Below are 115,343 nucleotides of genomic sequence, written 5' to 3'. Positions count from 1 at the left end.
ATAACGGTTGTTTCAGCCCACGGGAGGCAAATGGATGGCAAAAAGTAAACTCCCTTCAACAGCAAGCTGCAGTCTCAGCAAAACCTAACCCCGGCCAAGCCGGCCGGGGTCTGTCAGGAAATTGGCTGGGTCACCGCCGCAGTCCATAGATCAATCAAATCAGGCAGGGCTGCTTACTTTTCGACAAATGCGCGCTCAATGACATAGTGGCCGGCTTCTCCCGCACGCGCTTCCTTAAAGCCTTTGGCATCCAGAATTTCCGTCAAATCCTTCAGCATCGCCGGGCTACCGCACAGCATGAAGCGGTCTGTTTCCGGGTTCAGATCCGGCAGGCCAATATCCCGCGTCAGCTTTCCGGTCGTGATGGCATCGGTCAGTCGGCCCTGATTACGGAAGGGCTCACGGGTCACGGTCGGGTAATAGATCAGCTTTTCGCGCACGATATCGCCGAAGTATTCGTTATTCGGCAGTTCGTTCTCAATGCGGTCCTGATAGGCCAGTTCGGATACGTAACGTACGCCATGCGTGAGGATCACGTTGTCGTACTCGTCGTATACGTCGAGATCCTTGATGATGCTCATAAAGGGTGCCAATCCTGTTCCGGTGCTGAGCAGGTACAGGTTTTTACCCGGCAGCAGACTGTCGGTTACCAGGGTGCCAACCGGTTTTTTGCTGACCAGCAGCTCATCACCAACGGTGAGGTTCTGCAGGTGTGAGGTCAGTGGACCGTCCTGAACCTTGATGGAAAAGAATTCCATCTCGTCTTCGTAGTTGGCACTGGCGATGCTGTAGGCACGCAGTAATGGCTTGTTGTCCACCTCGAGACCAATCATGGTGAAGTGGCCATTCTTAAAACGCAGACCCTGGTTCCGTGTGGTAGTGAAGCTGAACAGGGTGTCATTCCAGTGGTGCACACTTGTTACGGTTTCGCGGATCAGGTTACTCATCGTCTTGCTGCTTTCCTGTATAAATTGACCTTGCAGACAATACTAACGCCCTCCAAAATATCGATAAATCAGGTTGTTTCAATATCTGTATTCGATTTTTTCGAAAAGGGCTCATCATGCGTTACTCACTGCGACAGCTTGAAGTGTTTGTTGCCATCGCACATCAGCAGAACCTCACCCGTGCCGCTGATGAATTGGCCATGTCCCAGAGTGCGGCCAGCAGCTCGCTCAAAGAGTTGGAGAGCCAGTTCGGGCTTCAGCTGTTTGACCGTATCGGCAAGCGCCTGCAGCTGAATGAGCAGGGCCGTTTACTGAGGCCGCAGGCAGAGGCTCTGCTGGCGCAGGCACGTGATTTCGAGCAAAGTTTGCTACAGCACGCCGAAGCCGGTCCGCTTAATGTAGGTGCCACCCTGTCCATCGGCAACTATCTGGCCGTAGGCTTGATGGCTCAGTATATGGAGCGGTATCCGAAAGCCAGTTTGCAGCTGGATGTTGCCAATACCCGAAACATCGTTGAGCGGGTGCTGAACTTCGAGTTGGATGTTGGCCTGATTGAGGGGGAGCTGAACCACCCGGATCTGGAAATTCTACACTGGCGAAAGGATGAACTGGCCGTGTTCTGCCACCCGGATCACCCCCTGGCTCAGCAACCGACAGTCTCCGATGATGATCTGCGCCAGGCTCGCTGGATACTGCGTGAAGCCGGCTCCGGTACCCGCCAGGCTTTCGACCGGGCCATGTCAGGGCTGCTGCCGGATCTGACCATCGCCATCGAATTGCAGCACACCGAAGCTATAAAACGTGCGGTTGAAGCGCAGTTGGGTATCGGCTGCCTGTCGATGATTACCCTGACCGATGCATTTAACCGTGGCAGTCTCAAACGCCTTCAGGTGCCGGGTCGGGACTTCAGCCGCCAGCTGTATCTCATCATTCACAAGCAGAAATACCGCAGCGCGGGTATCAATGCCTGGCTTAATCTCTGTCTGCAGCAGAGTGAAGCTGTATGACCTACCAAAGTGAAATGGGCAGATAGAACGTCAAATCAAAGCGCTCATCGGCTGCCAGGAAATGATTCTTTCGGTAGCGCACAAAAGCGGGTGTTGTTTTTGCTCTGAAGCCGGAAGAGGGCAGCCAATCATCAAGTATCTTGCTGAGATACGGCAGCAACTCCCCGTATTTACCCGTCAAATCAAATGCAGCATGAAGTCCACCCGGGATAGTCATGCTGTTAACGATTCCCCTTCTTAGAACGGGCTTGTCGATTCCCAGACAGGCGACGTAGCGGCATCGATCCAACGGCACCCATGTAGGGTTGGAGTGATGCAGCCCCAGCTGCAAATCAAATGTGCGGCCTTCTGCGGCAGCCCATACCTGCAGTGTTTGCCATGCCTGTCGGATACTTCGGCCGTACCCCTGGTGGCGTACGTAGGCCACCGGTTGGGCGGGCAGTTCCACGAGGTTCGGTGTAGGCAATTGGACCGACTGTGAGCGTTGATAAGCGGTAGCGATCTCGTCGTCGGTCAGATAGGGCCGTGATTTGCTGCTCTGCTCCTCAGCTCTCCATTGCCCCGGGGTGACGCCGAACGTGGCTTTGAACGCCCGGTTAAATGAAGACAGGGATGCAAAACCGCACTGCTCAGCCACTTCCAGAACAGGGCGTTTACGATCAAACATCAGTTGGTTTGCTGCCTGTTCCAGCCGGGTGCGTCTGACATATTGATGCACAGACTCACCGACCACTTCCTGAAAAACACGGTGAAAATGCTGTTCGGAATAGGCCGCAACTCTTGCCAGTCTGCGGCCGGAAAGCTCGGCGGACGTATCCCTGTGTATCTCGTAAAGAACATCATTGATGCGCGCAATTTGCTGCTTGGTAGCCATGAGTCGTTATTTAAAAAGCATAAATAGACAAATAGTTAAGCATAAATAAGCAAATAAAGCCTTATATATGGACAAGCCTGGCTGGCTGGGCCTGAGTAGTATGGCCGGACAAGGAGGGTTTACCATGCAAACAGCCAAACATTTACAACAGATTCAGCCATCTTACATTCGCGAAATATTGGCGGCAGCTACTACCGAAGGCGTTATTTCACTGGCCGGCGGTCTGCCTGCGTCAGATCATTTTCCCCTGTCCTTAATGGCAGAGGGCTTCGCAAAGATGCCGGATACGCCCGCACTGTTTCAATATGGTGAGACGCGTGGGTACAAGCCGCTGCTGGACTATCTGGATGAGCATTACAGAGTGGCATCCGGCCATCAGATGCTCGTGTGCAGCGGTTCCCAGCAAGGGCTCGACCTTATCGCTCGTGCGTTTCTGAATCCGGCAGATGGCGTCGCAATGGAGGCGCCCTGTTATCCGGGGGCTTTGCAGGTTTTTGCACTGGCGGGTGCGTCTATTCATCCGGTTGAGCAAAACCCCACCGGGCCAAACCTGAGCCAGCTGGAGTTGTTATTCGCATCCGGCAAGGTGAAGCTGTTCTACGCCGTACCTGACTTCCATAACCCGACCGGGGTGAGCTGGACATTGGATATCAGAAAGCAGGTGGCAGCGCTGTGCCGTCAATATGAGGTTGCCCTGATCGAAGATGCCCCTTATCGGGAATTGCGTTTTGCCGGTCAGCAGCTGCCTTTGGTTGCATCCTTCTGCCCCGAACGTGCGATGGTATTGCGGTCGTTCTCGAAAATCTCGACACCCGGTATGCGTTTGGGTGTGCTCAGCGCCCCCGAAGACTGGCTCGCGCCGTTGCTAAAGGTGAAGCAGGCATCGGATCTGCACACCAGCATACCGATGCAGGCCTTGTTGTTGGATCTTCTCGCACATCCAGCATTTCCTGCGTACCTCCGGCAACTTTGCGGAATCTACCGCGAGCGCTATCAGGCGCTGGTGTCAGCCCTGTCGGATTATCTTGGGCAGGAGGCCATCGTTGAACCGGTCGAGGGTGGCATGTTTGCTTGGCTCCAACTGCCAGGCCGTGACCCACTTGCCGTTGCCAAAGAGGCACTGGCAAAGGGTGTTGCCATCGTGCCGGGTAATGCGTTTTTTCCCGCTTCAGAATCTCCTCAGGCTGAGTCACCGGTCTCAGCCATACGGCTCAATTTCAGCCATGAGACGCCGGGTACGCTGAGAGAAGCGGTGCGTCGTTTGGCAAGCGTGCTGGTTTAGAACCAATGCGGGTGCTGGCTACGTAGGAAAGGCGGTCTGAAGATACTGCCCGTAGCGATTCCATATCCGCAGGGTCAGGTGTCGGGACAGGTCATATCGTCTATTCTTTTCAGTAGATTCCTGTCTAGCCTGGCTTGGCTGAATCCCGATGGCAGGGTAGAGCTGATGTCAGGGAGAGAATGGTTGCATGAATACACCGTTGCATTGAACCGCTTTCTCTGGAATAACTATTAAGATATTAATTAATAATTATTACAGTAACAGCAGGGCCATAAGCGAGGAAATTGAGTAATGCAATATCATCTGAATGGTTTCAAACCCGGCAATTACGAGGTTCCTGATGAGGTTCGAGAACCTTATCCCAACCCACCGATAGAGGACCTGCCTGATGAGGTAGATGTCCTGATCGTCGGCACTGGCCCTGCGGGTTTAACGATGGCGCGCCAGCTGTCCGAGTTCCCGGATATCAAGACATGCATTGTTGATATGGCAGCTGGTCCTCTGCTGTTCGGGCGTGCAGATGGCATTTCCTGTCGCACCATGGAGATCATGGAAGCCTTTAACAGCAGCGAAATGGTGGTGAAAGAGACCTACCAGCTGAAACAAAACACCTTTTGGGAGCCTGACGAGGCTAATCCCGAGAACATCAAGCGCACCCATAAAGTTGCTGATGCCCGTGCCGGGTTGTCCGAGTTTACCCATGGCATTGTGAATCAGGCCCGCCTGCATGAACTGTTGCTGGACGGTATGGAAAGGTCCGTCACTCACCTGCGCCCCCATTACAGCCGTGAGCTGGTGGAGATGACCATTGATGACAGCCTGACGCAGGATCTTGAGGCTTACCCTATCACGGCGACGTTCAAGTGCTGTGACGATGAAGGCGCCGGCAAGACCGAAACCGTGAAAGCGCGTTTTGTCGTTGGCACCGATGGCGCCAGAAGCAAGGTTCGCAAGAGCATGGAGATCCCGCTGCTGGGCGATTCCGCCAACAAGGCCTGGGGCGTCATGGACATCCTGCTGAACACAGACTTCCCGGATATCCGTATCAAAAGCTTTATCCAGTCAAAGAATCACGGCGCGGTCATGACCATTCCCCGTGAAGGCGGCTACCTGTGCCGGTTCTATGTGGAGCTGGACCTGCTGGGCAAGGACAAGCGTGCATCGGATGTGAAGCTGACCGAGCAAGACCTCATCGCCAAGGCGCAGAAGATTTTCCATCCCTATACCCTGGATGTAAAAGAAGTAGCCTGGTGGTCCATTTATGAGGTGGGGCAGCGCATCGCCGAACGCTTTGATAACCGCCCCGTGGATAGCCCGGAAGAGGTTATACCTCGCGGGTTTGTCGCCGGTGATGCCTGTCACACGCACAGCCCGAAAGGGGGCTGGGGCTTGAACACCTCCTTGCCTGATACCTTCAATCTGGGCTGGAAGCTGGCCTCTGTACTTCAGGGTAAATGCCATCCGAAACTACTGAGCACCTATGGCCCGGAACGACGTAAGGTAGCGCAGCAGTTGATCGACGCTGACCGCGAGCTGTCCAGACTGGTGGCCACACGGCCGACTGCCGGTGATGATTCCGACCAGGCTAAAGTCGATACGGCCAAAATCGAAGCCTTTATGAAGCGGCAAAGTGGTTTTGTTGCCGGGACATCCATCGAGTATTTCCCGTCCTATATCTGCACGGGACAGGAAAACCAGCATCTGGCGACGGGCTACCATATCGGCCAGCGTTTCCATTCGGCGGAAGCGACACGCGTGGCCGACGGAAGAGTCCAGCACCTTGGGCATCTGGTAAAAGCGGATGGCCGCTGGCGCATCTTCCTGTTTGGCGACAAGCAAACCCCGACGGATACCTCATCAGAGGCTTACAAGTTCATCGATTTCCTGGCCAGTGATGCGTCTTCACCGGTACTGAAATACACGCCGAAGGGCGCTGATATTGATTCTGTTATCGATACCTATGCCGTTTTCCAGCAGCAGGACTTGTCAATGCAGGACCTGCCGGATTACCTCTGGCCTGCGAAAGGCAAGTACGGCCTGCGTGACTATGAAAAAGTCTTCCATGCTGAAGAAGGAAACGACATCTACGACCTGCGCGGCATTGACCGCTCCCAGGGCTGTGTCGTGATCGTAAGGCCTGACCAGCATATCGCTGCCATCTTGCCTGTCAGTGCACATGAGGAGCTGGCGAAGTTTTTTGATGTGTTCATGATCGAACAGGAATAACAACTTCTGGGGTTCAAACAAGTACCAGGCCCGCCGGCTGAAACCGGCGGGCTTTTTCATATCCCGCTGGTCTCTCGTTAGTCTCGTCACTTTTGCCCATCTGCAGCCCCGGCAGGTTTTACGTTACACTGCCCGCACTTGGCAGGAGAGAGATATGTGGCATCAGCACACCATTCAGCTGCGCGCCCGTCAGCGCGGCTTTCATCTGGTTACCGATGAAATCGAGCAGGCATTGCCTGAACTCAGGAAAGTGAAAACCGGCCTGTTGCACCTGTTACTGCAGCATACCTCGGCCAGCCTTACCCTGAATGAAAATGCTGACCCCACCGTACGTTCGGACTTTGAGGCCTTTTTCAATCGTGCGGTGCCCGAAAACGAGCCTTACTACCAGCATACCTATGAAGGGCCCGACGACCTGCCAGCACACTTCAAAAGCAGCATTCTGGGGGTAAGCCTGATGCTGCCGATCACCAATGGCCGGCTCAATCTGGGCACCTGGCAGGGCATTTATCTGGGCGAGCACCGCGACCATGGCGGTAGTCGCCGTATTCTGGCCACTTTGCAGGGAGAATGACCGTGGCAGAACAACCTTCACTGTTCGACCTGCCGGAGCCTGAAGCGGACCCGGTGACGGAGAACGCTGTACCAGCCACCGAAGAGGTGCAAAAGCCTGGTGCTGACAACACTGACCGGCCTCTACGTGTGCTGCACAGCTCTGACTGGCACCTGGGGCGTTTGCTCTATGGACAAAAGCGCTATGAGGAGTTTGCGGCGTTTCTGGACTGGATGTTGGAGCAAGTGAAGCAACAGCAGATCGATGTGCTGCTGATTGCCGGGGATCTGTTTGATACCACCACGCCTAGTAACCGGGCGCAGGCGTTGTATTACCGTTTCCTCAATGGCGTTGCGGCCTCATCCTGCCGGCATGTGGTCATTATCGGCGGCAACCATGACTCGCCCAGTTTTCTCGATGCACCGGCGCAGCTGCTCAAGGCGCTGGATGTCCATGTTGTCGGCGCCGCCTGCGACCAGCCCGCCGATGAGGTTGTGCTGCTGCGCGATAGCCAGGGCGAGCCCGAAGCGATTATCTGTGCAGTACCTTACCTGCGCGACCGTGATATCCGACAGGCTGAAGCGGGCGAAAGCCTGGAAGACAAGGACCGTAAACTGGTTGCCGGCATCCGCGAGCATTATGCCCGGGTCTGCGCAGCATCCGAACAGCTGCGTACAGAGCTGGGGGCCGAGATCCCGATGATCGGTATGGGTCATCTGTTTGCGGCGGGTGGCAAGACCCTGGATGGGGATGGCGTGCGTGATCTTTATGTGGGGTCGCTTGCGCAGGTTGGGGTGGATGCCTTTCCTGACTGTCTGGATTACGTGGCGCTGGGTCACCTGCATGTTCCCCAGGCGGTCGCCGGTTGTGAGCATATCCGCTATAGCGGCTCGCCCCTGCCGATGGGGTTTGGCGAGGCCAAACAGCAGAAGAGCCTTTGCCTGCTCCAGTTTGAGGGCAGGGCACATCAGCTTGAACTATTGGAGATCCCAAGGTTCCAGCGTCTCGAACGGCTCAGTGGTGACCAGAATAAACTGGAAGATGAGCTGACACGGCTGGCGCAGGAGAAGGAATCGATCTGGCTCGAAATCCAGTACGAGGGTGAGCAGGTTGCAGCGGATCTGCGCGACTGGCTGGACCAGCAGGTGGCCGATACTGCCTTGCGTATTTTGAGGGTGCGAAACAACCGTGTGGTTGAGCGGGTGTTGTCACGCCAGACCGAGCAGGAAACGCTGGATGAATTGCAGCCGGCGGACGTTTTTGCCCGTGCCCTGGAAGCGCATCAGGTGCCCGCAGAACAGCAGTCCGAACTGACACGGTTGTTCCACGGCTTGATGCAATCCATGGCAGAAGAGGACCAGCGCGCTGAATAATCAGCGCAACAGCTGCTGGGTCCTGCGTTCGCGATAAAACAGGTACAGTCCCGAACCGAGAATGATGAAGGTGCCCAGCCAGGTCAGCCCATCCGGATAATCACCGAAAATCAGATATCCGAGCGCGGTGGCACTGATGATTTCCAGATACTGGAAAGGTGCCAGCAAACTGGCCGGGGCACGTTTCAGAGCGATACTGACCAGGCCAAAGGCCAGTGTCGCCACAACGGCCATCAGCAACAGCAGTGAGCTCTGTTCCATATTCATGGCACGCCATTGCAGGAACTCGATCTCGAACAGTTCACCGCTCAATACCGCCAGAGCCATCCACATGCAGGCAAACAGGCTAATCCAGAACTGGGAGGCGAGGCTGCCGATGTGGCTGGACAGATGGCGCAGCGTTGCTACGTGGGAGGCAAAGCAGGTGGCGGCCAACAACGGCAAGAGTGCCGCCGCGCCGTAGGCTTCCCAGTTGGGGCGTATCACCACCATTGCGCCCAGCAGGCCCACAATGACGGCCAGATACTGATATCGCTGAATGCTTTCGCCCAGCAGCGCTGCCGATATCAGCATCAGTATCAGGGGCTCGACAAAGAAGATGGCGGTGTTGTTGGCCAGCGGGAGATAACTGAGGCCCCAGAACAGGAAACCGGCGGAACCGGCAATCCAGAAACCTGCCATCATCAGGCGAAGCAGTACGTGTCTGGCAGGCAGAATCTTGTCTGAACGGATCAGCAAGGTGCCCAGTAACAAGGCCTGCAGGCCAAAGCGCACGCAGCCGATCTGGATCGGTGACAGGTCCGCTGTCAGCAACTTGGCGATGGCATCCAGGCCGGGAATAAGAAACATGGCCAAGGTAATGATTCCCATACTTTTTTCCGTCGGGGACAGGGTATGGGTATGATGTAGCAACCGTTGCAGCATTTTCCCTCGCAGCACTCATCGGCAAACAGAACAGTATATCAAAGAAGCCTTAATTAACCGAACCGGGCCCTCATGCGCATACTCCAGATCCGTTTCAAGAACCTCAACTCACTGACCGGCGAATGGGAAATCGATCTCACGGGGCCGGCATATACCAGCGATGGCCTGTTCGCGATTACGGGGCCGACCGGTGCCGGCAAGTCGACCTTGCTGGATGCGGTCTGTCTGGCACTATACGGGCGCACCCCGCGACAGTCTCGTATCAGCCAGGCACAGAATGAGGTAATGTCGCGTCAGACCGGTGAGTGTTTTGCCGAGGTGGTCTTTGAAACCCCGCAGGGTGCCTGGCGCTGTCACTGGAGTCAGCACCGAAGCCGCAAGCAGGCTGATGGCAGTTTGCAGCCGCCACGTCATGAAGTGTCCGATGCCGAAAATGGCAAGTTGCTGGCGACCAAGATCAAGGATGTGGCTGAACTGATTGAGTGCCTGAGCGGGATGGATTTCGAGCGTTTTACCCGCTCCATGCTGCTGGCGCAGGGCAGTTTTGCCGCTTTCCTGCAGGCGGACCCGGATGCGCGCGCTCCTATTCTGGAGCAGATCACCGGTACATCCATCTATTCCGACATCTCCGTGGCAGTGCATGAGCGCCGCGGGCAGGAACGCCAGCAGCTGGAGCATCTACGCGCGGCCCAGGCCGGCCTGAAGCTGCTGGATGAGGAAGAGGCTGAAACCTTGAACCGTGAGCTGGCGCGTTTGAATGAAGCGGTTGAGGCACAGCAGAAACAGGTCGATCAGCAGCAAAAACTGGTGCACTGGCGTCAGCAGCTGGATCAGGAAAACGAGCAGCTCAAAAAGTTGCAGCAGGATCAGCAGCATCTGGAGCAGGAACGTCAGGCCTTTGCATCTCAGCAGCAGCGTCTGGAACAGGCGCAAAAAGCCGAGAGCCTCAGGCCTGAATACGTGCCCCTGGTTCAGCGTCGCACCGATTTGAACCAGGCGCGTAAAAACGGCGAGCAACTGCGCCAGGAGCTGCCAACGCTGGAGCAGGCGCACCAGACGGCCAACACCGCACTGCAGCAGGCACAAGAGCATCATCAAGCAGCAGAGGCTAACCTGACGCAACACCAGCCCCTGATTAAGCAGCTACGCGAGCAGGACTATGCAGTCAGCCTCAAGCGTGACGCCTGGCAGCAGCTCAAGGCTCAACTGCCGGCAGAGCTGTTGCAGGGGCCTGCGCCCGATCCGGCTGCGCTGCAGGCCGCCATGGCGAAGACCGAGGCAGACTTGCAGGATGCGATCAGTGAAGGCGGGCGTGATCAGCTCAAGGATCAGCAGGAGCAGGTGCGTATTCGTGGCGAGAGTCTGCGCGAGTTGCGTAATCTGGTGCGACAACAGGCCGAGCTGAAGCAGGAGCAGCAGGGCCTTATCGCCGATCAGGCGCCGTTGCAGGCACAGCAGGCTGACGTCAGTGCACAGGCGGAGCAGGGGCGCCAGCAGTTGGAGCTGTTGCAGCGTGAACAGCAGGATCTGCACACCATGCAGCGTCTGGCGGACCGTATCGCCGATCTGGAACAGCAACGCCATGAACTGGAACCGGGCAAACCCTGTCCACTCTGCGGCTCCGAGCAGCACCCCTGGCGCATCGAGAAGCCACCGGCTCTGAGCGAAGAGCGCAAACGCCTGCAGCTGGTGGAACAGCAGCTGGAGAAACTCCAGGCCCAACTGCGCCAGTGGGACATTAAACAGGCCGAATTGAATACCCGGTTACAGACAGGGCAAAAGCGAGGGCAGGTCGTTGAGCAGAAACTGGCTGCGCTGGATGCTCCGGTCAATGCCTGTCTGCAACAGCTGGATTGGGCTGAATGTCCGGATACGGACAGGCTGGAGCAGGCCTATCAGGAAGCCGGCGAGCAGTGGAAGCAGCTAAAGGCGCGTCTGGATCGCATCGACCGTCTTGAGGCCGAGCAAAAAAAGCAACAGCAGGCACAGCAGCGTCAGCAGCAACGCCTGGATGTGGACGCGGCCGAAGCGGCCCTAATCAAATTGCAGCAGCAGCGGGCCGAGATGTCGCCGGAAACGGATACCGAGGACTGGGTCAAGCGCCTTGAGAAAGCTGTTGCGCAGGCGCGTCAGCAGGTCGAGCAATGCCGTGAAGCCCTTAACCGCAGTGAGCAGAGCCTGAATCAGCGACGTCAGCAAATTACGGACGCCGACAGCCGTATTCAGGCACTGGAGGCTGAAGTGGAACAGATGCAGTCAGCCTTTACTCAATCACTGGCACAGAGCTCCTTTGCCAATGAGGCTGCACTCGAGGCGGCTCTTTTGCCCCGTGAACAGATGGCGGCTTTGCAGCAGACGGCACAGGCGTTGCAGGAGCGCACCTCACACCTGAATGCACTTAAAAGCCGATCTGAGCAGGCTCTGGACGTTTTGCAGGAGCAGGCGTTGACAGAAGAGCCGGCACAACAGTTATTGGCCAATCTTCAGCAGTTGAAAGCCACTCAGGCACAGCAGCTGGAGCAACGCGGCAGCTTGCAGCAGACGCTGAAAGATAACGAAGCGAAAAAACAGCAGTTTGGTGAACAGCAGCAGGCCATAGCAGCCCAGCAGCGAGAGCTGGACCGTTGGGAGCAGTTGCATGCGCTCATTGGCTCGGCGGATGGCAAGAAATTCCGCAACTTCGCCCAGGGCCTGACCTTTGAGCTGATGGTAAGCCATGCCAACCGCCAGCTGCAGAAAATGTCAGACCGCTACCTGCTGGCACGGGATGAGGCGCAGCCGCTTGAGCTGAATGTGATCGACAACTATCAGGCCGGTGAGGTGCGTTCTACCAAGAACCTGTCGGGGGGCGAGAGCTTCCTGATCAGCCTGTCGCTGGCGCTGGGTCTGTCCGGCATGGCCAGTCGCAATGTGCGCGTGGATTCACTGTTCCTCGATGAAGGGTTTGGCACTCTGGATGAAGAGGCACTGGAAACGGCACTGGATACGCTCTCTGGCTTGCAGCAGGAGGGCAAGCTGATCGGTGTGATCTCCCATGTTCAGGCCCTGAAAGAGCGTATTTCTACTCGTATCGAAGTGCAGCCGTTAAGTGGCGGTCGCAGCCAGATTACCGGCCCGGGCTGTCGCCGCTGCGAATAAGCCGTTCAGGCTGGATTTGCCTGCCAACCCCTCTATGCTGAAGAGTGTATCGGACAGGGAGGGGGAAGGATGCAAACCCACTGGCGTGAACTGTTTAAAGGGCCAAGACCTGCTGCAAATGTGGCCCGCGTGATGGAGCCGTTACAGTCCCATCTTGCTCCACTGGAGCAGGGGCCCGAACACCGCCCGGACCATCAGCCCGCGCTGGCGCAGCAGTTGCTGGACCTCTCGCTGCCGGCCTGGCTGGTGTCGGCTCTGCTCAGTGACCACAATGACCTCTGCTACCGTCAGGCCATCGAGCAGGCACTGGAGCAGATGCAGGCTCAAGGCTGGGGGCCGCCACCTGTCAGTTTCTGCGTGATCGTGATGGGCTCCGGTGGCCGCCATGAAAGCCTGCTGCATCCGGATCAGGATAACGGTCTGATCCTCGAAGATTACCCACCCGAGCACCACAACGAAATTGATACCTGGTTCCTCAATCTGGCTGAACGCTTTACTGCGACGCTGGATCAGGCTGGTATCCCTTTTTGTCGTGGCGATGTCATGGCATCGCGTCCGCTCTGGCGCAAACCGATCAGTGAGTGGCGAGAGCAGATGCGGCTCTGGATGAGTACGCGGCGGGTCCGGCTGGTGCAGTTGTGCAATATCCTGTTCGACTTCGCTCCCGTCTATGGTGATGAAGCCTTGGCTGAGGCGCTACGTGATGCCATTCTGGAGCAGCGCGCCGAAGCCGGGCTGTTCATGCATGAAATGGCAGAGCTCTTCGATGAAGCACCGGTGGCGCTGGACCGTTTTGATCGTCTGCAGGGGGATGGCCGTGAGGCGCCACACCCTGAAGCCATTAATCTTAAGCGCCAGGGGCTTTTGTCACTCACGGCGGCATTGCGTCTGATGGCACTTATTAAGGGATGCCCTGAAGTCGGTACGCGTGAGCGTCTTCAGTGGCTACATACGCAGAGTCAGCTGAGTGACGATGAACACTGGTGTCTGAGTCGAGCGTTTGAGCATCTGCAGGCGCAGCTTCTGGATGCGCAGCTGCAGGCATGGCATGCCGGTGCAGTGCCGGATAACTGGCTGGACCCGCGCAGCCTGTGTGATGGTGAAAGGCGAGAGTTGCAATGGGATCTGCAACAGATCCGCCGTTTTCAGCGGCGCGTACGACAGATACGAAATTGAATGCGATCAGTTATCATTAGGGTTGTAATGAGAATATGTTTCATTTATATTCGAACCATAAATAAAACCTATTCTCATGATAGTGATGGACGAACAGCCATGATCATCTGTATCTGCAAACGTGTCAGTGACCGAGAAATTCGCCGCCTGGTGGATGAAGGGGCGACTTCATTAGCAGATATCCGCCGGGAAACCGAGTTGGGTACCCAGTGTGGCAAGTGTGCCTGTGAAACCCGCCGTATGGTGCGTGAATTGAACGCCGACCAGGGGCCGCTGGCCGGTCTGGCGAATCTGGCTTACGAACTGACTTCCTGATCTTCCTCCAGTGCCTGTGGCAATGACAGTCGCAGGCACGCACCGCCTAAAACTTCGGGCTCGGCCACCCATAGCCGACCACCCAACTGATTGATAATCCCTCGGCTGATGGGCAATCCAAGCCCGGTACCTTTGGGCCGTTGAGCGGCAACCTGTTGGCCCTGCTGCTGATGTTCAATCTGGTGAAATTTCTCGAATACCTTCTCGCGCTCGGCTTCATCAATGCCGGGGCCGTTGTCCTCTACGCTGACGCTGAACTTATGCTTGTGCTGCTGTAAGCGCAGTAGAACCTGAGGCGTTTCAGGGTCGGCAAACTTGCTAGCGTTGTCGAGCAGGTTGATCAGCACTTGCTGCAGGCGGTCCGGGTCGGCAATGACCGGGCAGGGCGTATCGGGCAGTTCAACATCCAGCTGAACCTGGCGCTGCTCAAACAGCTGTGTCACCGCTTCAACGGCCTGGTGGCCCAGTTGTGACAGGTCGCAGCGTTGCGGCGATAGTGTCATGCGCCCCGATTCCAGCCGTGCCATATCCAGAATTTCTTCAATCAGGCGCGACAGGCGCTCGCTCTCGCGCACGATAATGGTCAGAAAATGCTGGCGCTGTTCCGGGGCCATGTCTTCGCTGTCGTTCAGAATTTCGGCAAAGGCTCGGATGGATGTCAGTGGCGTGCGCAGCTCATGGCTGACCATGGCCAGAAACTCGTCCTTGAGCCGGTCCAGTTCACGCAAACGGTCATTGGCGCCCTTCAGTTCGGTGCCGATGCGGGCCAGCTCGTCGGACTTCTGTTCCAGCCGTCGGTTGTATTCCAGGGTTTGCGAGGTGGTATCGAGAATGCTCAGGATGGATGCCATATCCAGTGCTTCGCCGCGGACCACCGAGTTGATCAGAATACGGGCTGTCGCACTGCCGAGTGCGCCGGTCAGCCCCTGTTCGGCAGCCGCCAGCATGGCCGGCGTCGCGGCAGAGTCAATCTGATCGCCGGTTGGCGCCGGACCCAGCAGGCGTTGGGTAGCGGCTTTACCCAGGTAACGCTGCACCAGCCTGAACAGTTCATAGCGGCTGGCATGGCCCTGCCAGATGGCGGCCATCTCGGCTTCGGGCTTAAGTGCGTTGGTAAAGAGTGCAGCCTGAGTTTGTTCCATATGACTCTGGCGACTGAACAGGGATACACCGATCAACAAACCCAGGTTGGCCAGCATGCTCCAGAACAGCGCATGGGTATAGATATCCCAGCCTTCCAGACCAAACAGAGCATAGGGCTTGAGCCACTCAAGGCCCATCGGCCCCCGCTCGATAAAGTCGGTCTGCATCCAGCCCGACAGGGCAAAGCCGGGAATCAATAGCGTCCAGGCCCACACCAGAATGCCAGCCACCAGACCGGCTGCAGCGCCATTGCGGCTGGCACCGCGCCAGTAGAGCCCCAGCAGAAGCGCAGGTGCGAACTGGGCTGCCGCAGCAAAGGAAACCAGGCCAATGGTAACCAGACTGTAGGCTTCGCCAATCAGAGCATGGTAGAGGTAGCCCAGAATCAGGATGGCGATGATGGCAATGCGACGGATGCCCAGCAGCCAGCCGGACAGGTCGTGTGATTCTTCCAGGTGCAGACGCCGCCAGCGCAGCAGAAGAGGCATTACCAGCTGGTTGCTGACCATGGTCGACAGGGCGATGGTCTCCACGATCATCATGCTGGTCGCGGCAGAAAGGCCACCAATAAACACCAGCAGGGGCAAGGCCTCCAGTCCCGCTGCCAGCGGCAGGGTCAGGACGAAACTGTCCGGCTCGCCGGTGCCGGGTAGTCCCAACAGGCCGGCCAGGGCGATGGGGATGACGAACAGGTTGATCAATAGCAGGTAGAGCGGAAACAGCCAGCAGGCACGGCGCAGGTGCTGTTCGTTTACGTTCTCCACCACCAGTACCTGGAACTGGCGTGGCAGTGTAATAAACGCCAGTGCGGCCAGTACCAGGGTGCCGAACCAGCCCAGTGGGCCACCGGGAATCTGGTCGAGGCCGAAGTGGCGCTCCATCTCCGGCAATAACGCACCGGCCTGAGATAGTAGTGTCGCAGGGCTAGGATAAAGTACAAAGCAAGTAAACACGCCCACTGCGATAAAGGCGAAAAGTTTCACCAGTGACTCGAAGGCGATGGCCGTGACCATGCCTTCGTGGCGCTCGCTGGCATCCAGATGGCGGGTACCGAACAGGATAATGAAAACGGCCAGCACCAGTGCGACCCAGAATGCCTTGTCATTCCAGAAGTCACTCAGGGACAGGTCGGGGGGTGAAAGGTTGGGGTACTCCGTGAGTACGCCATAGCTGACGGTGATCGCTTTCAGCTGTAGTGCGATGTAGGGCATGATCGCTACCACGGCAATCAGTGCCACCAGCATCCCCAGGCCGCTGCTTTTGCCATAACGGGCGCTGATAAAGTCGGCAATGGAGGTAATGCGTTGAGAGCGGGCAATACGCACCATTTTGCGCAGCACCAGCCAGCCACAGAGCATGGCCAGGGTAGGGCCAAGGTAGATCAGCAGGAAACTGAGGCCAGTGGTTGCGGCGCGACCGACACTGCCATAGAACGTCCAGGCGGTGCAGTAAACCGCAATCGACAGGGCATATATGGTCGGTGAGTTGACCAGGGATCGGCCTTGTTCCGCACGACGATCCCCCCAGGCTGCGATGACGAACAGCAGCGCCAGATAACTGAAGGCGATGATGAGCACGACCCAGTTAGTCTGCATCCGGCCGCTCCAGTGTCAGTGCCGCCAATAGAATCACCAGTGCCCAGATCAGGTAAATACTCACCGGCAGGCTTGAGAAGCCCCAGGCGGCCGGGCGGTCAAACAGCAGTAGCAGCGGCGGTGAAAAGAGTGCCAGTGCCAGCAGGCTCAGGGCGACCAGTCGACTTTGCAGGGGCGCTTTCATTGGCTGTGTTCTCCCTTGGCCTGCAGCGCCAGCGCTTCACCCAGTGTGCGCACGCCCCGTGCCTTTAGGCGCGGCAGCAGGCACAGCAGCAGCTCGGCGGTTACCCGGGCATCGCCCAGTGCGGTATGGCGGGTGCCGGGTGGGAACTGGAGTTCAAAGCGCTCCGCCAGGGCGTCGAGCCCGTGTCCGTCCAGAGTCGGATCCAGTGCGCGTGACAGGAACAGGGTATCCAGTACCGGGTTGGTAAACTCGATTGATGGCCCCGCCAGCTGCAGAGCAAGCACATCAAAGGCGGCGTTATGTGCCACCAGCACTGCGTTACCGGCATAACGATGGAAATTCGGTAATACCACCTCCACCGGCGGTGCCTGGGCGACATCTTCATCGGTCAGACCATGGATGGCGGTGCTTGCCTGCGGGATGGACCGGCCCGGATTGACCAGTTGGTCGAAGCTGTCGTCAGCCAGCAGGCGACCATTCAGGATACGGCAACCGGCCAGACTGATAATGCGATCACCGCCGCGCAGATCCAGGCCGGTGGTCTCGGTGTCGAATACTACCAATTCCAGCTGATCCAGAGGTCGGCTGGCCAGGTCCTGATCGGGCGGAGCCAGCTGGGCGATGCTGAAGTCATGAAACTCAGGGCGTGAGCGCACTTTGGCAACCGGAGTCAGGCCACGTGACGATGCGGGCAAAGGCAGGCGCAGCCGTACAGGATCCTCCGGGCGTTCATTGGGGAGTGACCAGAGGTCGGCACCGTGCTGGCTCAATACATCGCTGAATCGTGGCGACAGGGGCTCATCAAACAGGCTTTGTTCCCGCCAGCTCGCCAGCCGGGTTTCAGTGACCGCTTTTCCATGCCAGCAGAGGTCGAGATAGACCCGGCGGTTGCCCAGCAGCAACTCCAGCTCGAACTGGTCAATATTCTGGGCCTGTTTCAGGTTTCGCAACACATGCTCCAGCAGAGCCAGCAAGCTGGGCCCGTCAACCTTGAGCCAGGCGGGAATGCCGATGGGGGTGATCTGGATACTGGCTGGCTTGAGCTTGGCTTGCAGCGCATGGCAGAGGTCGTTGGACCAGGTGTCCTCCAGACGGGCATGCCCCAGCTGATGAGACTCGATCAAGCGGGTCAGGCTATCCAGTGTATGGGCCAGGCCTTCGCTGTCCTGTTCAATCGCCTGTTCAAGGCGGCGGGAAAGATCAGGGTTGTCGCGGCTCTGGATCAGCGCTTCAGTGGCACTGCCGAGGCTGCCGGCATGGCCGCGCAGGCGGGGCAGCAGTTGGCTGAGGCTGTGTTGCCACTGCTGGTCGGCACGCAGGGCAGCAGTGGAATCCTGCAGGGTGATCAGTCGGTGCTGGCTGGCGCCGGCCAGCGCGCGAATCTCACATCTGAGCCAGTGCTGCTCACCGGGTAATAATAAAGGATGGGGGGCACTGTCGGCGTCAAAATGATTAAGGGCGTCCTTGAGGCTGCTGTGGGGCAGAATCTGTGTCAGTGGTCGACCAAGACCAAGCGGGCTGTGTTCGCCCAATAACTCTACGGCGGCCTGATTAAACAGTAGCAGGCGCTGATGTTTATCGCAGATCAGCAGCGGCAGGCTGAGCGATTGCACCAGGCTCTCCAGTTCCTGCTGGGTGCTGGCCGCTTCCTGTGCGCCTTCGGTGCGTGCATCCTTGAGTCGTTGTCGGTCCTGACGCCAGCCATTGCGGACCTGATCAAGATCAGACTGCAATCCGTTCAGCCAGCCGGCCAGAGGGAAGTCGGATTTGGCATCCGGGCTTGCCAGCAGGCGTGCCAGCAATACCTGCAGTTGGCGCAGCGGCGCAAACAGACGCCATTCCAATACCAGTCCCAAAGCCAGCAAAAGTGCGCCAGGCAATAGTCCCAACGTCCAGATCAGCGCCATGGGAACAGGGGGCTGAAGCTGGCTGATCAGCGTCATTGCGAGGCCTATACCGATTACGAATGCGACTCCGGTGAGCAGGAGCCAAATACCAATCAGATTCTGGCGGTTGGGCATGACTCGGTCTCCTGCCAGGATTATGTTGGCGTGTTCAGCAAGGCATCGACACGGCTGACCAGGTCACGAGTGGAGAAGGGTTTGGTGATGTAGTCATTGGCGCCCAGTGCCAGTCCTTTCTCCTTTTCAACCTCACGGCCATGTGCGGTCAGCATGATAACAGGCAATTTCTGTGTGTCCGGCTGTTGGCGCAGCTGCTCCAGCAGATCAAAGCCACTCATGCCCGGCAGGCTGATATCGAGCAGGACCAGGTCCGGGCAGTGTCCGGCGATCAGCACTGCAGCCTGCTCGGCATCCGGCGCGGTTACCACCTTGTATCCCGCTTGCTGCATCAGAAACTCAAGTGACAACAGGATGTTGGGCTCGTCGTCGACAACCAGTACTTCCGGCATGGCGCTTCCCTCGTGACGTGATTCCAGTACGCATCTTTGAGTCTAGTGTGCACCATACAAAAGGGAAACGTCAGCGCCGGCGGCACGACTTTGGTGGCAGGCACAGGCATAATGGCGGCCTTTTGCGGCAGCTCAAGGAATCCAGATGTCATTACCGGGCAAAGAAATCTACCGAGGCCACGACAGCTATGGGGCGGTGCGTGTGCTTGATGACGGTGAAAAACGCTATCTTGCTTTTGGTGATGTGGACGAACAGAGCTGCTGCCTGAAGCATGAGCCGATGATTCCCGAGCATGAATATGTCCGCGCCATGCTACTGGTGCTGCTGTTTGCTGAACCCAAGCAGGTGATCAGCCTCGGGCTGGGTGCCGGGGCGCTCAATACCTGTCTGCACGGGCGCTTTGCTGGCTGTAAGCAGCAGATTGTGGAGCTGCGCCCCGAAGTTGTCGAAGTTGCCTATCGTTTCTTTCAACTGCCCCGTGGCAAGCGCATGCAGATCCACACTTTGGATGCCCTGGAGTTTCTGCAATCCGTTAAAACCCGCAAGGCGGACATTATCTTCAGTGATATCTATGGCGCTGACGGGCTGAATGAAAAACAGCTGGGTGAAGACTATCTGGCCCTCTGTGAAGAGCAACTGAAGCCTGGCGGCTGGCTGGTGTTGAACCTCTGGCGCGACCATGTGGGAGGGCGAACACTGGAGTTGTTGCTGGAACATTTTGGCGTGCTTTACGGCTGCCATACCCAGAGTGGCAACTGGGTCGTTTTTGCAGCGGCAGAGGACCATGGACTGAGCTCCGGGCAATTGGAAAAACGGGCGCGTGAACTGAGTCAGCATCTGGGTTTTTCGCTTTCCTCTTACCTGAAACGGCTCAAAACCTACCCGTAAAACAGCTGGCCTAACCGGCGTCATCTATTTCTGACTTTTCTAAGTTGTTTGTTTTGAAAGGAAAAATAGCGCTATACAGATAACGTATCCCCTGTTTCGTTATTCAAATTGGTAGGGGGGCTGGCTTCCATTAGACTTTTTTTAATGACGGATTAATTAAAAGTCATTTTCCAACGACAACAGGCTGCATCCAATTTGAGATGCTGCAGGGCAATAACAACAGGAAGCCAATATGAACAAAACTGTATCCCTACTGGCGGGTGCCATGATGAGCCTTGGGCTCATGGCGGGCGCGAATGCCGCAACCCTGAAAATGGCCTACGACGCTGACCCTGTCTCCCTTGACCCCCATGAGCAGTTGTCCGGCGGTACCATGCAGCTGGCGCACATGACCTTCGACCCGCTGGTCCGCTGGGATCGCAATCTGGGTTTTGAGCCGCGTCTGGCCGAAAAGTGGGAACGTATTGACGACCTGACCATGCGCTTCCATCTGCGTAAGGGCGTTAAATTCCATTCCGGTAACGACTTTACCGCCAAGGACGTTCTGTTCACCTTCAACCGTCTGCGCACCTCCCCGGACTTCAAGGGTATCTTCGCGCCGTTCGCTGAGCTGAAAGTGATCGATGACTACACCATCGACCTGGTCACCAACAAGCCCTTCCCGCTGGTCCTGAACAACGTAACCTATCTGTTCCCGATGGACAGCGCCTTCTACACCGGTAACGATGCCAATGGCGAACCCAAAGACAAGCTGGTGAAGCACGGCAACTCCTTCGCGTCCCGTCAGCTGTCCGGTACTGGCCCCTACGTGGTCAGTGAGCGCCAGCAGGGTGTACGTGTTGATTTCACCCGTTTCGACAACTACTGGGACACCAACTCCCCGGGTAACGTTGACGAAATCGTACTGACGCCGATCAAGGAAGCCCCGACCCGTGTTGCCGCACTGCTGTCCGGCGATGTTGATTTCATCGCGCCGGTTCCGCCGACCGATCACAAGCGTATCGTCAGCAACGACAAGGTTGATCTGGTGACCATGGGTGGTACCCGTATCATCACCTTCCAGATGAACCAGGAACGTGTTGAAGCCTTCAAGGATGCCCGTGTACGTCAGGCTGTTGCCTACGCCATCAACCAGGAAGGTATCGTCAAGAAAATCATGCGCGGTTTCGCTACCCCTGCCGCACAGATGAGCCCGGAAGGCTACCTTGGTTATAACGAGGCTCTGAAGCCGCGTTATGACCTAAAGAAAGCCAAGCAGCTGATGGAAGAAGCGGGTTACGCCGACGGTTTCACCATCACCATGATGGCGCCGAACAACCGTTACGTGAACGATGAAAAAATCGCTCAGGCGGTGGCGTCCATGCTGGCCAAGATCAACATCACCGTTGATCTGAAAACCATGCCCAAGGCGCAGTACTGGGGTGAGTTCGATGAGCGCGCGGCTGACATGATGATGATCGGCTGGCATGCGGATACAGAAGATTCCAACAACTTCTTCGAATTCCTCACTGCTTGCCCGGATACTGACAGCGGCCTGGGTCAGTACAACTCCGGTAACTACTGTAATCCGGAAGCAGACAAGATGATGCATGAAGCCAACAGTGAAACTGATCCGGCCAAACGTGCAGCCATCATGCAGAAGATCGAACAGATGTTGTACGACGACGCTGCCTACATCCCGCTGCACTGGCAGAACCTGGCATGGGCCGCTCGCAAGGGCGTCAATGTTGAGCCGGTGGTCAACGTGATGAACTTCCCGTACCTGGGTGACCTGGTTATTGAAGAATAACCCCATCCGACAGTGAAACAGGAGCCGGCTTGTGACTGTTCCCTCAACGGTCCAGGTCGGCTTTTTCTGATCCAAGCACGTTTCAAAATGCTGAATGCCGTTGGGGCAGCGGGCCTGCTGTGCCTGTGAAAAGCAGATTGAAACATGAAATACCAAGGCGCAGGGATAGCGACCTCATATAAGGCAGAGAGACCATGATTGCTTTTTTTATAAAACGACTGGCTCAAGCGATAGTGGTGATGTTCGTCATCAGCATTATCAGCTTCTCAATTCAGGATAATCTGGGCGACCCTCTTCGCGAGATGGTTGGTCAGTCGGTATCGGAAGCCGAGCGACAGCAGCTGCGTGATGAGCTGGGCCTGAACGATCCCTTCCTGGTACAGTACGGCCGCTTTGTAAAAAATGCGCTCCAGGGTGACCTGGGTACGTCCTACTTCTTCAAGGAACCGGCGCTGGATGTGATTCTGGCCAAGTTGCCGGCCACACTGGAACTGGTGTTCGGGGCTTCCTTGATCATTATTTTCCTCTCGGTGCCGTTGGGGGTGTATTCCGCCATCAACCCGCAGAGTCTGTTTTCCAAAGCCGTCATGGGGCTGAGTATCGTCGGTATCTCCGTGCCGGTGTTCCTGACCGCGATTGGTCTGATCTACCTCTTCGCCATTGAGCTGAACTGGATGCCATCCTACGGCCGTGGCGAGACCGTCGACATGTTCTGGGGCTGGGAATCCGGCTTCTTTACCGCCGATGGTCTGGCGCACCTGGTGCTGCCCTGCGTATCCCTGGCGTCCATCATGCTGCCGTTGTTCATCCGTTTGATCCGTGCCGAGATGATGGAAGTGCTGCAGTCCGAATATGTGAAATTTGCCTGGGCCAAGGGTTTGAACCCGCGCCGTATTTACTTTTTGCATGCCCTCAAGAACACCATGCTGCCCGTCATTACTGTGGGCGGTGTGCAGATCGGCACCATGGTGGCGTACACCATTCTGACCGAGACCGTGTTCCAGTGGCCGGGCATGGGCTTCCTGTTCCTGGAAGCGATCAACCGCGTAGACACACCGCTGATCGTGGCTTACCTGATTGTGGTAGGGGCGATTTTCGTGATTACCAACACCATTGTTGACCTGGTGTACGGATTGGTGAATCCGACGGTCAATCTGGCTGGCAAGAAATAAGGCGGTATCAGTATGAGCACTACGAATCAGACACCTACACCCAATCCGGTGGCCACGGATATGGATAAAGCCCCCTCCCTGTGGGAGCGTTTCAAGGACAGCCATGTGTGGCACAGCTTTACCCGCGACCGCGTGGCCCAGCTGAGCCTGACCATCTTCATGGGTTACGTGATCATGGCGCTGTTTGCGCCGGTGATTGCTCCCTTTGATCCCTACGATCCGACCCAGATCGACATCATGAACTCCGAGCTGCCGCCGAGCTGGGATGAAGATATGGGCGATGACCAGTTCTGGCTGGGAACGGATGCCCAGGGGCGTGACCTCTGGTCCACCATTCTCTACGGCACCCGCATCTCACTGACCATCGGTATCTGTGCGGTACTGCTGCAGGCGACCATCGGCATCATCATCGGCCTGATCGCCGGCTACCGTGGTGGCCGTGTCGACAGCATTCTGATGCGCTTTGCCGATGTGCAGCTGTCATTCTCCACCATGATGGTGGCCATCGTGGTGCTGGCTGTTTTCCAGGCCAGTTTCGGTACCGAGCTGTATCAGGATCTGGCGATGTTGATGCTGGTGCTTGTCATCGGTATAGCGGAGTGGCCGCAGTACGCCCGTACCATCCGAGCCTCTGTATTGGCCGAGAAGAAGAAGGAATACGTGGATGCTGCCCGCGTGATGGGGCTTGGACAGATCCGCATCATGTTCCGTCACATTCTGCCCAATACACTGTCACCGATTCTGGTTATCTCCACCGTGCAGGTGGCAAACGCCATTATTTCCGAGGCTTCACTGTCGTTCCTGGGGCTGGGGATGCCGGTGTCTCAGCCGTCTCTGGGCTCGCTGATCTCCAGCGGCTTTGAATACATTTTCTCCGGTACCTGGTGGATTACCGTCATTCCGGGTCTGGTGCTGGTTGTACTGGTTCTGGTGATGAACCTGCTGGGCGACTGGCTGCGCGACGTTCTCAACCCGAAACTGTACAAGGGGTAATATCATGGCACTGCTAGAAGTTAGAAACCTCGAAGTCAGTTTCGGTCTGCGCAGCGGCGCTGTTAAGGCGCTGCGCAATATCAACTTCACGCTGGATCGCGGCGAGCGTCTGGGGCTGGTGGGGGAGTCCGGTGCCGGTAAATCCGTGCTGGGTTTCTCCATCCTCAACCTGATTGCCAAGCCGGGCCGTATCACCGGCGGCGAGATTCTGTTTGAAGGCCAGAACCTGGCGTCCATGTCAGATCGTGATCTGCGCTCTATTCGTGGCAACCGCATCTCGATGATCTTCCAGGATCCGATGATGACGCTGAACCCGGTACTGACCATCGGCCAGCAGATGGTCGAGTGTTTGATGGCGCACCGCAAGATCAGCCGTGACAATGCCCGGACCATCGCGGTACAGAAATTGAAACAGGTGCAGATTCCGTCACCGGAAACCCGCATCGATCAGTATCCGCATGAACTCTCGGGCGGTATGCGTCAGCGTGTTGTTATCGCCATCGGCCTGCTGATGGACCCGGATATCATCATAGCCGATGAGCCGACTACTGCACTGGACGTGACCATTCAGGCGGAAATCATGGAGCTGATGGTTGAGCTCTGTGAACGTAATAATGTGGCCTTGATCCTGATTACGCATGATCTGGGCGTAGTGTCCCAGGTAACGCAGAAGGCGATCGTCATGTACGCCGGTCGCGTTATCGAGCAGGGGCCCACACGCGAGATCATTAACGACGCTCAGCATCCCTACACTCAGGGGTTGATGAACGCCTTGCCGCAGATGGCCATTCCGGGACAGCGTTTGAACCAGATTCGTGGTTCCATGCCCGGTTTGCAGAAGATTCCGACGGGCTGTGCCTTTAATCCGCGTTGCGACTACGTGATGGACATCTGTCATCACCAGTTGCCGGGCTACACCGCATCCGGCAACTGTCAGGTTGCCTGCCATATGGTGGCGGAGATGAAGAAGAGCGCACAGGCGTCAGAAGAGGTTTAAGCGATGACTGCACAAGCAAATAATCAGGCAGAATCACTGGTGCAGATCCGCGATCTGTACAAGAAGTTCAACATCTCCGGCGACTTCCTTGATCAGTTGAAGTTCAAGGGTGGCAAAATCGTGCGCGAACAGGAGTTCGTGCATGCCATCAATGGTGTCGACCTGGATATCAAGAAGTGTGAAGCCCTCTGCGTAGTCGGGGAGTCCGGCTGCGGTAAATCCACCGTCGCGCGTACGGTCATGGGCCTGCTGACACCTTCGCAGGGTTCCATCAGTTATCGTGGCGAGCGTATTGACGACCTGGATGACAAGGCGTTGCTGCCGTATCGCAAGAAGATGCAGATGATCTTCCAGAACCCCTATGCGTCATTGAATCCGCGTATGACCATTGCGCAGACGCTGGAAGAGCCGGTGCGCTTGCACAACCCTGACTGGACCCAACAGCAGGTGCGTGACAAGGTGCACGAGGTGATGTTCTCGGTGGGGATTGATCCCAGCTGGGGCGAGCGCTTTGCCCACGAATTCTCCGGTGGTCAGCGTCAGCGTATTAGTATTGCCCGTGCACTGGCGGTCGATCCGGAGTTTATCGTAGCGGATGAGCCGATCTCGGCGCTGGACGTATCCATTCAGGCGCAGGTGCTGAACCTGCTGATGGATGCGCAGGAAAAGCGCAATCTGACCTATCTGTTCATCACCCACGACCTGTCGGTGGTCGAGCATTTCGGTACCCGCGTGGCCGTCATGTATCTGGGCTCTCTGTGTGAGCTGGCGCCGACCAAGACCCTATTCGACAAGCCGCGTCATCCGTACACTCAGGCACTGCTGTCAGCGATTCCGCGTCTGGAAGATGACCGTCCGCCGCACATCAAGCTGCAGGGTGAAGTCCCTACGCCGGTTAACCTGCCTTCGGGTTGCGTGTTCCATGGTCGTTGTCCCTACGCGAATGAACGCTGCAAAAGTGAGATCCCCAAACTCATCACCACAGATGAGGGTGGACAGGTTGCCTGTCATGGGGTCGAAGAAGGTCGCCTGTAAGCGTCTTAACCGAATTAAGGTCAATCATGAGCGTACAGATTCAATCAGCACTGAAAATCAGCAGCCAGTTTGATTCCGGCAATATCGAAGTGCTGGATATGGCCAACCCTCAGGATATCCAGCTGAGCATACGCAAGGATAACCAGTCAGAGTTTTTTCAGTGGTTTCACTTTCGTGTGCAGGGGGCCGACAACCAGCCCCTGAGCCTGCGTATTGTAAACGCTGATCAGGCGGCGTATCTGGATGGCTGGCCCGACTACCGGGCCGTGGCTTCCTATGATCGTGAAACCTGGTTCCGTGTTGATACCAGCTATGAGCAGGGGGAGCTGGTGATTCAGCACACCCCGGCCCAGAACAGCATCTACTTTGCCTATTTCGCTCCCTACAGCTGGGAGCAGCATCTGGATCTGGTGGCGGCGGCCCAGCAGTCGCCCCTGTGTCAGGTATTTGATATCGGCACCACTCTGGATGGGCATGACCTCAACCTGCTGCAGATCCGTTCCGCTGCAGGCGCTGACAAGAAACTGCAGGTCTGGGTCACGGCGCGCCAGCACCCGGGTGAAACCATGGCCGAATGGTGTGCCGAAGGCTTGATCGGTCGTCTGCTGGACCAGGAGGATGCCTTGAGCCAGGCGTTGCTGGAACAGGCGGATTTCTACGTGGTCCCAAATATGAATCCGGATGGATCCATACGGGGGCACCTGCGTACCAATGCCTGTGGCGCCAACCTGAACCGTGAATGGCAAACGCCGACGGCGGAACGCAGTCCTGAAGTGCTGGCAGTGAGAACCCTGATGCAGCAAACCGGTGTGGATCTGTTCCTTGATCTGCACGGGGATGAAGCCCTGCCGTGTAACTTTATTGCCGGGCAGGAAGGCGCCCCGGGGCTTTCCGACTCTATACTGGAGCAGGAAAACCGGTTTAAACGAGACCTGCTGATGGCAAACCCGGATTTCCAGCTGGAGCGCGGCTATCCGCCCGGCAAGTTCGGGCCGGAAACCTTCACCATTGCCGCATTCTGGGCGGGGCGAGAGTTCAATTGCCCATCCATGACGCTGGAAATGCCGTTCAAGGATTATGACCTGCGCCCCGATGCCGACTGCGGCTGGTCGCCTGAACGGTCGATCAAGCTGGGTGAATCCCTTTTGCATCCGCTCTATCACTGGGCGCTTGGCAAGCAGGTTTAATGTCCCGACAGGCTTTGCCAGTGAAGGAGTGTTATGGAAGTTAGATGGCTCGATGACTTCATCGCGTTGGCGCGCACCCGACATTTCTCGCGGGCGGCGGAGGAGCGCAATGTCACCCAGCCAACCCTGAGCCGGCGCATCAAGCTGTTGGAGGAAGAGATGGGCACGACCCTGATCGACCGCAACAGCTTGCCGCTGTCACTGACACCGGCGGGAGAAGTGTTTCTGGCTGGTGCCAAGCAGATGAGTCGTATTGCCCGGGAAACCAAGGCGAACTGCAATGAGATCCGTGAGCAGCAAAGCAACCGGCTGACGCTGGCGACGACCCAGACGCTCTACCTGAGCCTCTATCGCGCTACCCTGTTGCCGTTCTCGGAAGAGCATGACATCCCGATCGATCTCAATCTCAAGTCCACCTCCTGGGTGGGGGCTGATTTCGTTAATGCGTTGGCGCAGGGCGAATGTGATCTGGTGCTCTGCTTCTGGCATCCGCACATGCGAGTGGCTGAAGAGCTGGATGACGAGCGTTTTGAAAGCCTGGTAGTGGCTCAGGAAATGCTGGTGCCCGTCACCGCCAATGATGATACAGGCCAGCCACTGTATACCTTGCCCGGCAAGAAAGGGCAGCCGTTGCCCTACATCGGTTATTACGAAAATGCCTTTATGCGCCCGGTGCTGGATCACTTTATTCAACGGCATGCCCAGTCACCGCAGCTGGTGACCATGAATGAAAACGTCCATTCCGTCAGTGTGAAGGCGATGATCAAAGAAGGCTTTGGTCTGGGCTGGCTGCCAAGGCGACTGGCCAGTAAAAGTCTGGAGCACGGAAGCCTTAGCCTCGCGGGTGGGCGCCATTGGCAGATCCCGCTAGAGGTGCGCTTGTACCGCAACCGACAGAATGTTCAGACCAGTCTGAAAGAGTTCTGGTCGTTGCTGGAGCAGGCGCTGCACGCAGCCACACTCAAAGTGTGATGGCTGTTTCTCCATCCGATTTCATGGCGGTTTTCCACCGCATTAGTACAAGGCTTATGTCATGACTTCAGCGTATTTTTCCCATTTGTCACAGCTTCAGGCACAGACCGAGGCGCTGCTGGCCGCTCAAGGCTATGATCAATTGTTGATCGGTTCCGGTTCGTTGCACACCCATTTTCTGGATGATACCCGTTATCCGTTCCGTCCCAATCCTCACTTTGTGCACTGGGCGTGTTTCTTGACCCAGCATCCGGATTGTTGGCTGCTGGTTCGCCCGAGCCAGAAGCCGCTGCTGTTCTACTATACGCCCAAGGATTTCTGGCACCTGACTCCGGGTTTGCCCGCTGAAGACTGGGCCAAGGGGTTTGAATGGCAAGCCTATGATGACTTTGCCGCTGTTCGCGCCCAGCTGGGTAACACTAAAACGGCCGTTATCAGTGAGCAGGGTGTTGAAGGCGACAATCTGAGCCAAAACCCGAATGCATTGATTCAGGCGATCAACTTCGATCGAGCGGTGAAAACCGAGTGGGAACAACACTGTTTGCGTCAGGCCAACTACCTGGCTGTAAAAGGGCATTGTGCCGCCCAGCATGGTTTTGAGTCCGGTCATAGTGAATATGAAATTCACCAGGCCTACCTGCAGGCGATTGAACATAACGAATCCGATCTGCCCTATGACAATATCGTCGGCCTGAATGAACATGCTGCCGTGCTTCACTACCAGTTCCAGCGGCGTGAGCGCCCGGCAGAGCATCGTACGTTGCTGATCGATGCCGGTGCCCGTTTCAATGGCTATGCGGCTGATATCACCCGTACCCACAGTGATGGCACCGGTCTTTTCACCGAGTTGCTTGAAGCGATGGACCGCCTGCAGCAGCAACTCTGTGCCCAGGTGAGGGCTGGGGCTGACTTCGTTTCACTGCAGCGTCATATGCACTTGCTTTTGGCCGACCTGCTACAGCGGTTTGATATCGTCAATGCCAGTGCCGAACAGCAGTTGGAGCAGGGGATTACGCGCAGCTTCCTGCCGCACGGTCTGGGCCATCTGCTGGGTCTTCAGGTTCACGATGTGGGCGGCTGGCAGCAGGATGCTCAGGGGACGCTGAAACAGCCGCCGGAGGATCATCCCTTCCTGCGCTTGACGCGTACACTTGAAGCTGGCTACGTGATTACCGTTGAGCCCGGTCTATACTTTATTCCGCAGCTGCTGGAGGAACTCAAGGCGGGGCCCGGTGCCCAATCGGTTAACTGGGCGCGTGTAGAGCAGTTGCTGCCCTACGGAGGTATTCGCATTGAGGATAACCTCTGTGTACGTGCCGATGGGCATGAAAACCTGACCCGAGATGGCTTTCACGGCTGAGACATTTGGCCGAAAGGTAAAGCCCGTGACCCATTTTGGCCCGGGCTTTGCATTAAAAGCGCACTATTTTGTTCCATCTGCGTGAGAGTGTGAAATGCAGCAGTCAGTCTTTCCCTGGTTCCAGCCGATCATTGAAATTGCGACAGGCCAGGTGTTGGGGTACGAAGCCCTGGCACGGCAGCGTGATGCATCGGGTGAAATTCAGTCGGCCGGTGGTGTCTTTTCCGATCCGAACCTCGACAGGGAAACCCGTCTTGAACTGGACAGAAGCGTTCGCCGTCAGGCGCTCACTGCGCTGGCTCAGGCACCGGAAGGCACCTGTCTGAGCCTCAATATCTCCCCCCAGTGGCTGAGCGAGCGGACCGAAGAAGATCCGCTGGTTACACTGCAGATGATGGAAGAGCTGGGCGTTGACCCGTCCCGCGTCATTATCGAGATCACCGAGCACGGTGGTTGTATCGAGCAGATTCGAGCGCTGGCAGCGCGCTATCGCAGCGCGGGTGTCCGTGTCGCGCTGGATGATTTTGGTACCGGTTTTCAGCAGTTGGACCGACTTTTGGCCTTTACCCCAGATCTGCTGAAAGTGGACATGAGAATGTTCCAAAATGGTGCGATGGGGCACCAGGAAAGTGCACTGCTTCATACCTTGGGTGACATGGCCTCCCGTTTGGGCTGTAAGCTGATTTTTGAAGGCGTGGAGACGCCGGAAGAGTTTCGTCTGGCCCTGCAGTGCAATGCCAGCTACATCCAGGGCTATCTGTTTGAGCCGGCACTGGCCGATTTTCTGCCGATCGATGCCAAGCGGGCTGAGGTAAACCAGTTGCTGCAGGGCTATCTCGAACGAATGGTCGAACAGTCAGCCCGCCGCCAGTGGCACCTTGAAGGCTTGCATAGCCAGTTGCTGGCCATGCGTGAGCTGCTGCTGGCGCATGATGGTGAAGGCGAAAGTGCCCTCAGCCAATACTGCCCGGACCTGGCAATACTGCGCTGCTTTGTCTGTGACCGTGAAGGTCACCAGGTTTCGCCCAACTACAACTATCGTGATGGCCAGTGGCTGGCCGACAGCAGTGTCATTGGTCATAACTGGAGCTGGCGCCCCTGGTTCTACCAGCTGGTTGCTGCCGAAGACTACTCACGCCGTATTCTCAGATCACCTCCCTATATGGATATCAGCGGCGGCCAGCGCTGCTTTACGCTCACGCTGGCGCTGGATGAAGACAGGGTACTTGTTGTCGATGTGGTTGATCAGCTTGGCGGCGACGCCGGCGTGTCGCCGCAAACATCCTTTCACAGTGATCTGATGCCCGATATGTCATGATGCTGGCCTGTTAGTCCCAAACGTATCTCGAATACCACATAAATACAGGCCAATTCCCTCTGTATGCCGGTGTTTACAGATAACACTATGTATAAACAGGGGGATTGCTTTAGTCTGTTTCCTGAGTGGACTATGTTTATCAGTAAAGATTGTTCGGGGTGCGTTTTGACAAGGACTTTGCGAGTATTGCTGTTGTCAGTGGGTGTTCTCTTGGGAGGATGTGGGGGCTTGCCGGAAAATACAGGACGTATGGCGTCACACAGTTTCGAGGATACGGCCGATACCACACTGGGTCGTGCGGCCAGTGCCCGTTTTAATGCGTCTACGGGTGAATCAGGCTTCCTGATGCTGGATCAGGGACTTGATGCCTTTGTCGCCCGTGTGGCGCTGGCGCGAACCGCTGAGCGCAGTATCGATGCCCAATATTACCTGCTTCACAATGACCTCACCGGCCATCTCTTTGTTAAAGAGTTGATGAAGGCAGCTGAGCGTGGCGTGCGCGTCCGCCTGCTGGTCGACGATATGGATCTGGCTGGGCGGGATGAAAGCGCAGTTGCCTTGCACGCCATGCCCAATGTTGAAGTACGCATCTTCAACCCCTTCGGTCGTGATACTAATCGCATGACCCAATTCGTAACCCGCTTTGGCAGTGTTACGCGCCGTATGCACAACAAGCTGTTTATTGTGGATGGCCAGGCGGTGATTCTGGGTGGCCGTAATATCGGTGATGAGTACTTCGAAGCCAATCCTGCACTCGCCTTTGGTGATCTGGATGTAATGGGGCTGGGTCCTGTTGCTCGCCATGCTTCTTCTGCGTTTGATGCCTACTGGAATCATTCACTGGCATATCCGGCGCCCACGCTGGCCGGTGAAAAGGGCAATGCCGCCGCAGTAGAGCAGCTGAAAGAGCGCCTGGAGACATTTATTGTCGAGCAGGGCGATGAAGGCGATCAGTACTTTGATGCCATGCGAAATTCCTCGTTGGCGGAAAAGTTGCGTACCGGGAAGCTCTCGCTGATTCCTGGCAAGGCTGAGCTGGTGGTCGATAATCCTGACAAGCTGATTTCTGATCGTACTCAGGCAGACCTGCGCCTGGGTCAATCTCTGGCACCTTATTTCCGTGAGCTGGAAGACAGCCTGATCATTTTCTCGCCCTATTTTGTGCCCGGCCGCGAGGGGACGGACTTTTTAACGTCTCTGGCAGAGCGGGGCGTGCGCGTTCGCATTTTGACCAACTCCCTGGCATCGACCGATGTGCCCGTTGTCCATGTGGGCTACGTACGTTATCGAAAAGAGCTGCTGCGTGCAGGGATCGAGCTTTACGAGATGGATGAGCAGTATGAAGCCAAGCGTCGCAGCTGGAATTACTTCACCGGTTCTTCCAAGGCCAGTCTGCATGCCAAGTCCTTTGTGCTGGACGACAAACGCGTCTTTGTCGGCTCATTGAACCTGGATCCGCGCTCGCTGATTGAAAACTCCGAGGTTGGTGTGGTGATTGAGTCCCCCGAAATAGCTCATAACATGGCCAAGTGGTTCGAGCGCGAGGTCAACAAGATCGCATTCCGTGTGAGTCTGGAAAAAGACGAAGACGGGGTGGAGCAGATGCAGTGGGAAAGCCAGGGAGAGGAAGGTGTTGTTCGCTTCGATGTGGATCCTTACACCTGTGTCTGGCAGCGAATGGGCGTCGGTATTATGCGTTTGCTGCCGATCGACTCTCAGTTATAACGCAACATCCGGGGCTGGAAGGCAGCAGCCCCGTTTGATCCTCCCGCACCGCTGCTTGAGACAGTGACAGTGCAGGCAGGGCCTTGTATCAGGCTGCGCAGATGGCCTGCCACAGAGACTGGATACCCGATTTGTCCTGGTCGCTGAGCTGATCCACCGCAAAGGCGCTGTTCAGGCTGTCTTCCACGCCCTGTGCGAACAGGGTGTCAGTTTCAGGTGCTTCCGCCGCAACCAGATTGAGATGACTAATCAAATAACTGCAGTAGAAAAGCTCGTCCGGGTTATCAAGGGCAGCCTGTTCGCGCTCCAGCAAACGGCGTTCAGTCAGGTCGATCAGGCTTTCGCTCATGGGGTCTCCAGGTTTTTCAAAAGCAGGGCATAGGTTTTGCCGTCGGATTCGGTCTGTTCCAGACGGACAATCAGGTAGTCCAGTTCGGGGGCAAACCAGATCAGCGTTTCACGGTCGGCGTTTTCACCCCGATCCCGCATGACGCGTACCGCGTTATAGGTGCCAAAGGGGGTCTCTATGGATTCTTCCCCGGTCACTTTAAAGCGGTATTCTTTCAGCTTGCCACCATCAGCCACCGAGTAGGTCATTTCGGTCTTGCCGGCCATCAGGTCCAGTCGCAGTTGCAGCTGATAACTCAGCTTGTCCTGAGTAGCTTCGGGTACGCTCATCTTCCAGGGCGTATCTTTCACCACGGTGGTGACGCGGTTGCTGTCCCAGTCAAAGTCGACGCTGGCCTTGCGGCTTTTGCCAAGAACCTTGCGATGGTAGCGGTAGCTAAGAGGTTTAATATGTTCGGAAGGCTGGTAGGTGAAGCGGGTTTTTTCGCTGATGCCGGCCATCAGGGCTGAAGCCTCGGATGAGAAGCTCCAGCCACCGTTGTCGAGGGGCTTTAGCACGCGAATGGCTTCGCCGTTGAGGGACACGCCCATATCAAAGGCGGTAGTGTAGACCGCCTTGAAACTGTTCAGTGGTATGCCTGGTTGTGCGTTACCAGTATCAGCCTGGGCTGGCGAGAGTGCCAGCAGCCAGCCGGCCAGCAGAGTCGTGACGCCCAAACGCATGGTGCTTCCCCTCAGGGTGCGGTGAACGGATAGCCTTGAGCACCAACGCTCTCACCATCCAGTAGCACACCCTCCGCAGTGAGTTTCAGGCGGTCGGCACAGAACCACTCAACCGCCAGTGGGTATATCAGGTGTTCCAGTGCATGAACCCGCTGCTGCAAACTATTCGCGGTATCCTCGGCACTGATATCAGTTCGTGCCTGTACGACCAGCGGACCGCCGTCCAGTTCCTCAGTGACGAAATGCACGGTACAGCCGTGCTCGTTGTCACCGGCCTCCAGCGCACGCTGATGCGTGTGCAGCCCTTTGTATTTGGGCAGCAGGGAAGGGTGGATGTTGAACAGACGCCCCTGATAGTGACGCACAAACTCCGGGGTCAGTATACGCATGAAGCCCGCCAGCACCACCAGATCAGGTGAGTAGCTGTCGATCAACTCGATCATCGCCTGATCAAAGGTTTCCCGGGATTCAAATGCCTTGTGATCCAGCAGGCGAGCCTCGACACCCGCCCGTTGGGCGCGTGTCAGGCCAAAGGCATCCGGACGGTTGCAGATTACGGCCGCAATTTGGCCGTTAATGCTGCCGTCCAGAGTTTGATCAAGGATCGCCTGCAGGTTGGAGCCGCTACCGGATATCAGTACTACAATCCGTTTTGGCGCCATCTCAGGCCTCCAGGCCGCGCAGCTCAACCTGTTCTTCGCCTGCTGTGGCGGCTTCGATCTGGCCAACAACCCAGGCGTTTTCACCTTCCTGCTGCAGCAGGGCGATGGCCGCTTCTGCTTTGTCAGCCGGTACGGCGATCACCATGCCGACGCCGCAGTTGAAGGTGCGGTACATTTCACGTGCGTCTACATTGCCTTCGGCCTGCAGCCACTTGAAGACGTCCGGCAGCTGCCAGGAGTTAACATCGATAACCGCCTTGGCAGATTCCGGCAGTACGCGCGGAATGTTTTCCAGCAGGCCGCCACCGGTGATGTGGGACAGGGCGTTAACCCGGGATTCCTTGATCAGCTTCAGCAGCGGCTTCACGTAAATGCGGGTCGGCTCCAGCAGGGCGTCGGCCAGAGTTTTGTCACCCATGGGCTGCTGCAGGTCGGCATTGGAGACTTCAATGATCTTGCGGATCAGGGAGTAGCCGTTAGAGTGCGGGCCAGAGGCGGCCAGACCGATCAGGGTGTCGCCCACCTGTACCTGGCTGCCGTCGATGATTTCGTCTTTTTCGACCACGCCAACACAGAAGCCGGCCAGATCGTAATCGTCACCTTCGTACATGCCCGGCATTTCAGCGGTTTCACCGCCGACCAAAGCCGCACCGGCCAGTTCACAGCCTGCACCGATACCGGTTACTACGTCAGCGGCCATATCAACATTCAGGCTGCCGGTAGCATAGTAGTCCAGGAACAGCAGGGGCTCGGCGCCCGCTACTACCAGGTCGTTGACACACATGGCGACCAGGTCGATACCGATGGTATCGTGTTTGTTCAGTTCCATGGCCAGGCGCAGCTTGGTGCCGACACCGTCGGTACCGGTTACCAGAACAGGCTTTTTATAGCCGCTCGGCAGTTCGCACAGTGCACCAAAGCCACCCAGTCCACCCATAACCTCAGGACGGGCAGTGCGTTTGGCGACACCTTTGATGCGTTCGACCAGGGCGTTACCTGCATCGATATCAACGCCGGCATCCTTGTAGCTCAGGGAAGTTTTTTCAGAACCTGTAGACATGGGTGAGTCAACCTTGTAAAGCGGTAGATAGTCGAGAAAAAATTATTGCGCTAGTTTATCAGGTTGCGTGCGCTCTGTGTTAGAGTTACGCGCTTCAATTGTCGGTCTGACAGCATTCGGTCCATTGTTGAGCCCAATAGACGCAGTAGTGATTCAGAAACAAACAAGCAGTTCAACCGCCCCCATGCAGCTTCCGTTGGGAATCGGCCTCAGAGATGACGCTCGTTTCGAGAACTTCGTGCGAGGTCGCAATGGGTTGGTATGTGATGCCCTCGAGAAGGCCACCAGTGGTGCGGGTGAACAATATCTATACCTCTGGGGACATGCCGGCACCGGCTGTTCGCATCTGTTGCAGTCCTGCTGCCATGCGTCCGACCCGGTGCGTCGCCGTGCCGTCTACCTGCCGCTGGCCGAACTCAAGGAGTATGGGCCTCGCATTCTGGAAGACTTCGATCAGCTCGACCTTGTCTGCATCGACAACCTGGAACAGGTAGCGGGCGATGCCGCCTGGGAAGAGGCGCTGTTCCATCTATATAACCGAATGCGTGCCAACGGCCATGTGCTGATCATTGCGGCCAACAAGCCGCCTGCCAAGCTGGGCATTCAACTGGCTGACCTGGAATCACGCCTTAACTGGGGCATGGTGTTCCAGCTCCAGGCGCTGGATGATGAAACCAAGGAAATCGCCCTTAAATCACGTGCTCAGGCCCGTGGTCTTAAACTCAGCGATGAGGTGGTGCGTTACCTGATGCATCATGGCAGCCGCAACATGGCACATCTGCTGGTTACCCTCGATAAGCTTGATGTCGCCTCATTGAGCGCCCAGCGCCGTATAACCGTTCCCTTCGTCAAGCAGGTGATGAACTGGTAAGCCCTGTGGCTGCACTGGTTTCGCCTGCTGGCTTAAGTCTCACTTCTGCATTATGATGCGCGCCCTATGACTACTGATCAAAAAACAGACAATCAGCGTGTGCCACGTGATTTTTCCGCACGTTCTGAAGAAGAACAGCAGCTGTTTCTGACCGATACCTGGTGCGACCACTGCCAGCAGCTTGGACTGGGCATGCGAGAGCCCGAGGAATATGAACTGTTCGGCATGGTCTTTATTGAAGGCCGCTGTTGCCAGTGTGGCGAGCCGGTGCTGACTGAACTGACCGAGGATGATTTTGACGATGAGTGAGGCTGTTGATCAGCGCTTCGGTGGTGTAGCGCGACTCTATGGTCAGGATGGCCTGGCGCTGTTTCAGCGTTCCCAGGTCGCCGTCATCGGTATCGGTGGTGTGGGCTCCTGGGTGGCAGAAGGGCTGGTCCGCTCAGGCATCGGTGAAATCACACTGATTGACCTGGATGATGTCTGCGTGACCAATACCAACCGCCAGATTCATGCCTGCAGCAGCACGGTCGGCGATTCCAAGGTGGCGGTGATGGCCGAGAGGCTGCGTGATATCAACCCGGACTGCCTGGTTCACGAGGTGGAAGCCTTTGCATCCCGAGAGAACCTGGATGAAATCCTGCATGACAGTCTGGACTATGTGGTTGATGCCATCGATAGCGTGAAAGACAAGGCTGCCATTATTGCCTGGTGCAAGCGCCGCAAGGTCCCGGTTATTACCATTGGTGGTGCCGGTGGTCAGGTTGATCCGACCCGTATTCAGGTCGCGGATCTGAGCCGTACTCATACCGACCCCCTTGCGGCCAAGGTGCGTTCCTTCCTTCGCCGACATTATCGCTTCAGCAGTAGTGGTCGTCGTTTTCAGGTCGAATGCGTCTTCTCTGAAGAACAGCTGCGCTACCCGCAGCCTGATGGCAGTGTCTGCCAGCAAAAAACCACCATGGAAAATGGTACCCGTCTCGATTGTGCCGGTGGTTTTGGTGCCGCGGTGGCCGTAACCGCAAGCTTCGGTTTCGTGGCCGTGTCCCGGGTACTGAAAAAAATACAGGAGCGTGCTGCCCGCGAGCAGTCGCTCTGACCGGTTGGTTTCTGACCGGTCCTATCACCTCGGGGCGAAAGCCCCGTCGATCCATGCTCCGGATTTACGCTCCGGACCGCAAGACAGGAAAAAGACCATGTCCAACAGCACCGTAGTTTGTGCTCTGTACAAATTTGTAACCCTTGATGATTTTGAACAGCTGCGCCAGCCGTTGCTGGATTTGATGCTGGCGCAGGAGGTGCGTGGCACCCTGCTGCTGGCAAAAGAGGGTGTTAATGGCACCATCGCAGGATCCCGTGCAGGAATTGATGCAGTGCTGAACTGGCTCAAATCCGATCCGCGCCTGGCGGAGCTGGATTACAAGGAATCCTTCGATGAGAGCAACCCCTTCTACCGGACCAAGGTGAAGCTGAAGAAGGAGATTGTCACCATGGGCGTTGAGGGTATCGATCCCAAGCGTGTGGTGGGCACCTACGTGAAGCCCAAGGACTGGAATGACCTGATCTCCGACCCGGATGTGGTGCTGGTGGATACCCGCAACGATTATGAAGTTCAGATCGGTACCTTCAAGAACGCGTTGAACCCGGATACCGAAACCTTCCGTGAGTTTCCTGCCTATGTGAAAGAGCAGTTGGATCCTCAGCAGCACAAGAAGGTCGCCATGTTCTGTACCGGCGGTATCCGTTGTGAAAAGTCCACGGCGTATCTGAAAGAGCAGGGCTTTGATGAGGTGTATCACCTGGAAGGCGGCATCCTCAAATACCTGGAAGAAGTGCCCGAAGAAGAGTCACTCTGGGAAGGCGAGTGTTTCGTGTTCGACAACCGCGTGTCCGTGAATCATCAGTTGGAGAAGGGCCAGTACGACCAGTGCCACGCCTGCCGCATGCCGATCACGGAAGAGGACAAGGCCAGCGACCAGTATGAGCAGGGAGTCAGCTGCCCCCATTGTCATGATCGACTGACCGAGCGTCAGCGTGAGCGTTTCCAGCAGCGTGAAAAGCAGGCCCAGTTGGCCAAGGCACGTGGCGAGACCCATATCGGTGCCGATGCCAATGACACTATCGAAAAGCGTCGTCAGCAAAAACTTGCCGAGCGTGAAGCTCAGCGTGAGCGCAGCGGTCAGTAAAATCCCTGTTGTTTGATGCGGCTAATTTGCTGCGTTGCACATAAAAAAGCCCCACTTCCGAAGAAGTGGGGCAAACAAAGTGCAAACAACTCAAAACGGCCAGAGTTGGAAGGGATGCGAGAGAGTTCGAGGAAGAGCAAGAGCCACCTCTCTCGCGTCCTGCTGGACAGGACACCCTAAATATCGTTCATTTTGTTGCATTGCACAATGCTTCTTTTAGACGGTTTTTGCCTAAAATGTTGCTACTTTTGTGCAATGCGGAATAAGGGTGAGTACTTATTACAGCTCAAGATTCATGCGGCTGAAGCGGAATGGATGAGCTTCATAGGTGCCGATGATGCGCACTTCCTCAGCAAAAAAGTTCAGCTCCTGCATGGCAAATTTCATCGCCTGCTCATGCGGATGCCCCTCAATATCCAGGTGGAAACTGGATACCTGCATGGTCTCGGAGGCCATGTAACTCTCCAGCTTGACCATGTTGACGCCGTTGGTGGCAAATCCGCCCAGCGCTTTATACAGGGCTGCCGGCATGTTGCGCACGCGGAACATGATAGAGGTCATGTAGCGGATATTGGTATCCAGTTGGGGGATCATCTGATCCTTGGACAGGATAATGAAGCGGGTGGTATTGCCGGTCTTGTCCTGGAAGTTCTCTTTCAGAATCTCCAGTCCGTAAAGTTCGGCCGCCAGGCTGGACGCGATAGCCGCGTGACCGGGCTGTTTGGTTTCAGCCAGTTCTGCCGCTGAGCCGGCCGTATCCAGGGCCGCAATGGGTTCAATACCCAGTGTCCGCAGGTTTTCGGCACATTGCGCCAGTGCCTGGGGGTGGGAGGAAACGGTTTTGATATCCTCCAGTTTGGTGCCCGGCAGGGCCAGCAGGCAGTGATTGACCGGCTCGAAGTGCTCGCCAATCACGTGCAGGCGGGTTTTCGGCATCAGTCGATAGATCTCTTCTACACGGCCGGCGGTGGAGTTTTCCAGCGGAATCATGGCCAGGTGAGCGTCACCGCGCTCGACCATAAACATCGCTTCTACAAATGACTCGCAGGCTTTGGGTGTCAGTTCCGGGTGAACGCGACGGCAGGCCAGATGAGAATAGGCGCCCTGATGGCCTTGATAGGCGATGATGGTGTTCTGGGTCATGGTGTCCATACATAGGCTGAAAAAACGAAGCCGACATTATGTCACAGCCAGCGAGAAGCTGAAAAAAATATCCATTTTTGCTAGTGTTGCTCGCCGTTGGAGGAACGCCTAATGACCCCGGAACGTGAACAGAAACTTCTCTCAGTGCTGCAGCGTCGTCAGCCTGACTTGACCCTGATTGCTGAACAGGTCCATAAACCCCGTAACATTTCCGCTCTGATCCGTAATTGTGATGCGGCGGGTGTGCCTGAAGTGCAGGTGGTTAAACCCAAAGAGGGGTACCACAATTACCGGGGTACGGCACTCGGGTCTGATCGTTGGGTGGATACGGCGCTGCATGAGACGCTGGACGACGCCGTGGACAAAGTGCGTGCCCAGGGTATGAAAATATACGCTGCACACTTCTCGGATGAGGCGGTTCCCTACCGTGAAGTGGATTACACCCAGCCCTGTGCCATCATTATGGGTGCGGAGAAAGAGGGTATCAGTCCACGGGCGGCAGAGCTGGCGGATGCTCACATTATTATTCCCATGCAAGGCGTGGTCAGCTCCCTGAATGTATCGACCGCTGCCGGCATTATTCTGGCCGAAGTGATCGATCAGCGCCTGCGAGCAGGGCTGTATGACCAGTCGCGTATGCCGATTGAATGGATTGCACGCAAAATGTTTGAAGCCCGCTATCCCAAGGTTGCCGAGTTCTGTCGTCGCCGCAGACTGGCATATCCGGAATACAGTGAGTCTGGCGAAATGCTGGCACCGGCTGACTGGAATGCCCAAGTGACGGCGGGTACTGCCCCTGTGCTTGAAAGCGCCTGACGATCATTGTGAAAACATTCTTTCCGCACCCCCTCAAATTGCCGCTTTGGTTGACGGTCACCCTGTATTCACTGCTTGTGTTGCTGTTGGCCTGGGGGGGCGGAAAGCTCTCCCGTGACTGGGCACTGACCTCGCTGCATGCCCAGGGGGCTGACCGACTCCTTTCCAGTATCAGTCAGATGCGGCTGGTCCTGAGCCAATACAATTACCTGCCTTTCCTGGTTGCACAGAACACCGATGTGCATCGTCTTCTGCAGCCCGATGCCAAAAACCAGGCGACAGTTAACCGTGTGCTGGAGCAGGTGAATCTGGTGGCGGGCTCTACGGCACTATTTGTACTTGACCGCGAGGGGCAGCCGCTGGCGTACAGTAACTGGCGCGAACCCCTTGCTCACCCCCGCAGTCCCGAGCGCAATGCGCGCTATTTTGCCCAGGCGCTGGCCGGTGAGCAGGGGCTGGAGCTTCGTTTCAATGCCGAAACAGGTATCGCCAGCCTGTACATGTCGGCGCCGATTTACACCGACCGTCTGGCCGGCGTTGCCGTGATGCGTCTGGATATGCCCCAGCTGCGCAAACAGCTGTCGATTGACTATCCGCTGGTCGTTCAATCCAAGCAAAGCGAATTGATTTTTGGCACCGTACCCGATTGGCCCTTGGAGCCTCAAGCACCGCTGCAGCTTGGTGAAGGACGAGAGTTACAACTGGTCTCACTGGGTCAGCAGCAGTGGATCGTGCAGCAGGTGCAACTGGATGATCTGGGCTGGCAGGTGGCTGTGCTGACGGATATCCGACCGGCCATAACCCAGTCGCGCACACTTGTAGGTGCGATTCTGGCAGTGGGCGTCGCGTTGGCACTATTGCTGCTGTATCTGCGTGAAACTCGTCACAAGAAGCGGCTGCAGCAGGAGCGCATGCGCGAACGTGCCCGCAGTGAAGCCCAGCAGCGCGATATCATCAACACGGCTCAGGTAGGGTTGATACACATCGACCGCAGTGGCCGCATTGAGTTGATCAATCCCATGGGCATGCAGATTTTCGGTGTGTCGGTAGAGTTGATCCGTCATCGTCCTGTGGTGGAGTTTCTGGAAAAGGGGTTTGATGCTCGTCCACTCAGAGCTGCACTGGATGCGCTGGGGACTGACCGTTTCCAGCCGTTAACCGGCCTTGAGGTGGTGGGTCAGCGTGCGGATGGCAGTGCCTTCCCGATGATGATCTCCATTCGCCAGATGGCAAGGCATCCAGAATTGGGCTACCTCGTCACCATCATCGATATCAGCCGCCGCAAGCGACTGGAGCAGGCACTGCGTGAAGCCAATGAATCGCTGGAGCAGAAAGTGGTCGAGCGTACACGAGCGCTGGAAGAAGCCCAGGCGGAGCTGGTTCAGGCGGGTAAGCTGGCTGCACTGGGGCGGATGTCAGCATCCGTGGTGCATGAGCTGAACCAGCCCATGACGGCGATGCGCACCTATTTGGCCATTGCCGAACGTCTGCTCGAACAGCCCGAGGCGCTTACTCGAAATTTGAAGCAGCAGGAACAGTTGCTGGACCGTATGGCGCTGATTACCGGCCAGCTCAAAACCTTCGCCTATAAAAAGCCTGAACGGATAGAGCCGGTGAGCCTGCACCAGGTGATGACTCAGGTGCTGCAGATGTTTCGTGGCCGCTTTGACGAGCTGGAGCTGCGACTGGAGTATCAGGCGCCCGATGCCGATCTGAGAGTGGCAGGTGACAATGCCCGCTATGAACAGGTGATGATCAACCTGATTAAAAATGCCTGCGATGCGATGGCCGGCCAGTCGGGTGAGCACAGGCTTTGGATCGGCATTCAGGACATCAGGGAGCAACTGGTGGTTCTGGAGGTGCGTGATAATGGGCCGGGTATCGCACCGGAGAATCTCCCACAGCTATTTGAGCCCTTCTTCACAACCAAGGAGGTTGGGCAGGGGCTTGGCCTGGGGCTGGCCATTGTCAGCAGTATCCTGCGTGACCTGGGTGGTGAGATTCAAGTGGTGGACACTGAGCAGGGCGCCTGTTTCAGGGTCGCCATGCCCGTGTTTCGGGACCCGAACGATTGCAAACATGAAGAGGCAGACACATGAACATTCAAGGCCGCGTATTGCTGGTTGATGACGAAGCGATGGTGCGTGAGGCCACCGGCCAGTGGCTGGAGCTGTCCGGGTTCAATGTGGACGCTTTCAGTTCGGCGGAGAGTGTTCTGCCGCATATCGACAGCCAGTGTGATGCTGTTCTGCTCACGGATGTCCGCATGCCGGGCATGGATGGTTTGGCATTGATGCAAGAGGCATTGAAGCGAGCGCCAGACCTGCCGGTGATTTTGCTCACCGCCCATGGCGATGTGGATATGGCGACCGAAGCCATGCGGGGCGGTGCCTACGACTTTATTGAAAAGCCCTACGTACCGGATCGACTGGTGGAAAGGGTGCAGCGGGCCTGCGAGAAGCGCAGACTGACGCTGGAAAACCTGCGTCTGCAGCAGAACCTGAATACCCGCAGCGACATTGATGCCCGTTTGATCGGTATCTCACCGGCCATTCAGCGCCTGCGGGGCGAAATCCTGGCACTGGCCGAGCTGGATACCAACGTGATCATCTATGGCGAGACCGGTACCGGCAAGGAACTGGTAGCCCAGTGTCTGCATGAATACAGCCGCCGCAACAAGCGCCATTTTGTGCCGATCAACTGCGGTGCCATTCCTGAAAACCTGATTGAGAGCGAGTTGTTTGGCCATGAGGCGGGTGCCTTTACCCATGCCGCCAAGCGCCGCATCGGCAAGTTTGAATATGCCAGTGGCGGTACGCTGTTTCTGGATGAAATTGAAAGCATGCCCCTGAATCTTCAGGTGAAGGTGCTGCGTGCGTTGCAGGAACACCAGATCGAACGCCTTGGGGCCAATGCACCAATTCCGGTCGACCTGCGGGTGATCGCGGCGGCCAAGGTCGACCTGCGAGATGACCCGGGGTTTCGCGAAGATCTGTTCTACCGTCTCAGCATGTCGGAGCTGCATATTCCTCCACTGCGTGAGCGGCTGGAAGATGTCCCGCTCCTGTTCGCGCATTATGTGCACCGGGGGGCGCTGGACCATAACCGGGAACCGCGGGAGTTGTCGGACCATGACATCCAGGCGCTCCAGGCCTATGCCTGGCCGGGCAATGTGCGAGAGTTGAAGAATATCGCGATTCGTTATGCGATCGACTCCCGCATAAGTCTGGTGGATCTGCTGTCTCGTCAGCAGCCGCAGATGTTCAAACCGGTGATGAACAGCACAACCTTGCCATTGGCGGTTCAGGTTGCCGATTATGAGTCACGCCTGATTCGAGATGCGCTGGAGCGTCACAAGGGAAATATCAAGGCTGTGATGGAAGAACTGGACCTGCCAAGGCGGACGCTGAATCAGAAAATGCTGCGCTATGGTCTCAATCGCGGTGATTTTACCGACGAATAGGCCATTTTTTGCTTACGCCCTAGAGGGGCTATCGGCCAAAAATTGCTTATTTGTTAAATTACTGAAAATAAAACTCTTTTAAATCAATGTCTTGTGTGTTTCCTGAAGTTGGCCCGTTTTCTGCTATACCTGTTGGTGTCAATACAACAACGAAAACGACAGTTAAGGAAATTACTATGAACCAAGGCAAACGCACCCTGATCAAGGCACTGGGGCTTTCTCTCACCGTTGGCGCGCTGGCAGGTACTGCAACGCTGGCACAGGCGGCTGACTCGCGTTCCTACATCCTGGCGACGGCCTCTACCGGCGGTACCTACTATCCGGTAGGTGTGGCACTGGCAACGCTGACCAAGGTGAAACTGGAGCCGACTCAGGGCATCTCCATGTCTGCGATCAACTCCGCGGGTTCTGGTGAAAACATCAAGCTGCTGCGTGAAAATGAAGCACAGTTCGCCATCCTGCAGGGTCTGTATGGTGCCTGGGCCTGGAGCGGCGAAGGCGCAATGGAAACCTCTGGCAAGCAGGAAGGTCTGCGCTCTGTCAGCATGCTGTGGCAGAACGTTGAGCATTTCGTAGTGCGCAGCCAGTATGCTCAGACGGGTACCATCACCGACCTCAATGGCCTGGAAGGTCAGAAGTTCTCCATCGGTAAAAAGAACTCCGGTACTGAAGGTTCAGGCCGCACCATCCTGGGTAACCTGGGTGTAAACGTTGACGGCTTCAACCTGGCACACATGGGTTACGGCGCCTCTGCTGATGCGCTGCAGAACGGCACCATCGACGGCATGAACATCCCGGCGGGCGTTCCGGCATCTGCAATTACCCGCGCTTACGCGGCCATGGGCGATGATATCCGTGTACTGGATTTCAGCGATGAGCAGATGGCTGAAGCCAATGGCAACTACAAGCTGTGGACCCGTTACGTGATCCCGGCCAACACCTACCCGGGTCAGACTCAGGACATCAACACCATGGCACAGCCGAACTTCCTGGCTGTTCGTGATGATATCAGCGAAGAAGATGTCTACATGCTGACCAAAACCATCTATGAAAACCTGCCGTTCCTGAACAGCATTCACAAGGCCACCAAAGCGATGGCACTGGAAAAAGCGATTGCCGGTCTGCCGGTTCCGCTGCACCCGGGTGCTGCACGCTACTACACCGAAATGGGCATCTCTATTCCGGACCACCTGGTCGCTGAATAAGCCTGCTCACAAGGATCGGCCATTTTTGGCCGATCCTCCTTTTGAATGCTGCAATCAGGAATGAAGTGATGTCTGCTTCCTCACACACCGACACGCAAACCGCCGAAAAGCTCAAATCCATGGAGCTGACCCAGCGTGATGAGCAGGGTGCCACCGGGCGCTTTGTTTACTGGGCTGGCGTACTCTTTGCGTTGGCACATATCTATTTCAACACTCTGGGGACCCTGTCCGAGCTCTGGGTGTCCGCTATCCATTTCTCCGGTTTTGCCCTGATCTGTGCACTGATGGTGCCGCTGTCAAAGAAACGGGCAAACGCCGGATGGGTGATCGGTCTGGATCTGCTGATCGGTGCCATTGCGGTGGGAACGACGTTCTACCTGATTCTGTTTGAAGATGCGCTTTATGAGCGTGGCGTACACTTCATAACCAGTGACTGGGTCGTCGCTGTGGTGGCGATACTGGTGGCGCTTGAAATGACGCGCCGTACCACTGGCTGGTTTATTCCCTGCTTGATTGTATTTGCACTGACCTATGTGTTCTGGTGGGGGCAGTATGTGGATGGCATGTTCAATTTTCCGGGCCTGAGCCTGGAAACCGTGCTTTACCGCAGTTATTTCTCGTCCGAGGGGATGTTCGGCTCCATTGCCCGAATCTCCTGGACCTATGTGTTCATGTTTATCCTGTTCGGCGCCTTCCTGGTGAAATCCGGTGCCGGCGACTTCATTATTGAACTGTCTCGCTGTGCCGCTGGCCGCATGATTGGTGGCCCCGGTTTTGTTGCCGTACTCGGTTCCGGCCTGATGGGCTCTGTATCCGGTTCTTCCGTTGCCAATACCGTATCAACCGGTGTAATTACGATTCCATTGATGCGCAAGGCAGGCTTCCCGGCGCGTTTTGCGGCCGGTGTAGAGGCGGCTGCTTCCACCGGTGGCCAGCTGATGCCGCCCGTCATGGGGGCCGGCGCCTTTATCATGGCGTCCTACACCCAGATTCCCTACGTGGAAATTATTGCGATCGCGGCGCTTCCGGCGTTGTAGTACTTCCTGTCCGTGGGTTTCTATGTGCGTGTAGAGGCGCGCCGCAGCCACGCCCATGCTGTTGAAATGGATGTGCGTCCGGTTAAAGAAGTATTGAAAGAGGGCTGGCATTGTCTGCTGCCGCTGGTAGTACTGGTGGCGTTGCTGATCTACGGTTTCACGCCGACCTATGCTGCGGGTATCTCCATCATCTCCGTTGTACTGGCCTCATGGATCTCACCCAAGAAGATGGGCCTGCGTGACATTCTGGACGCACTGGCGCAGGGCTCTCGCAACATGGCAACAACCGCCATGCTGCTGGTGGCCGTGGGTCTGGTGGTCAATGTGGTGGCGATGACCGGTATCGGTAACACCTTCTCGCTGATGGTGACCGATTGGGCCGGTGGCAGCCTGCTGATTACTCTGGTGCTGGTCGCTTTGGCGTCTCTGGTTCTGGGTATGGGCTTGCCGGTAACGGCGGCTTACATTGTGTTGGCGACCCTGTCAGCGCCGGCGCTCTACAGCCTCATGGCCGAGCGTGAGCTGATCGAGCTGATCGTGAACGGCAACCTGCCGGAAACTGCCAGAGCCATCTTCATGCTGGTGGATCCGAACAGCCTGACTGCGCTGGCTGCGCCCATGAGTGAAGCCCAGGCTGTAGCCTTGCTGGAACAGGTGCCACCCGACTTCAAGGGCCAGTTACTGGATCAGGCCATTAATGCCGATAAGCTGGCGATGATTCTTCTGGCTGCTCACATGATCATCTTCTGGCTGTCACAGGACTCCAACGTGACACCACCGGTTTGTCTGACAGCCTTTGCTGCGGCAGCTATCGCGCGTACGCCGCCGATGATGACCGGTTTCACCGCCTGGAAGATCGCCAAAGGCCTGTACATTGTACCGCTGCTGTTTGCCTACACCGGGTTTATTGGTGGCAGTATCGATGAAGTCCTGACCATTTTCGTGTTCGGTATTCTGGGCCTCTACGCCTTTGTCGGCCTGATGGAAGGCTACCTGGAAGGGCCGTTGAATATCGTACTGCGTATTCTCAGTGGTGCCTGTGCCGTGGGTCTGCTCTGGCCGCATGGTCAGCTGGTATTCGATCTGATTGCTGCTGCGGTGTTCATTGCTCTGTTCATTTACAGCCGTCGCCTGGCGCCTGCTGTGGAGGCGACTGCATAACCCATGAACAAGCAATTTGATTTTATCGTGATCGGTGGTGGCATACTGGGGCTGTCCACCGCCCGCCAGCTTCAGCAGCGCTTCCCGGGTCAAAAGGTACTGGTGCTGGAAAAGGAGGGTCGTCCGGCTCAGCACCAGACCGGTCACAATTCCGGCGTGATTCACGCCGGGGTTTACTACAAGCCGGGCAGCCTGAAGGCCAAGTTCTGTAAAGAGGGCAATGTGGCCACCAAGGCCTTTTGTCGTGAGCACGATATCCCCTTTGACGAATGCGGTAAGCTGCTGGTTGCAACCAACGAGGTTGAGTTGGAGCGCATGCAGGGGTTGATCGGGCGCTGTGCTGAGAATGAATTGGCGATAGAAGTACTCAATGCTGATCAGCTGAAAGCGCGAGAACCTAATATCACCGGTGTTGGAGGCATTTTCGTGCCTTCCACGGGGATTGTGAGCTATACCCGCATTTGCGAGAAAATGGCGGAGCTTGTGGTGGCTGATGGTGGCGAAGTCCATTTCAACTCGGAAGTGCGTGAGATTCAGGAAGGTACCGATCAGGTTGAAGTCACCACCAATAAGGTCCGTTTTCAGGGTGGTTTTCTGGTGGCCTGTGCTGGCCTGATGTCCGACCGTATTGTTCGGATGCTTGGGCAGGAGCCGGAGTTCAAGATCATTCCGTTTCGCGGTGAGTACTTCCTGCTGCCGCCGGAGCATAACCAGATCGTGAATCACCTGATTTATCCGATACCGGACCCGGATCTGCCGTTCCTGGGAGTACACCTGACGCGGATGATCGACGGCACGGTCACCGTTGGGCCCAATGCGGTACTGGCCTTCAAGCGTGAGGGTTACCGCAAGTCTGACTTCAGCCTCAAGGATATGTCTGAAATGCTGACCTATCCGGGGCTGCTGAAGATGCTGGCGCGTAATCTCAAACCCGGTCTTATGGAGATGAAGAACAGCCTGTTTCGCAGCGGCTATCTGGAGCAGGTGCGCAAGTACTGTCCTCAGCTGACGCTGGAGGATCTGCAGGCCTATCCGGCGGGGGTTCGAGCTCAGGCGGTTGCCAGGGATGGATCACTGGTGGATGACTTCCTGTTCGTTAACTCCAGGCGTGCATTGGTGGTATGCAATGCGCCTTCACCGGCGGCTACCTCGGCGATTCCCATTGGTGCCCACATCCTTGAACGGGTTGAGGAACAACTGGGCCGTTGAGTAGTCTCTGAAACAGGCCGGAGCAACCCAGTGTTGTTCAAGCGCATATTTCAACTTTGCCGGGGTGCTGTCAGACTGACCGCACCCCGTTTTATTTCAAGGATGCCCCCATGCGTTCATTATTTTTGATCGTTGTGTCTTTTTCGATTCTCGCTGGCTGTGCCCGTCAAGAGCAGCCGGAACCGCCTGTCGCAAACAATCCGGCCTGTACGACCGACTGGTTTGAGTCCGTTGAGGCGCGTCTGGGCACAGGTGACGGTCAGGGGCATGGGCCTGATATTGGCAGTCAGGAATGGTTTTCCGTTGTCGAGTTCCGTCTTGGCCTGAGGGGGCAGAGCGGTGTACCTCAGGCCGGTACTGATCGCTGGTGTCATTTTATTGAGGAGCAGCTCGAACCGGTTCCACAAACCGACGGTGTGAGTCCGTCTTTTAACTGCAGCGCGGCAGAGGCATTATCATCTGCCGAGCAACATGTGTGTGGTGATGCCGAGTTGACCCGGTTGGATCTGACACTGGCTCAGGTATATGAAGAAGCCCAGAGTAGAGTGAAGTCCGAGTCAGCTGAGGCGCGCTTGAAGGCCGAACAGCGTGGCTGGCTTAAGGGGCGGGATGAGTGCTGGAAGGCGTCTGATGCACGTACCTGTATCGCCGATGCCTACCAACGACGTATTTCAACCCTGCAGGCACGTTACCGTCTGGTGTCATTCACCGGGCCGGTGCTCTATCGCTGTGGTCCAGATTCTTCAGAGCTTGCGGAAGTTCGTTTTTTCGACACCGAGCCGTCAACCGCCGTTGTGCAATATGGCAATAACTATGCGTTGATGTTTGCAACGCCAGCCGCCAGCGGTGCCCGCTATGAAGGGCGTAATGAAGTGTTCTGGGAACATCAGGGCGAAGCTCTTATTCGCTGGGGTTTTTCGGCTGCGGAAGTGGCCTGTCATCGGAGCGCGAACTGATAATCGTCAAGGCGAACTATGTTACCTGAGTGCGACAGTCGAGTTTCCTTGAGTCTTGGCATCTAATTCTGTAGCTTGATGACCCATAATACATTGGTTGTGGAGCTCAGGACTTGTATTTCTCCGCACTCGGCAGGCGACTGGCCCCGAGGAAACTGCTGACCAGTTGCCTGGCACTGCTTACGCTGCTGCTGAGTATGCCTTCGTTGGCGCTGGCAGATCACTATTCCAGCCAAGGACCTGAATTTTCTCAGGTTTTTCATGATGCTGACTTGCCCATGCTGTTGATTGACCCGGAGGCGGGTTCAATTGCGGAGGCAAATGCGGCTGCAGAGCGCTTCTATGGTTATACCCGTAGTGAGCTGCAATCGATGAGCATTCAGCAGATCAACACCTTCACTCCACAACAGGTCAAGGAAGAGCGTGCGCTCGCGGCATCGGAAGGGCGCAACTTCTTTATATTCCGTCATCGCCTGGCCAATGGTGATATCAAAACCGTTGAAGTCCACTCTCGGCCCTATCGCTTCGATGGCAAGCCACTGCTGTATTCCATCATTAATGACATTACGCCCGGACGCTATCAGCAAGCCGAACTCTGGCATTATCAGGAACGTTTGGAGCAGATGGTGGATGCCCAGGTGCGGGAGATCGAGGAGTCTCGCCAGCAACAGTTCATGTATCTGGCAATTGGCTTATTGATTCAGGCAGCCGTTATTTTGATCCTGTTCCGCAATATCCGTCGCCGTCGTGCGCTGGAGCGTCAAACCAAAAAGATCAACCGTGCGCTGGAAGAGAACAGGCTCCAGCTGGAAGCGGCCCAGCGTATTGCCCGTGTGGGCAGTTGGCAGTTAAACCAGCAAAACCAGACCATGGCGTGTTCTACGCAGATGTTGGAGATTCTTGAGCTCGATACGGATGATCCTCACCGGGTATATACGGAGGCCTGGCTGCGTGTTCACCCGGAAGACCTTGACCTGGTCCGAGCAGAAGTGGACAAGGCGATAGACGAACAGGGTGAATATGAGCTTGAACACCGTTTGTTGATGGAGAATGGACTGGTCAAGCACATTCATGTCCGAGGCGAGTGCCTGGATACCTCTGAGGGTGTGGTGCTGATGGGGACGGTACAGGATGTCACGCGCCAGCATGCGGTTACCCATGCACTGACCGCACTGGCAACTGAATATGCGCCTCTTTCCGGTGAGGATTTTTATCGGGCGGTTTGTCAGCATCTGTCGGAAACGTTGGGGCTTGAGTATGTTTTTGTAGGCCGCCTTATGCCCAACCAGCAGGCAGTGGAAGTGATTACCGGCTGTACACCCGAGGGTGACATGCGGGGCTTCAAATACAGCCTGAATGGAACACCTTGCAGTAATGTCATGAAAAGCGCCCATTCAGTGCATGCGTGCGGTATTCAGGCCAGTTACCCCGAGGATGCGCTGCTGCAGGACATGTCGATCGAGTCCTATATCGGCAGCTCTCTTTTGGACAAACAGGGCCAACCCATCGGGATTCTGGTGGGGCTGGGCTGTCAGCCGCTTAAGCAGGAGGTACTGGCGCAGGAGTTGCTGAAAGTTTTTGTGGACCGTGTATGTGCCGAGATGCAGCGTTCACTGGCTGAACAGCAGATTGAAAAGATTGATGCCTACCGCGAAATTGTGCTGCGCTTTTCCAACAGGTTTATCAATCTGAGCCTGCCCGAAGTGGATCAGGCCATTAGTCAGGCACTGCAGGAAATTGGTGAGTTCATAGGGTCTGATAATTGTTACCTGTTTGCCTATGACTTCCAGGCAGGCACCTTCTCGATGACGCATGAATGGTGCAACGGCAGTATGCTGAGCTGGCGGGATCGATTACAGGATCTGCCTATTTCCAGCATGCCCTCCTGGGCTGAGCGTCACAGCAGAGGTGAAACCATCTCCATTCCGGATGTTGACCAGATGGAGGAAACCTTTGTTGCCGATATCGTCAGGGAACGGGGCATAAAAAGCTTTATAGACGAACCCCTGATGAACAGTGGCGAGTGTATCGGGTTTGTGGGCGTCTCTTCCTCCCATGAAAAGCAGGCCTTTTCCGAGGAAACCGTTCAGCTGCTTAAACTCTTTGCCGGCCTGCTGACCAATATTCGTAAACGTCGTCATGCCGAAGGGCAGCTACGCCTGTCAGCCAGCGTGTTTGATAACGCTGACGAGAGCATCATGATCACGGATACCGAGTGCAGGATCATCCGTGTAAATGACGCCTTCACACGTACCACTGGTTACAGTGAAGCGGAAGTGAAGGGGCTGGATCCTATCTTCATGAATGTGCACCACACCGAGCCAGGGTTCATGAAGCAGGTATGGCAGCGCTTGCGCGCCTATGGTGCCTGGAAGGGCGAAGTGTGGAACCGGCACCGGGAAGGTGAGCGCTATGCGGTGTTGCAGAAGATCAATGCCTTCCATGACGAGGAAGGCGAGCTTCAGGGCTACGTATCTCTAATGTCGGATATCACGACACTGAAAAACCAGCAGCATCAGCTGGAACGTATTGCCCATTTCGATGCTCTGACCGGCTTGCCCAACCGCACCTTGCTGGCAGATCGCATGCAGCAGGCGATCGCGTTGGCGAACCGAAACCACACCCAGATTGCGATTCTGTTTATCGACCTTGATGGCTTCAAGGCGGTGAATGACACGCATAGCCACTCGGTGGGTGATGAGCTGCTGGTTCAGGTTTCCAATCGCATGAAAAAAGTCATGCGTGACGAAGATACCCTGGCGCGAATTGGTGGCGATGAATTCGTTGCTGTGCTGATGAACCTGGAGCAGACAGAGGATAGTTTGCCTGTCATTCGCCGTTTGCTGAACTCCGTAGCCGACCCGATTCATATTAAAGAGCTGGAGCTTAAAGTGTCGGCCAGTGTAGGTGTGGCATTTTACCCGCAACAGGAAAACCTGGATGCTGATCAGCTGCTGCGACAGGCAGATCAGGCCATGTATCAGGCCAAGCAGGCGGGTAAAAACCGTTATCAAATGTTTGATGTTGAGCGTGACCTTGCCCTGCGTTCACAGAATGACAACCTGGCACGATTCCGCCAGGCACTGGACCAGTCTGAGCTGGTGTTGCATTACCAACCGAAGGTAAATATGCGCACCGGGCAGGTGGTCGGTTGTGAGGCGCTTATTCGTTGGCAGCACCCCGAACAAGGATTACTGCCGCCAGCGAGTTTCCTGCCCGCCATCGAGAATCATCCACTATCAGTCGATGTGGGTCAGTGGGTATTGGAAAACGCATTGAATCAGATCCTGGCGTGGCGAGAGCAGGGCCTGGAAATACCGGTCAGTGTGAATATCGACGCCATCCACCTGCAGCGTTCCGACTTCGTTGACACTTTGCGGACTCTACTGGCTGAGCATCCCAGTATTCGTGCCGGTGACCTTGAGCTGGAAATTCTGGAGACCACAGCGCTGGAAGACGTCGAACACGTATCCGCCATTATCGAAGAGTGTAGTCAGCTGGGGGTAGGGTTTGCGCTGGACGACTTCGGGACCGGCTATTCATCACTGACCTACCTCAAGCGCCTGCCTGCGCAGTTGCTGAAAATTGATCGCAGCTTTGTCCGTGACATGCTGGTGGACCCGGATGACCTGGCCATCCTCAAGGGTGTTATTCAACTTGCTGGGGCTTTCCGCCGTGAGGTGATTGCGGAAGGTGTGGAGACGGAGGCTCACTTCCGTGAGCTGCTGGCGCTGGGCTGTGATCTGGGACAGGGCTATGCCATTGCCAGACCCATGCCTGCTGACGATATGCCAGCCTGGCACGAACAGTGGCAGCGTAGCCATCAGGCTGATGGCTAGGCACTGTCTTTCAACTCGATGAGTACGTCAGGTGTTTACCTGACGTACGGGCTGGCCGTTTTGATAGCCACGGATATTGTCACGGGTTTGCTCAATGATTGTAGTCCTCGCCTGAATACTGCCCCAGGCCGAGTGCGGGGTGATAATCAGGTTGGGAATGGTCGCGTCCAGCAGCAGGTTACCCTTGCGTGGCGGCTCTTCGGTAAGCACATCGGATGCAGCACCGCCCAGGTGGCCAGAGCATAGTGCATCCTTGAGGGCCGCCTCATTCACGACACCGCCACGAGCTGCATTGATAACAAAGCTGCCGGGCTTCATTTTTGCCAGTGCTGTCGCATCGATCAGATCCTTTGTCTGTTCAGTCAGCGGACAATGCAGGCTGATCACATCGGCAGTTTCCAGCAGCTCCTCCAATGACACCCGACCGGCGGGAATCTGGTCACTGCCCGGTCGAGCGGCAACCAGCACCTTCATGCCGAAACAGCTGGCCAGTCGTGCTACCTCCTGCCCCAGCGCACCATAGCCGATAATCCCCAGGGTGCGTCCGTTCAATTCCAGAATGGGGAAGTCGAGCAGGCAGAACTGGCTGGAGCGGTTCCAGTCGCCGTTCTTGACGGCACGGTCATAGTCCAGCAGGCGGGTATGCAATGCCAGCATCAGGCCCAGCACATGTTGAGCAACCGCATTCACACCGTAGCCCTGGGAATTGCACACGGGTATGCCGCGGGCCGAAGCCGCATTCAGGTCGACATTATTGACGCCGGTGGCCACTACGCAGATCAGCTTCAGGCTTTCAGCGGCCTGGATCGTACTGGCATCCAGGACGACCTTGTTGATGATCACCAGATCAAAACCGGCGATACGCTCTGCCACCTGCTCAGGCGCAGTGGTGGGATAACAGACCAGTTCTTCGACGCAGTCGGAAACAGGGCTCAGGTCGAGGTCATCAAGGCTTTGGGTATCGAGAAATACAGCTCTCATTTCAAGTCCATAATGCAAGGTGAAATGGGTTAGGCAGGGCGGCGGAAGGCGAGCATTTTGGCCGTCATCACCTGCAGTACCTGGTTATTCTGGTTGCGTGTTTCATTACGCACAACCACGATACCGCGGTCCGGCTTGGAGCGGGAAGGGATCACGTCCTGCACTTCCATGACAACATGGATTTCATCACCGGGGCGTGTCGGGTTGGGCCAGTTGACCTCTACCCCGGCACCAATCATGCCGCCGCCGAAAGGGATACCGCTGGTGACCATCAGGCGCATGGTCATGGAGGCAGTGTGCCAGCCGCTGGCTGCCAGCCCGCCAAAGAGACTTTGTTCAGCCGCTTCTTCGTCCAGGTGGAAGGGCTGAGGGTCAAACTGGTCGGCAAAGGTTTTGATCTCTTCAGCAGTCACGCTGAGCTTGCCAGTCGTAAACGACATGCCCGGTTCAATGTCATCCAGGTAGAGCTTATCTTCGGTGCGGGTATCCATGAAGTGCCCTTATTTATTGTGTTGGGTTATGGGGTGTTCCAGTCTTCACATCTTAACGATTGCTGCACTGCGGTTAAACCGAAAGCTTTTGAGCTTCATTACAGCCAGCGACAGCGTGCCAAAGCGTAGTAGAGCAGCGGTACCACAATGATGGTCAATAGCGTCGACATGGCGAGGCCAAAGACCAGTGAAATGGCCAGCCCGTTAAAGATGGGGTCGTTGAGAATGAAGTAGGCCCCGACCATTGCCGAGATGGCCGTCAGGGCGATCGGCTTCACCCTTACAGCGCCCGCGAGTACGACAGCTTCTTCCAGGGATGTCCCTTCATCCAGCAGCTGGCGGATGAACACTACCAACAGGATGGAGTTGCGCACGATAATGCCGGCCAGCGCGATCATGCCGATCATGCTGGTGGCGGTGAATTCCCGTCCCAGCAGGGCGTGGCCCGGCAGGATGCCGATCAGGGTCAGTGGAATGGGTGCCATAATCACCAGCGGCAACACGTAGGAGCGGAACTGGGCCACCAACAGCAGAAAGATCATGAACACGCCGACGCTGTAGGCCAGACCCATATCTCTGAACGTTTCGTAGGTGATCTGCCATTCGCCATCCCATTTCAGCGTGCCCAGCTCCGGCAGTGGCGGCTGCTGGATGAAGAACTGCTCAGGTGCTCCTTCCAGCTGATCCAGCTTGTCAACCATGGCGAACATGCCGTACAGCGGCGAGTCGATGGCACCAGCCATATCGGCGGTGACATAGGTTACCGGCAACAGGTCCTTGTGGTAGCGCGCGCCGGGCCAGTCGCTTGGTTCAATACGAGCGATACTGGCCAGCGGAATCAGTTGCCCCTCGCGGTTACGAACCTGCAATGACAGCAACGCCGAGACCTGGGCCTTGTCGCCCTCGTTGAGGATCACCCGAATCGGCACCGGATACTTGGCGTGCTGGTCATGCAGGTAGCTCTGGGTACTGCCACCCAACGCGGTCTGCAATGCCTGTACCACCTGCCCTTGAGCTACACCGTAACGGGCGGCACGGGCGCGGTCGACGACCAGGTGCCACTGTTTGACCGGTGCTTCCAGCGTGGTGTCGATATCAACCAGGCCTTCAACCTGCTGCATCTGACTAGCGACCTGCTGAGCCAGCTCGGTGCGGCGCGGCTCGTCGGCGGCATAGATCTCGGCCACCAGCGGCGACAGCACCGGCGGGCCAGGCGGGATCTCGACGATTTTCACCGACGCGCCGAAGGGTTCGGCGATAGACTGTAGCGGGGTGCGCAGTGATGAGGCGATGTCGTGGGACTGCTGCTCACGATCGGTGTCGGCTACCAGGTTGACCTGCAGATCGCCGTGCCAGGGATCGCTGCGCAGGTAGTATTGGCGCACCAGACCGTTGAAATTGATTGGCGAAGCGGTGCCGGCATAGCTCTGCCAGTTGGCCACTTCCGGCACATTCTCCAGATAGGCGCCGAGCGCCAGCAGAAGGCGCTGAGTCTCTTCCATCGGCGTCGATTCCGGCATGTCGACCACCAGCTGCAGCTCCGACTTGTTGTCGAACGGCAGCATCTTGAGGATGACATACTGGTACACCGGGAGGGCCATCGACAGCAGCATCAGGCTGATGACACCGAGACTGAGCAAACGGCGGCGCCAGCTGTGGCCACCGAGGAAGGGTGTCAGCACAAAACGGAAAATCCTGAGTGACAGCGGGCTGACACCATCGGCGGAGCTGCCGGTTTCCTTCACTTCTCCTGCTCGGTGGTGAAGCAGCCGCATCGCCAGCCAGGGGGCAACCACGAAGGCTACGATCTGCGACAGCACCATGCCGGCGGAGGCGTTGATCGGGATGGGGCTCATATAGGGTCCCATCAGGCCGGTGACGAAGGCCATCGGCAGCAGCGCCGCCATGATGGTCAGGCTGGCCATGATGGTGGGGGTGCCCACCTCGTCCACGGCCACCGGGATGATGTCGCGAATCTTGTGCGTGGAGTTCTGGATGCGGCGGTTGATGTTTTCGGTAATGACAATGCCGTCATCGACCAGAATGCCGATGGAGAAGATCAGCGCAAACAGGGACACCCGGTTCAGGGTAAAGCCCCAGGCCCAGGAAAACACCAGTGTCAGCAGCAGGGTCACCAGCACGGCGATGCCCACGATCGTCGCCTGGCGCCAGCCCATGGCGGCCAGCACCAGCAGTACCACGCAGACGGTGGCCGATATCAGGTCGGTGATCAGCTGTTTCGCCTTGGCGGAGGCCGTCTCGCCGTAGTTGCGGGTGATTACCAGCTCCACACCTTCCGGCAGGGCACGATTGCGCAGCAGTTCCAGTCGCTCCTCTATCGCGGTGGTGATATTGATCGCGTTCTCCCCCGGCTGCTTGGCGATGGCCAGGGTGACCGCAGGGTAGATCTGACCGACCTCACCTGAACGATGATCGGCCATGCCGGGCCCGAAGCCGAGCATGACGCTCAGGTCCGGTACCGTTTCTCCGCGACTGATTTGGGCAATATCGCGCATGAAGACAGCGGCGCCGTTATGCATGCCCACCACCAGGTTGCGCACGTCATCGACCTGTTCCAGCAGTTGGCCCGCTTGTACCGGCACGGACAGGTTATCCTGTGTCGTGCGCAGGCCCTGAGAGCTGGCGTTGGCGGCCTGCAGGGCCAGGGCGATATCGTCAAGCGTCAGGCTGTAGCCCGCCAAAAGAGCAGGGTCGAAGCGGATATCGACACGGTCCGGTACGCCGCCAACGGTGTAAATGTCGCGGGTGCCGGGAATACGCTTCAGTGCCACTTCCAGCATGTGAGCCATCCGGGTCAGTTCGGTGCCGGCATAGCGCTGCTGAGGGTCGTACAGGGTCAGCGTCATGATCGGTACATCATCAATGCTGCGCGGCTTGATCAACGGCTGGGTAGCGCCCATATCGGCGGGTAACCAGTCCTGATTGGAGTAGACCTGGTTGTACAGGCGCACCAGCGCTTCCTGCCGGGTAACACCCACCTTGAACTGCACCGTGATCACCGCCATCCCTTGACGAGACACTGAATAGACGTGCTTGATTCCTTCGATTTCGCTCATCACCTGCTCAGCCGGGGTGGCGATTACGCTCTCTACCTCGGTGACGCTGGCGCCGGGCAGGGCGACGACAATGTCAGCCAGGGTGACATCGATCTGGGGTTCCTCCTCCTTGGGCGTGAACACCAGTACCAGCACGCCCAGCAGGATGGCGAGCAGGGTCAGCAGCGGGGTGAGTTTTGAATCCTGAAATACCCGGGCGATCGCGCCGGATGGGCCGACGGGTGGCAAGGAGTGGCTCACTGGGCGGTCTCCCTGGACGGGTGCAGCTCAGCGGTACCGCTGAAGTCAAGCGGATTCGCCACAATGCGTTCTCCCGCCTTCAGTCCGGCCAGTACCTCTACCTGATCACCGTTTCGCACACCGGTGCGAATCTGGCGCAGGCGGGGATGGTCGTTTGCATCGAGGACGAAGACGGCGCGCAGCTCACTGCGGTGGAGGATGGCATCAGCGGGAATCCAAAGGGCTTCGCGTGTCTCTACCGGCACGCTAACCTTGACCAGCATGCCGGGATACAGCTGGCCATCCGGCTCGGTCAGTGGCATGCGCAGGCGAAAGGTATGGGTGGCCGGGTCTGCGTAGGGATAGAACGTCATCTCACCGGTTTCCAGCTCGCTGCCATCGGGCAGGGTGACACGCGCGCGGCGCTGTTCACGGGCCAGGCCGGCATACTGCTGTGGAAGGTCCACTACAACGCGCAGGTGTTCCAGTGACAGGCCGGTCAGCAGCGGCTGGCCGGGATTGACACTCTCACCCAGCTCCACATGACGTTCGATCAGAATGCCGCCATAGGGTGCGGTGATGCGAGTGTAATCGAGCTGCTGCTGCGCTTCGGCCATGGCTGCTTCAGCACGGGCCAGGCGTGCCTGAGAAGCGTTGAGCTGGTTACGCGCCTGATCCAGCGCCTGGTTGGCCACCAGCTTACGTTCATGTAGCGACTGGACACGACTGAATTGCTGACGCGCATCCGTCAGACCTGCCCGGGCTTCCGCCAGTCCCGCCTGGGCCTGACTGAAGCGTGCCTGCTGTTCGCTGTCCTCCAGCTGCACGATGAGAGCACCGGCGGGAACAGAATCGTCAACATCGAAGGGCAGAGCGGTGACACGGCCGCTGGTCTGGGCCGAGACGGTGCTTTGCTGCACGGCTTCGATGATGCCATCCAGCAGCAGATGATCTTCCAGTATTTGCCGCTGCACAACGAACGTTTGCGGGCTGTCCTGCGCCGCAGCGAGATAGGTGGATGTGAATGCCAGGCATAGCAGAGCCAGTACGTGGATGAAGCTCATGGAAACGTTCCTTGGCGGTCATTAATATTAGAATATATTTATATAAAGGTGCACCTAGGTCAATCGCTCTTTTGGCGTGTGTCAGACCCCGCTATTTGCTCAGTATAGTGCTGTGCAAGGTTGCAAAATGAAGATCTGTTCACAGGGAGGTGACTGAGGTCAGGATTTGGTCGGCCCGGCTTTGGTCCAGTTTTTGGGCTGTTTTATAAAACAGAGATTGGCATAAAAAACAGGGCGGGGATCTGGCGATTCCGGACGATTGCCGTTAGTCTCATCTGTACAGCCATGAACACATGGCTGGCGTCGCTCGGACGGTTCCGGGCGCTGACGTACTATCGAGGCTAACATGACAGACAAAACCGGTGTGCAATCCGTACGCCACTTCTCCCGTATTGATCGTCTTCCCCCCTACGTATTCAACATCACAGCTGAGCTGAAGATGGCTGCACGCCGCCGTGGCGAGGACATCATCGACTTCAGCATGGGTAACCCGGATGGGGCGACACCGCCGCATATCGTGGAAAAACTCTGTGCCGTTGCCCAGCGTGATGACACCCACGGTTACTCGACTTCACGAGGTATTCCGCGTTTGCGCCGCGCCATCTCCAGCTGGTACGAGAAACGCTATGAGGTCGAAATTGACCCTGAAGATGAAGCGATCGTTACCATCGGTTCCAAGGAAGGCCTGGCGCATTTGATGCTGGCAACCCTGGACCACGGCGATACCGTGCTGGTACCCAACCCCAGCTACCCGATCCATATTTACGGTGCCGTGATTGCCGGTGCTCAGGTCCGCTCGGTGCCGCTGGTACCTGGCGTTGACTTCTTTGTGGAGCTGGAACGGGCGATCCGCGAATCCATTCCCAAGCCGAAGATGATCATTCTGGGGTTCCCGTCCAACCCGACGGCCCAGTGCGTGGAGCTGGATTTCTTCGAGCGTGTGGTCGCGTTGGCGAAGCAGCATGACATCATCGTCGTGCATGATCTGGCCTATGCCGATATCGTCTATGACGGCTGGACTGCGCCTTCGATCATGCAGGTGCCGGGTGCCAAGGATGTAGCGGTGGAATTTTTCACCCTGTCCAAAAGCTACAACATGGCGGGCTGGCGTATCGGCTTTATGGTCGGTAATAAGGAGTTGGTGCATGCGCTGGCGCGGATCAAGAGTTACCACGATTACGGCACTTTCACCCCGTTGCAGGTGGCTGCCATAGCGGCACTGGAAGGGGATCAGCAATGTGTACGTGACATTGCCGAGCAGTATCGTCAGCGCCGTAATGTACTGGTAAAAGGTCTGCATGAAGCGGGCTGGATGGTCGATAATCCCAAGGCCTCCATGTATGTCTGGGCCAAAATACCGGATGAATACGCGGATATGGGCTCGCTGGAGTTCTCCAAGAAGTTGTTGGCCGACGCCAAGGTGTGTGTATCTCCAGGCATCGGTTTTGGCGACTACGGCGACGACTATGTGCGTTTCGCGCTGATTGAGAACAAGGATCGCATTCGTCAGGCGGTCAGGGGCATCAAGGGGATGTTCCGTAAGGACGGGTTGCTTGAGGCTTCGGCCAAGGGTTGATCGATATTAAAGCCGCTGCGGGTCAGCGGCTTTTTTATGCCAGCCAGCCAGATAGCTGCTGCAGGGTAGCTGTTATTCAAGGAGACTGAAAAACAATGCTAGAGCCAGAATGGCCAACCAATAAAGACTGGCAGAAAGGGCAGAGTCGGCAGGAGTACGTCAATCTTCGCTTTTACATGCTGGCCGGTTTTACGCTGACTTTTCTGGGCGTCCTCCTGGTTCTGAATATTGCCAAGTGGCGTGAGATTGAGCCGGCATTATACGGGTTGCAGGCGCTCAACCTGGCAAGCCTTGATCCGATTCTGATGTTACCCGGCCTGTTGTTGATGGGGCTTTTCGGGATTCCCGGCGTGCTCAAGGAATTCGTTCGCTGGCGCCGGCAACGTGGCCTGGTACTGCATATCGACCCTGTTCCAGCCTCACCGGATGGCGAACTGGGTGGCCGCATTACGATTCCACTGCATCTGACTGACCAGCACAAAGTGCGCGTGACACTCAGCTGTATGCGGCGTGTGGTGACCAAGGGCAAGAATTCCAGTGTGCAGGACAGGCTGCTTTGGCGAACGCCCGCCGTCACGCGGCAAATGCGCTCCATTAAGGGAACACGCATCGAGTTTGTTGCGGAGCTTTCTGGCCAGCAGCCGGTAACCTCATTTGAAGAGGGTAAGCGGGAAGTTTGGTGGGCGGTGCATGTGGAAGAAGAGGTTAGCGGCTTTGATGCGGTCTTCCCTGTGCCAGTCAGTGAAAGTGCACGGACGACCACATCCGAATTCCGCTTCACTGAACGAGAACGCCAACAGGCAGCTGAAGCCAGTCGAGAGCCAGTGCGTTCCTGGCAGCAGGAAGCGCTGCCGGGTGATGGCTTGAATATTGAATTCCCGGCGGGTCGCAGCGGCAAGGCCGCAGGCATTCTGACACTGGTGGGACTGGTATTTACCGCCGTTGCCGGCTTTATGGGGTACAAGGTTGCACAGGAGTTGAGTTCAGCCAATACCAGCTACTTTGCTCTGATGGTGCAGGGCATGATTCTGATGGGGTTCGGGCTTTTTGGGCCGGCGCTCCTGTTCGGCGGCATCTATATGCGTCTCAACCGACTACAGCTGGAGGTCAGACCTGGTGAGCTGGTTACGACTCGTCGCTTCATGGGCTTCAGCAAACAGCGTCACCTGGCGATTGACGACATAGAAGGTCTGGCGGAACGCATTATTGGGCGCGTGGGGCAGGGAGTAGATTCTGAACTGGAGTACGCGATTGATGCCTACCTGAAGGATGGCATGCGTGTTCGTCTGGGTGATGGAATAGAAGGACAGCATGAAGCAGAGCAGTTGCTGCAACAGCTAAGGGACAAAACCGGGATTGAAACCCGCACCGACCCGGACAGTTATAAGCTTAACCGTCGGACGCCACCGGTATGGGTGATGTGGCTGCCTGCCATTTTCAAGACGGTTTCGTTTATCATTTTTGCCCTGACAATAGCCGCCTTTGTATTTGATTTTCTGTAAAGGAGTACAGTATGAAACGATTCGTAGCATTGGCCCTGGTGAGTTTGAGCCTGTTGACAGGCTGCAGCAGTGACCAGCTGGATCCGCTGGGACGCAACGCAGTCATCCTGGCGTTTGGCGACAGCCTGACAGTAGGCGTGGGGACGTCCGAGCAGCAGAATTATCCTGCAGTCCTATCGCAACTGACAGACCGCCAGGTAGTCGCTTCAGGTGTGTCCGGTGAAGTGTCTTCACAGGGCCTGCAACGCCTGCCGGGTGAATTGGAGCGGGTGCGCCCTGATCTTCTGATTTTGCTGCATGGTGGCAATGATATTTTACGTAATGGGTCAGCCCAGACGCTGGAGCAAAACCTTGAGGCGATGATTAACCTGGCGCAAGCAAAGGATATTCCCGTTGTGCTGGTGGGGGTGCCGGAAAAACGACTGTTCTCGGATGCCGCACCCTTGTATTCAGAGCTGGCGGAACGTCATGATCTGGTCTTTATTGAAGACCTGCTGGCGGATCTATTGCGGGAGTCGAGCATGAAATCGGATGCTGTTCATCTTAACGAGCAAGGCTATCGCGCCCTCGCACAAGGGATTCATCAAGCCTTGCAGGATGCCGGTGCGCTTTGATGGCTTTACAGGAGCTGCTTGCCGAAGTACGTGCCTGCCGGATCTGTGAAGCCCAGCTACCCTTGGGGGCACGGCCGGTGGTACAGGCTGATAGCGGCGCTCACATCCTGATTGTAGGTCAGGCACCAGGGCTTAGAGTGCATGAAACCGGCATCCCCTTTAATGATCCCAGTGGTGAGCGCCTGCGCGACTGGCTGGGGATGACCCCTGAAGAGTTTTACGATCCAAGGCAGGTGGCTATATTACCCATGGGATTTTGCTATCCGGGGCGAGGGCGTTCAGGGGATAACCCGCCAAGACCAGAATGTGCGCCAGCCTGGCGTCAGCGGTTGCTTGAGCAACTGCCCAATATTGAACTGACAGTGTTGGCGGGGCGTTACGCGCAGGAGTGGCATTTGGGCAAGGCGGTCAACCTGACCGAAAGAGTCAGAAACTGGCGCGATGTCTGGCCAGAGTATGTACCCATCCCGCACCCCAGTCCTCGCAATAACCTTTGGCTAAGACGCAATCCCTGGTTTGAGCAGGAGCTGGTACCCTGCCTGCAACAGCGTGTGGCACAGTTTCGTGCCGAAAATTCGTCATAAACGGCCTAAGCCTTTGAGTCTTAGTGGCTGAACGCCTAAAATTGCCGCCCTGAATCAAGGGGAGTCATATTTTGTCACAAGCGCCATTTGTACCCGGACAACGTTGGATCAGTAACAGTGAAGCCGAGCTTGGCCTTGGCATCGTGGTTGAGTATGCCAATCGGCGAGTCGAAATCCGTTTTCCAGCGGCTGAAGAGACCCGAACCTATGCTGCTGATAATGCACCGTTGAGCCGGGTGGCGTATGAGCCCGGTGACCGAATCAGCAACCTGTTCGGCGACGCGATCGAAGTGGTTGAGCGCATGGAGCACAACCAGTGCTACATCTACCGCGGCCTCGATGACGAAGGTGAAGAGCAGGTGCTGCCCGAGCTGGAACTGGACAGTGCCGTGCATTTCAGCAAGCCTCAGGAACGTTTGTTCGCTGGCCAGCTGGACCGTAACGGCCTGTTCAAGCTGCGTGTGGCAGGGCTGGAACATCAGCACCGACTGCATGCCTCTGAAGCCTATGGTTTGCTGGGTGCCCGTGTTCAGCTTTTGCCGCACCAGTTCTACATTGCCGGTGAGTTGAGTGGCCGCATGGCCCCGCGCGCACTGTTGGCTGATGAAGTGGGCCTGGGTAAAACCATTGAGGCGGGTCTTGTGCTGCACCAGCGCCTGATCAGCGGCCGTGCCAGCCGCGTGATGGTCGTCGTGCCGGATACACTGGTTCACCAGTGGCTGGTAGAGATGCTGCGCCGCTTTAATTTGCGTTTTACTCTGCTGGACGAAGCGCGCTGCACCGACATCGAAATCAGTGGCCAGGACAACCCCTTTGAAAGCAGTCAGCTGGTGATCTGCCCGCTGTCGCTGCTGACCCGCTCCGAAGCCCGCCAGGCACAGGCAGAAGCGGCCGGCTGGGATATCCTGGTGGTGGATGAAGCCCATCATCTGGGCTGGAGTGAAGAAGCGCCCAGCCACGCCTATCTGTGCATTGAAGCGCTGGCGCAGAAAACGCCAGGTGTGCTGCTGTTGACGGCTACACCGGAGCAGTTGGGTCCTGAGGGCCACTTTGCTCGTCTGCGCCTATTGGATCCGGCCCGCTACCCGGATCTGCAAAAATTTCTTGATGAAGAACATGCCTACTTCCAGCTCAACAGTCTGATTGAGCCTTTACTGGGCGAGCAGGGTGCTGAGGTGCTGCGGGGTGATCAAAACCTTCAGTCTGCACTGGCTGAGCGTTTGGGAGGTGAGGCCCTGGCCAACTGGCTCAAGCTGGATCAGGAAGACCAGCCTGCAGCCCTGGAAGCCCTCATTCGCCAGCTGATCGACCTGCAGGGCACCGGTCGTGTCCTGTTCCGTAATACCCGTGATACCGTTGCCGGTTTCCCGCAGCGCCAGCTGCAGGCCGAGATGCTGGACATGCCGCCGGAGCTGGCGCTTTTTGATGAGGAAGTGTCACCGGAAGTCTGGTTGCATCCGGAAAAAATCATTGGCGAAGATTGGGTTGATGCTGACACCCGCGTTGAATGGCTGGTGGATTGGCTGAAGCAGAACCGTAACGAAAAGGTTCTGGTCATCTGTGCCCATGCCGATACCGCGGTTGCCCTTGAAGATCACCTGAACCTGCGTGAAGGCATGCGTTCAGCTGTTTTCCATGAGGGTATGAGTCTGGTGAATCGAGATCGTGCGGCTGCCTACTTCGCTGAAGAAGAGCTTGGCGCCCAGGTTCTGGTCTGCTCTGAAATCGGTAGCGAGGGCCGTAACTTCCAGTTTGCCCACCATCTGGTGTTGTTTGACCTGCCGTTGACGCCCGACCTGCTTGAGCAGCGTATTGGCCGACTGGATCGTATTGGCCAGCGCGAGGATATCCAGATTCATGTGCCTGTCTATGAGGGCGGCACGGCGGAAGCGCTGCTGCGCTGGTATGACGAAGGCCTCAATGCCTTCGGGCGTGTCTGTGCTGTCGGTGATGCCCTTTATCGTCGCTTTGCGCCGCAGTTGCTGAAATGCCTGCAAGCACCTGAAGATACTGCAGCGCTGGATGCCTTGATCACGGAAACCCGTCAGGCACGTGAGAACCTGGAACTGGATCTGTCGCGAGGCCGTGACCGCCTGCTGGAGATCAGCAGCTGCGATCCTCAGCGTGCCCAGCAATTGCTGGAAGAGGTGTCATCGACAGAAAGCAGCGAGCAGCTGCAGGCATTTGCCGAGAAACTCTTTGATCGTTTTGGCGTAGATACTCAGCCGCATGGTCCGGATGGGCTGGTGCTGCACCCTGGCGATCATATGCTGTGCCAGCTGCCCGGCTTGCCGGAGGAGGGGCTGACCCTGACCTTCAACCGCGAACGGGCTCTGTCACGGGAAGATATACAGTTCATGAGCTGGGAGCACCCGCTGTTAACCGATACGCTGGATATCATCAGTCGTGGGGAACTGGGTAACTGTACGGTCTGTACCTTGAAACTGCCGCCTCTGCAGGCGGGCACTCTGCTGCTGGAACTGATCTATGAGCTCAGTTGTGCAGCGCCGCGCTATCTGCAGCTTGAACGCTACCTGCCATCGGGTAGCGTGCGTCAGCTGTTGGATCCGGAAGGGCGTGATCTGGGCGCGGCATTGGGACACGAGCCCTTGAACAAGCTGCTGCAAACCGTCAGCCGTGCAACCGGGCAGAAGATGGTGCGTCTGGCACGTGAACAGATTGTTGATCAGCTTAAGGTTAGCCAGTCTGCGGCCGATAAAACCCTTGTACAGTTGCGTGAGCAGGCAATTGCCAATCTGGATGCGCAACGTGAACAGGAGTACACGCGACTCGCTGCGTTAGCGGAACGCAACCCGCTGGTGAAACCGGAAGAGCTCGAAGCATTTCAGGCGGAAACCGCGCTTATGCGGGAATCTCTGTCCAGTGCCGAGCTGAGGCTGGATGCGATTCGCGTGATTCTTGTACGTGAATAATTTGATATGACATGCGGTTGCTGTCGGCGTATGCTGACAGTAACTAAGATATAACAGGAGCCCACGATGGATGTAGCAGCACTGGGTACCAGCATGAGCCAGTACCAGACCCAAACGGATCATGCCGTGAAGGTCACCAGTATGGTGAAGGATCAGATTGAGCAAAACGGCGAAATGGCGTTGCAGCTGATTCAGAGTGCTGCGCCTGTCGCGGCCCCGGACCCCACCAGTTCACTGGGTCAAAATATCGATATACGCGTGTAACTCTCTCGCTGGAGTAAAGCATGCTTGCAGTTTTGCGAGCATACAAAAAAGCCGGATACCCTCAGGGTGTCCGGCTTTTTACGTATCAGGGCCAGGCCCTTCTACATGGAATGCTTACTTGGATTTTTTCAGCAGCTTCTTCAGCTTCTTAACTTTGCTCTCGTGCTTGGCAATCTTCGCTTTGCGAGCTTTGATCAGTTTTTTTACTTCTTTGTTCTTCAGCTTGGCCATGGTGGCACTCCTTTTCCTGATGGTCTTTATTGTATATACAAAGCATAGCCTAGCGAGCGTATCGGTAGTGGTCAAGCGCCAGTAGCCTGACGCAGGGGAAATTCGTGCCTAAAATACAGGTTGTCGTAAAAAAGAGACTTTCTGTTGACAGCTGTCAATTTGGATAGCACATTGAAGTGAGTGCACATTTAGACTTTGTATTCCTATACTGACACAGTCACTAACTCCTTTTCATGGTTGGTTTAGCGTGGTTTCCAAGTATCCCATCCTCGACAATCTGGCCATCTCCCCGAATATCCTGGCGAACTGGCAGGAAAGCATCAATTTGATTGCAGACATCATTCAGGTACCGGCTGCCTTGATCATGCGTGTGCATTCAGGGGAAATCGAAGTCTTTGTCAAAAGCAGCAATGATGACAATGTCTACGAAGAGGGTGAGCGAGCGCCTTTGAATACCGGGCTTTACTGCGAAACCGTAATGGATACTCAGCGTGAGTTGCTGGTTGCCAATGCGCTTGAAGATCCGGATTGGGATCAGAATCCCGATATTGAGTTGGGCATGATCTCCTATTGTGGCTTGCCCTTAACCTGGCCCAGTGGTGATGTGTTTGGGACTATCTGTGTTCTGGATAGCAAGGCAAACAGTTACAACGAAACCTATCGTAAACTCATCGCCCGTTTCCGGGACAGTATCCAGCTGAGCCTCAACGATATATATGCCCGCAGTCAGGAATCTGCCCAGGCGCGCCGCGAAATACAGCTGCTTTCTCAAGCTGTTCAGCAAAGCCCTGTTTCAGTGATCATTACGGATGCCAGGGCACGCATTGAGTATGTCAATCCGGCATTTGAGGAGATCACCGGCTTCACTGCCGACGAAGTGATGGGCCAGAATCCCAGTATTTTGCAGTCAGGCAATACGCTTGCTGGGCGGTATCGTGACATGTGGCAGTCGCTCACCGGCAAGCAATCCTGGCAGGGGGAAATGCAGAATCGACGTAAGGATGGGCAGTTGTACTGGCAGTACCTCCATATTGCACCGGTGCTGGGTGAGCAGGGAGAGGTTGAGCACTATCTGGCGATTCAAATGGATATCTCCTACCAGAAGGAGCAGGAAGAACAGCTGCAGCAGCATGCTTTTTATGACCTGCTGACGGGGCTTCCCAACCGGGCGTTGGTGTTGAACCGGCTGGAGCAATGCCTGGTCGACGCCAAGCGAAATCAGCAGCGTGTTGCGGTGCTGTTCATTGATCTGGATGACTTCAAGAAGGTCAACGACTCTCTGGGGCACGAGGAGGGCGATGAGCTACTGCGTTTGGCTGCCTATCGCTTGCAAGGGGGTATTCGACGCGGTGACACTGTTGGTCGCTTTGGTGGTGATGAGTTTGTTGTGCTTATGGACGGTATTACGTCCAGCAATGATGTACAAAGCGTGGTCGAACAGTTGCTTGAGCGCTTCAGGGAGCTGTTTCGCTGCTCCGGTCGAGAGTTTCGGCTTACGGCCAGTTTTGGTATTGCCCTCTCACCCGGGGATGGTGAAAGCGCAGCTGAACTGATGAAAAACGCTGACTCGGCACTTTTCCATGCCAAAAAACGAGGCCGTAATACCTATTCGTTTTTTACCGACTCCATGAACCAGGAAGCGGCACGCCGTTTACAGCTGGAAGAGCAGATGCACGGAGCGCTGGACAGGGGCGAGTTTGAAGTCTTCTATCAGCCCAAGGTTGATGTGGCCAGTGAGTGCATCACCGGTGTCGAAGCACTGTTGCGTTGGCAGAATCCGGTGCTGGGCTCGGTTTCACCGATGGTGTTTATTCCGGTTGCGGAGCAAACGGGCCTGATTCTGGCGCTGGGTCATTTTGTTCTGGAGCAATCCCTGCAGCAGCTACAACAGTGGCAGTCCATGGGGCTGAACGACTTTACGATGGCGGTCAACCTGTCGCCCGTCCAGTTCAGGTCGGCGACTCTGGCGGCAGAGGTTGAACAGGCGTTAGCCATTGCCGGGCTGAGCGGCAACAGCCTGGAGCTGGAAATTACCGAAGGTGTGCTCATGAGTGGCCAGGCCCTGGTGGATGACACTCTGGCAACCTTGACGGCCATGGGGATCACCATCGCCATGGATGACTTTGGTACTGGCTATTCCTCCCTGAGTTACCTGCGCCGTTATCCGTTCCATGTACTCAAGATAGACCGCAGCTTCGTCAATGATATTGCCGAAGACCCGGCAGATCGTGAGCTGGTCTGTGCAGCCATTGCAATGGCTCAGGGACTGGGCTTGAAAGTCGTGGCAGAGGGCGTGGAAACCCGGGAGCAGTTGAGAATTCTGGCAGGTTACGGGTGTGACGTGGTTCAGGGATACCTGTTCAGCAAGCCGGTTACGGCAGGGGAGTTAACCGCAATGTTGCTTGAGCAGCGCAAACACTAGTCGCCAGTTTCAGCCTTCAAAAGCCAGATGTTCATTCCTTCTCATTGGTGTCCGGCTGGTGTTCTGCCAGAAAGCGGCGGATAAAGTGACGGATCTCACGAGCGGCACTGGTATCCATTTCATCACAGAGCTCGACAAAGCTGTCGCGCTCCTCCTTGTTGATGCGGATAAGGAGCTGGCTGTTTTTAGCCTTGCCCTTCTTCTTGCTACTCATTAAACCGTCTCCAGCCAAAACTTCTGATGCCAGAGTAAAACAAAATGTATCTACAGCCTATATACAACTGAAATTATATTCGGCTTGTCGTGTGCATTTCCCCGCTGGTAGGGGTATCTGGCGGCATGACTCAGCTGGTCAGCGGGCACTTGGCGTCTCATCTTCACGGCATACGCGGTTTCGGCCCTGACCTTTGGCCTGGTAGAGCGCCTGGTCGGCACGACGGCACAGGCTTTGGTAGCTATCGCCCGGTTGCCAGCTGGCCACACCAATACTGGCAGTACAGTGGCCAACATGGGCAAAGCGATGCTGCTGGATCGAGTACAGCAGACTTTTGGCCTGTGCCATGGCATCGCCCAAGCGGGTGTCAGGGCAGACCAGCATGAACTCTTCACCGCCCCAGCGTGCAATGATGTCCTGCTCACGGCAGCTTCCCTTAAGGACTGCGGCGAAATCAGTCAGGACTGCGTCCCCTCGGTCATGGCCATAACGATCATTGATCTGCTTGAAGTGGTCGATATCGACCAGTAACAGGCTGAAGCTATAGCCGTTGACCTGTTCAGCGCGTGCCAGCTGCTCTTCGAATGCCTTCTCCAGATAGAGCCGGTTGTAGAGCCGGGTCAGCCGGTCGGTGGTTGAGAGCTGCTCCAGCATACGGTTTTTAACCTTGAGCTCTTCGTGGGCCTGCATCAGCTGGTTACGGCTATCGCGAATATTGGCATTGAGGCGCGCCAGTTTGCGGTTCCAGACCAGCATCAGTAACACCAGTAGTGTTGTCGCAAGGGCGGCCTGAATAATCAGGCGGTAATCAGGCGGTTCGGCCGTGACCGGTGCCTGTAGCCAGCGGTTATTGATGGTTTCGTATTGCTCGGGCCGGATGGATTGGATGGCCTTGTTGACGATTTGCAGCAGCGTTTTATCGGAGCTGCGAGTGGCCAGTGTGGCCGGGTAGATGTCTGCCAGTTCGCCTGAGATCTTGATGTCGGAGCGGTGCTCGGTGACGATGGCGCGGCTGAGGCTGGGCAGGGTATCGATAAGCCCGAACACCTGCCCGCTGGCGATTGCATCCATGGCGTGGCTTAAATCAGGGTAAAGCCTCAGATTCAGATCAGGGTGGACTGTCTCCAGGTGGTGCTGAACATGGCTGCCTTCAAGGACGGCAAGTGTCTGGTTTTGGACTTGGGAAATATCATGCACGTAGATCTCATCGAGACCAGTGGCAATGACCAGAGACTCCTGCAACAGGGGGTGGCTGAGACTGATACCGGTGCTTTCAAGTGAGGGAGGGGCACGTGAAACCAGGTCACAGGCTCCTTCCTTCAGGTAAGAAAGTGCCTGGCTGAAATTATCAACGGGCACAAGGCGCACACTCAGGCCCGCATTGTGGCGGATAACATCCAGTAGATCAGCAAATGCACCGATATGGTCGCCTTTTTCTGTTGTCTTTTCGAAGGGCAGGCGGGATCGGCTGGTGCAGATTCGGGCCGCGGCATGCGACTCCATCCAGGCCAGTTCGGTACCGCTCAGGTGCAAATAGTTACTGTCCAAAGCACCGCTGCCGGTCCATTTTGACTGCAGTTGGCGTTTCTCCTGCTCACTCAGACTATCCATGGCTTTCTGCAGAATGTGGCGCAGTATGGGTTTGTCTGTAGTGACAGCCAGCCGGAGTGACAGGGGTTCTGACGCCATAACCTGATGCGGGTTCGAACCCACAATGCCGGGAACTGCATATTTACGCATAAGGTGCTCGGCCACACTCATGATCTCGATAGTTGCATCGGCTTCATTGGTACTGATGCGCATCAATGCATCCAGCGGGTCACGAGCGGGGATCAGGTTGTAGCCGCTTTCCTGGCTCAGTTTCTGGTAGGTGAAAAAGCCTTCTGGCAACGCCAGCCTGCTGGCCTTCAGTTTTTCAATCGAATCCAGATCCTCAGTGCCCTGGCGGCGAAAAATGCCCTGCGCCAGGCGGAGATAAGGCTTGGTAAACAGCATGTATTGAGAGCGCTCATCGCTGTAAACGATGTTGGTCATCACATCCAGCTCGCCTCGGCGCATCATTTTCAGATAATCGTTCCAGCTGCGACCGCTGACGAACTTGACCTCAAGGCCGGCACGTTTTGCCAGCATGCGCATAAAGTCGATGGAATGGCCCTGGGGTAGTCCATCTTCAAAAAAGTTGTAGGGCTCAAAGTTGCTTTCGTTGTGAACTCGGATAACCGGATTGTTTTTAACAAACTCACGCTCTTCAGGTGTGAGCGCGATGGTCTGGCGGCGTTCGGTAAAGTCACTTGAACTGACGCCAACCCAGCGGTTGATCAGCTGATTCCATTCCTGATCACTGATGCTATCCAGACCTTTTTGCAGCAGAGACTGTATAGCGGGTCGGTCAGAACGAACGCCGAAACGCAGGTCTTCTCGTCCGACGGTATCCAGGGTGAACTCTCCGGCAACCTTGATATTCGTGTAGGCATTTTTGGTTGCGTAGTGGTAGCCGGAAGTGAGGTTCTGGATGGCAGCGTCTATCTCGCCAAAGGCGAGGGCACGCGTCAGTTTGCCGTAGTCATCATAGGTACTGATGCGAATATCTTCCCGGGTACTCAGCTCCTTGAGGTAAAAAATATCCTTCAAGACGCCCACATGCTTGCCGGAGAGGTCGGCCAGGCTCTCGTAGTTGCCAAATTGCTTATCCGTGAACACCACGGTCGGGATTTCGTAGTAAGGGGTGGTGTATAGCGTGTAGGAGGTGCGTTCAGGCTTGAAGGATATATTGGCAATCGCGTCGATCTGTTTGTTTTTCAGACGCTGAAGGCTGTCGCTCCACTCGCTGATACGTGGCTGGAGTCTGGCGCCGGTCTTGGCTTCGATCAGTTTCAACAGATCAGCCACGAATCCCGTGAGTTGGCCATCTTCAACATAGGAAAAGGGAACGAAGTCATACATCACGGCAACTTCGATTACCTTGCCCTGCTCGGTCAGCGCTTGTTCGCCGGGTGTGAGCTCAACGTCTGCCGCAGCAGTCCTTGTGACAAGTAAAAGACAACAGGCAAAAGCAAAAAAGATGCGTAATATATCGGTCACTGGGCCATCCCTGTTTTGACGTCAGCTGGCTGTGGGCACGCAAGCTCTGATCTGACGGGCTAAATTACCCTATCGGCAAGAGTATCCCACTGTTGTTCAGGTTTCCATCCTGCTTCTGTTGTTAACCGCTTCAGGCGATGGCCAATGCTCAGGCTGATAGAATAACCGTTTCAACCCCTTCTTGGAGCTTCACGTTTCCATGCTCTGGATTCCGTTTACCCTGTTTGCTGCCTTTATGCAGGCCTGGCGCAATGCCTTTCAAAACCAGCTGAGCCGTGAGGTCAGCACCGCAGGCGTCACCCTGGCGCGGTTTCTGTATGCAGCACCGGTCGCGGGCTGTTACCTGTTGGCTCTCTATGCCTATGAACCGGTTGCACTGCCGGTGTTTTCGGGCTCGTTTACGCTTTATATCCTCTCAGCGGCTTTGGCTCAGGTGATTGCGACAGCTTTAATGGTCGTATTATTTCGCAAGCGTAATTATGCCGTCGGTGTCGGGATGGTAAAAAGTGAAGCCGTGCTTGCGGCCATTCTGGGGGCGCTGTTTTTCAGTGCGCCTTTGACAGGACTGGCATGGTTCGGCGTGTTGGTGGGCGCACTGGCATTCTGGTTGATGACAAACCCGAAAAAGCTACGCGGCATGTCCTGGGACACCCTGATGGTGGGGCTTGGCAGTGGTTTGGCATTTGCACTGACGACACTTTGGGTGCGTGAAGCCAGCCTGGAATTGGGCTTACCCTTCCCCTACAGTGCCGCTTGGGTGCTGTTTCTGGTCTTGCTGTGTCAGGGCGTTCTTTTTGGTGCCTGGGTACTCTTGCGAGAGCCGCATACATGGCAGGCGTTGCAGTTGCGCAAGGGACGGGTTTTGACCATTTCCGTGTTCAGCTGTTTAGGCTCATTAGGCTGGTTTACCGCCATGAGCCTGGAAACCGCCGCTCTGGTCAAAACGCTGGGCCAGGTTGAAGTGTTGTTCACCCTCATGATTTCTGCCGGATGGTTAAAGGAACGTCTTACCATTCGTGACCTGCTGGGGCTGGTATTGATTGTTGCAGGCGCAATTTGTGTGGTGCTGGCCTAGTCTGTAAGGGGCACTTCTGTTTGCAGTGTTCATGCCTCTACTCAGGTCAATGAATTCTTGTAACTTGGGTGCGACACTATGCGTCATTAAACAGCTGCGCATAGCCAGGGTTTTTAATCAGGCTTGCACAAGGAGATAACCGGACAATGCAAGTTGGAACAGGAGTTCGTGCCACGCTGATCAAGGCTGCATTGAGTGTGGCACTTCTGGTCGGGGTACCGGCTGGTGCAGCGGGGCAAGCCGAGTATCGGTTGCGTATATCCACGGAAAATACCCGAGCCCATGTCCAGACACAGGCGATTGAGCGTTTCGCCAAGGAACTGGAAAGGGTGACGGAAGGGCGCATTGATGTGGAGTTTTATCACAGTGCCCAGCTGTTTCGGGATCGGGATGTCATTGCAGCTCTGTCCAGTGGCAAGGTCGAAATGGCTGTTCCGGGCATGTGGCAGCTGGATCGGTACGTGCCTGATGTCGGGCTATATATGTTGCCTCTGTTTTACGGTCGTACAGCTGAAGAAAATTACCAGGTTCGAGACGGTGAAATCGGTGCACTGGTCAGCCAGCGTATCGCGAGGGATCTGGGTGTTGCTGTGCCCGGCCGTTGGCTGGATCTTGGCCACGCCCATCTGTATTTCACCCGGTCCGATGTTCAGTCTCATGAGGATTTGGCAGGCGTTAAAATTCGCATTCCCGGTGGTATTGCCAACCGGGGCCGGTTGAAGTCCTTTGGCGCTGACCCGGTCGTGGTGGCCTGGCCGGACCTCCCGGATGCACTTTCCCGTGATCAGGTGACGGGTGTTCTGACAACGCATGAGACAATTCGCAGTGCCAAGCTATGGCGCAATGGCATCAGCGCCAGCTTCGAGGATATGGAATATTTCGCTCAATATGTGCCGATGATCAATGCCCGTTTCTGGGCCAGCCTGCCACCCTCCCTGCAGGAGCAAGTTCACAGCACCTGGGACCAGATCGTCGACGCTCAGCGTGATGCGGCCATCAAAGCGCAACGCTCTGCTCGAAGTGCTCTGCTGGAACAGGGAATCAAGGTCACCACTCCCGGTACTGCAGCCTTGTTACGCTGGCGCAAGGTGGCTCGCCAGGAAGAACCCGCCATGATTCGCCAGATGGGCGTTGATCCGGATCTGGTTAGCAGAGCAGAAGCTGCACTGGCTGAATGAATATGCGTGTCCCGCCCCTGCAACTCTCACAGCAATCCGGCGATCAGCACCGTTGGCTGTGGCACCCAATGATTGTCGGCGCGCTGGCGCTGCTGTTCATTATGTCGGGTATGTTGGCCTGGGGACTTTACCAGGATTACAAATACAGTCTTGAAAGCGCCGGGGAGCGGCTGCAAACCCAGTTGCGCGCCTATGCCAGTGCGCTTGATATTGCTTTCATATCCACTGATCACGTTCTGCATGATGTCAGTTTGGTTCTGGAGTCCAATCCTCAGCCGCTTGAACAACAGCCGGGATTAAGGCCCCTGTTTATGCGCTCGATGATGACATCACCGTCGTTGGACAGTCTTGTACTGTATAACCGTGCGGGAGAAGGGCTGGCCAGTGTCGGGCGTGCAGAGGGTATACGTCAGTCTCCACCCGGGTGGGTACGCGCGGCCATGGCAGCCGGCAGTCACATGGCCATGGGGATTGACGACGGGCATTTGGGGCTGGCCCAGCTGGTATATGACTCTGACAGCCGTGTTGTCGGTTCGGTACTGGCCACCATTGAGCCGGAGCAGATCGAGGCTGAACTTGAAAGTGGTGAAGCCTACGGTCATCAGCGCCTGATGCTGCTGGATAGCCAGAATCAGCTGATGCTGGTGGCGGGTGAATATAATCAACAGAAGGTAAATGAGGCGCAGGGCGAACTTCAGCGCCATTTCAAGCTGGATGAGTTTGCGGCCTTCGGTACTCGCCTGGTATTTGCAGATGAATATTTGTACGCCATCCGCCAACTGGGCCAACAGCCGGTAAGGGCGCTTGCAGTTATCAAGCGCAGTGATGCGCTTGTCGGATGGCAGCAACGGTTGCTGATTTCTTTATTGAGCCTTGGCTCGTTAATGCTGGTAACGCTGTTTTTTCTTAAACGCTGGCACGACAGCCTGGTGCGGGAACGCAAGGCAGCGAATGATCTGGCTCACCTGTATCAGGCCATTGAGCAGATGCCGTCGGCTATTGCGATCACCGATTTGGAAAGCCGAATCCTTTATGTGAACCGGGCCTATTTGGCCCGTTCGGGGTATGAGCGTCACCAGCTTTTGGGTCAGCAAGCCAGAATTCTCTCCTCAGGCCAGATACCTCAGAGTACTTATCTGGATTTGTGGAACCATCTGGAACAGGGGCTGGTATGGGAGGGCGAATTGATTAATCGCCTGAGTGATGGGCAGCAACGCGTAGAGCTGGCCATGATCACACCGGTTCACGATACGGATGGACGTACGGCCTGTTATTTCGCCATCAGTACCGATATCACTGAGAAAAAGGAGAATGAAAGGCGTCTGCTGCGCTATGGCGAGATTGTCGATGCCTCTTCAGAGCTCATGGTGTTGCTTGATAGTCAGTTCAGGCACCTGCAGGTGAACCACCAGTATCTGGCCTACCACGGCTGCAGTCGACTGGAGGTTGAGAATGAGCCCTTTTGGCAACTGTATGAAGGGGGCGAGCTGCACGCGTTACTTAAGCCCAGGCTGGATGCTGCGCTAAAAGGAACCGCTTTTGTGCTGGAGGCCTGGCTGGGCTTTGCCGGCAAAGGGCACAGGTACTGTCGAATATCGGGCAGCCCAGTCTCCATTGCAGGAGGGCAAATAGAAAGCCTGGTGCTGAATCTGGCCGATATTACCGAGCGCAAACAGTCGGAAGATGCCTTGCGGGCCAGTGAAGAACGCTTCCGTGCCCTGGCCGATTTTTCCCCCATTGGTATTTTTGAGGCGGACTCTGAAGGCCACAATGTTTATGCCAATCGATATTTCATTGAAACCGTTGGCAGTTCACTGGCTGAGCTTAACAGCCGTGGCTGGGCCGGTATTCTTCACCCTGATGATCTTAAACCCGTGCTGCGCAGCTGGAAAACAATGGTCGTTCAGCAACAGCAGGACTGGCATTACGAAGCACGTATCATTGACCGTGACGGTGATGTGCGCTGGTTCCGCTGTGCGGCAAGGCGCTATGAAGGCCTGCCGGAAGGTGAGACACGTTATATCGGTATGGTGCTGGATATCACTCAGCAGGTGCAGCATCGGGAAGAGCTGGAGCGCAAAAATGAAGAGTTGGAGCGCCTGTCGATAACGGATGGTCTTACCGGCCTGGTTAACCGCGCCAGGATAGAGGCGTTACTGACGCATCAGCTTCATCGATATGAACGCTATGGTACAGACTGCTCGCTTATAATGCTGGACGTTGACCACTTCAAGCAGGTGAATGATAACTGTGGTCACGCGGTGGGTGATCAGGTGCTTCGACAGTTGGCTGGCTTGATGCAAGACAACACACGCCTTACTGACTTCCCGGGGCGCTGGGGCGGTGAAGAATTTATGATTTTGTGCCCCAATACCGATCTGGCAGGGGCGCACCGGCTGGCTGAAAATCTGCGTCACCGAATAGAGCAGGTCAAATTCCCGGTTATCGGTCAGCGCACTTGCAGTTTTGGTGTTGCGGCCTTGCATCCGGGAGACCACACCGGAGATCTGTTGAAGCGAGCTGATGATGCCCTGTATCGGGCTAAAAACAATGGCCGCAACCAGGTCATGATCGAACAGTTGTGATTGAATTCAGGTGTTTCATTCTCTGCTGAACACAAAAGGCACCCGAAGGTGCCTTTGTCATGATGTGCCTTTTTGTCTCGATCAGGCCTGCTGGGCTTGATCAGCACTCACTGTTTGGGTTGCGGTTCCCGAACGGTTCAAACCGGAAACAACGGCCTTCAGTGATGCGCTTACCGTGTCAGCATCAACGGCCATACCGCTGACGCGCTGACCGGCAACGTTGAGCTGTACGTATGCCGCTGCGGCAACATCTGAACCTTCACCCATGGCATGCTCGGCATAATCTACCACGTGGATATCAAGACCGGTGCGTGCCTGCCAGGCATTGATGAAGGCCGCCATGGCACCCTTGCCCTTGCCTTCGATGGACTGCTCCACGCCTTCAACACGAATGCTGGCAGCGAGCGTTTCATTATCGCCAGCACGTTCAATGCGATAGCCTTCCAGGCTGACCGGCGCCTTGTCCTGCACAAAATGCTGGATGAGCAGGTCGTGAATGATCTGGCTGTCCAGCTCGCCGCCTTGCTGCTCGGACTTCTGCTGAACAATCGGGGCCAGCTCCAGCTGCAACCAGCGCGGAATGCTGATACCAAAATCGCGCTCAAGCAGGAAGGTCATGCCGCCCTTGCCGGACTGGCTGTTGACGCGAATGACGGCCAGGTAATCACGGCCCAGGTCGGTCGGATCGATCGGCAGATACGCCACTTGCCAGGGCTCATCGCTTTGCTGCTGCTTCAATGACTTGCGAATCGCATCCTGGTGGCTGCCGGAGAAAGCGGTGTAGACCAGCTCGCCGATCCAGGGGTGGCGAGGATGAATGGGCAGACCGGTGCATTCGGTACAGGTCTGGATGATCTCATCCGGGTTGGACAGATCCAGCTGCGGGTCTACGCCCTGGCTGTACAAATTGATCGCCAGTGTAACGATGTCCATATTGCCGGTACGTTCGCCATTGCCGAGCAGGGTGCCTTCGACACGGTCTGCACCGGCCATCAAGGCTAACTCGGCAGAAGCAACGGCACCGCCACGGTCGTTATGGGTATGCACCGAGATGATGGCGCTGTCACGGCGGTTCAGGTGCTGGCAAAAGTATTCCACCTGATCAGCAAAGTGGTTGGGCGGGCCCACTTCCACGGTGGTCGGCAGGTTCAGGATGCAGCGTTTTTCCGGGGTCGGCTGCCATACATCCATCACCGCGTCACAGACTTCTACCGCGTAATCCACTTCGGTGCTGGTGAAGCTCTCCGGTGAATACTGGAAGGTCCAGTCGGTTTCCGGGTATTTCTCGGCGTACTCCTTGACCCAGCGGGCACCACGGACAGCAATATCCTTGATTTCGTCGCGGCCCATGCCGAACACACGCTCACGCTGAATGCGGGAGGTAGAGTTGTACACGTGCACTACGGCTTTCTTGACGCCTTTCAACGATTCAAAGGTTTTGGCAATCAACTCTTCACGGGCCTGGACCAGCACCTGAATGCTGACATCGTCCGGAATCTGGTTTTCTTCGATCAACCAGCGAGTGAAGTCGTAATCCGGCTGGCTGGCGGAGGGAAAACCGACTTCGATCTCTTTAATGCCGAGCTTCACCAGCAGGTGCCACAGGCGTTGTTTCTGGGCCACATTCATGGGCTCCAGCAGGGCCTGGTTACCATCACGCAGGTCGACACTGGCCCAAATCGGCGCCTCTGTCACCTGACGATCGGGCCAGGTACGGGTAAAGCCGGTCACGGGTTCGACCGGCTGATACTTGCGATGGTTGTAGGTGGCACTTGCCATGGTGTTGCTCTCCATTGTTGTTGGGGGCGGACCGCTCAGGGGCTTCCCTGGGTAAGGGTTACGGCCACCGGGAATGTCTGGGTAAGACTGCCGGCGTCTGTAGCGGGCCTTAACGCTTAAGATGGGGATATATTAATGCAACCAGCGAGTCATAGGATTGCTAAGTTGTCCTTATGTGGAGTATTTTTGGCATTAAATATCTAAATATATAAAAGGACGGCAATTTTATGCCTTCAAAAGTCGAGTCGCTGGATCTGGACCGTTATGATCGCCAGATTCTGGAGCTCCTGCAGCAACACGGGCGTATCAGTAACCAGGAACTGGCTGATCGTATAGGGCTGTCGCCTTCACCCTGTTTAAGACGGGTCAAAGCGTTGGAAGAGAGTGGTCTGATACAGGGGTACAGGGCGCTGGTGGATGCCAAACGCATGGGGCTTAACCTGATGGCTTTACTGCATATCTCGATGGATCGACACACGCCTGAGCGGTTCGAGAACTTTGAGCGAGAAATCGAACGCCTGCCCCAGGTGCTGGAATGTCTGATTATCACTGGTCAGGATGCGGATTATCAGTTACGTGTGCTGGTAGAAGATATGGATGCGTACCATGATCTTTTGCTGCACAAAATCACCCGTATCGAAGGCGTCACCGGCGTGCATTCAAGCTTTGTTCTGCGCAAGGTAATGGAGAGAGGCGTGCCCTGTATGGGCTGAAGGCCTCCCTGTCACCATGCCTGCAAAGGTTCGTGTCGGATCAATTGTGCCAGCTGTTCGCCGCCGGGTATGTGCGTGCGGTAGCGCAGCTCGATATACACGGGTGGCAGTTCTGGCAGGCCCAGTCGAGAACCGATGTTCTCCATGCCATCCGTCAGTGCGCCCTGGGCTCGAACCGTAACCCCCAGTTCCGCCTTCACTGCGGCCATCAAACTGGTGAAGCTGGTGGTTGAGTACTCGGTTCGCCAGCTGATATCGGTGCTGTCCAGCGCCTGCATGGTGGCTTCACGAAACAGGCAGGGTGTATTCAGCAAAACCAACGGCAGTGGCCGGTTTTTGGACCACTGATAACCTGACGGACCAATCCAGATCAGGGGCTCATAACCCAGTAGCTCGCCTTTTACCTGGGTACGATCACGTCGCAGAATCAGCGCCAGATCATACTGGTCGCGATCATAATCCTCACAGACGCTATTACTGTAGTCGGTCTGAACATTCAGCCGGATGCCCGGGTTGTGCCGTTTAAAGCGTGCCAGGATCGAGGGCAGCATACTCTCGGTCAATGACAGGGAAACACCGATTCTCAACTCCCCCTGGGCACTTTGTTCAGTAATGGCCGCCAGCGCATCCTCCTGCAGGGATAACAGCTGGCGCGCATAACCCAACATGGTTTCACCACTTGGGGTCAGCACACGCTTGCGGCCTTCACTGCGAAACAGCTCCACATCCAGCTCCTGCTCCAGTCGCCGCACCTGCTGGCTCACCGTGGATTGTGTTTTATGCAGGCGCTCCGCGGCGCGGATAAAGCCATCTTCATCTACCACGGTAACGAAGGTGCGCAGTAGTTCCGTGCTCAAATTGGGGTAGGGCATAGAGCTTATCCATCGTTATTTGCGATCATTATGATCTGAATTGATCATTATTCATAATAGAAAAGCCGTTCTAAGCTGTCTTCAAGCTAATGAGGAGGGCGTGAAGATGAACGCTGTTGATCAAGCACGTACAGGACGGATTCGAAGAGCAGCAGGTGGCGAGATTGATATGCGCTACTACGGTAAACGTGCCAGAGGAATGAGAGCATTGGCCTTCAGGCGCCTGTTACAGCGCATGAAGGGCTTTATGGGCATCAGGCCAGCCAGCCACCCAGGGCGTAGAGAAGCACCAGCAACCACACCGGCAGCTTCCATATCTGCAACGCAGCAAACGCCAGCAGTACCAGAGCGAAGTGCACCGGGGCGTGCAGGGTTCCGGTCCAGATCGGGTTATACAGGGCGGCCAGCAGCAGCCCAACCACAGCCGCATTAACCCCGGCCAGTGCTGCACGTACGCCAGTACGGCGGCGCAATTGCTCCCAGAAAGGCAGCACGCCGGCGACCAGTAGAAATGAGGGGGTGAAAATGGCCACCAGAGCGATGAGCCCGCCAAGCCAGCCCGGCAGGGTATTCATGGCGGTTCCCAGATAGGCGGCAAAGGTGAATAGCGGGCCGGGCACGGCTTGCGCGGCACCATAGCCGGCCAGGAAAAGATCATCGCTGATCATGCCGGTCGGTACGGTTTCAGCCTGCAGCAGTGGCAGCACCACATGGCCACCGCCGAATACCAGTGAGCCAATCCGGTAGAAGAGATCAAACAGCGTCAGCCCCGCGCTGGGCAAAAGCGCTGTCAGCAATGGCAGTAGCACTAACAGCGCCGCAAAGATCAGCAAGAGCCGTTTGCCGGCGACAAGGGATACCTTTACCGGCAGATGTGCGTCCTCGGCGTCTGCCTTGCGCTCCAGCAGTAACCAGCCCACCAGGGCCGCCAGCAGAATCAGTGCCGGTTGCAGCCAGACGGTTGGCATTACCAGCATGGCGCAGGCTGCGGCCAGCATAATGGCAATTTCTATACGGCCACGACAGAGGTTTTGCGCCATGCCCCAGACCGCATGTGCGACCACGGCAACGGCGATTAACTTCAGCCCTTGAACCACACCTGCAGAAATCAGCCCGTCTGGCTGGGTAGCACCATAAGCAACCAGTATTAAGGCAATGGCGGATGGCAGGGTAAAACCACACCATGCAGCCAGTGCGCCCCTGAAACCACCCTGGAACATACCCAACGCAAGCCCCACCTGACTGCTGGCCGGCCCCGGCAGAAACTGGCACAGAGCTACCAGATCGGCATAGCTTTGATCGCTCAGCCATTTGCGGCGGTTGACGAATTCTTCCCGGAAATAGCCTATATGGGCGACAGGTCCGCCAAAACTAGTAAGGCCTAAACGCAGAAAGATCAGCAGGATTGAAAGCACGGAGGCAGGTTTTTCTGGCGTCATCATTCAGTTTTATCAGTGCAAAATGCCAAGCATAGAACACTGGGTATGACGAAGGAGTGACAGTTACAGTCAGGACAGCGTTACACACAAAAAAGCCCGCTCTTGCGAAGCGGGCTTTTAAACGTGTGCGTAGCAGCGGCGCTATCCGTTAGCGTGTGGCCGCTGCTTTCTGTGCTTTCTCGATCGCCTTGTTGACATCAAGTGATGCTGCTTCCTGACGTGGCGGGAACTCCACGAAGGTAGCTACATGCTCGTTCAACAACGCAATAATGGGCTGCAGTACCCAGCTCTTGCGCATAACCTGCTGGAAACCGATATCACCGTCATACTGTTCGTACGGGTCTTTACGCAGGTTGAACAGTTTGGGCATGGTGTGGTTGACCATATCCTCGTAGTACTTGCCACCCGGCTTGCTGGCAAAGTGCAGCTTCCAGGGGCCTACACGCACAGCGGTCAGAGCCGTTTCGTAGTAGTAGAAGAAGCTGTTACGTGCGGATTTTTCCGCTTTGCCGGTCCAGTATTCCAGGTTGTTGACGCCATCGATCATCACCTTGTCACGCTTTTTGAGCTCTTCGGAGACATTGGTGCGACCTGCAGCGGCTGCAATAGTAGGCAGAACGTCTTCATGAGAAGAAATACCGTTCAGCTTCAGGCCTGCCGGGATATGGCTGGGCCAGCGGACAAGGAAAGGAACACGCACGCCACCTTCCCAGGTGGTCATTTTCTCGCCACGGAACTTGGTAACACCGGCGTGTGGCCAGGTGCTGCTCTCGGGGCCGTTATCGGTGGTGTAGATCACGATGGTGTTGTCAGCGATACCCAGATTGTCGATTTTATCGAGCAGCTGACCCACATGGCCGTCATGCTCCATCAAACCACTGCCGAACAGGTCTTCTGCGGAACTGATCGGAGTCGCCAGGTTACGGCTTTCCTCTTTCAGGTGGGTGTACACGTGCATACGGCTGGGAGCGTGCCAGATAAAGAACGGCTTATCTGCCTTTACAGCACGATCCATAAAGTCCAGTGAGCGTGCGAGAACCTCTTCATCAAAGGTTTTCATACGTTCGATAGTGAGGGGGCCGGTATCCTTGACCGTCTGGCCATCGGCGGTCGCAAAGGACTCGATCACACCACGTGGGCCGAATTTCTTCACAAACTCGGGGTCGGTTGGGTAGTCAGCCTGCTCGGGCTCTTCAGACACGTTCAGGTGATAGAGGTTACCGAAGAACTCATCAAACCCGTGCAGGGTTGGCAGATGCTGGTCCAGATCACCCAGGTGGTTCTTGCCGAACTGGGCCGTCATGTAGCCCTCTTCCTTAAGAACTTCAGCCAGGGTCGGGTCGGCTTCCTGAATACCCAGCGGGTTACCCGGCTGACCAACGGTTGTCAGACCCGTACGTACCGGTAACTGGCCCATAAGGAACGCAGCGCGGCCCGCTGTACAGCTGGGCTGGGCATAGTGGTCCGTAAACAGGGCGCCTTCATTGGCGATACGGTCGATGTTGGGTGTCGGGTACTGCATGCCGTGGCTGTAGGCGCTGAGGCTGGTTTGAGCCACATCATCCACCATGATCGCCAGAACGTTGGGCTTGTCAGCCGCCAGAATGACACTGGACGTGCCCATCAGGGTTAATGCCAGAGCTCCGGCAAGGGGGCCGTTACGGCGCTTGGTTGAGGTCTTCATGAAATGCACTCCTTGTTTGGCATTCATTCAATATAGCAAGCGTACGGGTAACAAACGGAAGAAGGACAATAGGTGCACGGCTATGGAGCCGGAGAGGATCTCCTTGAGCGATTGTTTAGGTCGATATGATTCAAACCGGTATTCGCCGATAATGAATCTATCAAACTAGGACTGCCATTTAGCTTAGCCTGCTCTTCCCTGTCTGCAACGATGAATCCCTGATCATTTATTAAAAACGATCAGGGTAAAGGTGAGCGCTCGTGTCACCTTTTTTCAACGTAAATTCAGGCTAACCCAGTTTTATTAAGGGATCTACCTGTGTCCAAGCGCATTTAAAAAATTATTTGGATTCAATGACTTTGAACGGATGAGCGAGACAGGGCTTGAAGCTGGATTCGTCGCCGATCGGCGTCTGGGCATGTGAAAGCCTGCCTGGGAGCAGGCGTATCAAATTGCTAATTCGGGAGTGGGATGAGGGGACATTTTGCAGAGAAGGGCAAACCGAGATCGATTTGCCCTCCAGATGTATCAGGCCTCAGGCAGAGAGTTTGGCCGTGATACGGGCCACATGAGCACCTTGATAGTGTGCCATGGTCTGCTCCTGCTCGCTCGGAGTACGAGAGCCATCACCGCCGGCAATCGTCGCGGCACCCAGCGGAGAACCACCGTGAACCGCGCTGATGTCGGTCATTTCCGGCAAGGCGTATGGCAGGCCTACAACAACCATACCGTGGTGGAACAGGGTGGTATGGAAAGACTGGATCGTAGTCTCGTTACCGCCACCGGTACCGGTGCTGGTGAAGACGCTGCCAACCTTGCCGATCAGCGCGCCGGACGCCCAAAGGCCGCCGGTCTGGTCGAGGAAGTTGCGCATCTGACTGGCCATATTGCCGAAGCGGGTCGGGGTACCGAAGATGATGGCATCGTAGTCGGCCAGCTCCTTGGGATCGGCAACGGGCGCTGTCTGATCCATTTTAACGCCGGCATTGCGGGCCACTTCTTCCGGCATCAATTCAGGTACGCGTTTGACCACAACTTCGGTGCCCTCGACCGATGCAGCGCCTTCAGCGATAGTCTGTGCCAGAGACTCAATGTGACCGTAGGAAGAGTAATAAAGGACAAGAATTTTGCTCATGATTGTAGCTCCTTTTTCAATCGTTGAAGGTTTCGCGTTGATGAGGGTGTTGCAGGTCCAGAATCGGTCCCTTGGGTACGACTCCGGTCGGGTTTATGCTGTGATGGCTGCGGTAGTAGTGATCCTTGATGTGCGAGAAGTTTACGGTCTCACTGATACCGGGCCACTGGTAAAGTTCTCGGACATATCCCCAGAGACTGGGGTAATCGACAATCCGCTTCAGGTTGCATTTGAAATGGCCGTGATACACGGCATCGAAGCGAATCAGCGTTGTGAACAGGCGCCAGTCAGCTTCAGTTATCTGGTCACCGGCCAAGTAACGCTGCTTGCTCAAGCGGCGCTCCAGATCGTCCAGGGTTTCAAACAACGGCATTACAGCCTGTTCGTAAGCGCTCTGAGTTGTAGCGAAGCCCGATTTGTAGACGCCATTATTGACGCGGTCATATACCACTTCATTAAGACTGTCGATTTCGCTTTGCAGCTGAGCTGGGTAGTAATCACCAGGCTCAGCGCCCAAGTCATCGAAAGCCGAGTTAAGCATGCGAATAATCTCGGCTGATTCATTGCTGACAATGGTTTGGCGCTGCTTGTCCCAGAGTACGGGGACGGTCACGCGTCCTGAATAGTCCGGATCTGCCTTGAGGTAGAGCTGGTACAGGTAGTCCAGGCCATAGAGGTCATCACCGGTTGCGCCAGGTTCCGGCGCAAAGGTCCAGCCATGTTCACCCATGTAGCTGTTGACGACGGAAACTGAAATCATGGATTCCAGGCCTTTCAAGGCGCGGAAAATCAGGGTTCGATGTGCCCAGGGACAGGCCAGAGATACATACAGATGGTATCTGCCGGGTTCGGCTTTGAAACCACTGTCACCGCTTGGGCCTGCTTCACCGTCAGCCGTAATCCAGTTGCGGAACTGGGACTCGGAGCGCACAAAGCGTCCCTGATTGGATTCGGTGTCGTACCACTGGTCGACCCAGTGTCCGTCTACGAGCAAGCCCATGTTGATCTCCTGTTGGCTGTTGCATTTAAAGCTGTACGTAGGTAGTACAGCTGCCGTTTAAAAATCAGTGCTGACTCTTGTTCAGCAATCGGTCCAGAGAAAACGCGCCCGCGCCACTGAAGAACAGTGAAACGGCAATGGCAAGTAAGGCCAGACCGAATTCATAACCGTTGTTGCTAATGAACAGGCCGTTACCAATGTGGACGGCGAAGATAGCTACGAGCATGGCGAAAGCAAGAACAGCGGCAGCAGGACGTACCAGCAGTCCGAGCAGCAGCGCCAGACCACCAAAGAATTCGCCACTACCGGCAAGCAGTGCCATCAGGTAACCCGGTTCCAGGCCAATTGATGCCATCCACTGCCCTGTTCCTTCAAGGCCATAGCCACCAAAGGCACCAAAGAGTTTCTGCGCGCCGTGTGCGGCGAAGATAATGCCGGCCGGAATACGCAGGGCCAGCGGCGCGAGGCTGTCATTGGTCGCCAGTACGCGAGTGATCAGGGTAGGGTTCATGGCGTGTCTCCGGGTCATGTCTTAGTGATGGGTTAACTATAGGGACCACCCGAATGATGAAGAACAGCGCAAATTTGCAGCAAATGATCAAAAAAATAGATTGAAACCTGAAGGGAGGGCGTTGAAATATATTTTACTGTGTATTCATACAGTTTATGTATCGACTTGAGTGGGCTGATCTCTTAATCTAGGTTTTTAGTCCTGATTTACCGATATCTATGAAGCTCTACATCGCCGAAAAACCAAGTCTTGGTCGGGCCATCGCTGCTGTTCTTCCCGGGCCACAAAAAAAGGAAGAGGGGCTGATTCGCTGCGGTGGCGATCAGGTTGTCAGTTGGTGTATCGGACACCTGCTGGAGCAGGTAGAGCCTGACACCTACAACCCGGCATTCAAGCAATGGCGTCTGGAACACTTGCCCATCTTGCCGGATGAGTGGCAGTTAAAACCGCGCAAGGGTGTCAGCAAGCAACTTTCGGTGCTGCGCAAACTGGTAAAGTCTGCTGACCAGATTATTCATGCCGGGGACCCGGACCGCGAAGGCCAGTTGCTCGTCGACGAAGTGATCGAGTTTCTGAAAGTGCCTGCCAGCAAAAAATCGCAGGTGCAGCGTCTGCTGATTTCCGACCTTAACCCTGATGCGGTCCGTCGCGCACTCCAGCGTCTCAAGTCCAATCGAGAATTTGTGCCCTTATCGGTGTCGGCTCTGGCCCGGTCCCGTGCGGACTGGTTGTTCGGTATCAATATGACCCGAGCGCTGACGGTTAAAGGGCGCAGTGCCGGTTATAACGGCGTGTTATCGGTTGGCCGTGTGCAGACGCCAGTTCTCGGGCTGGTGGTTCAGCGTGATGCCGCGATAGACGCCTTTGTTCCCAAACCTTTCTACGAGGTGGATGCCCACCTGCTGACCGAGAGCGGCGAGCGCTTCAAGGCACGCTGGCAGCCCAGCGAAGCCTGTGCGCGCTTTCAGGATGAAGAAGGGCGCGTGCTGTCAAAAGCGCTTGCAGAAAATGTGGTGGCCAGAATCACCGGCCAGCCCGGCAAACTATTAAGCGATGAGCGCAAAACAGGCCAGCAGGCTGTGCCGTTGCCCTATAATCTGTCGGCGCTGCAAATAGACTGCGCCAAACGCTTTGGTCTCAACGCCCAGCAGGTGCTGGATGCCGCTCAGGCACTCTATGAAAAGCATAATCTGATTACCTATCCACGATCCGATTGCCGCTACCTGCCGGCAGAGCATTTTGCTGAAGGGGCAAAAGTGACCCAGGCTGTGGCACGAACCCAGCCTGATCTGTCAGCTGCCGTGCAAAATGCCGACCTGAGCTTCAAATCCAAAGCCTGGAACGATAAAAAGGTGGAGGCACATCATGCCATCATACCCACCAGTAAAGCCGCTTCAGCCGAACGCCTGAGCAGAGCTGAACTCCAGGTCTACAGCCAGATTGCCCGGCAGTATCTGATGCAGTTTTACCCTCCATGCCGCTATGCAGACCGTCGGGTTGAGGTCGAGATAGCCGGCGGGCTGTTTGTAGCCAAGGTTAGGCAAATTCTGGACCCGGGCTGGAAGGCTTTGTTGGGGAAAGAAGCCGAAGATGAAACAGTGGGGCAGTTGCCAGTACTCAAGCCCGATGAGCCACTGCACTGTGAACGTGGGGAGTTGCTGGAAAAAATGACCCAGCCGCCCAAGGCATTTACCGATGCAAGTTTGTTGGCGGCCATGACGGGAATCGCCCGTTTTGTGCAGGATGCCGAACTGCGCAAGGTGTTGCGTGAAACGGATGGCCTGGGCACGGAAGCAACCCGTGCCGGGATTATTGAATTGCTGTTTCGGCGGGGGTTTCTGCAGCGCCAGGGCAAGCAGATACACGCCACGGCGGCCGGCAAGGCTTTGATTGCCGCCTTGCCGGATGACTTGAGCCGCCCGGACATGACGGCGCACTGGGAATCCCAGCTGGATGCCATCAGCCGCAAGGCGTTCAATTATCAGGGGTTTATGCAGCCGTTGCAGGATGCCTTGCCGAATCTGATCAGCAGTATTCAGCCCCAGGCGCTGAGCGGTATACCGGCACCGAAAACAGCCGGTAAACGCAGGCGTAAAAGCTCCGGTTCAAAGGTCAAAGGTACAGGCAGCACTTCACGCAAGCGAGGTGCAGCGAGTGCTGCTGCAAGCGGCAGGAAACGTGCAACTTCATCTGCAGTCTAGGGTGACCTCCTGCACTGAGCACGTTATCCTGAAGATGTTAAATATAATGACGAGAAGGGCGAGTAAATGCTGGATAAGCGAACGTTTTATATTGATGGACAATGGGTAGCACCTGCCGAGGCCCGTGACCTTGATGTTATCGACCCCTCGACCGAAACCGTATGCGCGAAGATCTCACTGGGGAGCCAGGCAGATACTGATGCTGCGGTTGCTGCTGCACGCCGTGCATTTGCCAGCTGGAGTCAAACCAGCCGCGAAGAGCGACTGGAATTGCTGGAAAAACTCTACAGCCTGTACAAGGCACGCTCGGCAGAGATGGCAGAAGCAATCTCCACCGAGATGGGTGCTCCCATGGCGCTGGCGCAAACCGCTCAATGGGGGGCTGGCGCCGGTCATATCAAGAACTTCATCCGTGTGCTCAAGGAGTACAGCTTTGAAGCGCCCTTGGGCGATCACGCGCCGGGCAACCAGATTCTGCATGAGCCGATCGGTGTCTGTGCGTTGATCACACCCTGGAACTGGCCGATGAACCAGGTCGCGCTCAAGGTGGTAGCGGCTTTGGCTGCCGGCTGCACCATGGTGCTGAAACCCTCCGAAATCGCGCCGCTATCGGCCATGCTGTTTGCTGAAATGATCGATGAAGCGGGCTTCCCGGCCGGTGTATTCAACCTGGTGAACGGCGATGGGCCGGGTGTCGGCACCCAGCTTTCTGGCCATGCAGAGGTGGACATGGTGTCGTTCACCGGTTCCACGCGGGCCGGTAAGGCGATTTCCATCAATGCGGCGGATACCGTCAAGCGCGTCAGCCTGGAACTGGGCGGCAAGGGCGCAAACATTGTCTTTGCCGACGCAGATGAAAAGGCTGTCGTCCGTGGTGTGCGCCACTGCTTCATGAACTCGGGGCAGTCCTGCAATGCGCCAACACGCATGCTGGTGGAACGTTCAGCGTATGAGCAGGCCGTTCAGACTGCCATTGATGTGGCATCCAAAACCGAAGTCAATCAGGCCTCTCTGGAAGGCCGCCATATCGGCCCGGTCGTGTCTGATGTTCAGTTTGACAAGATTCAGCGGCTGATCCAGCAAGGCATCGATGAAGGTGCGCGTCTGGTGGCCGGTGGCACCGGTAAACCGGAAGGTATGACTGATGGCTATTTCGTACGCCCGACCGTGTTTGCGGACGTGACCAACGAAATGACCATCGCTCGGGAAGAAATCTTCGGTCCGGTGCTGTGCATCATTCCCTTCGATACTGAAGAGGAAGCGATCCGCATTGCCAATGACAGCCCCTATGGCCTGACGCACTACGTACAGACGCAGGATGGCGAAAAAGCCAACCGTGTTGCGCGCCAGTTGCGTGCCGGCATGGTGCAGATGAATGGCGAAGCCCTGGGTGGCGGCGCTCCCTTCGGTGGCTATAAGCAATCGGGTAATGGCCGTGAGGGCGGCCCCTGGGGGCTGGAAGAGTTCCTTGAAGTGAAAGTGGTTACCGGCTGGTCCTGAGCCAGTGAACAGCCGGGCGGCAATTTCCGCCCGGTTGGTGTCAGTTGATGGCGACCAGAGCTTCTTTCTGGACAGCCTGGCGCAACTCCTCTGCAGAAGCGGGAAGGGCTGCAATTGTCTTCTCGGCATGCAGAGGGTTGCGCCAACCCACCCAGCGATTTCTGCCTGACTCTTTCGCTTCGTACAGAGCCAAATCAGCGACCTTCATCACGCGGCTCCAGGTTTCCATGTTTGTATCCAGTTCGTGGCCGGGAATCACAATAAAGCCGACCGAACAGGTCAGGTCGATCTTGCCGTCGACAAAGCCTTTTTGCTCGGTGCGTACACGAATACGTTCAGCAATTTCACTGGCATCCTGAATCGAGCTGATACCGCAAACGGCCGTGAACTCTTCGCCACCCACGCGCGCCACGCAGTCATCGTCTCGGCAGCAGCCTTGCAAGACTTCGGCAAATTCACGCAGCACCTTGTCGCCGTTGTCATGCCCATAGCGGTCGTTGACCTGCTTGAAATGATCGATATCGGTGCTGAACGTGGCGATATAGGGATGCTTTTTGGCAAATTCCGCTTGCTGCAATCTGGAGTCGAGATAGCGCCGATTGCCGAGGCGGGTGAGGGGATCTGTCAGACTTTGTTCCTTCAGCTGCTGCTGCCTGTGCAGCATGCTGATGTGATTGTCACTGATACGTGTCGCCATCTCTCTGAAGCTGCGTGTGAGCTGGCCAATTTCATCCGAACTTTTGGTGGTGGGTATGTCCGCCAGAGAGTGGGACGTCGAGAAACTCTGCATGTTGTGTTGCAGTTGTTCTATGGGCGACAACAGATAGTGTTTAAGCAGAACGTAGGTGACCACACTGCCAAGGATACCCAATACAAAGATGGTGCCCATGATGTAATAGGTGTAGGCGCGCATGCTGTCGAGAAACGGGCGACCCTGTTGCAGCTCAATCTGAAGCGAGCGGTCGGGATCATTAAGGAGAGGTACCCAGGTTTTGCTGACGCTGTCCGAGCCGGGCAGAAGCTGGATGTCGTCTGGGCCTGGAGGTGTTGAGTCCAGACGCAGAAAGATGGCGTGAATTTGGGGTGGGCGCAGCTGTTTGGTCAGGTCTGCGTCGATCAGCTGACCGAAATACAAGGTTCCCCGCGATGGGCCTTCACCTTCGGTGGTCAGTATGGGATTTGCAGCTACCAGCATTACGCCTGCAGGCGTGGCAATCAGGCCCTGACCGCCTTCATTCAGCAAGCGAGATTCCGGGCCTCTAAGCAGCGTGGAGACAAGAGGTTCACGCAGGCTGGAAAGAGCACGCGTGGACTGGTAAGTAACCAGTTTTTCATCTTGAGTGATCAGCAGCATGTCCATTGAAAGCTGCTCCATGGCATCTCCACCAAGAGCCGATTCGACATACTCGGGCGTGCGTGACACCACAAAATCATAGGTATCATCCCACTGTGCCCAGTCAGTGGCCATACGGCGCATATGGGTCAGCTCACGGTCGAGGCCATACTTGATGCGTTCCAGGTCTTCACGCAGGGCGTCGATTTCGAATGCTTCAACCTTGGGGATGACGACTGTCTGCTGAATAAAGGCGATACCGGAGCCCAGCACGGCCAACAGCAATAACAGACTGGCTAATAACTTGGATTTAAGGCTCATGGTGATTAACAAAATACCCTAATGTCGCATTTGTCATTTAGGTTGATTATTAACCAATCCAAGCGGGCTGTCTACTGTTTATTCAGGGTTGGATGGGCCATTCGTAAACAGTATGGCCCAGTGAGCCTCAGGGTGTAAGGTGAACGAGCTTGTTTTGCACCCAGGGGTGATCATTAAGACGGTCGGTCATATGGTCAAGAAAGGCACCGACACGGGGATTCAGGTTACGGCGGCTGGCATAGAGTGCGTTGATCTCCAGCGCCTCCAGTTTAAAGTCATCCAGTACCCTCACCACGCGTCCGCTTTCGACCAGTTCATTACAGAACACATCCGGCAAGCGGCCAATACCCATGTGTTGCAGGATCATCTCACGAACAAAGCTCAGGCTGTTGGTACGCAGGCGACCGCCCATGGTGACGGGCTCCTGGTTGTTCCAGTTAATAAAACGCAGGTGATCGAAGGGGCGCTGCAGTGTGATGCAGGCATGCTGCGCCAGATCTGCCGGTGAGTTGGGCGTGCCGTGCTGCTCAATATACTCAGGTGTGGCAAAGAGTCCGCGTCTGAGGCCACCCACATGACGCGCAATCAGGCTGGAGTTGGGCAGCGGACCCAGGCGAAGCGTGAGGTCGACACCCTCCTCGATCAGGTCAACGGTGCGGGTGCTGAGTTCTACATCCACTTCAATGCGGGGATAGGCCTGCATAAAGCTGGAGATCACCTCATTCATCATGAACACGCCAATCTCGGTGGGCATGGTCAGTCGCAGACGGCCGCGCAGCTCGGTCTTGGAGGCGCTGATATCGTCTTGCACTGCTGCCAGGTCGTCCACCAGTGGTTGGGCGCGAGAAAACAGTTCCTCGCCTTCCGGTGTCAGCTTGAGTTTGCGTGTGGTGCGCTGAATCAGACGAATGCCCAGGGTGTCCTCCAGCTGGGCGATGCGGCGGCTGATAGTGGATTTCTGCACATCCAGGCTATCGGCAGCAGCAGTAAAACTGCCGGTTTCAACCACACGAATGAACAGGTTGAGGTCGTTCAAGTTCATTGAAAGCTCCAAAGACGGCTTGCAGGGCCGACGTTACGAATGAGGTGACTGGGCGAAGGTCTTGAGGTGGCGCACAATCGCCAGCAGTCCATTTCCGCGGCTTGGGCTCAGGTGGCGTTGTAGATCCAATGACGCCAGCATGGCCTCCAGGTCAACCTCAGCGGCTTGGGCCGGGGTCAGACCGTTTATACGTTGTAATAGCAAGGTCACGAGCGCCCGCAGAATACGGGCATCGGCGTCGGCTCGACAGGCCAGACGCCCCTGGTCATCCAGGGCGGTGATGAGCCATACGCGTGACTCGCAGCCGGGAACCTGATGTTCGGGCTGCTGCAGAGATGCCGGCAGGCGTTCAACCTGCCCAGCCAGCTGCATAAGCGCACGGTAGCGTTCATCCCAGTGTTTGGCATCATACACCGGATCGGTGTTAAGTGTAGGGGCTGTTACAGTTGCAACATCGATTTGGCTCTTCTGACTGCACACCAGTTCATCCAGAGCGTGAGCCAGTCGCTCAGCTTCATCGAGCGTATTGTAGAAGGCAAAAGATGCTCGCACCGTACCGGGCAGACCCAGAGACTGCATCAGCGGCATGGCACAGTGATGGCCAGCCCTGACCGCAATACCTTTTTGGTCCAGCCAGTGGGCGATGTCCTGCTGGTGGAACCCCTTGAGCAGAAAGGAGAAGAGCGCGACAGGCTGGTCACCACCGGGCAGAGCCTCAAAGCCGGGTACTTGATGGCAAGCAGACAGGGCATGGCGCATCAGCATCTGCTCCTGCGCTTCCTGAGCTGCACGGTCTTTTTTCAGGTATTCGATGGCCGCCGCCAGACCCATTGCCCCGGCAATGTTTGGCGTGCCAGCTTCAAATTTGAACGGCAGACCTGCGAAGTCTGTGTGTGTGAAACTGACGTGCTCAATCATCTCGCCGCCGCCTTGCCAGGGTGGCATGCTCTCCAGCAGGTCCTGTCGCCCCCAAAGCCCGCCGATCCCCGTTGGGCCAAACAACTTGTGGCCTGAGAACGCATAAAAGTCACAATCAATAAGGCGCAGGTCTACATCGAAATGGGGCAGTGCCTGTGCGCCATCAACAAGCACACGGGCACCTGCCGACTTGGCATCGCGGCACATCTGCTCGATGGGGTAGCGGGTACCCAGCACGTTGGATACATGGCTTAGCGCGACCAGTTTGGGCATGCGTTGCAGCAAATTGCGGAAGGCATCCAGGTCGACATTGTTGTCATCCTGCAGGGGAATCACATCAATCACGGCACCGGTGCGCTGGGCCAACAATTGCCAGGGCACAATGTTGGCGTGATGGGAGCTCTGCAGCAGCAGAATGCGATCACCAGGCTTGATGTGGGTGTTGCCCCAGCTCTGGGCAACCAGGTTGATCGCTTCAGAGGTGCCGCGCGTCCAGATCAGAGTGGCTGCATTATCAATACCCAGCCACTGAGCCAGCGTTGAACGTGCCTGCTCGAAGGCAGTGGTGGCGCGGTTGGACAGATCATGGCTGCCCCTGTGGACGTTGGCATTGCCGGTTTTGTAATAGCGGCTGATGGCATCGATCACCTGACGCGGTTTTTGCGTCGTGGCGGCGTTGTCCAGATATGCCAGTGGCTGCCCGTGTGAACGAGTAGACAGCAGGGGGAAGTCACGCCGCCAGCGGGCGGCGTTGTCTGCGGCGTTTGTACTGCTTACACCTGTAGTGCGTGGCTTCAAGACTGGGCCTCAACCTGCTGTGCTCGGGTCAGCTGACTGCGCCAGCGGGCAAACAGCATGGCGGAGGTAAACAACGTTACCAACAGGGTGCAATCAATAAGACCCAGCCAGCGAGTCGTCGGCACCAGTGCGGCAATCACGGCTTCCAGGAAGTAGAGCAGCAGTACAAAACAAAGCCAGGCGTGGCCGCGCGGGGCGCCTTTTACTACTACCGGCGCGAAAGCTGCCAGCGGCAGGAAATGTACCAGCCATACGACCCAGGGATGGTCACTGCTGGCCGGTGCCAGCCAGAGATACCAGAGCGTAAACAGCAGCAGCAGGCCAAAATAGCTGGCCAGGACCAGGACGCGGCTGATACGGGTTTTTGTTTCGAGTTTGGCGCTCATGAAGCCTCCTTGTGCAACAACGCTTTGGCCAACTGGCCCAGTCGGCGGCCCTGTTGCTGTGCCAGTGCGGTCTCGTTGGCATCCAGTACATGGTTTTCAGCGCGGCCACTGACATGGGTGACCCCATAGGGAGTGCCACCGGTCTGGGTATCGAGCAGTTCGTCAGCACTGTAAGGCAGTCCAGCCAGAACCATGCCATGGTGCAAAAGCGGCAGCATCATGGTCATCAGAGTGGTTTCCTGGCCGCCATGCAGGCTGGCGCTGGAACTGAACACCGAAGCCGGCTTGTCGATCAGGGCACCTGACAACCAGAGGCTGCTGGTGCTGTCGATAAAATGCTTCATGGGAGCGGCCATATTGCCGAAGCGGGTCGGGCTGCCCAGAGCCAGGCCTGCACAGTTGGCCAGATCTGATTCGGTACAATACACCGCTCCGGTTTCCGGTACCGCAGGCTCGCTGGCTTCACTGTTTGGCGACACCGAAGGCACGGTACGCAGTCGTGCTTCCAGACCGGCTTCTTCGACACCACGTGCAATCTGGCGAGCCAGTGCCCGCGTGGCACCATTACGGCTGTAGTACAGAACCAGTACGTAGGGTTGGCTCACGCAAGGATCTCCAGTACGGACTCCGGCGGGCGACCGATACGGGCCTGGTCACCGTTGATCACAATGGGGCGCTCAATCAGTTTGGGGAAGCGGGTCATGGCATCGATGATGGCATCATCATCCAGGCTGGTGTCGTTCAAACCGGCTTCCTTGTACTCCGCTTCTTTGGTGCGCAGCAATTCACGGGCACTGATGCCGAGGGCATTGAGCACTGTCTGAAGCTCTTCAGCACTGGGAACGTCCTTCAGGTATTCGCGCACGTTCGGCTCAATTCCCTTCTCCTGCAACAGTTTCAGGGTTTCGCGGGACTTGGAACAACGCGGATTGTGATAGATGGTGATCGACATGAGGACTCCATACAGGCTTTCATTCAACAGATGAGGGCCCTATTGTATAGGGCTGAACCATGATTCGTTAAGAGAGTTCGCATGCAGAAAGGAACCCTGTCGACCGCTTTGGTGTTTGTTCGGTCCCTGGTAAGGCAGTTTCAGGCCAACCAGGGCATACTCAATGCGGCTGCGCTCACCTATACCACCCTGTTCGCGGTGGTGCCCCTGATGACCGTGTCGTACTCCATGCTGGCAGCTGTGCCCAATTTCAAAGGCGTGGGCGAGCAGGTACAGGGTTGGATCTTTGAAAACTTTGTGCCGGCCACCGGTGCGGTGGTACAGGAGCACCTTGGCACTTTTGCCACCCAGGCGCAGAGCCTGACAGTGGTTGGTGTTATCTTCCTGGCGGTCACGTCGATCATGATGATGAAGAACATTGAGGCGGCGTTTAACCGTATCTGGCGCGTGGCTGAACCGCGCAAGGGTATTTCGAGTTTTCTGCTGTATTGGGCCGTTTTGAGCCTGGGGCCGATCCTGATTGGTCTTGGCCTGTTGCTGACCTCGTACATTGCCAGTCTGTCATTTTTTACCAGTGCGACTGAAGTGGTTGGCCGGGCGCGATTGCTGTCACTGCTGCCGCCGCTGTTTTCGGCACTGGCATTCATGTTGTTGTATGCCGCGGTGCCCAACTGCCGGGTTCCGTTGAAAAGTGCAGCGATAGGGGGGCTGTTTGCCGCCGTGATGTTTGAGCTGGCCAAGCGTGGCTTTGTCCAGTTTGTGACGCTGTCACCTTCCTATCAGCTGATCTACGGTGCCTTCGCGGCAGTGCCCATTTTCCTGCTGTGGATCTACATCAGCTGGGGCATTATTCTGTTCGGCGCGGAGCTGACGCGTTTGCTGACCGTTTCACGATTGAACAAGTACCGCACCAACGAGCCGCATCTGTATACGCTTTTGGCTGTGTTGCACCGTCTTTGGCAGGCTCAGGAGCAGGGTGAATCCATACCGGATCGTGTGCTGCTTAAAGAAATTCCGGGTCTGGATCAGGGGCGTTGGGACGATTATGTTCAGCTGCTGCAGGAAATTGGCCTGGTACGACGCACCGAAGGTGGCCAGTACCTGCTTTGTCGGGACCTTAACCGTTACACATTGCATGACCTTCAGCAGGCGCTGCCCTGGCCACTGCCTGATCCGCAACCGGAGCAGGAAGAACATTGGCAGCAATCCCTGTATGAGCGTCTGGAGCGACTGAAACATCAGCGCGGTGAAGTGCTGGACGTGACGCTGCAGGCGTTGTATCAATCTCCCCAGACGACAAAGGAGTGAGGATTCATAATGGCACAGATCTGCGTACATGCTCTGGTAAGCGGCCGGGTACAGGGTGTTTGGTTTCGTCACTTCACCCGTGAACAGGCGCAGGCCAGTGGGTTAACAGGCTGGGTGCGTAACCTGGAAGATGGCCGAGTAGAAGCCTTGCTGTGCGGTGAAGAAAAGGCCGTACGGCATGTTGAAGCCTGGCTCAGCCAGGGGCCTGAGTTGGCCACCGTAGCTGAGGTCGTGTCAGAAGACCGCCCGCTCGAAGAAGTATTTACCGGCTTCGAAATTATTGATTGAGCGCCGTTTTCAGCCAGTCAGCCAACTGCTGGGCACGGGGAGAAATTTCTGTGTCTGGCAGCCAAAGCCCCAGTCGGGCCTCGGTTTCAACAAACCCCCAGGGCGCTACAAGGCGGCCGCTACGTAAATCTTCCTCCACCAGATATTCAGGTGCAATGGCGACCCCCAATCCGGCCAGCGCACCCTCCAGCATATAATTGAGATGCTCAAATGACTGCCGCATTCTGAGTCGGCTGTGGTCCAGTTGATGTGCTTCGCACCACTCGGGCCAGGCCTGGCGACGTGACAGTGTTTCCAGCAGGGGCTGACTCAGTAACCAGTCGGGTGTCGGGGAGGTTTCCGGCAGCAGTTGAGGTTTGAGCACAGGGCCAATGCGTTCGGGTGCCAGTTCGATCACCTTTTGCTCTTTTGGCCAGGGTGGGGCAGCGAAGCGCAAAGCGGCATCAACCCCTGCGCGCATGTTGTCAGACTCATCGGTGGCGGTGAGATGTAGCTCCAGTTCGGGACATTCCTGTTGCAGCTGGTCCAGTCGTGGAATAAACCAGCGTGCAAGAAAGCTGCCCGAGCAGGCCAGCACAAAAGGCGCGCCTTTGGCATCGCGGCGTACCTGGTCACAGGTCTGTTCCAGCTGATCGAACACCTCACGGGTTGTGCGCGCCAGTCTCAATCCGGCGTCTGTGAGACTAAGGCCTCGCCCCTTCCGATCAAACAGGCGGGTATCCAGCTGTTCCTCCAACTGGCGAATCTGCCTGCTAACGGCACCATGGGTAACATGTAGAGACTCTGCGGCAGCCGTCATGCTTAGGCTGCGAGCGCAGGAATCAAAGGCGCGCAAGGCTGTCAAAGAAGGCAGTGAATGTGAATTGGATGTGGGCATGAGCTGTTACTTTTTCTCACAGTTTGGTGTGATTTTATCGATTTAAAGTCCGCTCTGCATCCACTAGACTTGGTTCCAGATTAAAGATTGATGGAGTCGTTGCCATGAGCACTGAAAACACCTTGCGACAGGGACCGGATGAAAGCGGCTTTTTCGGCCGTTTTGGTGGCCGCTTTGTAGCGGAAACCCTGATGCCGCTGATTCTGGACCTGCAGGAAGAGTACGAAAAAGCCAAGCATGACCCCGAGTTTCATGCCGCGCTGGAAGTGCTGCGCAAAGATTTTGTCGGGCGCGAGACGCCGCTGTACCTGGCAGAGCGCCTGACCGAAGCCCTGGGCGGTGCCAAGATCTACCTTAAGCGTGAAGATCTGAACCATACCGGCGCGCACAAGATCAATAACTGCCTGGGCCAGATTTTGCTGGCCAAGCGTATGGGCAAAAAACGCATCATCGCCGAGACGGGTGCCGGTATGCACGGCGTGGCAACTGCCACCGTGGCCGCACGTTTTGGCCTTGAATGCGTGATCTACATGGGTAGCACCGACATTCACCGTCAGCAGCCCAACGTACAGCGTATGAAGCTGCTGGGTGCTGAAGTGATTCCGGTCACCAGTGGTACCGGCACCCTCAAGGATGCCATGAACGAAGCGCTGCGCGACTGGGTGACCAATGTTCACGACACCTTCTACATCATCGGTACCGTAGCAGGTCCGCATCCTTATCCGGCGCTGGTGCGTGATTTCCAGGCGGTGATTGGTGAAGAAACCCGTCGTCAGATCATGGAAAAAGAAGGTCGTCTGCCGGATACGCTGGTAGCGTGCATCGGTGGCGGTTCCAACGCCATGGGCCTGTTCCATCCTTTCCTGGATGACAAGTCCGTACACATGATCGGTGTTGAAGCCGGTGGCGAAGGCCTTGATAAGCGCCATGCAGCCAGTTTGAAAGGCGGTGAGCCGGGTGTATTGCACGGTAACCGTACCTTCCTGCTGCAGTCCGAAGATGGCCAGATTCAGGATGCACACTCCATTTCGGCAGGTTTGGATTATCCGGGCATTGGTCCTGAGCACGCCTGGTTGCACGAGATCGAACGTGTGGAATATGTCTCGATCACCGACCAGGAAGCACTGGAAGGCTTTAAGGCGCTGTGCAAATACGAAGGCATTATCCCGGCGCTGGAGTCTTCCCATGCCCTGGCGCATATCCTCAAGCTGGCGCCGACTCTGCCCAAGGATCACATCATCGTGGTGAACCTCAGTGGCCGTGGCGACAAGGATATGACCACCGTAACCGAACATCTGGCTGATGAACTGGCGGAGCAGTAATCCATGACCGATACAAGACAAGCAAGCCGTATGGAGCGCCGCTTTGCTGCGCTGAAACAGGAAAACCGCCCGGCGCTGATCACCTTTATCACTGCGGGTGATCCGGATTACGCCAACAGCCTGGATACACTGCTGGGCCTGCCGGAAGCGGGTGCCGATGTAATCGAACTGGGCATGCCGTTCACCGACCCGATGGCAGATGGTCCTGCAATTCAGCTGGCCAACCAACGCGCGCTGGCATCCGGTCAGGATATGCTTAAAACGCTGCAGATGGTGCGCATTCTGCGTGAACAGGATCAGGATACACCGCTGGTGCTGATGGGTTACTACAACCCGATCTACCGCTACGGTGTGAAGCGCTTCCTGGAAGAAGCGGCGGAAGAGGGTGTTGATGGTCTGATCGTAGTGGACCTGCCGCCGGAGCATGATAATGAACTTTGTATTCCGGCCCGCGAAGCTGGCGTCCACTTCATTCGTCTGGCCACACCTACTACAGACGCCAAACGTTTGCCGGGTGTGCTGAACAATACTTCGGGCTTCCTTTATTACGTATCCAGTACGGGTGTGACCGGCTCTGCCGCGCCTACGCCAGAAAAAGTGCAGCAGGAAGTGGAAGCGATCCGTGCCAACACGGATATCCCGATCGGTGTCGGCTTTGGTATCCGTACCCCGGAGCAGGCTGCCCGTATCGGTCAGTTCGCTGACGGTGTTGTGGTTGGTTCAGCATTGATCGATTGCATCAACAAGGCCAGCACACCGGAAGAAGGTACCCAGGGTGTATTGTCCTTGACCCGTGAACTGGCGGCGGCTGTTCGTACCGCGCGCAAGTAAAAAAGCTAGCCCATACAATAAGGCCTCCTGATGCTATGCCAGGAGGCCTTTTCGTTTTACAGCTTTACTGGGTGTTCAAGACCCTGGCTGAAGGGCGCTGACGCATTCTTGCCAGGTAATCGATCGCTTTAGTGCCTTCCATCAGGTCAGGGCCCACTGGCACCTTGGCAAGGTAGTCCAGAATCGGGGTAAGCAGCGCATCCGCGAGGGTGTAGGACTGCCCATGGATAAACTCATTATCACCCAGCATTTCATCCACCCGCTGCAATGCCTTGCGGGCTTCAGGCAAGGCTGCTTCAACTTTTTCCATGCGTACTGCACCGTTTTCGCCTTTCGGGAACGCGAACTCCAACACAATATTTCTCAGCAGTGCCTGATCTATATACAAGGCGATTTCGGCGCAATACTGATCAAGCAATGCGCGCTCAAAAGTACTGCTGGGCTGAAGAGGTGTTTGTTCAAAGCGCGCATCCAGGTAGCGGCAGATGCTGCTGGTTTCGATCAGAACCTGACCTTCATGGAATAGGGCAGGGAGTTTGCCCCAGGGGTGTATGGCGAAGTGCTCAGGACTTTTGGATGTGATTTTGCTGCCTTCTGGTGCCATTCCACACTCATAAGCGATTCCCTTTTCTTCACAGCACAGCATGACTGAGCGGGCAAAACTGCTAAAGGTGGGGGCAAAAATATAGACGGTGTTTTCCATGATGCGTCTCCTTTGGTGGGTAGACGCAGTGTGTACGGACATCACAATATGTTAAAGAACATATTGTGATGGTGTGGCAAACTCGATTTACACAACTGAAAAGGAGCAGCAGGTATGGCCTGGCCAAGTGAGCGCCGGAGTGAGAGTCGTGATCGCATTCTTTTGAGCGCAGAGCGGCTTTTTACAGAGCGTGGTTTTGATGGCGTTAGCATTGATCAGGTAATGCAGGATGCCGGTATGACCCGTGGAGCTTTTTATGCGCACTTCAAGTCCAAGCGGGAACTCTATGCAGAGGCGATTTCATCGGCGGCAAAACGCATGGAGGCCAGGCATCCGGCGAGTACTGATGAGTTGATTCGCCGCTACCTGAGTATCCAGCATCTGGAGAGCAAGGCAGGCAGCTGTCCATTGGCGTTTCTCGTCTCTGATATCGGTCAGAGGGACACTCAGATTCGTGAGACCTACACCCGAATCTTCAATGCGCTGGCCGGTAAGCTGGGCGGTGAACCGGGCAGTGAACCGGATGATGCCGCATTAAGAACGCTGGTTTTGATGGTTGGCGGTGTGGCTGTGGCACGGGCGATCAATGATGCCGATCTGGCTGAACGTGTGTTGGAGGCGTGCCGTGAGGGAGCGCTTGATCAATGCGCGTCTTCGGCGGAACAAAGGTTACAGTAGCTCACTTCAATGATGGGGTGGTGCAGGCCATCTATCCTGTTCAGTCGGGTGCGGTACTCTTCGGGTGTGGTATCACCATGTGTGACCACAGCAGCAACCAGCGTCCAGGCACCCTGGCCAACCGACCAGATATGCAGATCGATCACCTCGGTTTCCCCAGCCTGCTGCAAAGCTTCGATTGCCTGGCGTCGAATGGACTCGGGTCCTTCTCGGTCCAGCAGTACACCCGTTGTCTGGCGTAACAATCCCCAGGCCCATTTCATGATCACTGCCGCCGCAACAAGGGCAATAGCCGGATCCAGCCAGTTCCACCCCCATAGCCAGGCGGCAATCAGGCCCAGAATGGCTGCAACAGAGGTTAGCGCGTCCGCAATTACATGCATGAGGGCAGCTTTCAGGTTGGCATCTGAGTGATGATCCTGATGTCCGTGTCCGTGTCCGTGTCCGTGTCCGTGTCCGTGTCCGTGTCCGTGTCCGTGTCCGTGTCCGTGTCCGTGCTCATGTTTGCCGGCGAGGACCCAGGCTGAAACAAGGTTCACTATCAGCCCGATACTGGCGACGATGAGCGCCTCAACGGGTAAGAGTTCGTTAGGGGTAATGAGCCGGCGAATGGATTCAAACACCAGCCAGACAGTGGAGGCAGCGAGAAGCAGGGCGCTGGTGTATGCGGCCAGATCGGCAATCTTGCCGCTACCGAGGCTAAGACGGCGGTCTTGCGCGTGGGTACGCGCCAGATAGTAAGCGCCGGCGGCCATGCCCAGTGCCATGGCGTGTCCAGCCATGTGGATGCCATCAGCCAGCAAAGCCATGGAGCCTGTGATAAGTCCGCCGAATACCTCGGCAACCATGGTTGCCAGTGTCAGCAGGGTAACCAGTTTTGCGCGCTGCTCGGCGTTATGCGTACGGCCCTGACCAAAGTCATGCCGGTGGATAAGGCTAGCAGCCGTGCTGCAGGTGGTTTGTTGGTTGTCAGTCGTGCGCGTAGTCATGCCGTCTCCTGCAAAACAGACCTCTGCATGAAGAGACATTAACTGAATTGGTGAGCAGAAGAAAAGAGTAAGGGGAGGCAGGCGAGCCATAAAGGCCCGCCTGGGGATGGTTTGATCAGCTCATCTGCTGGCGCAGGAATTCCAGAGCTTCTTCAACCGGGATATCACGGGATTCGCTGTCCTGGCGGCCCTTGTATTCCAGGGTGCCGTTCTTCAGGCCGCGATCCGAAATGACCAGACGATGTGGCAGGCCCATCAGTTCCATATCAGCGAACTTGACGCCCGGGCGTTCCTTGCGGTCGTCCAGCAGCACGTCCACACCTGACTTGCGCAGCGCGTCGTACAACTCATCAGATTTGGCGCGAACCTCTTCGGACTTGTCGTAGTTCAGCGGTACCAGGGCCACGTTGAACGGTGCCAGCGCTTCCGGCCAGATGATGCCGTTGTCGTCGTAGTTCTGCTCAATAGCAGCGGCGACAACGCGGGTTACACCGATACCGTAGCAACCCATGGCCATCAGGGTAGATTTGCCGTTCTCGTCCAGCACCGTAGCGTTCATGGCTTCGGAGTACTTGGTGCCCAGCTGGAAGATATGGCCCACTTCGATACCGCGACGGATCTGAATCGTGCCCTGGCCACAGGGGCTGGGGTCGCCTTCGACCACATTACGCAGGTCGGCGACTTCCGGTGTAGGCAGATCGCGTTCCCAGTTGATGCCGAAGTAGTGCTTGTCATCAATGTTGGCACCCGCACCGAAGTCGGACAGGGTTTCAACACTGCGGTCGATGACGCAAGGGATGCTCAGGTTAACCGGGCCCAGTGAGCCGGGGCCAGCACCGATAACCTTGCGGATCTCTTCGTCAGTGGCAAAGCGCAGCGGCGTTTCAACCTGCGGCAGTTTTTCCGCTTTGACTTCGTTCAGTTCATGATCGCCACGGACCAGCAGTGCAATGAAGTCAGCTTCAACTTCTTCGCTGGCGGCAACAATCAGGGTCTTAACCGTTTTTTCGATCGGCAGGTCGAACTGTTCAACCAGCTCAGCGATGGTTTTGGCATCCGGGGTGTCAACCAGGCGCATCTCTTCGCTGGCGGCCTGACGCTCACCCAGCGGCAGGGCCTCTGCCATCTCGACGTTGGCGGCAAAATCACTGCTGTCCGAGAAGGCGATATCGTCTTCACCGGACTGCGCCAGTACGTGGAATTCGTGGGAAGAGTCACCGCCGATGGAGCCGTTGTCTGCCAGTACCGGACGGAAATCCAGGCCCAGGCGGGTGAAAATGTTGGTGTAGGCCTGGTGCATTACCTTGTAGGTGTCGACCAGTGAATCCAGGTTGGTGTGGAAGGAGTAGGCATCCTTCATGATGAATTCGCGTGAGCGCATCACACCGAAGCGGGGGCGAATCTCGTCACGGAATTTGGTCTGGATCTGGTAGAAGTTGGCTGGCAGCTGTTTGTAGCTTTTGACTTCGCGGCGGATCAGGTCCGTGATTACTTCTTCGTGGGTGGGGCCGACACAGAATTCACGGTTATGGCGGTCATTCACACGCAGCAGTTCAGGGCCGTACTGTTCCCAGCGGCCGGATTCCTGCCACAGCTCGGATGGCTGGATAGCGGGCATCAACACTTCCTGAGCACCGGCAGCGTCCATCTCTTCACGAACGATGCGCTCAACCTTGCGCAGGGTGCGCAGGCCCAATGGCAACCAGTTGTACAGACCGGCAGCTACCTTGCGGATAAGACCCGCGCGGAGCATAAGCTGGTGGCTGATAACTTCCGCATCGGAAGGCGTCTCTTTCAGTGTGGCAATCAGAAATTGGCTGGCTCGCATTGATATGGGATCCGTCTGGGAATGAAAATGGCCCCCATTTTAGGGGGCCTGCTTCAGGGTAACAAGTGGGAGGAGGGTCAGGCGGCTTCGTCGTCCTGTTCGACAAAGCGGATCAGCTCATCGAGCTGGTGTTCGTTGAACACTGGAATACCGTTTTGAAGCAACTCACCTGCGGCCACGCCGGGTGCTTCAACCAGTTCGCCGGAGAAGCTGCCATCATAGGTTTCGCGGCTGCCACAGGAGGGGCTGCGTGCTTTCATCAGGGCACAGCTACAGTCATAACGACGTGCCAGGTCGAGCGTTTCCTCTGCGCCACTGAGAAACTCGGGTGTTACGTCCTCGTCATCTTTTGTAGTCACGAGAATGGGAAAACGACTTTGAATTTCGGCCGGAGGACGGGGCGTGGGAAGCCCGCCCAGTGTTTCCGGGCAAACGCTGACAATACGTCCTTCCTCATGCCAGCGTTTGAGAACGGGGTGGTCGAGCAGGTTATCGCGTCCGTCATAACGAACTTTGGCGCCCATAAGGCAGGCGCTGACCAGAATCTTATTCATGGGTAACTCTTGCGGTGCATTCATTGTTCTTATTCTAGTGGCGGTATTTTACGGCCATCTTTCACTGGTGCAATACAACCAAAGTTACCTGGATTCTGTGTCGATGATCCTGCTCAAACCTCAGGCGTGCATGATGCAATTAATGAGATAACTTTGCCGTTCTGCCATGCGGGCCGTTTGACTATTAAGGTCCAGAGTCTGGCTGGCATCTTTGACCATCTGCTCGGCACTACTGCTGAGATCGTTAACCCTCTGACTGACATCCTGAGTAACCGTACTCTGCTCTTCACTGGCGGTGGCCAGTTGAGTTGCCATATCGTTAATACGGTCCACTGCCAGCAGTACTTCTCTCAGGGTGTGACCGGTACTGTCGATCTGCTCCACGGCCTGCTCGGACAGGTTTCGCTTGGCAGCCATCGCCGACACGATGATATCCGTCTTCTGCTGCAAGGCCGCGATCATCTGGTGAATTTCACCGGTTGCTGTTTGGGTGCGCTGAGCCAGTTGGCGCACTTCATCAGCGACCACAGCAAAACCCCGGCCATTTTCGCCGGCGCGTGCGGCTTCAATAGCAGCGTTAAGAGCCAACAGGTTAGTCTGTTCGGCAATATCACTGATCACATTAATAATGGAGCCGATTCGGTTGCTTTCATCCTGTAGTTGGCTGACTTCACCGGCAGTGCCGGTAATTGAACCATCAAGTGAACGAATCCGGTTGATGGCGGTGTCGACGACACTGAGCCCCTGTTCAATTTCCTCACGGGCCTGCCGGGTTTGCGTAGCGGTTTTAGCGGTACTGGCACTCATTTCGGTAATGGTGCTGTTCATCTGGCTGATGGCTACCGCAATCTGCTGGAGGGAGCTGCGCTGATCGTCCACTTCCGTGCAGGTGCGGGTCATGACCGTGACGCTCTCGGTTGCATCTAGCATGACCTGGCTGGATGCATAGTGCATACGCCGTAATACCGCATCCAGCTGTGATTGCAGCATTTCCAGGGTCAGGGCGAGCTGGCCGATGTCGTCATGGGTGCCGGTATAGATCAGCTGCTTGATCGGATGTTGAACGATACGCTGGCTGGAGGTGACCAGCTGTCTAAGACTTTTACCCAGATACCAGAATCCGCCAACACCGAGCAGCCATAGACCGCCGAGGGTTGTTGCCAGGATCGAGTTCATCTGTTCCAGCATCAGTATCGCCAGCATCAACAGCATGAAAAGACAGCTATGCAGCAGCTGGAATTTGCTACCCAGGCTCAGGCTCGGCCATTTCAATTGTCTGGGCATGGCGCCTTTGCGGCGCAGGGCATAGATATGAGCAGCACGCTGGATAATAGCCTCACTGGGGCGGCGCAGGATGCACTGACATTCGAGAATTTGTCCATTCTCGATAACGGGGATTACGTAGGCATCAAGCCAGAGGGGCGAGTTATCTGCACATGTCAGTTGGATAACGCCCATCCAGGGTTGGCCACGATCCAGTGTTTGATTGAGGTCCTTGAAGGGGCCTTCGGGCATGTCCGGGTGACGCAGCCCTGACAGTGACTGACCAATCAGTTGCTCTGCAGCATGGCGGCTGAGGCTCAGAAATGAGGGGCTGGCTTCCCGTATTGTGCCCTCGGCACTGAGTACCAGAATCAATTGTTCGTTTGTTTTTTTATTTTTGTTATGCGGCATTCCATTTAGTCCTTTTTGATATCGAATGGCTGTTCCTGTGTAGAGAGCAAAATATGGGCCAGCCATGTCGCCACATGATGACGCTAGTCTGGAGCGAAAAATATCCGCTCAGTGCAGCATTTGATGAATTTCGGCGCGGCAAGGTGATCCTTTGATCAATTTCACTCGGGAGGTTTACGCAAGCGGAAGGTGAGGATATATTCGGGATATCCCCTAAGGGGTTTCACTAGTCTTCGACTTCAATAATAAAGATAAGAAGAAGGAAGATATTCATGAGTAAGCAGCCTTATCAGCCGTTCTATGATCGGTTCGATGTCGAGGCACTGACCGCCGAGATCCTTCAGGGCAGTCCTGAAACTGGTATGAATGCCTGTCAGGAAATCTGTGATAAATGGGCCGAGGACCCGCAGCGGGTAGCCTTGCAATATCATGGTGTCGAGCGAGAGCCCGAACGCTGGACCTTCGCCCAGCTGCGTGATGCGTCGGCACGTTTCGCCAACCTGCTCAAATCCAAGGGCATCGGCAAGGGTGATCGGGTGGCCGCATTACTGCCCCGTACGCCCGAACTGATGGTTGTGGTGCTCGGTACGCTGAGAGCCGGTGCTGTCTATCAACCCCTGTTCACCGCATTTGGCTCGGGTGCAATCGAATATCGACTGGATCGCGCATCCACGCGGTTGGTTGTCACTGATGACCAAAACCGTTTCAAATTGGATGGCGTGCAAAACTGCCCGCCGATCGTGCGTGTAACCCGAGAAGCTGCCAGCGGGGACCCTGATATCGATTACCGGCAGACCATGGCCGCGCAAAGCGACCAGTTCGACCCGGTCATGATTCTGGGTGAAGATCCCATCCTGCAGATGTTTACCTCTGGTACCGTAGGCAAGTCCAAGGGCGTTGCCGTGCCGGCAAGGGCGTTGCTGTCTTTCTACGTGTACATGCGCTACGCCATCGATCTCCAGCCTGAAGACAAATACTGGAATGTGGCTGACCCTGGCTGGGCTTATGGCCTGTATTACACCGTCGTAGGACCGTTGCTGTTGGGCGCAACAACTCACTTCAATGAAAACGGATTTACCCCGGATAGCACCTACGCCATGATCCGTGAATACGGCATCACCAACCTGGCCGCTGCGCCAACGGCGTACCGCTTGCTCATGGCCAATGATCATGTGCTGCCTGAGGGTGAGTCCATGGGGCTGAGGCTGGCCAGCAGTGCCGGAGAACCGTTGAACCCTGAAGTAAACAACTGGGTGGAGCGGCGCCTGGGATGTCCGGTGAAAGATCATTATGGTCAGACTGAAACCGGCATGACCTGTTGTAACCACCACGCCCTGGATCATGAGGTGCGTGTTGGTTCCATGGGCTTTTCCCTGCCGGGTCACCGTGTTGTGGCTTTGGGTGGTGATTATCAGGAAGTCGGACCCGAAGAAACCGGGCAGCTGGCGGTGGATATACACGCCTCGCCCCTGTTTTTCTTCCAGGGGTATACCTGGGATGAGAAAGACCCCTTCCACGACCGTTATTACCTGACTGGTGATGTTGTTATCAGTCATGGAGATGGCAGCTTCTCCTTTACCGGTCGAGATGATGACATTATCACCACCGCCGGATATCGGGTGGGACCTGCGGATGTGGAAAGTACCTTGCTGGAGCATCCGGCTGTTGCTGAATCCGGGGTGGTCGGAAAACCTGACAGCGCCCGTGGTGCCGTTATCAAGGCCTACGTAGTCACCAAGCCACAGTACGATGCGGATGAGAACCTGGCGGATGAACTCAAGGAGCTGGTTCGCAATCGGCTTTCAACCCATGCCTTCCCGCGTGAGATCGAGTTTGTTCAGGAGCTGCCGAAGACGCCCAGTGGCAAGATCCAGCGCTTTATACTGCGCAATCAGGCTCGGGAGGAAGCGGATCAATGAGCGAGGAGCAGGTGTTCACACCGCGCAACCCCGAGTATGAAATCGAAACGCGCCGGGTGTTTGATCAGGCGCCTTTCATTCGTTTACTGGGTGCCGAACTCTGTACGTTCAGGCCCGGCCATTGTGAGACGCGGTTGGTGCTACGAGAGGACCACCAGCAGCAGGATGGTTTTGTCCATGCCGGTGTGCAGGCTACGCTGGCGGATCATACCGCTGGTATTGCCGGCGCAACGCTGGTGGGAGAGGGCGAGCGCGTGCTCACCGCCGAGTTCAAAATCAATCTGTTGCGAGCGGCATCCGGTGAGTATCTGGAGTGCATCGCTCAGGTGTTGCGCCCCGGGCGTCGTTTAATCGTAACCGAGTCGGAAGTCTTTGCGGTCGAAGGCAGCAAGCGCAGCCTCGTCGCCAAGGCCACTGTGACACTGGCAGTGGTGAGTGATAACAAGGAGTCATGATGCAGGTGATGCAATTGGAAGAGATGCAGCAGTTTCTGCTTGATCATTTCCCTCAAGGTGAACAATACGGCAAGCTCGAGGAGCTGGGGGATGGCTGGTCCCTGATGCGACTGGCGGTTGGTGATGATCATTTGCGGCCGGGGGGAACGGTGTCGGGCCCGACCATGATGGGTCTGGCCGATGTGGCTGTCTATGCAGCCCTGCTTAGCCGTATCGGCCCCGTTGCTCTGGCGGTAACGACCAACCTGAATATCAACTTCCTGCGTAAACCCAAACCCAATGCGGATCTGCTGGCACGTGCCGAAATGCTCAAGGTGGGCAAGCGTCTGGGCGTGGGTGAGGTAGCCGTATATTCGGAAGGCGATGAAGACCCGGTAGCCCACGCAACCATGACCTATGCCATCCCCGATAAGGGAGCGGCATGATGCAATATCAGGACAGGCTCGTCGACGTGGGGGAGGGTGTGCACCTGAGTGTACGCCATTACACTCAGCCCAGTGGCGAAGGACGACCAACGCTGATCCTTTTGCATGAAGCCCTGGGCTGTATTGCCATGTGGAAGCGATTCCCCGAGCAAATAGCCGAGGTGACCGGGCTCAACGTGCTGGTCTACGAGCGGCGAGGTTATGGGGCTTCATCGCCCATTACGTTGCCACGCCCGGATGATTATCTGTTGGAAGAAGGACAGCTCTGGTTGCCACGGCTGCTGGATAAACTGGGTCTGCAGGATGTTGTGCTCTTTGGCCACAGTGATGGTGGCTCCATTGCCCTGATAGGTGCAGCCAGCTGTCCGCAACAGGTGAAAGCGATCGTTACATTGGCAGCCCACATCTACGCCGATCATTTGACGCTTGCGGGCATAGAAGAGGCCGCTGAGCGCTATAAGACGACTAACCTGGCGGAAAAGCTGGCCCGTTATCATGGTGAACGGACTGATCTGATTTTCCGTGCCTGGTCTGAAACCTGGTTGCGTCCTTCCTGTAATCAGGGGTTGAATCTCCGGCCTCAGCTGGCGCAGATTCAATGTCCGTCTCTCATCATGCAGGGCGATCGGGATGAATATGGCGTGCCTGAGCAGGTAACGGATTGCTGCGCAGGTATTGGTGAGCATGCAAGAGGGTACTTTGTGCCGGATTGCGGCCATGTGCCGCATCTGGAAAAGCCCGATGCGGTACTGGAACAGACACAAGCCTTTCTGCAGGATGTACTGGAGCCGGCTGCGGGTTAACCCTGCAGCCGGTTGTTCATCTGCACCAGTTGCGCCAGGTTATCGGCGCGCATTTTGCTCATGACGCGGGAGCGGTGCACTTCGACTGTTTTCGGGCTGATACCCAGTGTCTCGGCGATTTCCCGGTTGGAGTTGCCGTTGACCACCAGCTCCATCACCTCACGCTCACGGCGACTGAGGGTGTCAAAGTATTCCCGTAAAACCTGCTCTTCTCCCAGCTGACTAAAGCGTTGCTCGGCTTCCTGCATGGCCTTGTCGACCAGCTTCAGCAGCACGTCGTCATCAAAGGGCTTTTCCAGAAAGTCCATGGCGCCATTTTTCATAGCGCTAACAGCCATGGGAACATCACCGTGGCCGGTCAGGATGATAACCGGCAGGCGAATATCCTGATCCTGCATGATCTGTTGCAGGGCAAGGCCGTTAATTTCCGGCATCCTGACATCGAGCAGCAGGCAGCCTGCGCGCTGGTCATAGGCGTCCAGGAACTCTTGAGCCGAGGCGTAGCTCTCGATGGCGTACTGGGTGGATTCCAGCAGCCATTGAACGGACTCACGGAAATCGGCATCGTCGTCGACGATGAATACGGTTTTGCTGTTGCTAGTCATGCATTCCCCTCAGCGGGAGTTGAAAGTGAAAACGGGTGCCGGACTGACCGTCGCTTTCCGCCCAAAGGCGACCGCAGTGGCTTTCGATAATAGTATGTGAAATCGACAGACCCATGCCCAGGCCATTCTCTTTTGATGTTGAGAAGGGCTCGAACAGGCTCTGCATCTGTTCGTCGCTGATCCCCGGTCCCTGGTCGGCCACGGTTACCAGTAGGCGCTGTCCCTCAATGCGGGTGCTGATACGCACCGGACGGGGGCTGATATCTGAACCACTGTAGGCTTCAATCGCGTTGCGAATCAGGTTGAGCAGCACCTGTTCGATCTGCAGACGGTCTGCCTCAATCTCGGGGTTTTGCGGATCCAGCTCAAACTCAAAACGAATATTGTGATCCGTAGCTTCCTGGTTCAGAAAGCGGGTTACTTCTTCGCAGGTTTCGTTTATGGGAAAACGGATACGCTGGAATTCGGTATGGCGCACGAAACGTCGCATACGTTTGATGATTTCTGAAGCCCGCTTGGCCTGAGTTGAGATCAGCTCCATGGCACGGGTGACCTGCTCGATCTCGGTAATCTGGCCTTCATCGAGGCGGCGGAAAGTGCCGTTGCAGTAGTTGATGATGGTAGCCAGTGGCTGGTTAACCTCGTGTGCCAGCTCGGTTGCCATTTCACCTACGGAGAGCAGGCGCGACATGTGTGCCATCTCAAGCTGCTGGCGTTTGGATTTTTCTTCAGCCTGGCGTTTCAGGGTGATGTCTCGGGCGATGATGGAGTAGTACTCCACACGCATGTTTTCGGCACGGTTGCGGTGCGCAATGATCTCGCGAATCTCGGCGATACGGCCGGGGTTGCCCGCCGGGTAGAGCGGAATGCTGCCATACCAGGTGCCGTACAGCGCCGCATGTTGCAGCGCAGGTTCAACCAGTTCGTGCAATACCGCTTTGGGAAAGAGCTGGTCCAGGTAGAACACGGCCAGGTTTTCCCGTTCCGCCCCGAAGGTACGATAGGCTGATTCGTTCATATAGGTCAGCTGCAGCGTGCGGTGGTTGCAGAACAGGATCAAATCCGATGAGGCTTCAACTACCCGTGCAAGACGGCGCGTGGCCTGCTGGGCCAGTTCGCGTTCGGTGACATCGCGGGACACGCAGATGATTTCCATCGGGTGGCCATCATCGTTGCGAATGGTCCGGCTGGTGGTTTCCAGCCAGATGTAGTGTCCATCCCGATGCTGGAATCGGTACACGTTGGTGTACATGCCGCGACGATAGCGCACGGACTCCGCGCGCTTCTTCAGGTTATCGGCATCATCCGGGTGAAAGAGGTCATAACCGGGGGTGCCAATGATTTCATCGGGGGTGTAGCCGAGAAGGCGCTCGATGGCGGGATTGACATCGATAAACGTCCAGTCAGAGGTGGGGGTGTGGCGCGAAATCATGTCCGTCGACTGTTCCGCCAGCAACCGGTAGCGGTCAGCCTCTTCAAGACAGCTTTTCAGTTCCTGCTCAATGGGTTGCATGCATAGCCTTATTATCAGATGCCGCTATGGCGAGAGCAGCTCTCACCCGTGACTGTTTCGGGTCAATCTTATGATTTTGGATTCTATTGTGTAATAAGGGAAAACACGTATGATTGAGATCGGATGGAATCATAACAAACGAGGAAGGCTCCTCCAGGCGAGGTGGAGAGGAATGAATAATGACAACTACCGATCATAATCCCTACGCGCTGGGTCTCGACCAGAACCCGGCCAATTTTGCTGCACTGAGTCCCCTGAGTTTTATCGCCCGAACCGCGGCTGTTTATCCGCAACGTACTGCTGTTGTGCACCAGGGCATGCGCCGTAACTGGGCCGAAACCTATAGTCGTTGCCGCCGTCTGGCCAGCGCCCTGGAAAAGCGGGGCATTGGCAAGGGCGATACGGTTGCGGTGATGGCACCCAACCTGCCGGAAGTATTCGAGGCCCATTTTGGTGTGCCCATGGCAGGGGCTGTTCTTAATGCTCTGAATATTCGTCTGGACGCTGAGGCAATTGCGTTCATTCTCCAGCATGGCGAAGCCAAGGTCGTGATCGTGGATCGGGAGTTTTCCGAGACCATTGCCCGTGCGATCAAGATTGCCCGTATCAACCCCATTGTGATCGATATCGACGACCCTTCTTTTGAAGGCGGGGAGCTGATCGGTGAAATGGACTATGAAGCCTTCATCAGTACCGGTGACCCGGACTATGAATGGCCGCTGCCTGCCGATGAGTGGGATGCCATTACGCTGAATTACACCTCGGGTACCACCGGTGATCCCAAAGGGGTGGTGTACCACCACCGTGGTGCCTACCTGAACGCTGTCAGCAACGTGCTGTCCTGGAACATGGGTGATGCCCCGGTCTATCTGTGGACGCTGCCGATGTTCCACTGTAATGGCTGGTGCTTCCCCTGGTCGATTGCGGCTGCCGCCGGTGTCAGTGTGTGTCTGCGTCACGTCCGTGCGGATGACATCTACAACCTGATTCGTGACGAGAAGGTTAACTTCTTCTGTGGCGCACCGATTGTTCTGAACATGCTAAACAACGCTGATGACGAACTGAAAACCGGTATCGAGCATCAGGTGAATGTAATGACCGCCGGTGCAGCGCCGCCCGCATCCGTAATTGAAGGCATGGAGAACATGGGCTTCAACGTAACGCATGTGTATGGCCTGACCGAAACCTATGGCCCCTGCGTTGTGTGTGCCTGGCACGAGGAGTGGAATGACTCCACGCCGACCGAGAAGGCCCGCCTCAAGTCGCGTCAGGGTGTGAAAGCACCGATGCTGGAAGACCTGATGGTGGCCAATCCGGATACGATGGAGCCGGTTGCCAAAGATGGCGAGACCATCGGCGAAATTTTCATGCGCGGTAACCTGGTCATGAAAGGCTACCTGAAGAACCCGACCACGACTGACAAGTCCTTTGCCGGTGGCTGGTTCCATTCCGGTGACCTTGCGGTCTGGCATGAAGATGGTTACATCGAGATCAAGGACCGCTCCAAGGACATCATTATCTCCGGCGGTGAAAACATCTCCAGTATTGAAGTGGAAGATGTGCTCTACCGTCACCCGCAGGTGATGGAAGCGGCGGTTGTGGCACAGCAGGATGAGAAATGGGGTGAAGTGCCCTGTGCCTTTGTGACGCTGAAAGCCGGTGCCGATGTGTCCGAGCAGGACATCATCCAGTTCTGCCGTGACAGCATGGCGCGCTTCAAGGCGCCGAAACGGGTTGTGTTCTGTGATCTGCCGAAAACATCCACCGGCAAGATCCAGAAGTTTGTTCTGCGCACCCAGGCGAACGCCGAACAGTAACATTCGGATATTTCGATACCCTGAAACCGCACCTTTTCCGGGTGCGGTTTTTTTATACCTGAAACTCAAGCCGGTGGAGTTCTTGAGGTTGTGCTGACCAGGCAATAAAAAGCCCGCCATGCAGACGGGCTGGGTGCCAGTACGGATCAGGAGAGCCGACTAGCTGGCGGGGGCCTCTTCAGGGTGAGTGTTCTCCACGTGGTGTTTATCCGACACCTTGCGGATCGCCATGTTGGCAACCAGTGCAACTACCAATAGTGCAGCCATGGCATACATGGTGGTGTTATAGAGACTCGGAGTAGGGTCGATGGTACCGGCTGGTGCAATTTCCATCAGACGACCCAGGGTTACAGTATTGGAAGCAATCAGTGTACTGAGCTGGTCAAGACCGGCACCGAACGTCTGCTGGAACACGGCAGGGTCCACCTTGTAGGCGAGCGTCTCAATGGCGCCCTGCAATGATTGCTCACGCAGGTGAGTAATGGCGAATGGGCCCAGAACACCGGCTGTACTCCAGGCGGTCAGCAGTCGGCCGTGAATGCCGCCCACATGCAGGGTGCCGAAGATATCTGCCAGGTAAGCCGGGATGGTCGCAAAACCACCGCCATACATGGTGAAGATGACCATGGTGGCGATACAAAACAGGATCAGCCAAACCGCAGATGGATTACTGCTGACCTGACCGGCAAAGAAGGGAATGGAGATATATAACAGCATCCCTAGGATGAAGAAGCAGTGGAAGGTGTTCTTGCGGCCAATATAGTCGGATGTTGAGGCCCAGAGGAAGCGGCCGACCATGTTGAACACGCTGAT

At 56.2% G+C, this 115,343-nt stretch carries 93 protein-coding genes and 1 pseudogene (1 of these 94 only partly in view); 54 read left to right on the top strand and 40 right to left on the bottom strand.

Annotation, left to right across the window (positions count from 1 at the left end; all coding sequences use genetic code 11):
• Positions 1 to 173 precede the first annotated feature (173 nt).
• The gene (locus tag BW956_RS15570) at positions 174 to 947 is read right to left on the bottom strand and encodes a ferredoxin--NADP reductase (protein WP_076463976.1); all 774 of its coding nucleotides are present in this window, start codon (positions 945 to 947) and stop codon (positions 174 to 176) included.
• Between the two features lie 116 nt (positions 948 to 1,063).
• Between BW956_RS15570 and BW956_RS15565 the strand changes: the two genes are divergently transcribed.
• The gene (locus tag BW956_RS15565) at positions 1,064 to 1,954 is read left to right on the top strand and encodes a LysR family transcriptional regulator (RefSeq protein ID WP_076463974.1); all 891 of its coding nucleotides are present in this window, start codon (positions 1,064 to 1,066) and stop codon (positions 1,952 to 1,954) included.
• 1 nt (position 1,955) lies between these two features.
• Here the strand turns inward: BW956_RS15565 and BW956_RS15560 are convergent, their stop codons facing one another.
• Positions 1,956 to 2,828 (bottom strand): AraC family transcriptional regulator, encoded by an 873-nt coding sequence (locus BW956_RS15560; protein ID WP_076463971.1) that lies wholly within the window; start codon positions 2,826 to 2,828, stop codon positions 1,956 to 1,958.
• A 124-nt stretch (positions 2,829 to 2,952) separates the two neighbouring features.
• Here BW956_RS15560 and BW956_RS15555 point away from each other — a divergent pair, with 124 nt between their 5' ends.
• From BW956_RS15555 to BW956_RS15540, 4 genes are all read left to right on the top strand, one after another.
• Positions 2,953 to 4,110 (top strand): aminotransferase-like domain-containing protein, encoded by a 1,158-nt coding sequence (locus BW956_RS15555; RefSeq protein WP_076463969.1) that lies wholly within the window; start codon positions 2,953 to 2,955, stop codon positions 4,108 to 4,110.
• Positions 4,111 to 4,401: 291 nt separating this feature from the next.
• Positions 4,402 to 6,336, top strand: coding sequence for an FAD-dependent monooxygenase (locus BW956_RS15550; protein WP_076463966.1), 1,935 nt, complete (start codon positions 4,402 to 4,404; stop codon positions 6,334 to 6,336).
• 154 nt (positions 6,337 to 6,490) lie between these two features.
• A complete protein-coding gene (locus tag BW956_RS15545) occupies positions 6,491 to 6,910 on the top strand; it encodes a secondary thiamine-phosphate synthase enzyme YjbQ (RefSeq protein ID WP_076463963.1) in 420 nt (139 codons plus the stop codon).
• 2 nt (positions 6,911 to 6,912) lie between these two features.
• Positions 6,913 to 8,262, top strand: a complete 1,350-nt coding sequence (locus BW956_RS15540; protein ID WP_139327207.1) for an exonuclease SbcCD subunit D C-terminal domain-containing protein — start codon at positions 6,913 to 6,915, stop codon at positions 8,260 to 8,262.
• On the opposite strand, the gene BW956_RS15535 is transcribed toward BW956_RS15540, so the two are convergent.
• The gene (locus BW956_RS15535; protein WP_076463960.1) at positions 8,263 to 9,132 is read right to left on the bottom strand and encodes a DMT family transporter; all 870 of its coding nucleotides are present in this window, start codon (positions 9,130 to 9,132) and stop codon (positions 8,263 to 8,265) included.
• Positions 9,133 to 9,258: 126 nt separating this feature from the next.
• On the opposite strand from BW956_RS15535, the gene BW956_RS15530 reads away from it, so the two are divergent.
• The 3 genes from BW956_RS15530 to BW956_RS15520 all read left to right on the top strand — a co-directional run bounded on the left by BW956_RS15530 (position 9,259) and on the right by BW956_RS15520 (position 13,815).
• Complete coding sequence (locus tag BW956_RS15530; RefSeq protein WP_076463957.1) at positions 9,259 to 12,324, top strand: AAA family ATPase; 3,066 nt, start codon at positions 9,259 to 9,261, stop codon at positions 12,322 to 12,324.
• Positions 12,325 to 12,393: 69 nt separating this feature from the next.
• Positions 12,394 to 13,500 carry a DUF294 nucleotidyltransferase-like domain-containing protein gene (locus tag BW956_RS15525; RefSeq protein WP_076463954.1) on the top strand — a complete coding sequence of 369 codons (1,107 nt, stop codon included), beginning with the start codon at positions 12,394 to 12,396 and terminating at the stop codon, positions 13,498 to 13,500.
• 99 nt (positions 13,501 to 13,599) lie between these two features.
• Positions 13,600 to 13,815: a (2Fe-2S)-binding protein gene (locus BW956_RS15520; protein WP_010322740.1), complete on the top strand. Its 216-nt coding sequence runs from the start codon at positions 13,600 to 13,602 to the stop codon at positions 13,813 to 13,815.
• Here the strand turns inward: BW956_RS15520 and BW956_RS15515 are convergent.
• Genes BW956_RS15515 through BW956_RS15500 form a run of 4 tightly spaced genes read right to left on the bottom strand, consistent with a single transcriptional unit; the run spans position 13,797 to position 19,150 of the window.
• Positions 13,797 to 16,553 carry a sensor histidine kinase gene (locus BW956_RS15515; protein ID WP_076463951.1) on the bottom strand — a complete coding sequence of 919 codons (2,757 nt, stop codon included), beginning with the start codon at positions 16,551 to 16,553 and terminating at the stop codon, positions 13,797 to 13,799. The two genes, BW956_RS15520 and BW956_RS15515, sit on opposite strands and share 19 nt — an antisense overlap.
• Entirely contained in the window at positions 16,543 to 16,737 is a 195-nt protein-coding gene (locus tag BW956_RS15510) for a hypothetical protein (RefSeq protein ID WP_076463949.1), read from the bottom strand. Before BW956_RS15510 ends, BW956_RS15515 begins: the two co-directional genes overlap by 11 nt.
• Positions 16,734 to 18,758: a 3'-5' exonuclease gene (locus BW956_RS15505; protein WP_076463946.1), complete on the bottom strand. Its 2,025-nt coding sequence runs from the start codon at positions 18,756 to 18,758 to the stop codon at positions 16,734 to 16,736. Before BW956_RS15505 ends, BW956_RS15510 begins: the two co-directional genes overlap by 4 nt.
• 20 nt (positions 18,759 to 18,778) lie before the next feature.
• Positions 18,779 to 19,150 carry a response regulator transcription factor gene (locus tag BW956_RS15500; RefSeq protein WP_076463943.1) on the bottom strand — a complete coding sequence of 124 codons (372 nt, stop codon included), beginning with the start codon at positions 19,148 to 19,150 and terminating at the stop codon, positions 18,779 to 18,781.
• A gap of 145 nt (positions 19,151 to 19,295) precedes the next feature.
• Here BW956_RS15500 and BW956_RS15495 point away from each other — a divergent pair, with 145 nt between their 5' ends.
• The 11 genes from BW956_RS15495 to BW956_RS15445 all read left to right on the top strand — a co-directional run bounded on the left by BW956_RS15495 (position 19,296) and on the right by BW956_RS15445 (position 32,587).
• Positions 19,296 to 20,039, top strand: a complete 744-nt coding sequence (locus BW956_RS15495) for a spermidine synthase (RefSeq protein WP_076463940.1) — start codon at positions 19,296 to 19,298, stop codon at positions 20,037 to 20,039.
• A 232-nt stretch (positions 20,040 to 20,271) separates the two neighbouring features.
• The gene (locus BW956_RS15490) at positions 20,272 to 21,828 is read left to right on the top strand and encodes an ABC transporter substrate-binding protein (RefSeq protein ID WP_010322746.1); all 1,557 of its coding nucleotides are present in this window, start codon (positions 20,272 to 20,274) and stop codon (positions 21,826 to 21,828) included.
• Between the two features lie 194 nt (positions 21,829 to 22,022).
• Positions 22,023 to 23,000, top strand: coding sequence for an ABC transporter permease (locus BW956_RS15485; RefSeq protein WP_010322747.1), 978 nt, complete (start codon positions 22,023 to 22,025; stop codon positions 22,998 to 23,000).
• 12 nt (positions 23,001 to 23,012) lie between these two features.
• On the top strand, positions 23,013 to 23,993 hold the full coding sequence (locus BW956_RS15480) for an ABC transporter permease (RefSeq protein ID WP_010322748.1): 981 nt from the start codon (positions 23,013 to 23,015) through the stop codon (positions 23,991 to 23,993).
• Positions 23,994 to 23,997: 4 nt separating this feature from the next.
• A complete protein-coding gene (locus tag BW956_RS15475; RefSeq protein WP_010322749.1) occupies positions 23,998 to 24,990 on the top strand; it encodes an ABC transporter ATP-binding protein in 993 nt (330 codons plus the stop codon).
• A 3-nt stretch (positions 24,991 to 24,993) separates the two neighbouring features.
• A complete protein-coding gene (locus BW956_RS15470) occupies positions 24,994 to 26,025 on the top strand; it encodes an ABC transporter ATP-binding protein (protein ID WP_076463938.1) in 1,032 nt (343 codons plus the stop codon).
• 26 nt (positions 26,026 to 26,051) lie between these two features.
• Positions 26,052 to 27,212: a M14 family metallopeptidase gene (locus BW956_RS15465; protein ID WP_083703106.1), complete on the top strand. Its 1,161-nt coding sequence runs from the start codon at positions 26,052 to 26,054 to the stop codon at positions 27,210 to 27,212.
• A gap of 33 nt (positions 27,213 to 27,245) precedes the next feature.
• Positions 27,246 to 28,184 carry a LysR family transcriptional regulator gene (locus tag BW956_RS15460; RefSeq protein WP_076463936.1) on the top strand — a complete coding sequence of 313 codons (939 nt, stop codon included), beginning with the start codon at positions 27,246 to 27,248 and terminating at the stop codon, positions 28,182 to 28,184.
• 61 nt (positions 28,185 to 28,245) lie between these two features.
• The gene (gene pepQ, locus BW956_RS15455; RefSeq protein ID WP_076463934.1) at positions 28,246 to 29,544 is read left to right on the top strand and encodes a Xaa-Pro dipeptidase; all 1,299 of its coding nucleotides are present in this window, start codon (positions 28,246 to 28,248) and stop codon (positions 29,542 to 29,544) included.
• Positions 29,545 to 29,638: 94 nt separating this feature from the next.
• Positions 29,639 to 30,862 carry an EAL domain-containing protein gene (locus BW956_RS15450; RefSeq protein WP_076463932.1) on the top strand — a complete coding sequence of 408 codons (1,224 nt, stop codon included), beginning with the start codon at positions 29,639 to 29,641 and terminating at the stop codon, positions 30,860 to 30,862.
• 228 nt (positions 30,863 to 31,090) lie between these two features.
• Entirely contained in the window at positions 31,091 to 32,587 is a 1,497-nt protein-coding gene (locus BW956_RS15445; RefSeq protein WP_175612028.1) for a phospholipase D family protein, read from the top strand.
• An 88-nt stretch (positions 32,588 to 32,675) separates the two neighbouring features.
• Here the strand turns inward: BW956_RS15445 and BW956_RS15440 are convergent, their stop codons facing one another.
• From BW956_RS15440 to purM, 4 genes are read right to left on the bottom strand one after another with little or no spacing between them, the layout of a single operon-like run.
• On the bottom strand, positions 32,676 to 32,936 hold the full coding sequence (locus BW956_RS15440; RefSeq protein ID WP_076463927.1) for a YfcL family protein: 261 nt from the start codon (positions 32,934 to 32,936) through the stop codon (positions 32,676 to 32,678).
• On the bottom strand, positions 32,933 to 33,658 hold the full coding sequence (locus tag BW956_RS15435; RefSeq protein ID WP_076463924.1) for a DUF3108 domain-containing protein: 726 nt from the start codon (positions 33,656 to 33,658) through the stop codon (positions 32,933 to 32,935). Before BW956_RS15435 ends, BW956_RS15440 begins: the two co-directional genes overlap by 4 nt.
• A gap of 11 nt (positions 33,659 to 33,669) precedes the next feature.
• Positions 33,670 to 34,320, bottom strand: coding sequence for a phosphoribosylglycinamide formyltransferase (gene purN, locus BW956_RS15430; protein ID WP_076463921.1), 651 nt, complete (start codon positions 34,318 to 34,320; stop codon positions 33,670 to 33,672).
• A 1-nt stretch (position 34,321) separates the two neighbouring features.
• Positions 34,322 to 35,380 (bottom strand): phosphoribosylformylglycinamidine cyclo-ligase, encoded by a 1,059-nt coding sequence (purM, locus tag BW956_RS15425; protein WP_076463918.1) that lies wholly within the window; start codon positions 35,378 to 35,380, stop codon positions 34,322 to 34,324.
• A gap of 184 nt (positions 35,381 to 35,564) precedes the next feature.
• Here purM and hda point away from each other — a divergent pair, with 184 nt between their 5' ends.
• The 4 genes from hda to trhO all read left to right on the top strand — a co-directional run bounded on the left by hda (position 35,565) and on the right by trhO (position 38,437).
• On the top strand, positions 35,565 to 36,251 hold the full coding sequence (gene hda / locus BW956_RS15420) for a DnaA regulatory inactivator Hda (protein ID WP_010322760.1): 687 nt from the start codon (positions 35,565 to 35,567) through the stop codon (positions 36,249 to 36,251).
• A 66-nt stretch (positions 36,252 to 36,317) separates the two neighbouring features.
• The gene (locus BW956_RS15415) at positions 36,318 to 36,560 is read left to right on the top strand and encodes a hypothetical protein (protein ID WP_076463915.1); all 243 of its coding nucleotides are present in this window, start codon (positions 36,318 to 36,320) and stop codon (positions 36,558 to 36,560) included.
• Positions 36,553 to 37,350, top strand: coding sequence for a tRNA cyclic N6-threonylcarbamoyladenosine(37) synthase TcdA (gene tcdA / locus BW956_RS15410; protein WP_076463912.1), 798 nt, complete (start codon positions 36,553 to 36,555; stop codon positions 37,348 to 37,350). The genes BW956_RS15415 and tcdA overlap by 8 nt, the downstream gene beginning before the upstream one ends.
• A gap of 97 nt (positions 37,351 to 37,447) precedes the next feature.
• Positions 37,448 to 38,437, top strand: coding sequence for an oxygen-dependent tRNA uridine(34) hydroxylase TrhO (trhO, locus tag BW956_RS15405; RefSeq protein WP_076463909.1), 990 nt, complete (start codon positions 37,448 to 37,450; stop codon positions 38,435 to 38,437).
• A gap of 279 nt (positions 38,438 to 38,716) precedes the next feature.
• Here trhO and BW956_RS15400 read toward each other — a convergent pair whose 3' ends face one another.
• Positions 38,717 to 39,580, bottom strand: a complete 864-nt coding sequence (locus BW956_RS15400) for a prephenate dehydratase (RefSeq protein ID WP_010322764.1) — start codon at positions 39,578 to 39,580, stop codon at positions 38,717 to 38,719.
• Positions 39,581 to 39,691: 111 nt separating this feature from the next.
• Here BW956_RS15400 and trmH point away from each other — a divergent pair, with 111 nt between their 5' ends.
• The 8 genes and pseudogenes from trmH (at position 39,692) to BW956_RS15360 (ending at position 53,266) form a co-directional block, all read left to right on the top strand.
• Positions 39,692 to 40,396 carry a tRNA (guanosine(18)-2'-O)-methyltransferase TrmH gene (trmH, locus tag BW956_RS15395; RefSeq protein ID WP_010322765.1) on the top strand — a complete coding sequence of 235 codons (705 nt, stop codon included), beginning with the start codon at positions 39,692 to 39,694 and terminating at the stop codon, positions 40,394 to 40,396.
• A gap of 8 nt (positions 40,397 to 40,404) precedes the next feature.
• The gene (locus BW956_RS15390) at positions 40,405 to 42,495 is read left to right on the top strand and encodes a sensor histidine kinase (protein ID WP_076463906.1); all 2,091 of its coding nucleotides are present in this window, start codon (positions 40,405 to 40,407) and stop codon (positions 42,493 to 42,495) included.
• On the top strand, positions 42,492 to 43,859 hold the full coding sequence (locus BW956_RS15385) for a sigma-54-dependent transcriptional regulator (protein ID WP_076463903.1): 1,368 nt from the start codon (positions 42,492 to 42,494) through the stop codon (positions 43,857 to 43,859). Before BW956_RS15390 ends, BW956_RS15385 begins: the two co-directional genes overlap by 4 nt.
• 176 nt (positions 43,860 to 44,035) lie before the next feature.
• Positions 44,036 to 45,064, top strand: coding sequence for a TAXI family TRAP transporter solute-binding subunit (locus BW956_RS15380; protein ID WP_076463900.1), 1,029 nt, complete (start codon positions 44,036 to 44,038; stop codon positions 45,062 to 45,064).
• Between the two features lie 68 nt (positions 45,065 to 45,132).
• Positions 45,133 to 47,262, top strand: a pseudogene (locus BW956_RS15375) (TRAP transporter permease).
• 3 nt (positions 47,263 to 47,265) lie between these two features.
• Complete coding sequence (gene lhgO / locus BW956_RS15370) at positions 47,266 to 48,471, top strand: L-2-hydroxyglutarate oxidase (protein WP_076463897.1); 1,206 nt, start codon at positions 47,266 to 47,268, stop codon at positions 48,469 to 48,471.
• Positions 48,472 to 48,581: 110 nt separating this feature from the next.
• Complete coding sequence (locus BW956_RS15365) at positions 48,582 to 49,427, top strand: MliC family protein (protein ID WP_083703104.1); 846 nt, start codon at positions 48,582 to 48,584, stop codon at positions 49,425 to 49,427.
• A 113-nt stretch (positions 49,428 to 49,540) separates the two neighbouring features.
• Positions 49,541 to 53,266, top strand: coding sequence for a bifunctional diguanylate cyclase/phosphodiesterase (locus BW956_RS15360; RefSeq protein WP_076463894.1), 3,726 nt, complete (start codon positions 49,541 to 49,543; stop codon positions 53,264 to 53,266).
• Positions 53,267 to 53,293: 27 nt separating this feature from the next.
• On the opposite strand, the gene BW956_RS15355 is transcribed toward BW956_RS15360, so the two are convergent.
• From BW956_RS15355 to BW956_RS15340, 4 genes are all read right to left on the bottom strand, one after another.
• Positions 53,294 to 54,247, bottom strand: a complete 954-nt coding sequence (locus BW956_RS15355; protein ID WP_076463891.1) for a 2-hydroxyacid dehydrogenase — start codon at positions 54,245 to 54,247, stop codon at positions 53,294 to 53,296.
• A 29-nt stretch (positions 54,248 to 54,276) separates the two neighbouring features.
• Positions 54,277 to 54,738, bottom strand: coding sequence for a MaoC family dehydratase (locus tag BW956_RS15350; protein WP_076463889.1), 462 nt, complete (start codon positions 54,736 to 54,738; stop codon positions 54,277 to 54,279).
• A gap of 98 nt (positions 54,739 to 54,836) precedes the next feature.
• Positions 54,837 to 58,055, bottom strand: coding sequence for an efflux RND transporter permease subunit (locus BW956_RS15345; RefSeq protein WP_076463886.1), 3,219 nt, complete (start codon positions 58,053 to 58,055; stop codon positions 54,837 to 54,839).
• Positions 58,052 to 59,098 (bottom strand): efflux RND transporter periplasmic adaptor subunit, encoded by a 1,047-nt coding sequence (locus tag BW956_RS15340; protein ID WP_076463884.1) that lies wholly within the window; start codon positions 59,096 to 59,098, stop codon positions 58,052 to 58,054. The genes BW956_RS15345 and BW956_RS15340 overlap by 4 nt, the downstream gene beginning before the upstream one ends.
• A gap of 346 nt (positions 59,099 to 59,444) precedes the next feature.
• Here BW956_RS15340 and alaC point away from each other — a divergent pair, with 346 nt between their 5' ends.
• From alaC to BW956_RS15305, 7 genes are all read left to right on the top strand, one after another.
• Positions 59,445 to 60,674 carry an alanine transaminase gene (gene alaC, locus BW956_RS15335; protein ID WP_076463882.1) on the top strand — a complete coding sequence of 410 codons (1,230 nt, stop codon included), beginning with the start codon at positions 59,445 to 59,447 and terminating at the stop codon, positions 60,672 to 60,674.
• Positions 60,675 to 60,769: 95 nt separating this feature from the next.
• Entirely contained in the window at positions 60,770 to 62,176 is a 1,407-nt protein-coding gene (locus BW956_RS15330; protein WP_076463880.1) for a hypothetical protein, read from the top strand.
• An 11-nt stretch (positions 62,177 to 62,187) separates the two neighbouring features.
• Positions 62,188 to 62,790 (top strand): GDSL-type esterase/lipase family protein, encoded by a 603-nt coding sequence (locus BW956_RS15325; RefSeq protein WP_076463877.1) that lies wholly within the window; start codon positions 62,188 to 62,190, stop codon positions 62,788 to 62,790.
• Positions 62,790 to 63,374, top strand: coding sequence for a uracil-DNA glycosylase family protein (locus BW956_RS15320; protein ID WP_076463875.1), 585 nt, complete (start codon positions 62,790 to 62,792; stop codon positions 63,372 to 63,374). The genes BW956_RS15325 and BW956_RS15320 overlap by 1 nt, the downstream gene beginning before the upstream one ends.
• Before the next feature lie 71 nt (positions 63,375 to 63,445).
• Positions 63,446 to 66,307, top strand: a complete 2,862-nt coding sequence (gene rapA / locus BW956_RS15315) for an RNA polymerase-associated protein RapA (protein WP_076463873.1) — start codon at positions 63,446 to 63,448, stop codon at positions 66,305 to 66,307.
• Positions 66,308 to 66,373: 66 nt separating this feature from the next.
• Positions 66,374 to 66,571 carry a YjfB family protein gene (locus BW956_RS15310; protein WP_010322782.1) on the top strand — a complete coding sequence of 66 codons (198 nt, stop codon included), beginning with the start codon at positions 66,374 to 66,376 and terminating at the stop codon, positions 66,569 to 66,571.
• Positions 66,572 to 67,049: 478 nt separating this feature from the next.
• Complete coding sequence (locus tag BW956_RS15305; protein ID WP_076463871.1) at positions 67,050 to 69,224, top strand: bifunctional diguanylate cyclase/phosphodiesterase; 2,175 nt, start codon at positions 67,050 to 67,052, stop codon at positions 69,222 to 69,224.
• Between the two features lie 31 nt (positions 69,225 to 69,255).
• On the opposite strand, the gene BW956_RS15300 is transcribed toward BW956_RS15305, so the two are convergent.
• Together BW956_RS15300 and BW956_RS15295 are read right to left on the bottom strand one after the other, a co-directional pair.
• Positions 69,256 to 69,438 carry a hypothetical protein gene (locus BW956_RS15300; RefSeq protein ID WP_076463868.1) on the bottom strand — a complete coding sequence of 61 codons (183 nt, stop codon included), beginning with the start codon at positions 69,436 to 69,438 and terminating at the stop codon, positions 69,256 to 69,258.
• Between the two features lie 138 nt (positions 69,439 to 69,576).
• Complete coding sequence (locus tag BW956_RS15295; protein ID WP_076463866.1) at positions 69,577 to 72,519, bottom strand: transporter substrate-binding domain-containing protein; 2,943 nt, start codon at positions 72,517 to 72,519, stop codon at positions 69,577 to 69,579.
• A gap of 199 nt (positions 72,520 to 72,718) precedes the next feature.
• Here BW956_RS15295 and BW956_RS15290 point away from each other — a divergent pair, with 199 nt between their 5' ends.
• From BW956_RS15290 to BW956_RS15280, 3 genes are all read left to right on the top strand, one after another.
• Positions 72,719 to 73,594: a DMT family transporter gene (locus BW956_RS15290; RefSeq protein ID WP_076463864.1), complete on the top strand. Its 876-nt coding sequence runs from the start codon at positions 72,719 to 72,721 to the stop codon at positions 73,592 to 73,594.
• Positions 73,595 to 73,740: 146 nt separating this feature from the next.
• Positions 73,741 to 74,772: a TRAP transporter substrate-binding protein DctP gene (gene dctP / locus BW956_RS15285; RefSeq protein WP_076463862.1), complete on the top strand. Its 1,032-nt coding sequence runs from the start codon at positions 73,741 to 73,743 to the stop codon at positions 74,770 to 74,772.
• Positions 74,769 to 77,357: a PAS domain S-box protein gene (locus BW956_RS15280; RefSeq protein ID WP_076463860.1), complete on the top strand. Its 2,589-nt coding sequence runs from the start codon at positions 74,769 to 74,771 to the stop codon at positions 77,355 to 77,357. The genes dctP and BW956_RS15280 overlap by 4 nt, the downstream gene beginning before the upstream one ends.
• A gap of 81 nt (positions 77,358 to 77,438) precedes the next feature.
• On the opposite strand, the gene leuA is transcribed toward BW956_RS15280, so the two are convergent.
• The gene (gene leuA / locus BW956_RS15275; RefSeq protein ID WP_076463858.1) at positions 77,439 to 79,136 is read right to left on the bottom strand and encodes a 2-isopropylmalate synthase; all 1,698 of its coding nucleotides are present in this window, start codon (positions 79,134 to 79,136) and stop codon (positions 77,439 to 77,441) included.
• A gap of 227 nt (positions 79,137 to 79,363) precedes the next feature.
• Between leuA and BW956_RS15270 the strand changes: the two genes are divergently transcribed.
• Positions 79,364 to 79,849: an Lrp/AsnC family transcriptional regulator gene (locus tag BW956_RS15270; protein ID WP_010322790.1), complete on the top strand. Its 486-nt coding sequence runs from the start codon at positions 79,364 to 79,366 to the stop codon at positions 79,847 to 79,849.
• Positions 79,850 to 79,860: 11 nt separating this feature from the next.
• On the opposite strand, the gene BW956_RS15265 is transcribed toward BW956_RS15270, so the two are convergent.
• From BW956_RS15265 to BW956_RS15240, 6 genes are all read right to left on the bottom strand, one after another.
• Positions 79,861 to 80,721: a LysR substrate-binding domain-containing protein gene (locus BW956_RS15265; RefSeq protein ID WP_076463856.1), complete on the bottom strand. Its 861-nt coding sequence runs from the start codon at positions 80,719 to 80,721 to the stop codon at positions 79,861 to 79,863.
• Positions 80,722 to 80,975: 254 nt separating this feature from the next.
• Positions 80,976 to 82,160, bottom strand: coding sequence for a chromate efflux transporter (chrA, locus tag BW956_RS15260; protein WP_076464207.1), 1,185 nt, complete (start codon positions 82,158 to 82,160; stop codon positions 80,976 to 80,978).
• 148 nt (positions 82,161 to 82,308) lie between these two features.
• The gene (locus BW956_RS15255) at positions 82,309 to 83,844 is read right to left on the bottom strand and encodes an arylsulfatase (protein WP_175612027.1); all 1,536 of its coding nucleotides are present in this window, start codon (positions 83,842 to 83,844) and stop codon (positions 82,309 to 82,311) included.
• A gap of 535 nt (positions 83,845 to 84,379) precedes the next feature.
• A complete protein-coding gene (wrbA, locus tag BW956_RS15250) occupies positions 84,380 to 84,979 on the bottom strand; it encodes an NAD(P)H:quinone oxidoreductase (protein ID WP_076463852.1) in 600 nt (199 codons plus the stop codon).
• A gap of 16 nt (positions 84,980 to 84,995) precedes the next feature.
• Positions 84,996 to 85,979 (bottom strand): glutathione S-transferase family protein, encoded by a 984-nt coding sequence (locus BW956_RS15245; protein ID WP_076463849.1) that lies wholly within the window; start codon positions 85,977 to 85,979, stop codon positions 84,996 to 84,998.
• Between the two features lie 64 nt (positions 85,980 to 86,043).
• Positions 86,044 to 86,490, bottom strand: a complete 447-nt coding sequence (locus tag BW956_RS15240) for a DoxX family protein (protein ID WP_076463846.1) — start codon at positions 86,488 to 86,490, stop codon at positions 86,044 to 86,046.
• Positions 86,491 to 86,708: 218 nt separating this feature from the next.
• On the opposite strand from BW956_RS15240, the gene BW956_RS15235 reads away from it, so the two are divergent.
• Both BW956_RS15235 and BW956_RS15230 read left to right on the top strand, forming a co-directional pair.
• Positions 86,709 to 88,691 (top strand): DNA topoisomerase III, encoded by a 1,983-nt coding sequence (locus BW956_RS15235; protein ID WP_076463843.1) that lies wholly within the window; start codon positions 86,709 to 86,711, stop codon positions 88,689 to 88,691.
• A gap of 66 nt (positions 88,692 to 88,757) precedes the next feature.
• Entirely contained in the window at positions 88,758 to 90,191 is a 1,434-nt protein-coding gene (locus BW956_RS15230) for an aldehyde dehydrogenase family protein (protein ID WP_076463840.1), read from the top strand.
• Positions 90,192 to 90,231: 40 nt separating this feature from the next.
• Here BW956_RS15230 and BW956_RS15225 read toward each other — a convergent pair whose 3' ends face one another.
• The 6 genes from BW956_RS15225 to arsC form a co-directional block, all read right to left on the bottom strand.
• The gene (locus tag BW956_RS15225) at positions 90,232 to 91,845 is read right to left on the bottom strand and encodes a GGDEF domain-containing protein (protein ID WP_083703103.1); all 1,614 of its coding nucleotides are present in this window, start codon (positions 91,843 to 91,845) and stop codon (positions 90,232 to 90,234) included.
• A 127-nt stretch (positions 91,846 to 91,972) separates the two neighbouring features.
• Positions 91,973 to 92,887 carry a LysR family transcriptional regulator gene (locus tag BW956_RS15220; RefSeq protein ID WP_076463835.1) on the bottom strand — a complete coding sequence of 305 codons (915 nt, stop codon included), beginning with the start codon at positions 92,885 to 92,887 and terminating at the stop codon, positions 91,973 to 91,975.
• 33 nt (positions 92,888 to 92,920) lie between these two features.
• Positions 92,921 to 94,603, bottom strand: coding sequence for a SufS family cysteine desulfurase (locus BW956_RS15215; RefSeq protein WP_076463832.1), 1,683 nt, complete (start codon positions 94,601 to 94,603; stop codon positions 92,921 to 92,923).
• Complete coding sequence (locus BW956_RS15210; protein ID WP_076463829.1) at positions 94,600 to 94,989, bottom strand: DUF2069 domain-containing protein; 390 nt, start codon at positions 94,987 to 94,989, stop codon at positions 94,600 to 94,602. The genes BW956_RS15215 and BW956_RS15210 overlap by 4 nt, the downstream gene beginning before the upstream one ends.
• Positions 94,986 to 95,594 (bottom strand): NAD(P)H:quinone oxidoreductase, encoded by a 609-nt coding sequence (wrbA, locus tag BW956_RS15205; protein ID WP_076463826.1) that lies wholly within the window; start codon positions 95,592 to 95,594, stop codon positions 94,986 to 94,988. Before wrbA (BW956_RS15205) ends, BW956_RS15210 begins: the two co-directional genes overlap by 4 nt.
• The gene (arsC, locus tag BW956_RS15200) at positions 95,591 to 95,941 is read right to left on the bottom strand and encodes an arsenate reductase (glutaredoxin) (RefSeq protein ID WP_076463823.1); all 351 of its coding nucleotides are present in this window, start codon (positions 95,939 to 95,941) and stop codon (positions 95,591 to 95,593) included. The genes wrbA (BW956_RS15205) and arsC overlap by 4 nt, the downstream gene beginning before the upstream one ends.
• Before the next feature lie 81 nt (positions 95,942 to 96,022).
• Between arsC and BW956_RS15195 the strand changes: the two genes are divergently transcribed.
• Together BW956_RS15195 and BW956_RS15190 are read left to right on the top strand one after the other, a co-directional pair.
• On the top strand, positions 96,023 to 97,249 hold the full coding sequence (locus BW956_RS15195; RefSeq protein WP_076463820.1) for a YihY family inner membrane protein: 1,227 nt from the start codon (positions 96,023 to 96,025) through the stop codon (positions 97,247 to 97,249).
• Between the two features lie 9 nt (positions 97,250 to 97,258).
• Positions 97,259 to 97,537: an acylphosphatase gene (locus BW956_RS15190; protein WP_076463817.1), complete on the top strand. Its 279-nt coding sequence runs from the start codon at positions 97,259 to 97,261 to the stop codon at positions 97,535 to 97,537.
• On the opposite strand, the gene BW956_RS15185 is transcribed toward BW956_RS15190, so the two are convergent.
• Positions 97,527 to 98,414, bottom strand: coding sequence for a LysR family transcriptional regulator (locus BW956_RS15185; protein ID WP_076463814.1), 888 nt, complete (start codon positions 98,412 to 98,414; stop codon positions 97,527 to 97,529). The genes BW956_RS15190 and BW956_RS15185 overlap by 11 nt on opposite strands.
• A 104-nt stretch (positions 98,415 to 98,518) precedes the next feature.
• On the opposite strand from BW956_RS15185, the gene trpB reads away from it, so the two are divergent.
• Both trpB and trpA read left to right on the top strand, forming a co-directional pair.
• Positions 98,519 to 99,736, top strand: coding sequence for a tryptophan synthase subunit beta (gene trpB, locus BW956_RS15180; RefSeq protein WP_076463811.1), 1,218 nt, complete (start codon positions 98,519 to 98,521; stop codon positions 99,734 to 99,736).
• Positions 99,737 to 99,739: 3 nt separating this feature from the next.
• Positions 99,740 to 100,567, top strand: coding sequence for a tryptophan synthase subunit alpha (gene trpA / locus BW956_RS15175; protein ID WP_076463808.1), 828 nt, complete (start codon positions 99,740 to 99,742; stop codon positions 100,565 to 100,567).
• Between the two features lie 64 nt (positions 100,568 to 100,631).
• On the opposite strand, the gene BW956_RS15170 is transcribed toward trpA, so the two are convergent.
• Positions 100,632 to 101,270 carry a glutathione S-transferase family protein gene (locus BW956_RS15170; protein ID WP_076463805.1) on the bottom strand — a complete coding sequence of 213 codons (639 nt, stop codon included), beginning with the start codon at positions 101,268 to 101,270 and terminating at the stop codon, positions 100,632 to 100,634.
• A 114-nt stretch (positions 101,271 to 101,384) separates the two neighbouring features.
• On the opposite strand from BW956_RS15170, the gene BW956_RS15165 reads away from it, so the two are divergent.
• Positions 101,385 to 101,948 (top strand): TetR/AcrR family transcriptional regulator, encoded by a 564-nt coding sequence (locus BW956_RS15165; protein WP_076463803.1) that lies wholly within the window; start codon positions 101,385 to 101,387, stop codon positions 101,946 to 101,948.
• Here BW956_RS15165 and dmeF read toward each other — a convergent pair.
• The 4 genes from dmeF to BW956_RS15145 all read right to left on the bottom strand — a co-directional run bounded on the left by dmeF (position 101,912) and on the right by BW956_RS15145 (position 106,993).
• Positions 101,912 to 102,937 (bottom strand): CDF family Co(II)/Ni(II) efflux transporter DmeF, encoded by a 1,026-nt coding sequence (gene dmeF / locus BW956_RS15160; RefSeq protein WP_083703102.1) that lies wholly within the window; start codon positions 102,935 to 102,937, stop codon positions 101,912 to 101,914. The genes BW956_RS15165 and dmeF overlap by 37 nt on opposite strands.
• A gap of 115 nt (positions 102,938 to 103,052) precedes the next feature.
• Positions 103,053 to 104,765 (bottom strand): proline--tRNA ligase, encoded by a 1,713-nt coding sequence (locus tag BW956_RS15155; protein ID WP_076463800.1) that lies wholly within the window; start codon positions 104,763 to 104,765, stop codon positions 103,053 to 103,055.
• Positions 104,766 to 104,842: 77 nt separating this feature from the next.
• Positions 104,843 to 105,319: a 2-thiouracil desulfurase family protein gene (locus BW956_RS15150; protein ID WP_076463797.1), complete on the bottom strand. Its 477-nt coding sequence runs from the start codon at positions 105,317 to 105,319 to the stop codon at positions 104,843 to 104,845.
• 120 nt (positions 105,320 to 105,439) lie between these two features.
• Entirely contained in the window at positions 105,440 to 106,993 is a 1,554-nt protein-coding gene (locus BW956_RS15145; RefSeq protein ID WP_076463794.1) for a methyl-accepting chemotaxis protein, read from the bottom strand.
• 272 nt (positions 106,994 to 107,265) lie between these two features.
• Here BW956_RS15145 and BW956_RS15140 point away from each other — a divergent pair, with 272 nt between their 5' ends.
• Genes BW956_RS15140 through BW956_RS15125 form a run of 4 tightly spaced genes read left to right on the top strand, consistent with a single transcriptional unit; the run spans position 107,266 to position 110,595 of the window.
• The gene (locus BW956_RS15140) at positions 107,266 to 108,912 is read left to right on the top strand and encodes an AMP-binding protein (protein WP_076463791.1); all 1,647 of its coding nucleotides are present in this window, start codon (positions 107,266 to 107,268) and stop codon (positions 108,910 to 108,912) included.
• Complete coding sequence (locus BW956_RS15135) at positions 108,909 to 109,367, top strand: PaaI family thioesterase (RefSeq protein WP_076463788.1); 459 nt, start codon at positions 108,909 to 108,911, stop codon at positions 109,365 to 109,367. Before BW956_RS15140 ends, BW956_RS15135 begins: the two co-directional genes overlap by 4 nt.
• Complete coding sequence (locus tag BW956_RS15130) at positions 109,367 to 109,792, top strand: PaaI family thioesterase (protein ID WP_076463785.1); 426 nt, start codon at positions 109,367 to 109,369, stop codon at positions 109,790 to 109,792. Before BW956_RS15135 ends, BW956_RS15130 begins: the two co-directional genes overlap by 1 nt.
• Positions 109,789 to 110,595, top strand: coding sequence for an alpha/beta fold hydrolase (locus BW956_RS15125; protein ID WP_244894378.1), 807 nt, complete (start codon positions 109,789 to 109,791; stop codon positions 110,593 to 110,595). Before BW956_RS15130 ends, BW956_RS15125 begins: the two co-directional genes overlap by 4 nt.
• On the opposite strand, the gene BW956_RS15120 is transcribed toward BW956_RS15125, so the two are convergent.
• Positions 110,592 to 111,200, bottom strand: a complete 609-nt coding sequence (locus BW956_RS15120; RefSeq protein ID WP_010322821.1) for a response regulator transcription factor — start codon at positions 111,198 to 111,200, stop codon at positions 110,592 to 110,594. The genes BW956_RS15125 and BW956_RS15120 overlap by 4 nt on opposite strands.
• Positions 111,193 to 112,713, bottom strand: a complete 1,521-nt coding sequence (locus BW956_RS15115; RefSeq protein WP_010322822.1) for a PAS domain-containing sensor histidine kinase — start codon at positions 112,711 to 112,713, stop codon at positions 111,193 to 111,195. Before BW956_RS15115 ends, BW956_RS15120 begins: the two co-directional genes overlap by 8 nt.
• Before the next feature lie 179 nt (positions 112,714 to 112,892).
• On the opposite strand from BW956_RS15115, the gene BW956_RS15110 reads away from it, so the two are divergent.
• The gene (locus BW956_RS15110; protein ID WP_076463780.1) at positions 112,893 to 114,530 is read left to right on the top strand and encodes an acyl-CoA synthetase; all 1,638 of its coding nucleotides are present in this window, start codon (positions 112,893 to 112,895) and stop codon (positions 114,528 to 114,530) included.
• A gap of 159 nt (positions 114,531 to 114,689) precedes the next feature.
• Here BW956_RS15110 and BW956_RS15105 read toward each other — a convergent pair whose 3' ends face one another.
• A protein-coding gene (locus BW956_RS15105; RefSeq protein WP_010322824.1) for an OFA family MFS transporter crosses the window boundary here: on the bottom strand, positions 114,690 to 115,343 show its final stretch. Its footprint extends 1,080 nt past the window's final position; the window shows 654 of its 1,734 coding nt (coding positions 1,081-1,734); its start codon lies beyond the right edge, outside the window — the gene reads right to left on this strand; its stop codon occupies positions 114,690 to 114,692.

The sequence above is a fragment of the Marinobacterium stanieri genome (assembly GCF_900155945.1).
In the GTDB taxonomy this organism is placed as follows: Bacteria; Pseudomonadota; Gammaproteobacteria; order Pseudomonadales; family Balneatricaceae; genus Marinobacterium; species Marinobacterium stanieri.
The sequence above is the reverse complement of the archived record's forward strand: the minus strand, read 5'-3'. Positions and strand labels throughout refer to the sequence as shown.

Excerpts from the sequence above, each read along its gene's own strand:
- BW956_RS15570 (WP_076463976.1), bottom strand. The coding sequence starts at position 947 with ATGAGTAACCTGATCCGCGAAACCGTAACAAGTGTGCACCACTGGAAT.
- BW956_RS15565 (WP_076463974.1), top strand. The coding sequence starts at position 1,064 with ATGCGTTACTCACTGCGACAGCTTGAAGTGTTTGTTGCCATCGCACAT.
- BW956_RS15560 (WP_076463971.1), bottom strand. The coding sequence starts at position 2,828 with ATGGCTACCAAGCAGCAAATTGCGCGCATCAATGATGTTCTTTACGAG.
- BW956_RS15555 (WP_076463969.1), top strand. The coding sequence starts at position 2,953 with ATGCAAACAGCCAAACATTTACAACAGATTCAGCCATCTTACATTCGC.
- BW956_RS15550 (WP_076463966.1), top strand. The coding sequence starts at position 4,402 with ATGCAATATCATCTGAATGGTTTCAAACCCGGCAATTACGAGGTTCCT.
- BW956_RS15545 (WP_076463963.1), top strand. The coding sequence starts at position 6,491 with ATGTGGCATCAGCACACCATTCAGCTGCGCGCCCGTCAGCGCGGCTTT.
- BW956_RS15535 (WP_076463960.1), bottom strand. The coding sequence starts at position 9,132 with ATGGGAATCATTACCTTGGCCATGTTTCTTATTCCCGGCCTGGATGCC.
- BW956_RS15530 (WP_076463957.1), top strand. The coding sequence starts at position 9,259 with ATGCGCATACTCCAGATCCGTTTCAAGAACCTCAACTCACTGACCGGC.
- BW956_RS15525 (WP_076463954.1), top strand. The coding sequence starts at position 12,394 with ATGCAAACCCACTGGCGTGAACTGTTTAAAGGGCCAAGACCTGCTGCA.
- BW956_RS15520 (WP_010322740.1), top strand. The coding sequence starts at position 13,600 with ATGATCATCTGTATCTGCAAACGTGTCAGTGACCGAGAAATTCGCCGC.
- BW956_RS15515 (WP_076463951.1), bottom strand. The coding sequence starts at position 16,553 with ATGCAGACTAACTGGGTCGTGCTCATCATCGCCTTCAGTTATCTGGCG.
- BW956_RS15510 (WP_076463949.1), bottom strand. The coding sequence starts at position 16,737 with ATGAAAGCGCCCCTGCAAAGTCGACTGGTCGCCCTGAGCCTGCTGGCA.
- BW956_RS15505 (WP_076463946.1), bottom strand. The coding sequence starts at position 18,758 with ATGCCCAACCGCCAGAATCTGATTGGTATTTGGCTCCTGCTCACCGGA.
- BW956_RS15500 (WP_076463943.1), bottom strand. The coding sequence starts at position 19,150 with ATGCCGGAAGTACTGGTTGTCGACGACGAGCCCAACATCCTGTTGTCA.
- BW956_RS15495 (WP_076463940.1), top strand. The coding sequence starts at position 19,296 with ATGTCATTACCGGGCAAAGAAATCTACCGAGGCCACGACAGCTATGGG.
- BW956_RS15490 (WP_010322746.1), top strand. The coding sequence starts at position 20,272 with ATGAACAAAACTGTATCCCTACTGGCGGGTGCCATGATGAGCCTTGGG.
- BW956_RS15485 (WP_010322747.1), top strand. The coding sequence starts at position 22,023 with ATGATTGCTTTTTTTATAAAACGACTGGCTCAAGCGATAGTGGTGATG.
- BW956_RS15480 (WP_010322748.1), top strand. The coding sequence starts at position 23,013 with ATGAGCACTACGAATCAGACACCTACACCCAATCCGGTGGCCACGGAT.
- BW956_RS15475 (WP_010322749.1), top strand. The coding sequence starts at position 23,998 with ATGGCACTGCTAGAAGTTAGAAACCTCGAAGTCAGTTTCGGTCTGCGC.
- BW956_RS15470 (WP_076463938.1), top strand. The coding sequence starts at position 24,994 with ATGACTGCACAAGCAAATAATCAGGCAGAATCACTGGTGCAGATCCGC.
- BW956_RS15465 (WP_083703106.1), top strand. The coding sequence starts at position 26,052 with ATGAGCGTACAGATTCAATCAGCACTGAAAATCAGCAGCCAGTTTGAT.
- BW956_RS15460 (WP_076463936.1), top strand. The coding sequence starts at position 27,246 with ATGGAAGTTAGATGGCTCGATGACTTCATCGCGTTGGCGCGCACCCGA.
- pepQ (WP_076463934.1), top strand. The coding sequence starts at position 28,246 with ATGACTTCAGCGTATTTTTCCCATTTGTCACAGCTTCAGGCACAGACC.
- BW956_RS15450 (WP_076463932.1), top strand. The coding sequence starts at position 29,639 with ATGCAGCAGTCAGTCTTTCCCTGGTTCCAGCCGATCATTGAAATTGCG.
- BW956_RS15440 (WP_076463927.1), bottom strand. The coding sequence starts at position 32,936 with ATGAGCGAAAGCCTGATCGACCTGACTGAACGCCGTTTGCTGGAGCGC.
- BW956_RS15435 (WP_076463924.1), bottom strand. The coding sequence starts at position 33,658 with ATGCGTTTGGGCGTCACGACTCTGCTGGCCGGCTGGCTGCTGGCACTC.
- purN (WP_076463921.1), bottom strand. The coding sequence starts at position 34,320 with ATGGCGCCAAAACGGATTGTAGTACTGATATCCGGTAGCGGCTCCAAC.
- purM (WP_076463918.1), bottom strand. The coding sequence starts at position 35,380 with ATGTCTACAGGTTCTGAAAAAACTTCCCTGAGCTACAAGGATGCCGGC.
- hda (WP_010322760.1), top strand. The coding sequence starts at position 35,565 with ATGCAGCTTCCGTTGGGAATCGGCCTCAGAGATGACGCTCGTTTCGAG.
- BW956_RS15415 (WP_076463915.1), top strand. The coding sequence starts at position 36,318 with ATGACTACTGATCAAAAAACAGACAATCAGCGTGTGCCACGTGATTTT.
- tcdA (WP_076463912.1), top strand. The coding sequence starts at position 36,553 with ATGAGTGAGGCTGTTGATCAGCGCTTCGGTGGTGTAGCGCGACTCTAT.
- trhO (WP_076463909.1), top strand. The coding sequence starts at position 37,448 with ATGTCCAACAGCACCGTAGTTTGTGCTCTGTACAAATTTGTAACCCTT.
- BW956_RS15400 (WP_010322764.1), bottom strand. The coding sequence starts at position 39,580 with ATGACCCAGAACACCATCATCGCCTATCAAGGCCATCAGGGCGCCTAT.
- trmH (WP_010322765.1), top strand. The coding sequence starts at position 39,692 with ATGACCCCGGAACGTGAACAGAAACTTCTCTCAGTGCTGCAGCGTCGT.
- BW956_RS15385 (WP_076463903.1), top strand. The coding sequence starts at position 42,492 with ATGAACATTCAAGGCCGCGTATTGCTGGTTGATGACGAAGCGATGGTG.
- BW956_RS15380 (WP_076463900.1), top strand. The coding sequence starts at position 44,036 with ATGAACCAAGGCAAACGCACCCTGATCAAGGCACTGGGGCTTTCTCTC.
- lhgO (WP_076463897.1), top strand. The coding sequence starts at position 47,266 with ATGAACAAGCAATTTGATTTTATCGTGATCGGTGGTGGCATACTGGGG.
- BW956_RS15365 (WP_083703104.1), top strand. The coding sequence starts at position 48,582 with ATGCGTTCATTATTTTTGATCGTTGTGTCTTTTTCGATTCTCGCTGGC.
- BW956_RS15355 (WP_076463891.1), bottom strand. The coding sequence starts at position 54,247 with ATGAGAGCTGTATTTCTCGATACCCAAAGCCTTGATGACCTCGACCTG.
- BW956_RS15350 (WP_076463889.1), bottom strand. The coding sequence starts at position 54,738 with ATGGATACCCGCACCGAAGATAAGCTCTACCTGGATGACATTGAACCG.
- BW956_RS15340 (WP_076463884.1), bottom strand. The coding sequence starts at position 59,098 with ATGAGCTTCATCCACGTACTGGCTCTGCTATGCCTGGCATTCACATCC.
- alaC (WP_076463882.1), top strand. The coding sequence starts at position 59,445 with ATGACAGACAAAACCGGTGTGCAATCCGTACGCCACTTCTCCCGTATT.
- BW956_RS15330 (WP_076463880.1), top strand. The coding sequence starts at position 60,770 with ATGCTAGAGCCAGAATGGCCAACCAATAAAGACTGGCAGAAAGGGCAG.
- BW956_RS15325 (WP_076463877.1), top strand. The coding sequence starts at position 62,188 with ATGAAACGATTCGTAGCATTGGCCCTGGTGAGTTTGAGCCTGTTGACA.
- BW956_RS15320 (WP_076463875.1), top strand. The coding sequence starts at position 62,790 with ATGGCTTTACAGGAGCTGCTTGCCGAAGTACGTGCCTGCCGGATCTGT.
- BW956_RS15310 (WP_010322782.1), top strand. The coding sequence starts at position 66,374 with ATGGATGTAGCAGCACTGGGTACCAGCATGAGCCAGTACCAGACCCAA.
- BW956_RS15300 (WP_076463868.1), bottom strand. The coding sequence starts at position 69,438 with ATGAGTAGCAAGAAGAAGGGCAAGGCTAAAAACAGCCAGCTCCTTATC.
- BW956_RS15290 (WP_076463864.1), top strand. The coding sequence starts at position 72,719 with ATGCTCTGGATTCCGTTTACCCTGTTTGCTGCCTTTATGCAGGCCTGG.
- dctP (WP_076463862.1), top strand. The coding sequence starts at position 73,741 with ATGCAAGTTGGAACAGGAGTTCGTGCCACGCTGATCAAGGCTGCATTG.
- BW956_RS15280 (WP_076463860.1), top strand. The coding sequence starts at position 74,769 with ATGAATATGCGTGTCCCGCCCCTGCAACTCTCACAGCAATCCGGCGAT.
- leuA (WP_076463858.1), bottom strand. The coding sequence starts at position 79,136 with ATGGCAAGTGCCACCTACAACCATCGCAAGTATCAGCCGGTCGAACCC.
- BW956_RS15270 (WP_010322790.1), top strand. The coding sequence starts at position 79,364 with ATGCCTTCAAAAGTCGAGTCGCTGGATCTGGACCGTTATGATCGCCAG.
- BW956_RS15265 (WP_076463856.1), bottom strand. The coding sequence starts at position 80,721 with ATGCCCTACCCCAATTTGAGCACGGAACTACTGCGCACCTTCGTTACC.
- chrA (WP_076464207.1), bottom strand. The coding sequence starts at position 82,160 with ATGACGCCAGAAAAACCTGCCTCCGTGCTTTCAATCCTGCTGATCTTT.
- BW956_RS15255 (WP_175612027.1), bottom strand. The coding sequence starts at position 83,844 with ATGAAGACCTCAACCAAGCGCCGTAACGGCCCCCTTGCCGGAGCTCTG.
- wrbA (WP_076463852.1), bottom strand. The coding sequence starts at position 84,979 with ATGAGCAAAATTCTTGTCCTTTATTACTCTTCCTACGGTCACATTGAG.
- BW956_RS15245 (WP_076463849.1), bottom strand. The coding sequence starts at position 85,979 with ATGGGCTTGCTCGTAGACGGACACTGGGTCGACCAGTGGTACGACACC.
- BW956_RS15240 (WP_076463846.1), bottom strand. The coding sequence starts at position 86,490 with ATGAACCCTACCCTGATCACTCGCGTACTGGCGACCAATGACAGCCTC.
- BW956_RS15235 (WP_076463843.1), top strand. The coding sequence starts at position 86,709 with ATGAAGCTCTACATCGCCGAAAAACCAAGTCTTGGTCGGGCCATCGCT.
- BW956_RS15230 (WP_076463840.1), top strand. The coding sequence starts at position 88,758 with ATGCTGGATAAGCGAACGTTTTATATTGATGGACAATGGGTAGCACCT.
- BW956_RS15225 (WP_083703103.1), bottom strand. The coding sequence starts at position 91,845 with ATGAGCCTTAAATCCAAGTTATTAGCCAGTCTGTTATTGCTGTTGGCC.
- BW956_RS15220 (WP_076463835.1), bottom strand. The coding sequence starts at position 92,887 with ATGAACTTGAACGACCTCAACCTGTTCATTCGTGTGGTTGAAACCGGC.
- BW956_RS15210 (WP_076463829.1), bottom strand. The coding sequence starts at position 94,989 with ATGAGCGCCAAACTCGAAACAAAAACCCGTATCAGCCGCGTCCTGGTC.
- arsC (WP_076463823.1), bottom strand. The coding sequence starts at position 95,941 with ATGTCGATCACCATCTATCACAATCCGCGTTGTTCCAAGTCCCGCGAA.
- BW956_RS15195 (WP_076463820.1), top strand. The coding sequence starts at position 96,023 with ATGCAGAAAGGAACCCTGTCGACCGCTTTGGTGTTTGTTCGGTCCCTG.
- BW956_RS15190 (WP_076463817.1), top strand. The coding sequence starts at position 97,259 with ATGGCACAGATCTGCGTACATGCTCTGGTAAGCGGCCGGGTACAGGGT.
- BW956_RS15185 (WP_076463814.1), bottom strand. The coding sequence starts at position 98,414 with ATGCCCACATCCAATTCACATTCACTGCCTTCTTTGACAGCCTTGCGC.
- trpB (WP_076463811.1), top strand. The coding sequence starts at position 98,519 with ATGAGCACTGAAAACACCTTGCGACAGGGACCGGATGAAAGCGGCTTT.
- trpA (WP_076463808.1), top strand. The coding sequence starts at position 99,740 with ATGACCGATACAAGACAAGCAAGCCGTATGGAGCGCCGCTTTGCTGCG.
- BW956_RS15170 (WP_076463805.1), bottom strand. The coding sequence starts at position 101,270 with ATGGAAAACACCGTCTATATTTTTGCCCCCACCTTTAGCAGTTTTGCC.
- BW956_RS15165 (WP_076463803.1), top strand. The coding sequence starts at position 101,385 with ATGGCCTGGCCAAGTGAGCGCCGGAGTGAGAGTCGTGATCGCATTCTT.
- dmeF (WP_083703102.1), bottom strand. The coding sequence starts at position 102,937 with ATGACTACGCGCACGACTGACAACCAACAAACCACCTGCAGCACGGCT.
- BW956_RS15155 (WP_076463800.1), bottom strand. The coding sequence starts at position 104,765 with ATGCGAGCCAGCCAATTTCTGATTGCCACACTGAAAGAGACGCCTTCC.
- BW956_RS15150 (WP_076463797.1), bottom strand. The coding sequence starts at position 105,319 with ATGAATAAGATTCTGGTCAGCGCCTGCCTTATGGGCGCCAAAGTTCGT.
- BW956_RS15145 (WP_076463794.1), bottom strand. The coding sequence starts at position 106,993 with ATGCCGCATAACAAAAATAAAAAAACAAACGAACAATTGATTCTGGTA.
- BW956_RS15140 (WP_076463791.1), top strand. The coding sequence starts at position 107,266 with ATGAGTAAGCAGCCTTATCAGCCGTTCTATGATCGGTTCGATGTCGAG.
- BW956_RS15135 (WP_076463788.1), top strand. The coding sequence starts at position 108,909 with ATGAGCGAGGAGCAGGTGTTCACACCGCGCAACCCCGAGTATGAAATC.
- BW956_RS15130 (WP_076463785.1), top strand. The coding sequence starts at position 109,367 with ATGCAGGTGATGCAATTGGAAGAGATGCAGCAGTTTCTGCTTGATCAT.
- BW956_RS15125 (WP_244894378.1), top strand. The coding sequence starts at position 109,789 with ATGATGCAATATCAGGACAGGCTCGTCGACGTGGGGGAGGGTGTGCAC.
- BW956_RS15120 (WP_010322821.1), bottom strand. The coding sequence starts at position 111,200 with ATGACTAGCAACAGCAAAACCGTATTCATCGTCGACGACGATGCCGAT.
- BW956_RS15115 (WP_010322822.1), bottom strand. The coding sequence starts at position 112,713 with ATGCAACCCATTGAGCAGGAACTGAAAAGCTGTCTTGAAGAGGCTGAC.
- BW956_RS15110 (WP_076463780.1), top strand. The coding sequence starts at position 112,893 with ATGACAACTACCGATCATAATCCCTACGCGCTGGGTCTCGACCAGAAC.